Genomic DNA, 113,532 nt, shown 5'->3' on the forward strand with positions numbered 1-113,532 from the left:
TCAACGTGAACTATACCAAAGTCAGCGATCCGAACTATTTCAACGACTTCTCGTCGAAATACGGTTCCAGTACCGACGGTTACGCCACGCAGATCTTCAGCGCCGGCTATGCGGTTAAAAACTTTGACGCTACGGTGTCGACCCGTCAGTTCCAGGTCTTCAGCAGCCAGAACGCCAGCACCTACGGCGCGGAACCGCAGCTGGACGTTAACTGGTACCAGAACGATGTCGGCCCGTTTGATACCCGTATCTACGGCCAGGCCGTGCATTTCGTGAACACCAATTCCGATATGCCGGAAGCCACCCGTGTTCACCTTGAGCCGACCATCAACCTGCCGGTGTCGAACGACTGGGGCAGCCTGGATACCGAAATGAAGCTGATGGCAACCCACTATCAGCAGAAAAATCTGGACACGTACAACGCCAATAACGGTACGAATCTTGAAGAGTCCGTTAACCGTACGCTGCCGCAGTTTAAAATGGACGGCAAACTGGTGTTCGAGCGTGACGTTAACTGGAGCGAGGGTTACACCCAGACGCTGGAGCCGCGCGCGCAGTATCTGTATGTGCCGTATCGCGATCAGAGCAAAATTAATAACTACGACTCTTCCCTGCTGCAATCCGACTATAGCGGCCTGTTCCGTGACCGTACCTACGGCGGTCTGGACCGTATTGCCTCCGCCAACCAGGTGACGACCGGGGTCACAACCCGCGTTTATGATGATGCTGCCGTTGAACGTTTTAATGCTTCTGTGGGTCAAATCTACTACTTCACAGAATCGCGCACCGGCGATGACAACATTAACTGGGAGAAAAACAATAAAACGGGTTCCCTGGTCTGGGCTGGCGACACTTACTGGCGCATGACCGATCGCTGGGGGCTGCGTGGCGGTCTGCAGTACGATACGCGTCTGGATAACATTGCTACCAGCAATGCCACCATTGAGTATCGTCGTGATGAAGACCGAATGGTTCAGCTGAGCTACCGTTACGCCAGCCCGGAATATATCCAGGCGACATTACCGAACTTTGCTACGTCAGAGCAGACTAAAGAGGGTATTTCGCAGGTGGGCGGTACCGCAAGCTGGCCGATCGCCGATCGCTGGTCGATCGTCGGAGCGTACTACTTTGATACTAATCAGAGTAAATCGGCCGATCAGATGCTGGGCCTGCAGTACAACTCCTGCTGCTACGCGATCCGCGTCGGTTACGAGCGGAAACTTAATGGCTGGGATCCTCAGAAGAATCAGAGCGAGTACGATAACGTCATCGGCTTTAACATCGAACTGCGCGGTCTGAGTTCCAACTACGGTCTGGGTACTCAGCAGATGCTGCGCTCACCGATTCTGCCGTACCGTAGTTCCTTATGATGTGCTTGATTTACAACGTAATCCGCATTGCGGTTAATTGATATGGAAAAAGTATGAAGAACTGGAAAACGCTGCTGCTCGGTATCGCTATGGTCGCGAATACCAGCTTCGCGGCCCCACAGGTTGTCGACAAAGTCGCTGCCGTTGTGAACAACGGTGTGGTACTTGAGAGCGACGTTGATGGTTTAATGCAGTCTGTGAAGCTCAACGCGGGTCAGGCAGGTCAGCAACTTCCGGATGATTCCACACTGCGTCATCAGATCCTTGAACGCCTGATCATGGATCAGATCGTTCTGCAGATGGGTCAGAAGATGGGTGTGAAAATCTCTGATGAGCAGCTCGATCAGGCTATCGCCAACATTGCGAAGCAGAACAACATGTCAGCCGACCAGATGCGCAGCCGTCTGGCCTATGACGGCATCAGCTATTCGACCTACCGTAATCAGATCCGTAAAGAGATGCTGATTTCAGAAGTACGTAACAACGAAGTGCGTCGTCGCGTGACGATCCTGCCGCAGGAAGTCGACGCGCTGGCAAAACAGGTGGGTAACCAGAATGACGCCAGCACCGAGCTGAACCTGAGCCACATCCTGATCCCGCTGTCAGAAAACCCGTCTTCCGACCAGGTTGCTGAAGCGGAAAGCCAGGCTCGTTCCATCGTCGATCAGGCGCGTAACGGCGGTGATTTCGGCAAACTGGCCATCACCTATTCTGCTGACCAGCAGGCGCTGAAAGGCGGCCAGATGGGCTGGGGTCGTATTCAGGAGCTGCCGTCTATCTTTGCCCAGGCGCTGAGCACGGCGAAGAAAGGCGATATCGTGGGTCCAATTCGTTCCGGCGTTGGCTTCCACGTCCTGAAAGTGAACGATCTGCGTGGACAAAGCCAGAGCATTTCCGTCACCGAAGTGCATGCCCGCCACATTCTGCTGAAACCTTCCCCGCTGATGAATGACGATCAGGCGCGAGCGAAACTGCAGCAGATTGCCGCCGATATTCGTAGCGGTAAAACCTCCTTCGCTAACGCCGCGAAAGAGTTCTCTCAGGATCCAGGTTCTGCGAATCAGGGCGGCGATTTGGGCTGGGCGGCAGCCGATATTTACGATCCGGCCTTCCGCGATGCGCTGATGCGAATGACCAAAGGTCAGCTGAGCGAACCGGTTCACTCCACCTTCGGCTGGCACCTGATTGAGCTGCTGGATACCCGTAACGTGGATAAAACCGATGCGGCCCAGAAAGACCGCGCGTACCGTATGCTGTTCAACCGTAAGTTCTCTGAAGAAGCGGCAACCTGGATGCAGGAACAACGCGCCAGCGCTTACGTTAAAGTTCTGAGCAAATAATGAAGCACCATCGTGTTGTCATCACTCCCGGCGAACCCGCCGGGATTGGTCCTGATTTGGTCGTCCAGCTTGCCCAGCGCAGCTGGCCGGTCGAACTGGTGATCTGCGCCGATGCCAGCGTGCTTGAGGCGCGGGCGAAGCTGCTCAATCTGCCCCTCACGCTGCTGCCGTATCAGGCAGAAAATGCTCCCCTCCCCCAGCAAGCGGGCACCCTGACGCTATTACCAGTCCTGCTGCGTACGCCTGTTGTTCCCGGTCAACTGAGTACCGAAAATGGCCACTATGTGGTGGAGACGCTGGCGCGCGCCTGCGATGGCTGCCTGAACGGCGAATTTGCCGCGCTGATCACCGGGCCAGTACATAAAGGGGTGATCAACGATGCCGGCGTGGCCTTTACCGGTCACACCGAGTTTTTTGAAGAGCGTTCGCACAGCGCAAAAGTGGTGATGATGCTGGCAACCGAGGAGCTGCGCGTTGCGCTGGCGACCACGCATCTGCCGATCAAAGCGGTTTCCGACGCTATTACACCGGATCTGCTGCGCGATGTGATTGCCATCCTGCACCATGACTTACGCACCAAATTCGGCATTGCCGATCCGCACGTGCTGGTGTGCGGCCTCAACCCGCACGCGGGCGAAGGCGGTCACATGGGTACGGAAGAGATCGACACCATCATTCCCGTGCTGGACGAGATGCGGGCCCAGGGGATGAATCTTAGCGGGCCGCTACCTGCAGATACTCTGTTCCAACCCAAATATCTCGATCATGCAGACGCCGTGCTGGCGATGTACCACGATCAGGGCCTTCCCGTGCTAAAATACCAGGGATTTGGCCGCGGCGTGAACATCACCCTCGGTTTACCCTTTATTCGCACCTCTGTTGACCATGGCACTGCGCTTGATTTAGCGGGCCAGGGGAAAGCAGATGTCGGCAGTTTTATTACGGCGCTTAATCTCGCCATCAAAATGATTGTTAATACTCAATGAATAATCGCGTCCACCAGGGCCATTTAGCCCGTAAACGTTTCGGGCAAAACTTCCTCAACGATCAATTCGTGATCGAAAGTATTGTTTCGGCTATCAATCCACAAAAAGGCCAGGCGATGGTCGAAATCGGGCCGGGCCTTGCTGCCCTGACCGAGCCGGTTGGCGAGCGTCTGGATGAGCTGACCGTCATCGAACTGGACCGCGATCTGGCAGCACGTCTGCAGACGCACCCGTTCCTCGGGCCGAAACTGACCATTTATCAGCAAGATGCCATGACCATGAACTTTGGCGAACTGTCAGAGAAAATGGGGCAACCGCTGCGCGTGTTCGGCAACCTGCCGTATAACATCTCCACGCCGCTGATGTTCCACCTGTTTAGCTATACTGATGCCATTGCCGACATGCACTTTATGTTGCAAAAAGAGGTCGTCAACCGACTGGTTGCAGGGCCAAACAGTAAAGCGTATGGTCGTTTAAGCGTGATGGCGCAATATTTCTGCAACGTGATTCCGGTACTCGAAGTGCCGCCATCTGCGTTCACGCCGCCACCAAAAGTCGATTCTGCGGTTGTGCGTCTCGTGCCGCATAAAACGAAGCCGTACCCGGTTAAAGAGCTGCGCGTTCTGAGCCGTATCACCACGGAAGCCTTTAACCAGCGCCGTAAAACGATTCGTAACAGCCTTGGCAATCTGTTTACCGTTGAGGTGTTAGCTCAGTTGGGTATCGACCCGACAATGCGTGCGGAGAACATCTCCGTAGAACAGTACTGCAAGCTGGCTAATTACATCAGCGAAAATGCGCCGCCGAAGGAGAGCTAAGCCATGATTGATTCGCCCCGCGTATGTGTTCATGTACAAAGCATCTATATTGAGTCCCAGTCCACGCCGGATGAAGAACGCTATGTTTTTGCTTACACGGTAACCATTCGCAATCTGGGGCGGATGCCTGTGCAGCTGCTCGGGCGCTACTGGCTTATCACCAATGGTAACGGTCGTGAAATTGAAGTTCAGGGCGAAGGTGTGGTGGGTGAACAACCGCACATTGATCCCGGCGAAGAGTATCAGTACACCAGCGGCGCGGTAATCGAAACGCCGCTGGGCACCATGCAGGGCCATTATGAAATGGTCGATGCCGACGGCAATGCATTCCGCATTGCCATTCCTGTTTTCCGTCTGGCTGTTCCAACACTCATTCACTAAACATGTCTACATATCTCATTGGCGACGTTCATGGTTGCTACGATGAACTGATCGCGTTGTTAAAGCAGGTGGATTTTACCCCAGGCACGGACACGCTATGGCTCACCGGCGATCTCGTTGCGCGCGGGCCTGGCTCGCTGGAAGTACTGCGTTTTGTGAAGTCGCTGGGTGACAGCGTGCGGCTCGTCCTTGGCAATCACGATCTGCATCTGCTGGCGGTTTACGCCGGGATCAGCCGTAATAAACCAAAAGACAGGATCACACCGCTGCTGGATGCGCCTGACGCCGATGAGCTCATTAACTGGCTGCGCCGCCAGCCGCTGCTGCAGGTTGATGAAGAGAAGCAGCTGGTGATGGCGCACGCGGGCATTACGCCGCAGTGGGATCTGCAAACCGCGAAAGAGTGCGCACGCGACGTCGAAGCCGTACTCTCCAGCGACTCTTATCCCTTCTTCCTCGATGCCATGTACGGCGACATGCCCAACAACTGGAGCATGGAGCTCAGCGGTGTGGCGCGCCTGCGTTTTATTACCAACGCCTTCACCCGCATGCGCTACTGCTTCCCGAACGGTCAGTTGGATATGTACTGCAAGGATGTGCCGGAAAACGCGCCGACCCCGCTTAAACCCTGGTTTGCGATCCCCGGACCGGTAACGGATCATTACAGCGTGATCTTTGGTCACTGGGCGTCACTGGAGGGCAAAGGTACGCCTGAAGGCATTTACGGGCTGGATACCGGCTGCTGCTGGGGTGGAGAACTCACCTGTCTGCGCTGGGAAGATAAAGCGTACTTTGTTCAGCCGTCGAACCGGCATCAGGATTTAGACGAGAGTGAAGCGGTAGCGTCGTAACAGAGAGCTGCACCTCTCCCGTCGGGAAAGGTGCAGTAAAACATTAGCGGCGTTCAAGGATCTCAAAGCAGTAGCTGTGCGAATTTTGCGCGTCTGCGTCGTGGAATTCGCTAAATACCGATTCCCACTCGTCAGGATCGTAGTCCGGGAAATGGGTATCCCCTTCCACTTCAGCATCAATGTGTGTCAGATATAATTTCTGCGCTTTCGGCAGGAATTGCTCGTACACACGGCCTCCACCAATCACCATGATCTCTTCGGCATCGCCGCAGGCAGCAATGGCTTCGTCAATGGATTTCACCCACTCAACACGCTCATCCGTGCCGGGCTGGCTGCTTATTACGATATTTTTACGGCCCGGTAAAGGACGCCCGATTGACTCCCAGGTCAGGCGCCCCATTACTACCGGCTTGTTCAACGTAGTACGTTTAAACCACGCGAGATCGGCAGGCAGATTCCACGGCATGGCGTTTTCCATGCCAATCACGCGATCTACCGCAAGCGCCGCAATCAGACTGATCATTGATTATTTCCCGGATGCAAAAAATTGCCGCCACTATACGGAAAGCTTAATCTTTCGTCGACTGGCGGCAGAGTAAAGAACAGGAAATTTTTTATATTTGCTGGCAACCCCTCTTCACGCCAGTGGTTTACTCTCCGGCTCGTCTCCCGGATCGCCCGTATGCTTACCCTCTTCGGTTCCCTGCCAGCCGTGGCGCTGCGTCAGCGAGAGGTGATTACGATCTTCATTGATGATGTCCATCAGCATGGCACTGGTGCGTTTAACGACCGCCGCGCGCGACGTGGCATCGTTCTCTGCCATTTCAGCCATCTCTTCGACCATCTCAATATTAAACCGGCGGAACAGATCGGCCCGTTCCCGGGCTTCATACGCCCCGAGCCCGAGACTCTCCAGCGCCAGCCGACCTGATTTTAATGCCCCTTCAAAGGTCTCACGCTCCGGCGCATCAACACCGATCTGACGCAGCTTGATGTAATGATCGATATCGCGCGCCCGGGAAATGATTTTCAGATGCGGGAAATGGGTCTTCGCCAGCTCGACCAGTTGCAGGCTGTTCTTCGGATCGTCGATCGCGTTAATCAGCACTTCGGCCTTCTGCGCCCCGGCGGACTCCAGCAGATCCACCCGCGTGGCGTCGCCGTAAAAGACCTTCATATCAAATTTGCGCAAGGTCTCAATATGATCCGGATCGTGATCGAGGATGACCATCTTGACGCCACTGGAGAGCAGCAAACGGCCTGCGATCTGACCGAAACGGCCAAATCCGGCGATGATCACCCGCGGCTGTTCTTCGTCAATTTCATCCGCCTCACGCTCCTGACCACTGCTGGCCGCGTCCAGACGGGTCAACACCACCAGCAGCAGCGGCGTCACCGCCATCGAAAGCGCCACCGCCAGCGTCAGCGCCTTCGCCCACTCCGGATCGAGCACGTTCGCCATGCTGGCCGCGCCAAACACCACGAACGCAAATTCACTCCCCTGCCCCAGCAGCACCGCAAACCAGCGGCGCTGTTTTCCGGGCACCTTCAGCGGGCGGGCGACCAGCCAGAGCATCGCCATTTTAATCACCAGGAAGCCCACCAGCAGGATCGCGATGCGCAGCGGATGGGTCACTAAGGTGCCGAAGTCGACGGACATGCCGACGCCAATGAAAAACAGCCCCAGCAGCAGCCCCTTAAAGGGCTCGATATCGCTTTCCAGCGCGTGACGATACTCCGAACTTGCCAGCAGCACCCCTGCCAGGAACGCGCCCATCGCCATAGAAAGCCCCGCCTCTTCCAGCATCAGGCCGAAGCCGAAGACCAGGAACAAGGCCACGGCGCTGAACACTTCCCGCAGGCCGGAACGGGCGACAAAGCGCAGCAGCGGTCGGCTGACGTAGCGTCCGAGCAGGACCACCAGGGTTAACGCCCCGGCGACCTTTAATGCCGAAAGGGCAAAAGCACCGAGGGTGGTGGAGGCCCCGGAAACGGCCAGCAGCGGGATCATTGCCACCAAAGGAATGGCCGCAATATCCTGGAACAGCAGCACCGAGAAGGCGCTGCGCCCCATTTGGGAAACCGTCAGGTTACGCTCGTTCATGGCCTGCATGGCGATAGCCGTGGAGGAGAGGGCCAGCGTCATACCGATCAGCTCCGCCACCTTCCAGTCCATGCCCAGCAGGATGCAGAATCCGCCCAGCAGCAGACCGCAGGCCACCATCTGCAATGCCCCGCCGCCAAATACCGAGGCGCGCAGCTTCCACAGTCGACGCGGATCCAGCTCCAGGCCAATAACAAACAGCATCAGCACCACACCGATTTCGGCAAAGTGCAGAATCGACTCGGCGTCGGTGACCAGCCGGAATCCCCAGGGCCCAATTACGCAGCCCGCGATCAGATACCCCAGCACTGAGCCGAGCCCGAGGCGTACCGCAACCGGCACAATCAGCGCCGCGGCGCCTAAATAGATCAGCGCCTGAATCAGCGTATGGCTATCCATGGTGCGCCTCCTGCCAGTCGAGTAAACGTTGTTTATAGTGTCGGGCCTGGGCCTGTAGCGTTTCGTCGTCACAAACAAAGGTACAGTGCATGGCAAACGGCGGGAGCCAGTTCAGTCCACAATAGAGCGCGGTCGCCTGCAGCGGTTGCGCCAGCACCTCAAAACCGGGGAAGGATCCGATATCAAAATGGCTTTCGCCGCCGCCAGTGGTCACCGCCCACAGCAGGCTTTTGCCCCTGAGCGCCTTGCCGTTATGGCCGTATGCCCAGCCGTGCGAGAACACTTTATCGATCCACAGCTTTAGCAGCGGTGGCGTGCTGTACCACTGCATCGGGTGTTGCCAGACGATCAAATCTGCCCTGGCGATCGCCTCCTGTTCGGCAGCGATATCAATATTAAAGTCAGGATAGAGCTGATAGAGCGAGCGGATCTCTACGCCCTCCAGCGTCTTAACCTGATCAAGCATCCGTTTGTTCGCATGGGAGTGATGCGGGTAAGGATGGGCGTAAATAATGAGGATCATGATTACCCTGATTGAACTGCTATCTGGTTGTGACAGTCAGTGTAGACAGGAAAGCCCGGCGTTTGAAGGGCTCTGTGCTCGCGCTGGCGTTAACCGCAACGATTGATAAACCCCTTTAGGTTAAAATCTATTATTTTCATCAGCTCCATAAAGAATAAACATAATATTTACCATTAAGATTAATCCCCATAAAATAATATGAAAAACGTAATATCAGAAATGAATTTAATCTATAATTTAAAATTAAGTTTCAAATAATAATTACTGATAACTCAATAGTTTATACCTGTATTAATAAATAAAATCCTAAAAGTCGCATTTTACAAAAAATTACCTTGTTACTAAAATACGCATCCTTTAATCACAAAACGGATGTGGCAATGAAAAGCAAAACCCTGGAATTAAATAAGACAACAAAATCATTAATAAGCCTTTTTCCATCCTTATCAGCATTACTCGTATTTACTCCATTGATGGTATTCGCAGAAACCACAATTAGTGGTTCGACAGATAAAGCACTAGATTTTGAAAAAGATGATACGTATATCATCACGGAAGGTGTCAATATTACTCCTTCCACGACCGATCCCGCTGTCATGGTTTCTGGCGGCAGTGTCCGCAGCATAATGAATAGCGGGAACATTACTGGCGTGAGCGACGGAATGTTTATCATTACAGAAGGGCAAACGCTTGAGTTATCCAACCAACAAAATGCGTTAGTAGAGTCTACCGGGGCCAACGGAATTACCGTCAACAATATGGGCGGGGAAATAAATAACGCTGGGGCAATTCGTGGCGCCGAGTACGGCATTAAAATTCTGGAAGATTCGAGCAGTTTTAACATCGCTAATACCTTAACAGGGACTATCGAAGGTAAAACCGCGATTTCAGCCGATGCGGGTATTACATTAAATAATGCTGGCACTTTCACAGGCAGCAACGGAAATGGTATAGAGCTTAATACTGCAGGTAAAAGTAATCTTGAAAATAGCGGGAGGATCGAAGGAGCCCTAAACGGCGTTATCGTGAACGATAATCACCGCCTGCTACTCATTAACTCCGGCGTGATAAAAGGTTCAGAAAGTGCAGTCACTTTTAATAGTAATCAAACCAACACGCTTACTCTGGAAACCGGATCTCAGCTTGATGGCGATGTCATCTCAACCATTTCCAAAACGAACACCATTACATTACGTGGCGGGGGTTCTGAAGACAGCAATTTCCGCGGCCTGAACGCAGATGATGGCTTTGCTTCATTGACCATGAACGGTGATGTGTGGGCCCTGACCGGCAATGTCGATATCATCGGCACCGGCGACTCAATTAAGGTCAACACAGGTACACTGACCCTGGCTGGCGACGTAAAAAATGACGCTGGCAATACCCTGATTTCCAGTGTCGGCAGGCTGCAGCTGGGCGACGGCACCCATACCGGCTCACTGACCGGTACGGTAACCAATAACGGCACTTTCATCTTTAACCAGGGTTCGGACTCCATCTTCACATCTGATATGACCGGTACCGGCAATGTCGAAAAACACGATGCTAATTTGTTAACCCTCACCGGCATCAACAGCTACACCGGCAACACGCTTCTGAGCAGCGGCACCACCCTGGTCGCTGAAGGTGCAACCCTGGGTGGCGCAGGCAACACCGCCACCATCACAATTGGGAAGGATGCAACTTTCGCCAGCGCAGGCACGGTAAACAACAACGTTGATATCCTCAGCGGCGGCGTGCTGGCGTCGTGGAATGCCGTGCAGGGGAACATCGCCTCCAGCTCTCCTGACATTAACACCATTAACGGCAACGTCACCAACAGCGGCACGCTGCAGATCGGCGGGCTGAACAACAGCGTCGGCAACGATTTCACTATCAATGGTGACTACACCGGCGTAAGCGGCAGCCTGATTGCCATGAACAGCGTGCTCGGGGATGACAGCGCGTTGACCGATCATCTGACCATCACCGGCAACAGCGCGGGTGAATCCGGTGTTAGCATCACCAATATTGGCGGGGCTGGCGCGCAAACCGTCAACGGGATGCAGGTGGTGAGCGTGGGCGGTAACTCCGATGCTGCGTTTTCTCTCTCCAGACCAGTAGTCGTCGGAGCCTGGGAATATAGCCTGAACCAGCACACTGATGGTAACTGGTATCTGGAGTCAGCATCGACGACTCCTGACGATGGCAACGGTAACAGCGTCGTTCCTGATAGCGATCCTGATGACAACAGCGATGGCGGCTATACCCCGCCTGCGAGAAGCAATCTTGCGCCTGAAGTGGGTGCGTATATCGGTAACTATCTCGCCGCCCAAGATATGTTCCTGCACAAACGTGACGATCGCGATCAGCTGACGCTACGCAATGAAGACGATCTTAATACCTGGATGTACGTGAAAGGCCGCTATCATGAAAATGACGTGGCGGGCGGCAAAGTCAACTACGACACCACCCAGTACGTGATGCAGGTGGGTAGTGATTTTATCAGCAAGAATATGGACACCGGCGTTCTGCATAGCGGGATGATGTTCGGTGCGGGTCAGGCCAAAACCGACGCCACCTCGACGGGCAGCAAACGTTCTGCACAGGGTAAAGTGGATGGCGTGAACGTCGGCGTATACGCCACCTGGCAGGAAGATCAGCAGCTGCGCAAAGGTAGCTATATCGACAGCTGGGCCTCTTTCGGCTGGTATCATAACACGCTGAGAAGCGACGATCGCAGCAACGAGTCCTATAACAGCCACGGCTTTGCAGCCTCGCTGGAAGCGGGACACGCCTGGATTGTTGACTCAGAAAGCGAAAGAACCTGGAAAATCGAACCGCAGATCCAGGCTGTCTACAGCTATCTCGATCAGGAAAACCATACTGACGCCGACGGTGTGCGTATTTCCACCCTCGATAACGACAGCGTGCTGGGGCGTGTGGGTGTGAAATCCAGCTACTTTAACCAGAAAGATGTGCAGGCGTGGCAGCCTTACGTGGCGGTTAACTGGCTGAAAGGTGCCGGACAGAACGATGTCGCTTTCAACGGCGAAGCGTTCAGCAACGATACCCCGGACGATCGCGGTCAGCTGGAGCTGGGCATTACCGGCAAGCTGAACGAGACCACGTTGATCTCGCTGCGTGCCAGCGGCGAATGGGGTGAAAATAGCTATGATGCCTATGGCGGCCATATCCTGCTGAACCACCGCTGGTAATGCCGTTACTCACGTCAAACGTGCAGTGGCTCAGGCCACTGCATTTCTTTATCAATTATCCAGCTCACCCATGGATTTAACCTGATCGCGGTTGATCTGCTCGGTTTTCCCGGTTTCCGCATTCTCATACGAAACCAGACCGGTATCATCATCCACCTGTGGCTTACCGTCGGTCACAATGGTTTTGCCGTCGGTGGTTTTCACCGCCTGATTAGATGAACAACCGGCAACGGTAAACAGTGCTGCGGCAGTAAAAATTGAAGTCAGCAAAAGATTATTTCGCATGGTGTTCTCCCTGCTTTTCAGTTGGATTTAATTATCGACCTGATAATTTTAGGCTAACTGACTGATGGGAGATGGAAAAGCAGAAGGTTCTGAAGAGGAAGGTAAGCATCGTAGGGCGGATAAGCGAAGCGCCACCCGCCGTTTGCCCGGCGGCGCTTTCGCTTGCCGGGCCTACGATAACAGACGTATTACTTGTTAATCTGCGCGTGCATCTCCTGCACCGAAATCACCTTCTCGGTGGCGTCCGCGTTCAGCGCCATGGCTGTCGCGAAACCGCCGTTCAGGGTGGTGTCGTAGTGTACTTTATACTGCAGCGCGCTGCGGCGAATCAGCTTGGAGTCTTCAATCGCCTGACGCCCTTCGGTGGTGTTGATGATGTAGGTGTATTCGCCATTCTTGATACGGTCCTGAATGTGCGGACGACCTTCATGCACCTTGTTCACCAGACGCGGGTTGATACCGGCTTCACCCAGCACAATCGCGGTACCGTGGGTCGCATCCAGTTCGAAGCCCTGCTTCAACAGTTTCGCGGCCAGGTCCACCACGCGCTCTTTATCCCCTTCACGCACGGACAGCAGCGCACGGCCCTGTTTCTTCATGGTGGAGTTGCTGCCGAGCTGCGCTTTCGCGAAGGCTTCTGCGAAGGTGCGGCCCACGCCCATCACTTCCCCGGTAGAGCGCATTTCTGGCCCTAACAGCGGGTCAACGCCCGGGAATTTGTTGAACGGCAGCACCACCTCTTTCACCGAGTAGTACGGTGGGATGATCTCTTTGGTCACGCCCTGCTGCACCAGGGTCTGGCCCGCCATCACACGCGCCGCCACTTTCGCCAGCGGAACGCCGGTGGCTTTGGAGACGAACGGGACGGTACGCGCCGCACGCGGGTTGACTTCAATCAGGTAGACTTCGTTGTCTTTCACCGCAAACTGCACGTTCATCAGACCGCGCACCTGCAGTTCGAAGGCCAGCTTCTGCACCTGCTCGCGCATCACGTCCTGAATCTCTTTGCTCAGCGTATAGGCTGGCAGAGAACAGGCGGAATCGCCGGAGTGTACGCCTGCCTGCTCGATGTGCTCCATGATGCCGCCAATCAGCACCATTTCGCCGTCGCAGATGGCATCCACGTCCACTTCCACCGCATCATCGAGGAAGCGATCCAGCAGCACCGGGGCATCGTTAGAGACGCTGACCGCAGTCTGGAAGTAACGGCGCAGGTCGGCTTCGTCGTAGACGATTTCCATCGCCCGACCGCCCAGCACGTAGGACGGACGCACCACCAGCGGGTAGGTAATCTCTTTAGCTTTCTCAACCGCCTGCTCAATCGCCGTCACGGTGGCGTTGGCCGGCTGTTTCAGCTTCAGACGGTCAACGGCGTGCTGGAAACGCTCGCGGTCTTCAGCGCGGTCAATCGCATCCGGGCTGGTGCCGATGACCGGTACGCCTGCCGCTTCAAGGGCACGCGCCAGCTTCAGTGGAGTCTGGCCACCGTACTGCACGATAACGCCTTTTGGCTTCTCAATACGGACGATTTCCAGCACGTCTTCCAGGGTTACCGGCTCGAAGTAGAGACGGTCAGACGTGTCGTAGTCGGTCGAGACGGTTTCCGGGTTACAGTTGACCATGATAGTCTCGTAGCCGTCTTCGCGCAGCGCCAGCGAGGCGTGTACGCAGCAGTAGTCGAACTCGATGCCCTGGCCGATACGGTTTGGACCGCCGCCCAGTACCATGATTTTGTCGCGATCAACGGACGGGTTCGCTTCGCACTCGTCTTCATAGGTGGAGTACATATACGCGGTGTCGGTGGCAAACTCTGCCGCGCAGGTGTCCACGCGCTTGTAGACCGGGTGCAGGTTGTACTGGTCACGCAGCTTGCGGATTTCCGCTTCGCGTACGCCCGCCAGTTTTGCCAGACGCGCATCGGCAAAGCCTTTACGCTTCAGCATGCGCAGGAAGTCAGCGTCGAGGCCGTTGATACCCAGCTCCGCTACTTTCTCTTCCAGACGCACCAGCTCTTCAATCTGCACCAGGAACCAGCGGTCGATGTTGGTCAGGTTGAAGACGCCATCGACGGACAGACCGGCGCGGAAGGCGTCGGCGATGTACCAGATACGCTCGGCACCGGCATCTTTCAGCTCGCGACGGATTTTGGTCAGCGCTTCCGGGTCGTCCAGGCTCACTTTCGGGTCGAAGCCAGTGGCGCCCACTTCCAGGCCGCGCAGGGCTTTCTGCAGGGACTCCTGCTGGGTGCGGCCAATCGCCATCACTTCACCAACGGACTTCATCTGGGTGGTCAGACGGTCATTAGCACCGGCAAATTTCTCGAAGTTGAAGCGAGGAATTTTAGTCACAACGTAGTCGATAGACGGCTCGAAGGAGGCCGGGGTACGCCCGCCGGTGATGTCGTTCATCAGCTCGTCGAGGGTATAACCCACCGCCAGTTTCGCCGCCACTTTGGCAATCGGGAAGCCGGTGGCTTTCGATGCCAGCGCAGAGGAGCGGGATACGCGCGGGTTCATCTCGATAACAATCAGACGACCGTTCTTCGGGTTAACCGAGAACTGGACGTTGGAGCCGCCGGTTTCCACACCAATCTCACGCAATACCGCCATCGAGGCGTTACGCATGATTTGGTACTCTTTGTCGGTCAGCGTCTGGGCAGGTGCCACGGTGATGGAGTCACCGGTATGGATGCCCATGGCATCGAAGTTTTCGATGGAGCAGACGATGATGCAGTTGTCGTTTTTATCACGCACCACTTCCATCTCGTACTCTTTCCAGCCAATCAGCGACTCATCAATCAGCAGCTCTTTGGTTGGGGAAAGATCCAGACCGCGCTCGCAAATCTCTTCGAACTCTTCGCGGTTATAGGCGATACCGCCGCCGGTGCCGCCCATGGTGAAGGACGGACGGATGATGCACGGATAACCCACGTCAGCGGCAACCGCCAGCGCTTCTTCCATATTGTGTGCTATGCCGGAACGCGCGGTGTCGAGGCCGATTTTTTTCATCGCCACGTCGAAACGGCGGCGGTCTTCGGCTTTATCAATCGCGTCGGCGGTGGCGCCAATCATGGTCACGCCGAACTCGGCCAGCACGCCCTGACGCTCCAGCTCCAGCGCGCAGTTCAGCGCCGTCTGGCCGCCCATGGTCGGCAGTACCGCATCAGGACGCTCTTTTTCAATGATTTTACGTACCACTTCCCAGTGAATCGGCTCGATGTAGGTCGCATCAGCCATTTCCGGGTCGGTCATGATGGTTGCCGGGTTGGAGTTCACCAGGATAACGCGGTAACCCTCTTCGCGCAGGGCTTTACAGGCCTGGGCACCGGAGTAGTCGAATTCGCAGGCCTGGCCGATAACAATCGGGCCAGCGCCAAGGATCAGGATGCTTTTTATGTCTGTACGTTTTGGCATGGTCTTCTCGGCTCCTGATTATTTAGCGGTCTTACGGTATTGCTCGATAAGTTCGATAAAGTGATCGAACAGCGGCGCGGCATCGTGCGGGCCTGGGCTGGCTTCCGGGTGCCCCTGGAAGCTGAACGCCGGTTTGTCGGTGCGATGAATCCCCTGCAGGGTGCCATCGAACAGCGACTTGTGCGTTACGCGCAGGGTGGCAGGCATGGAGGCTTCATCGACAGCAAAACCGTGGTTCTGCGCGGTGATCATCACCGTATTGTTGTCGATATCTTTCACCGGGTGGTTGCCACCGTGGTGACCGAACTTCATCTTCACGGTTTTCGCACCGCTCGCCAGCGCCAGCAGCTGATGGCCGAGACAGATGCCGAATACCGGAATATCGGTTTCGAGGAAGCTCTTAATCGCGTCGATAGCGTAGTCGCACGGTGCCGGGTCACCCGGGCCGTTAGAGAGGAAGATCCCATCCGGGTTCATCTTCAGCACGTCGTCTGCCGGGGTCTTTGCCGGCACAACGGTCAGACGGCAGCCGCGATCCACCAGCATGCGCAGAATGTTGCGCTTGGCGCCGTAGTCGTAAGCCACCACGTGGAACGGCAGTTCGTCTTCTTTTTTGGCTTCCGGCAGTTCACCTGCCAGCGTCCAGCTTCCCTGAGTCCAGCTGTAGGCCTCAGCGGTGGTCACTTCTTTTGCCAGATCCATGCCGTTCAACCCCGGGAAGGCTTTGGCTTTTTCCTGCGCCAGGGCCGCATCGAGGTTGTCGCCCGCGATGATGCAGCCGTTCTGGGCACCTTTTTCACGCAGCAGACGCGTCAACTTACGGGTATCGATATCGGCAATCGCCACGATGTTATGGCGTTTCAGGTAGGAAGAGAGGTCTTCGGTATTGCGGTAGTTGCTGGCAATCAGCGGCAGGTCGCGAATAATCAGACCTTGTGCATGTACCTGGGAGGACTCTTCATCAGCGGCGTTGGTGCCGACATTACCGATATGGGGATAAGTTAGAGTAACGATTTGGCGGGAATAGGAAGGATCAGTGAGGATTTCTTGATAACCGGTCATTGAAGTATTGAAAACGACTTCCCCAACCGCCGAACCTGTTGCCCCAATGGCCCGACCGATAAACTGGGTTCCGTCTTCCAGAACCAATAGCGCTGACTTAATCAAAACACCCTCCAGAGAATATTCACTCACTTTATTTGCATATTAATTCATAACCGTAGTACGAAGCAATGCAAATCTGCTGCCAGTGGATTTTCGGCAAACGGCGGCATTCTGGGGATTTGGCAGGGGAAAGTCAACTTAAAAAGCAGGTTTTATTTGTAGTTTTTGTGCCACTGATGGACAGGAAAGCTTTTAACGGGCAAAAAGATCAACTAAATCACTTAAGAAAACGCTTGCGAGACACGTTTAGTTTAAAGAGTGCTTTCGCAGCCTCAAAAAGTGGACCACTTGGTCAAAATTCACAATGTTGAAACAAAAATAATGGCAATAACTCCACTTTATGGACGCTTAATAATAGAAACAGAACGAAACAGATAAAATTAAAGGGCAATAAAATATTGCCCTCTGCAATCAACTAATTATGACTGCAATAACCACATCACGAAGGGTAACTATGATTATAAATTGTTAAGATCGAGCACATCTCGCATGTCAAAGAGACCATTTTTTTTGCCTTTCAACCAAATTGCAGAACGAACAGCCCCATTTGCAAAAGTCATACGACTTGACGCTTTATGGGTGATCTCAACGCGCTCGCCAATATCGGCAAACATCGCAGTATGTTCGCCCACAATGTCGCCCGCACGCACGGTGGCAAAACCAATGGTGCCGGGAACGCGTTCACCGGTATGGCCTTCCCGGGTGTAGACGGCGCACTCTTTCAAATCCTTATCCATCGCCTGAGCAATCGCCTCGCCCATCGCCAGCGCGGTACCTGACGGGGCATCGACTTTATAGCGGTGGTGCGCTTCGATGATTTCGATGTCGGTGTAATCCCCCATCACCTTCGCCGCTTTCTCCAGCAGTTTGAGCATGACGTTCACGCCCACGCTGAAGTTCGCTGCAAAGACGATAGCGATCTCTTTGGCCGCATCCTGAATAGACTCTTTACCTGCATCATCGAAACCGGTGGTGCCAATAACCATTCCTTTGCCATGCTGACGACAAAACGCCAGGTGACTGAGCGTACCTTCCGGACGGGTGAAGTCGATGAAGACATCGAAGTCATCTTTTACCGCCTCGAGGCTGCTTTGTACGGTCACGCCGGACCTGCCTGCGCCCGCCAGTTCCCCGGCATCGGCGCCCAGCAGGGATGATCCTTCTCGCTCCAGAGCCGCGCCCAGGGTGACGCCATCCATCTGTAATGTCGCCTGAATTAACTGACGGCCCATACGGCCACCCGCGCCAGCAATCGCGACGCGGACCTGTGCATCATGCATAGTTATTCTCTTACGTTAAAATGATGTAAACCTTTTCAGATTAACCAGCCTCTGTCGATGCCGCTATCTGAAAACGCCAATAATTAGAATTTAATGATAAACAGGGAGAGATATCAGTGAAAGACATGATCGTCAGTGAATACCGCATGATTCACGTATCTCCAGCGCAGGCGGCAGGATGATCCGTTTCGCGGGTTCATCATTGCCCTGAATCCGGCTTTAGAGTCACTCCCCCGCTTTACGGCCAATCTCCCTGTTAATCCAGGGCATAGGTGACTACCAGTTGCCCCTTTTTCATCTTCAGCCCGAGGATCTGCACTAACCCAATATCCGCCAGCTGTTTAACGTGCGTTCCTCCGCACAGGTAGGCCGGGAGATCGCCAAAGCGAACCTTGCGTCTGCCGGATTCAGTTTCGGTATGGCGAAGCAGGTTGTCGGCTTTCCAGCCGTCAATCATGGCCATCAGAGCCCTGGCATCAGGCAGAAGGCCCTGAGGCTCGCCGGGCATAAAGGTAATCCGCCCTTCACCGGGCCAGTGATGGGCTTTTACCGGCTTCCAGCCAAACTGCTCGCCGGCATAGCCAATCAAATGGCCTGCGCTGTGCCAGCGGGCGTGACGTTCTCTCACATCTTCATCGACCTGTATCTCCACCTCGCCTGGCGCAAGCGCGCCGGACAGAATGTGAACGACCTGCTCTCCGCGCAGGGAGACCGCTTCTACCACCATCCCGGCGATCGATCCTCGATCCGCGGGCTGTCCGCCCCCCTGCGGATGGAAAAGGGTTTGATTGAGCTCAATGGCGTAACGGCCGTCAGGCTCTTCGGTGCAGCGGATTACCTGCGCCCGGCCTGCTGTCGCGTCACTGGTGTAATAAAGTCGTTCTGTCATGGTTGTTCTCCTCTGTACCCTGACAGTATATTCATCACTTGAGTGTCGATAATCGGCCACTCACACATTGCACTCTTGCCTGGTATGCACAAATGAAACCTACCCTGCTTCCCGATCTCGCCACTTTCGTCACCATCGTAGAACATGGCAATTTTTCAACCGCAGCCCGGCTCACTGGCGCAACGCCCTCGGCGATTAGCCGCTGTGTTTCTCGACTTGAAAAGGAAATGGGATGTAAATTACTGCACCGCACCACGCGCAAACTGGCCCTTACCGTGACCGGAAAATCGGTTTATGAACATGCGCTGGATATGGTGGACGCGGCGCAGCAGGCGATGGATTCAGGCAGCAGCCTGCAGACCGTTGCGCAGGGAAAGCTGACAATGAGCGTGCCAAAAGCCGTAGGACGTTTTGTGATCCATCCTTTAATCCCGGCATTCCTCGAGCGCTATCCGCACATTGATGTCTGTCTGCGTCTGGAAGATCGCTATATGGATTTGATCGACGACGGTGTCGATCTGGCGTTACGGATCACCAATACCCCCTCTCCAGGCTTGTACGGTAAACCGCTGATGCCGGTCACCCATGTGATCTGCGCCACGCCAGAGTATCTTCGCCGTATGGGTACGCCACAGCATCCGCACGATCTTCAGCACCATAGCTGTATTTCGCTCGGTGAAACCCCGGCCGATTCACGCTGGAAGTTTGCGTTAAACGGGAAAATGGAAACGATACAGACGCATGGACGTTATGCCGCTAACCACACGGGCGTGAGGCTGGATGCGGTAAAGCGCAGTCTGGGCATCGGGAGTTTACCGCTGTTCACAGCGTGTGAGGCGCTGGAAAGCGGAGAGATTGTGCAGGTACTGCCGGAGTGGGAGTTTCTCAGTAGCTATACGGGCGATCTCTGGCTGCTATGGGCAGGTAACAAACATATGCCTGCCAGAATGCGGGCGATGATCGACTACCTGAATGAAAAAATGCCAGTCATTCAGTGACTGGCATTTTTTAAATCTTACTCAACTTCGCGGGCGTCGATACGCAGCTCTTTCGGGACTTCGAAGACGATATTCTCTTCGCGCCCCGCCAGCGGAATGGCATCTCCGCCGCCCAGCTCCTGCAGACGGGCAATCACGTTCTGCACCAGAATATCCGGAGCAGAGGCACCGGCGGTCACACCGACGCACTGAGCCTCTTTCACCCAGCCTTCCTGAATATCGGTAGCATCGTCAATCAGGAACGCCGCTTTCCCCATCCGCTGCGCCAGCTCGGCCAGACGGTTGGAGTTCGAGGAGTTTTTCGAGCCGACGACCAGCACCACATCCGCCTGCTCCGCCAGGGCGCGCACCGCTTCCTGACGGTTGGTGGTGGCGTAGCAGATATCGTCCTTACGCGGGCCGACGATTTTCGGGAAGCGCTTACGCAGCGCATCGATGACGTCAGAGGTATCATCCACGGAGAGCGTGGTCTGGGTCATAAACGACAGCTTGGCTTCGTTTTTGACGTTCAGGGTCAGCACGTCGTCCGGAGACTCGACCAGATACATCCCCCCTTGCGGGTTGCTGTACTGGCCCATGGTGCCTTCCACTTCCGGGTGACCTGCGTGACCGATCAGGATCGACTCTTCGCCGCGGCGGCTGGCACGTGCGACTTCCATATGCACTTTAGTGACCAGCGGACAGGTGGCGTCAAACACGGTCAGATCGCGACTTTTTGCTTCGTTACGCACCGCCTGGGAGACGCCGTGTGCGGAGAAAATCAGGATCGCGCCATCCGGCACTTCGTCGATCTGTTCGATAAAGATCGCCCCGCGGTTACGCAGGCTATCCACCACGTAGCGGTTATGCACCACTTCGTGACGGACATAAATCGGCGCGCCGTAAAGCTCCAGCGCGTTTTCTACAATGCTGATAGCGCGGTCTACTCCGGCACAGAAACCGCGCGGGTTAGCCAACAGGATCTGCATTCACATCCTCCAGTACCGGGTCAATTTCCAGCACTTCAACATCAAAATGGACGGTACGCCCGGCGAGCGGGTGGTTGAAATCGACGGTGATTGAGTCGCCGTTAATTTCACGGATCACGCCAGGCATTTCACTGCCATCCATAGCGGTAAAGAGCATAATCGCCCCGATTTCCGGTTCGCCCGCATCCATAAATTCACGACGCGAGAAGTACTGAATCAGGTCCGGGGATGGCACACCAAACGCGGCATCCGGCTCCAGAGAGAAGGCTTTTTTCTCCCCTTCTTTCAGCCCCAGCAACTGTTGCTCAAGACCTTCAGACAGGGAGGTATCGCCAAGGCGGAACAGCGCCGGTTTGCCGTTATTGCGGGTGGACTCCGCGGTGGAGCCATCATCAAGTTTCAGCGTGAAATGAACCAGCATCGCGCTGTTGCTCTGTACGGATTTAGACATGCAAATTGCTCGCTTGTTTTGGGTCACCTGTTGCCCGGTGGTGTTGCGCTTACCGGGCCTACGGGAGGCCGCAAATTCTGTAGGCCGGGTAAGCGCAACGCCACCCGGCATTTACAATTACGCCTGCTCTTTCGCCGCCGGTTTAGGCAGGAAGCCTTCCAGCACAATCAGCGCCGCACCGATACAAATCGCCGTATCGGCCAGGTTGAAGGTGGCGAAGTGCCAGTTGCCGACGTAGAAGTCGATCATATCGACCACAAAGCCGTGCCACAGACGGTCGAACAGGTTACCCAGCGCGCCGCCAATGATCAGCGCGTAGGCGATGTTATTCAGCTTTTGCGTGGCTTTCCCGCGGTACATCAGTACGGCCAATACCACGCAGATACCGAGAGCGATACCCGCAAAGAACCAGCGCTGCCAGCCACCGCTGTCAGCCAGGAAGCTAAACGCCGCGCCGTAGTTGCGCGCATAGTGCAGATTAAGCGACGGGAACAGCGAGACCGTATCCCCCAGAGCAAAGTTCTGGAGGATCAGGTACTTGCTGCCCAGATCGATAATCAGCACGACCACTACCAGCCACAGCCAGCGCAGCCCTGTTGAAGAGAGTGATTTACTCATCAGGCAAACTTACGTTTTTCGCCATCACCGGCGACGTTGCTGACACAGCGTCCGCAGATCTCTGCGTGTTCCGCCACCTTGCCGACATCGGTAGTGTAATGCCAGCAGCGCGGGCATTTCTCACCATCGGCTTTCACCAGCGCCACTTTCAGCCCTTTGAGCAGTTCGCTCTGCTGGGCATCCGCGCTCGCGTCGGCATAATCCGCAACATTCGCCCCGGAGGTCAACAGGACAAATCGTAATTCATCGCCCAGCGCGGTCAGCTTCGCCGCCAGCTCAGGTTCAGCGTACAGGGTTACTGACGCTTCCAGAGAGCCGCCCACTTTCTTGTCGGCACGCGCCTGCTCAATCACCTTGTTCACTTCGCCGCGCACTTTCAGCAGCTCATCCCAGAAGCTGTCGTTCATGGCTTCGGTCCCGGACAGGCCAAACAGCCCTTCGTACCACTCGCCGGTGAAGACATACTTCTCGCGATCGCCCGGCAGGTAGCCCCAGATCTCATCCGCGGTGAAGGACATGATCGGCGCCATCCAGCGCACCAGCGCTTCCGCGATATGGAACAGCGCGGTCTGGCAGCTGCGACGCGCCACGCTGTCGGCTTTGGCGGTGTACTGACGGTCTTTGATGATGTCGAGGTAGAACGAGCCCATCTCGATGGAGCAGAAGCGCATCAGGCGCTGCACCACTTCGTGAAAGTCGTAAGACTCGTAGGCTTTCAGGATATCGTCCTGCGCCGCTTTCGCGCAGCCCACTGCCCAGCGATCCAGCACCACCATCTCTTCCGGTTTCACCATGTCTTTTGCCGGATCAAACCCGTTCAGGTTCGCCAGCAGGAAGCGCGCGGTGTTACGGATACGACGATAGCTGTCGGCAGCACGTTTCAGAATCTCATCGGACACCGCCATTTCGCCGGTGTAGTCGGTTGATGCCACCCACAGACGCAGAATATCAGCGCCGAGTTTGTTCATCACATCCTGCGGAGAAACGGTGTTACCGATAGATTTGGACATCTTGCGGCCCTGACCATCCACGGTGAAGCCGTGGGTCAGTACCTGACGGTAAGGTGCTTTACCTTTCATGGCGGTGGAAATCATCAGGGATGACATGAACCAGCCGCGGTGTTGGTCAGACCCTTCCAGATACATGTCGGCCGCGTGACCGGCAAACTCCGGACGCACGTCAACAACCGAAGAGTGGGTAGAACCGGAGTCGAACCACACGTCCAGGGTATCTGGCACTTTCTCGTAGTTATCTGCGTCAGCGCCCAGGATGTCGCGGGAGTCGAGATCCCACCACGCCTGAATGCCGTCAACTTCGACGCGCTTCGCCACTTCTTCCATCAGTTCCAGGGTGTTCGGGTGCAGTTCCTGCGTCTCTTTATGCACGAACAGAGACATCGGCACGCCCCACGTACGCTGACGGGAGATACACCAGTCAGGACGGTTAGCGACCATGGATTCGATACGCGCCTGGCCCCAGTCCGGGATCCACTGCACGCCTTTGATCTCTTTCAGAGACTGCGCGCGCAGGCCTTTCTGATCCATGCTGACAAACCACTGCGGGGTCGCACGGAAGATGATCGGGGTCTTGTGGCGCCAGCAGCATGGATAGCTGTGCTGCATTTTCTCAACGTGCAGCAGCGAGCCGTTGTCGCGCAGCATGTTGACGATGATGTCGTTGGCTTTGAAGACGTTGATGCCGTCCAGCGCCGGCCAGGTGCCTGGCAGGTAAGAGCCGTCCGGACCAACCGGGTTAGCGATCTCCAGACCGTATTTCAGGCTGATGGTGTAGTCGTCCGGGCCGTGGCCACCGGCGGTATGCACCGCACCGGTACCCGCTTCCAGGGTGACGTGTTCGCCCAGGATCGCCGGCACATCGAAATCGAGGAACGGATGCTTAAAGCGTAAATGCTCCAGCTCGGCACCTTTAACGGTACCCAGAATGCTGTATTCGGTGATGTTCGCGCGTTTCAGCACGCTCTCCACCAGGTCTTTCGCCAGGATCAATGCACGGCCTTCAACCTGCACCAGCGCATAGTCGAACTCCGCAGAGAGGGAAATCGCGCGGTTGGCAGGCAGGGTCCACGGGGTAGTGGTCCAGATCACCAGGGAGATGGGGCCATTTACGGCCGGCAGACCAAATTTGCCCTGCAGCGCTTCCTGATCGACGCCTTCGAAGGCCACGTCGATGGATGGAGAGGTTTTGTCGTAATACTCGACTTCCGCCTCAGCCAGCGCAGAGCGGCAGTCCACGCACCAGTGCACAGGCTTAGCGCCTTTATGCAGGTGGCCGTTGCCGATGATTTTGCCCAGCGCACGGATGATGTTGGCTTCGGTTTTGAAGTCCATGGTCAGGTACGGGTGCGACCAGTCGCCCAGCACGCCCAGACGAATAAAGTCTTCACGCTGACCGTCAACCTGGGTCGCGGCGTATTCGCGGCATTTGGCGCGGAATTCCGCGGCGGTGAACTTCTCGCCCGGCTTACCGAACTCTTGCTCGACTTTCAGCTCGATCGGCAGACCGTGGCAGTCCCAGCCTGGAACGTAAGGTGAGTCAAAGCCCGTGAGGCCTTTGGACTTCACGATAATGTCTTTCAGAATCTTGTTTACAGAGTGACCAATATGAATGCTGCCATTCGCATAAGGAGGGCCATCATGCAGAATGAAGGTTTTTTTGCCTTTTTTGGCTGCACGGATGATGCCGTACAGGTCATCATCGGTCCAACGCGCCAGCATTCCCGGTTCACGCTTGGCGAGGTCGCCGCGCATCGGGAACCCTGTTTCCGGCAAATTCAGGGTTGATTTATAGTCACTCATCAGATTCTCGGTTCCGTATTTATATCTCAGGCATTAAGCCGGGTTTGATAGCCCAAAAATTTCGCGGGCTGTTAATTCATCTCTCGCGATTTGCGCTTTCAGCTCATCAAGCGAGGCGAATCGCTGCTCATTGCGTATTTTTTTACGCAGGATTACATCTATATGGCGACCATAAAGGTCCATTACAACGTCCAGCAAATGCACTTCGAGCTGCTGGCGTACGCCAGCCACTGTCGGACGGGTACCAATATTGGCAACGCCGGGCAGAGGCTTATCGCCCAGCCCCGTCACTTCTACCGCATAGACCCCTTTTACCGGGGAAACCTGACGGCGCAGCGGTAAGTTCGCCGTAGGGAAACCAATGGTGCGACCCAGTTCATCGCCATGCACGACACGCCCGGAAATAGAGAACGGGCGTCCGAGCAGCGTTGCGGCGGCATCCAGGTCGTCGTCGGCCAGCGCCTGGCGAACTGCCGTGCTGCTGATGCGTACCCCGCCTTCGCAGAAGGTCTGGGTGCTGGTGACATCAAAGCCATACTCCAGGCCAGCCTTCTGTAATAGCAAGAAATCCCCCTGACGACCAGCGCCAAAGCGGAAATCATCTCCCACCGCCAGAAAGCGCACGCCGAGGCGATCAACCAACAGGTCGCTGACAAAATTTTGTGCCGTCAGGGCGGCGAAGCGCCGATCAAAACGGACGCACAGGACATAGTCCACGCCGCACTGCGCCAGGTAACGTAACTTTTCACGCAGGCGGGTCAGGCGCGCAGGCGCCTTCTCGCTGGCAAAAAGCTCCAGCGGCTGCGGCTCAAAAATCATGACTACTACCGGCAGACCTCGTGCCCGCCCCTCTTCACGTAACCCCTGCAACAGCACCTGATGTCCACGATGCACGCCGTCGAAATTACCAATAGTCAGCACACACCCATGCGGGGCCTGACTGAGATTATGTATGCCGCGTATCAGCTTCATGACTGGCTCAAAACAGTGAAAATCGCCAAAGTATACCTTGTACAGCGGTTAAGGTTAACCGGCGATTGTTCACGCAAAACAGAAAGCCGTAATGATTTCATCAGGGTTGCCTTTCACAGCGAAAAAATCTGCCCGCAGATGACGATTTTTGTGTCGAAAGGCTGTATTCAGGAGAGACAAGCTGGTAGAATCCTGCGCCATCACTACGTAACATAGCGTCGCTCATTAACGGCGCTTATTTGCACAAATCCATTGACAAAAGAAGGCAAAGAGGGCATATTCCTCGGCCTTTGAATTGTCCACATAGATCATATTTGGGAGTTGGACTTGGCTAATATCAAATCAGCTAAGAAACGTGCCGTTCAGTCTGAAAAGGCTCGTAAGCACAACGCAAGCCGTCGCTCTATGATGCGTACTTTCATCAAGAAAGTATACGCAGCAATCGAAGCAGGCGACAAAGCTGCAGCGCAGAACGCATTTAACGAAATGCAACCAATCGTGGATCGTCAGGCTGCTAAAGGTCTGATCCACAAAAACAAAGCAGCGCGTCATAAAGCAAACCTGACCGCGCAGATCAGCAAACTGGCTTAATCGCCACTTGTTGTTGCTTGTTTAAAGAACCCGCTTAACGCGGGTTTTTTTATGCCTTCAGATTGCCGGTGGCGTAAACAGCGCTGAGTAGTCACGGTTACAGATACGCTGAACCGCCGGATGCTGAATCATCCTTTCGGCAAATATCGCGTGATACTCCTCCATCACGTTATCCACCCTGCCAATCTCCGTAATCCTGATGTCCGAATAGAGGTCCTGCGCGTAAAGCGTCGGGGCAACGAAGATCGCATTGTGCGCTTCGCCAAAGGCTTTCATCAGCGCGGCATCATCAAACTCCCCAAGGATCTCCACCTTTAGCCCCTGCGAGTTAAACCAGTTCAGCAGCTTGCGTCCCAGCATAGAGCGTCTGCCGGGCACCAGCAAACGGCGCTCCTCCAGGCACGCCGGGAAGGGTTTTTCCGGCGGCGGGTTGATGCACCAGAAGCTCACACCACACTCGCCAATCTTCACCGAGAACAGCCCTTCCTGCTGGGTGGAGTCGATCGGGCAGTCGGAGATAATCATATCCAGCTTGTGCTGGCTCAGCTGCTCCAGCAGCATCTCGTGGGTGGATTCAAAGCAGCGCAGGTGGATCTGTTCATCCTCAACCACCGCCGCATCCAGCACGCCGCTGACCAGCCGTTTTGACAGCGCATCAGCCACACCGACGTCAAAGAGCAGGTTCGACTCCTTGCGGTAATTGACGATATCAAGCATCTCCTGGCTCAGGGTGAACATTTTGTCGGCGTAGCGAAACACCAGCTCACCGAGTTCGCTGGGCTCGATACCCCGCCCCTTGCGCTTGAATAACTTCCCCTGCAGGCGCTCTTCCAGGGCTTTGATCTGCCCGGTAATGGTCTGCGGCGTCAGGTAGAGCGCCTCTGCGGCGCCGACAACCGAGCCCTCTTTGTAGACATGCCAGAAGTAATACAGATGGTTGTAGTTAAGATGAGACATACGATCCTCGCTCCCTGATAGTGTTTACAGGAGGGCGGCCTGCCCTCCCGACGTTCCGTTACGCCGGATGCACCTGCCCCGACAATTTCATTTTCAGTAAGGCATAGCCGATAAACGCCGCCAGCAGCGACCCGGTCAGAATACCCAGTTTAGCCCAGACGATAAGCTCCGGGGCATGCGGGCCAAACGCCAGCGTCGAGATAAAGATCGACATCGTAAAGCCGATCCCGCACAGCACGCCAACGGCCATGATTTGCCGACAGGTGGTTCCGTGCGGCAACGAGGCCAGCTTCAGCTTCAGCGCCAGCCAGCAGAAGAGGCTGATCCCCAACGGCTTGCCGATAAACAGCCCGGCGATGATCCCCAGCGGCAGCATCGACGTCAGCCCACCGAAGGTCACGCCCTCAAGGGAGACGCCCGCATTTGCGAAGGCAAACAGCGGCAGGATCATAAAGGCGACCCACGGGTGCAGGACATGCTCTAACTGTTTCGCCGGGGATTTACCCTCCTGCGACTTCAGCGGGATAAAGAAGCCGATAATCACCCCGGCCAGGGTGGCATGCACGCCTGATTTCAGTACCGCCGTCCACAGCACCATGCCCACCAGCACATAGATACCGATCCGACGGACATTGCAGATATTCAGCAGCGCCAGCGCCGCAATAGCCGCCGCCGCGACGCCCAGCGACAACACCGACAGCTCGCTGGTGTAGAACAGGGCAATAATGATAATCGCGCCCAGGTCATCGATGATCGCCAGCGCCATCAGGAAGATTTTAAGCGCCATCGGCACGCGGTTGCCCAGCAGCGCCAGAACGCCCAGCGCAAAGGCGATGTCCGTTGCGGCCGGGATCGCCCAGCCGTGGCGGGCAACAGGATCCTGATAGTTAAACGCCAGGTAGATCAGCGCCGGAACGACCATCCCGCCGATGGCGGCAATCACCGGCAACGCCGCGCGCTGACGGCTGGCCAGTGAGCCCTGTACCAGCTCACGCTTAACCTCCAGCCCCACCAGCAGGAAAAAGACCGCCATCAGCGCATCGTTGATCCACAGGAGCATGTTCTTGTTGATTTCCAGCACGCCGACGCGAAGCTCAACGGGTGTTTCCAGAAAAGCATGATACAGGTCACGGGTAACGCCCAGGTTAGCCAGCAGCATGGCAAGCGCTGCGGCCAGAATAAGAATGATGCCCCCGGAGGCCTCATTCTGGAAAAAACGGTGTAGATATTTCACTTTTACTCTCTCTCTTTACGACAATCCCTCGTTAAAACCATCATACTCGCGGATATTCATCGGTAAAAGCAGGTTAATATTGGCTATGCACTCGCTTTTCCCGAGCTATTTTTTTCTGCCATAAAAAAAGCCCGGAATCGCTTCCGGGCTTTGAGAATAACGTCAGCTCACCGATTAGCGAGTCAAATCGTCAAAGAATTTTTTCACACCATCAAAGAAGCTTTTGGAGCGCGGGCTATTGTTTTCACCCGTTGGGCCGCCAAAGCTCTCCTGCAACTCTCGCAGCAGCTGCTTCTGTTTTTCATTCAGGCCAACCGGGGTTTCAACCACCACGCGACACAGCAGATCGCCCTGCGCGCCACCGCGCACCGATTTCACGCCTTTACCGCGCATGCGGAACAGCTTGCCGGTCTGGGTTTCGCCAGGCACTTTCAGGTTTACGCGACCATCGAGAGTTGGTACTTCGATTTCGCCGCCCATCGCCGCCATCGCAAAGTTGATCGGCACTTCGCAGTACAGGTTATTGCCTTCACGTTCGAAAATGGCATGCTGCTTCACCTGTACCTGAACGTACAGATCGCCTGCCGGTGCGCCATGCTCACCCGCTTCGCCTTCGCCAGACAGACGAATACGATCGCCGGTATCTACGCCTGCCGGAATTTTAACGGACAGGGTTTTGGTCTTCTCAATGCGACCATGACCGTGGCACTTGTTGCACGGATCCTTGATCAGCGTACCGCGGCCCTGACAGTGCGGACAGCTCTGCTGCACCGCAAAGAAGCCCTGACGCATCTGCACCTGGCCGGAACCGTGACAGGTTGGACAGGTCTGCGGCTTGGTGCCTACTTTCGCGCCGCTGCCGTGGCAGATATCGCACTCTTCCAGGGTCGGAATGCGGATCTCTTTCGTTACGCCGCGTACGGCCTCTTCCAGCGACAGCTCCATGTTGTAACGCAGGTCTGCGCCACGAGCCGCGCGCTGACGGCCGCGACCGCCGCCAAAGATGTCGCCAAAGACGTCACCAAAAATATCGCTGAAATCTGCGCCGCCGCCACCAAATCCACCGCCGCCGCCCATGCCGCCCTGTTCAAACGCAGCATGACCATACTGATCGTATGCCGCGCGTTTCTGGGCATCGGTCAGGATTTCGTAGGCTTCTTTGATCTCTTTAAACTTGGCTTCGGCCTCTTTGTCACCCTGATTGCGGTCCGGGTGAAATTTCATGGCCAGGCGCTTATACGCCTTTTTGATTTCACGCTCTTCCGCTGTTTTGGAAACGCCTAAAATCTCGTAATAGTCTTGCTTAGCCATCTTATTTTATCTGCCCCTAACATGCGTGCACGGGCGGAGAGGAAACCTCTTCGCCCGTGCCAGTGTATTACCCGTTCAAAGGGCGATTATTTTTTGTCTTTCACTTCTTCAAACTCTGCGTCGACAACATCGTCATCTTTCGCGTTGTTTGCTGAAGCATCAGCACCCGCGCCAGCCTGCTGCTGTGCGTGCTGCTGCTGTGCGATCTCCATCAGCTTCTCGGAAACCTGCGCCAGCGCCTGCATTTTCGCTTCGATATCCGCTTTGTCTTCGCCTTTCAGGGACGCTTCCAGCGCGCTCAGTGCAGACTCGATAGCGGTTTTGTCGTCAGCTGGCAGTTTGTCACCGGCTTCTTCAACCTGCTTACGGGTGCTGTGCAGCAGATGGTCACCCTGGTTACGAGTCTGAACCAGCTCTTCGAACTTACGGTCAGACTCGGCGTTAGCTTCCGCTTCGCGAACCATTTTCTGGATCTCTTCTTCGTTCAGACCGGAAGAGGCCTTGATGGTGATCTTCTGCTCTTTACCGCTGTTTTTGTCCTTCGCGGAAACGTGCAGAATACCGTCAGCATCGATGTCGAAGGTGACTTCGATCTGTGGCATACCGCGCGGTGCCGGGCTGATACCATCGAGGTTAAACTGACCCAGATCTTTGTTATCTGCGGCACGTTTACGCTCACCCTGCAGCACATGGATGGTTACCGCAGACTGGTTGTCTTCAGCGGTAGAGAACACCTGGCTGTGCTTGGTTGGGATGGTGGTGTTTTTGGCGATCAGCGCCGTCATCACACCGCCCATGGTTTCGATACCCAGAGACAGCGGGGTAACGTCCAGCAGCAGTACGTCTTTCACTTCACCGGTCAGCACGCCACCCTGAACGGCAGCACCGATAGCAACGGCTTCGTCCGGGTTAACGTCTTTACGTGGCTCTTTACCAAAGAATTCAGCCACTTTCTTCTGAACCATTGGCATACGTGTCTGACCACCGACCAGGATAACGTCCTGGATTTCGGAGACGGACAGACCCGCATCCTGCAGAGCAACTTTCAGCGGCTCGATGGAACGGTTAACCAGGTCTTCAACCAGGCTTTCCAGTTTCGCACGGGTCACTTTGATGTTCATGTGTTTTGGACCGGTCGCGTCTGCAGTGATGTACGGCAGGTTCACGTCGGTCTGCTGCGCAGAAGAAAGTTCAATTTTCGCTTTCTCTGCGGCTTCTTTCAGGCGCTGCATGGCCAGCGGGTCGTTACGCAGGTCAATGCCCTGATCTTTCTTAAATTCGTCAACGAGGTAGTTGATCATACGGCTGTCGAAGTCTTCACCACCCAGGTGGGTATCACCGTTGGTCGCCAGAACTTCGAAGGTTTTTTCGCCGTCAACTTCGTCGATTTCGATAATAGAGATATCGAAAGTACCGCCACCGAGGTCGTAAACCGCGATAGTACGGTTACCGACTTCTTTATCCAGACCGTAAGCCAGTGCCGCTGCGGTTGGTTCGTTGATGATACGTTTGACTTCCAGACCCGCGATACGGCCGGCGTCTTTGGTTGCCTGACGCTGAGCATCGTTGAAGTATGCAGGAACGGTGATAACCGCTTCAGTTACCGGCTCACCCAGGTAATCTTCAGCCGTTTTCTTCATTTTCTTCAGCACTTCAGCAGAGATCTGCGGCGGTGCCATTTTCTGACCTTTAACGTCAATCCATGCGTCGCCGTTGTCAGCGCCGATGATTTTGTACGGCATGATGGCTTCATCACGCTGAACTTCTTCGTCCTGGAAGCGACGGCCAATCAGGCGTTTGATCGCAAACAGGGTGTTTTGCGGGTTTGTCACTGCCTGACGTTTAGCCGGCTGACCAACCAGAGTTTCACCATCCTGGGTATAAGCAATGATAGAAGGCGTGGTGCGATCGCCCTCGGCGTTCTCCAGCACACGTGCAGTAGTGCCATCCATAATCGCTACACAAGAGTTGGTAGTACCCAGGTCGATACCAATAATTTTACCCATCTAAACGTCTCCACTAAAAATTCAGTCAACATGTGGTTGTGTACCTGTAATAAGGGCAGAAGGTGCTTTTTCAACTGTCCAGATTTGAATTTTTTCAGGTCCACACACTGCGGTTGACTACTAGATGGGGTCGCAACGGCATCCATCAAGGGGGAAGGATAAAAAAATTTTTAATTTCACCCTGATTAGATCATAGACGGCGTTGATGGCGCCCATTATGATGCCGCGCCCCGCCAGGGAGAATTGGCGTGGGATTAACCATTTCACCATATTAATGATGATTTTTTGAGGACTTATGGGCAACACTAAGTTGGCTAATCCGGCTCCGCTGGGCCTGATGGGTTTTGGCATGACCACCATTCTGCTGAACCTGCACAATATCGGGATGTTCCCGATGGATGGCGTTATCCTGGCGATGGGCATTTTTTACGGCGGTATCGCACAGATCTTCGCGGGCCTGCTGGAATATAAGAAAGGCAATACCTTCGGTTTAACCGCATTTACCTCTTACGGCTCTTTCTGGCTGACCCTGGTCGCCATTCTGCTGATGCCGAAAATGGGTCTGGCCGATGCGGCGAACACACCGTTCCTGGGCGTCTATCTGGGCCTGTGGGGCGTCTTCACGCTGTTCATGTTCTTCGGCACCCTGGTGGGTAACCGTGCGTTGCAGTTCGTGTTTCTGAGCCTGACCGTACTGTTCGCCCTGCTGTGCGTAGGCCACCTGGTGGATAACGGTGAGTCCATTATTCACGTGGCGGGCTGGATTGGCCTGGTCTGCGGCGCCAGCGCCATCTACCTGGCGATGGGTGAAGTGCTGAACGAGCAGTTTGGTCGTACCGTTCTGCCGATTGGTGAAAAACACTAATCCCCTTCGTGCCCGCCCTGCGGGCACGAAATCACCTCCCCTGTGAATGCCCCTTCTCGTTTAAACCCGGTCAATTTTCCGCCACAACAGAAACGATTAATAAACGGGATGGCAATAATCATCTGATTCAATTGATAAGCATTATCATTGAGATTAGTGTGACCCGGCGCATCCCGGATAATGGATATCAGGTAGCACCCGACATGGAACGCAAGGGGATGAAACGATTCTGTTGTGTTGCATAAGGTTAACTGATGAATTCCAGCCTTGCCGCCAGCGATCAAACTGGCGAATCCACTATCGCGTCCCATTACCGTAAGGTTCTCGTCCGGCGCTTTGCCCTGGCAGGGGTGCTGTTCTTCTTTATTATTTGCTCCCTGATCCTCGACTTCACGCTCGGCCCGTCAGGCATCTCAGTTTCTACCCTCTGGCACACCTTAGTCAACGCCGCCGCGGCCGATGCCGGGACACGGGTGATCGTCTGGGAGCTGCGGCTACCGTTCGCCCTGATGGCCGTTGCCGTCGGCATGGCGCTGGGGCTGGCCGGGGCCGAGATGCAGACCATCCTCAATAACCCGCTCGCCAGTCCGTTTACGCTGGGCGTGTCGTCTGCCGCCTCCTTCGGTGCCGCACTGGCGATTGTGCTTGGTTTAGGTATCCCCGGCATTGCCGATAAGTGGTTCATTCCGGCAAATGCCTTTGTCTTTGCGCTGCTGGCCTGCTTTATTCTGGATGGCATCAGCCGCTGGACCCGCGTCGCGACCTCCGGCGTGGTGCTGTTTGGTATCGCCCTGGTCTTTACCTTTAACGCGCTGATTTCCATCCTGCAGTTTGTTGCCAGCGAAGATACCCTGCAGGGGCTGGTCTTCTGGACGATGGGCAGCCTGGCGAGAGCCTCGTGGGATAAGCTGGCGATCCTGGCCGTGGCGCTGCTGATTATCGTGCCGCTGTCGTTGAAGAACGCCTGGAAATTGACGGCGCTGCGTCTGGGTGAAGATCGTGCCGTCAGCTTTGGCATCAACGTGAAAAAGCTGCGCCTGGCGACGTTGTTACGCATCAGCATTATCTCGGCTCTGACGGTCGCCTTTGTTGGCCCGGTCGGCTTTATCGGCCTGGTGGCACCGCATATTTCGCGCATGATGTTTGGCGAGGATCACCGGTTTTATCTGCCCGGCAGCATGCTGATTGGCGCGCTGGTGCTCTCGCTGGCCTCGGTATTTTCCAAGAACATCGTTCCCGGCGTCATTATTCCCGTGGGCATCGTCACTTCGCTGGTGGGTGTGCCCTTCTTCCTCAGCATCATTATTCGCAACCGGGGGAACGTATGACCGACGGCCTGCGCGTCTGCGATCTGCACACCGGCTATCGCAAGAAAAAGATTATTAGTGGGCTGAATACCCCCCTGCTGCCTCGCGGGCAGATCACCGCCCTGCTGGGCCCCAACGGCTCGGGCAAATCTACCCTGCTACGCGCCCTGGCTGACCTCAATCCCGCTCAGGGAGAGTTGCAGCTCAACGGCGACGATCTGATGACCCTGTCCCCGGCAAAACGGGCGCAAAAAGTGGTTTATCTGCCGCAATCCCTGCCGCAGGGGGTGCATCTGCATGCGCTGGAATCGGTCATCGTCGCCCGCCGGGCCAGCGGCAGCCCTGCTGGTCTTAACGTGGAGCAGGAAGCGTATTCCATCCTCGAAAAACTGGGCGTCGCCCACCTGGCAATGAGCTTTCTCGACCAGCTCTCCGGCGGGCAAAAACAGCTGATTGGCCTGGCCCAGTCCCTCATCCGCGAACCGGATCTGCTGTTGCTGGATGAACCCTTAAGCGCCCTCGACCTCAACTACCAGTTTCATGTGATGGATATCGTGGCCCGCGAAACGCGGCTGCGCAATATCGTCACCGTTGTGGTGATCCACGACATCAACATTGCCCTGCGCCATGCCAATTTTGCCCTGATGCTGAAAGGCGGCGAGCTGATTGCCTGCGGCCTGCCGGGTAAGGTTGTCACCCCTGCCAATCTGGCGACGGTGTACGGCGTGGATGGCCGGGTTGAATACTGTTCCCGTGGGCTGCCGCATGTGGTGGTCGACGGGTTAACACCATAAGAAGAAGACGGGGAAAACATGACGCTGAAAAAACTCATTGCCGCCGCTGGCGGCCTGGCACTGTTACTTTCACCTTTACTCGCCCAGGCGCAGAGCTGGCCGGTGACGGTAAAAGATCTCGATAACCGCACGGTCACCGTTGAACACGAACCGCAGCGCATTATCTTGCAGGACGGACGCGACATCTTTGCCCTGGCCCTGCTCGAGCGCGATAACCCGTTCTCCAGAGTGGTAGCCTGGAATAACCTGCCGAAAAAACAGGATACTGAAACCTGGAACGTGCTGAAGCGTAAATGGCCGGAAGCGGAGAAAATCCTCGACATGAAGTTTTCCGACCAGGGAAATGTCGATCTCGAAACGGTGATCTCCCGCCAGCCCGACCTGATGATTGCCCAGCTGCGCGCTAAGCCGTCGCTGGTACAGACCGGCGTGCTGGCGAAGCTTGAAGCCCTGCACATTCCGGTGGTGTTCGTTGACTATGAGCTGCGCCCGGTAGAAAACACCCTGCCGAGTATTGCCCTGCTGGGTAAGGTGATGGGACAAACCGACCGTGCGCAGGCCTATATCGATTTCTATCAGCAGCGTCTGGATAAGATCCACCAGCGTCTGGCTACGGCCAGCAAAAAACCGCTGGTCTTTATCGAACCTATTGCCGGCGTCGGCGGGCTGGATAACGGCTGCTGCTTCACCCATGCGCGTAACGGCTGGGGCGGGCTGGTAGAAGCCGCAGGCGGGACCAACATCGGTTCGCAGCTGCTGCCAGGGGCAACCGGGAATATCGCAGTGGAGAAGATTATCTCCCTGAACCCGGATTACTACCTGATGACCGGCTCAAAACGTCCGGGCAAAGGTACGGCGATTATCCCGTTTGGCTATAACGTCCCGGCAGGCGATGTCAGCGCAGCCTTTAACGCTCTGCTGGCGCGTCAGGGCGTCGCCAGCATTCCGGCGGTCGCGCAAGGCCACACCGGCGCGCTCTATCACCACTTCTATAACAACCCTTACAACATCGTAGCCATTGAGACGCTGAGCAAAATCTTCTACCCGACGCTGTTTAAGGATGTGGATCCGCTGGCTGACTATCACGCCATTATCAAAGACTTCACCCGGATCCCGGATGACAACATCATCCTCAGCTATACCCCTTCGCACTAACAAAAGGCCGGGCACAATGCCCGGCCTTGTCATTATCCGGCGAGGACCGGTGCTTCTACGGGCTTCTGGCGCAGCCAGATGCCTAACGCCAGGCCCATCAGTGAGAGCGCCAGCACGTACCAGGCGGGAGCCATTGGCGACACGCCCATCAGCAGGGTGACGGCAATCGGCGTCAGCCCGCCGAAGATGGCGTACGAGACGTTATACGAGAAGGAGATCCCGGTGAAGCGTACTTCCGGCGGGAAGGCCCGCACCATCACGTAAGGTACAGCTCCCACGACGCCGACGCAGAGCCCAACCATACCGTACAGCAGGAACAGCTGCTCAGGATGGCTGCCTGCCAGGTGATAGAATGCCCAGCTCGCGCCGGCCAGCAGCAGGCTGCCGATAATAAAGGTCAGGCTGGAACCGATACGATCCACCGCCAGCCCGGCAATCAGACAGCCAAAGCACAGCATAATGGTCGCGATGCTGTTGGCCTGCAGCGTCACCGCTGGAGCAAAGCCGTACTGCTTTTGCAGCCAGACCGGCGACATGAGAATCACCACCACGATGCCCGCCGACAGCAGCCAGGTCAGCAGCATCGACACGACCACCGCTTTCCGATGCCGCACCACCACCGCTTTGACCGGCAGCTCCTGCACCAGCGCCTTGCGCTGCTGCATCTCGAGGAAGACCGGCGTCTCCTGCAGCCAGCGGCGCAGATACATCGCCACCAGACCAAAGGCGCCGCCCAGCAGGAACGGAATACGCCAGCCCCAGTCGTGTACCGCCTGTTGGGTCATGCTGGTGTTCACCAGCGTCGCTACCACGGAGCCCAGCAGAATGCCGACCGTCAGTCCTGCGGTCAGCGTCCCGCAGGCAATGCCGATCCGCCGGGCCGGAACATGTTCTGCCACAAACACCCAGGCGCCAGGCACTTCACCGCCAATCGCCGCCCCCTGCAGGATCCGCATCAACAGCAGTAAAACCGGAGCAATAATACCCATTGAGGCATAGGTCGGCAGCAGGCCAATCGCAAGGGTCGGCACGGCCATCAGCAGGATGCTGAGGGTGAACATCTTTTTGCGCCCGACCAGATCGCCAAAGTGGGCCATCACGATGCCGCCCAGCGGGCGCGCCAGATACCCGGCAGCAAAAATGCCAAAGGTCTGCACCTGACGCAGCCATTCAGGGATGTCAGCCGGGAAGAACAGCGCCCCAACCACCGCCGCGAAAAAGACGAAAATAATGAAGTCATAAAACTCCAGCGCGCCGCCGAGCGCGGCCAGCGTGAGAGTCTTATAGTCCTGACGATTGAGATGCCGGTTGTAATGTGACATAGCGAACCATTATGGGCTGAATTGTTGAGTTATATTTACAGCGATCGTAAAGAAAAAATTACTATACCGTAAATCAATTAGCCCGCTACTATAGTTACAGCTTATGTCACAATATTGTTAATTTCAGGAGATTGTTTCACGCCGCGCGCTTTTCGGGCGAAAAGCTGCTACCACCTGCGGATTTGTTTCGACGTAAGGCCCTTCAAGCAGCTGTACACAATAAGGTACACTGGCAAAAATACCCGCGACCACGACCTTACCGTCAGCCTCTTTTACCCCTTCCAGCGTCTCCTTAATCGACTTCGGCTGGCCAGGTAAATTGAGAATCAGGGCCTGCTTGCGGATCACCCCCACCTGACGGGAGAGGATCGCGGTCGGCACAAAGTGCAGGCTGATCTGGCGCATCTGCTCGCCAAAGCCCGGCATTTCACGATCGGCAACGGCGAGGGTCGCATCCGGCGTCACGTCGCGACGTGCCGGCCCCGTGCCGCCCGTAGTCAGCACCAGGTGGCAGCTCATTTCATCAACCAGTTCACACAAGGTTTGCTCGATGATCGCCTGTTCATCCGGGATCAAGCGGGTTTGCACTTCAAAAGGGGTGGTCAGGGCAGAAGCCAGCCAGGCTTCCAGCGCGGGAATGCCTTTATCTTCATAAACACCGCTGGAGGCGCGATCTGAGACGGAAACTAAGCCAATGCGTAAGGTATTCATATCCATTCCATTCAAACAATACAGATTGAGGGAATGATACACGCAGCGGGGAGATTCAGACAGGGAACAAGAGAAGTAGCGTGACCGGGAGCCCGGTCACGCGGGAATGATTACAGCAGATCGCCGATCATTTTTTCCAGTTTTTCCTGGTCGATCGCAAACTTACGGATACCGTCCGCCAGTTTGTCTACCGCCATTGGATCCTGGTTGTGCTGCCACAGGAATTCAGATTCCGTGATGCGCTCAGGACGGGCTTTTACTTCGCCGCTGAAGCTCAGCTTACGCTCGATCGCGCCTTCGCTTTCTGCCAGCTCTTTAAGCAGCGCAGGGGCGATGGTCAGGCGGTCACAGCCAGCCAGTTCCAGGATTTCGCCTACGTTACGGAAGCTTGCGCCCATCACCACGGTTTCGTAACCGTGCTGTTTGTAGTACTCGTAAATCTCGGTAACGGAAACCACGCCCGGATCTTCAGACGCCGCGTACTCTTTCTTGTCGGTATTGGATTTGTACCAGTCCAGAATACGGCCCACGAATGGAGAGATCAGGAACACGCCCGCTTCTGCACAGGCACGCGCCTGCGCGAAGGAGAACAGCAGGGTCAGGTTACAGTTGATGCCTTCTTTTTCCAGCTGTTCTGCAGCGCGGATGCCCTGCCAGGTGGAAGCCAGTTTGATCAGGATACGGTCGTTGCTGATGCCAGCATCGTTGTACAGTTTGATCAGGCGTTTGGCTTTGGCGATGGACGCTTCGGTGTCGTAGGACAGACGCGCATCCACTTCGGTAGAGATACGGCCCGGAACCAGCTTCAGGATTTCCAGACCGATGTTCACAGCCAGTTTGTCGGTAGCATCCACTACCTGCTGCGCGCGATCGCTGCTCTGGCTTTTCGCCCAGGTAACGGCGTCATCGATCAGTTTGCGGTATTCAGGGATCTGTGCGGCGTTAAGGATCAGAGAAGGGTTCGTTGTGGCATCCTGCGGCTGGTACAACTTCATTGCCGCGATATCTCCGGTGTCAGCGACAACAGTCGTGAACTGACGAAGGGAGGTTAATTTATCCGTCATGATAGTGTTTCTCTTTAACTTGCCCTGGATAATTCGCGTTACCAGCAGAATGCCAGAAACGGAAAAATGACAGGTTTACTTGTTAGGGGGATGTAACCGGTCTGCCCTGATGATAACACGACGGAAGGTCAGCGCAACCGCAGACAATGCGCTGAAGGATCCTGTGATAGACTTGGCAAAATTCCGGACTGCTAATTACCTGTTTGCTCACTCATTAGTAGCGATTACCTATGCACTTTGGCATCAACAAGAGGGACGTTAATGCCTGATTATCTGTCGTTTATTAATGAAATTTTGTGGGGTTCGGTAATGATTTACCTGCTGTTTGCGGCAGGTATCTGGTTCACTTTTCGCTGCGGTTTTATTCAGTTTCGCTCCATTCCCCAACTGCGCACTAATCTGAAAAACAGCCTCAGCCCCCAGCCGGGCGGTTTAACCTCGTTTCAGGCGCTCTGCACCAGCCTGGCGGCCCGGGTCGGCAGCGGTAATTTGGCCGGAGTGGCGCTGGCGATCTCGGCGGGCGGCCCGGGGGCCATCTTCTGGATGTGGATGACCGCCATTATCGGCATGGCGACCTCCTTTGCCGAGTGCTCGCTGGCCCAGCTGTATAAAGAAGCGGATAAGCAGGGGCAGTTTCGCGGCGGCCCGGCCTGGTATATGGCCCGCGGCCTCGGTATGCGCTGGATGGGCGTGCTGTTTTCTCTCTTCTTACTGGTTGCCTACGGTCTGATCTTCAATACCGTTCAGGCCCACTCCGTTGCCCACGCGCTGCGTTTCGCCTTCAACTGCCCGGAAATGGTTACTGGCGGCGTGATGGCCCTCTTCACGCTGGTGGCGATCGTGACCGGCATAAAAGGCGTCGCCCGGCTGATGCAGTGGATGGTTCCCGTGATGGCGCTGCTGTGGGTGATCGCCGGCCTGGTGGTCTGCGCCTGGTATGCCGACCAGCTCCCGGCGGTCTTTAGCCTGATCGTAAAAAGCGCGTTTGGCTGGCGCGAAGCCGCCGCCGGTGCGCTGGGCTATACCCTGAGCCAGGCCCTGACGGCCGGTTTTCAGCGCGGTATGTTTTCCAACGAAGCGGGCATGGGGTCAACCCCTAATGCCGCCGCGGCGGCTGCCTCCTGGCCCCCCCACCCGGCCTCTCAGGGGATCGTGCAGATGATCGGCGTTTTCGTGGATACCATTATCATCTGCACCGCCAGTGCGATGATCGTGCTGCTGGCAGGCCCGGTAGATCTCCCGGCAGACACCGCAGGCGTGCAGCTTGTCCAGCAGGCGCTGGTCAATCTGACCGGGAGCTGGGGAGCCGATTTCGTGGCCTTTATCATCATTTTGTTCGCCTTCAGCTCCATCGTGGTGAACTACATCTATGCCGAAAACAACCTGATCTTTTTGCACCCCGACGCCCGGAAATCCCGCTGGCTGCTACGGGGCGGCGTGGTGCTGATGGTGCTGCTCGGATCCCTGTTAAGCCTGCCGGTGGTGTGGCAGCTGGCGGATATCATTATGGCGCTGATGGCGATCACTAACCTGACGGCGATCCTGCTGCTCTCCCCTGTGGTGACCCTGATTGCCCGGGACTACCTGCGCCAGCGTAAACTGGGCGTCCAGCCTGTTTTCGATGTCTCGCGTTATCCTGAGATTGAAGCGCAACTTGCGCCAGGCGCCTGGGATGATTTGCCGCGTCAATAACAGCCATCGATCAATCGAGGCGGTTTTTTTGGTAAAATCGCACTAAATCTCCTGCAAGGACTGGATATGCTGATTCTGATTTCACCTGCTAAAACGCTCGACTACCAGAGCCCACTCGCCACCGAGCGTTATACCCAGCCCGAACTGCTGGATCATTCGCAACAGCTGATCCACGAGGCGCGCAAGCTTTCGGCGCCGCAAATTGCCAGCCTGATGAGCATCAGCGACAAGCTGGCGGATCTCAATGCCACCCGCTTCCACGACTGGCAGCCGGACTTCACGCCAGCCAACGCCCGCCAGGCGATTCTGGCTTTCAAAGGCGACGTTTATACCGGCCTGCAGGCTGAAACCCTCAGCGAAGCGGACTTTGATTTTGCCCAACAACATTTACGCATGCTCTCTGGCCTGTACGGCGTGTTGCGCCCGCTGGACCTGATGCAACCTTACCGTCTGGAGATGGGGATCCGTCTGGAGAACGCGAGAGGCAAAGATCTGTATCAGTTCTGGGGCGAGACCATCACCGACAAGCTGAACGATGCCCTAAAGGCGCAGGGCGATAACGTCCTGATCAACCTGGCGTCGGATGAATACTACAAATCGGTGAAACCGAAAAAACTGAACGCGGAGATCGTTAAGCCGGTGTTCCTTGATGAGAAGAACGGCAAGTTCAAAGTGATCAGCTTCTACGCCAAAAAAGCGCGCGGGCTGATGAGCCGCTACATCATTGAAAACCGTCTGACGCAGCCAGAGCAGCTGAAGGCATTCAACAGCGAAGGCTATTTCTTTGACGAGGAAGCGTCAGGGAAAGGTGAGCTGGTGTTTAAGCGCCACGAGCAGTAACGCAAAACCCCGCCGATTGGCGGGGTGATTTTAATGGTGCTTCCGGTCCGGTCCAGGACGGTGATCGTCATGACGATCGTCGTGGCGATTATCATGATGCTCGCCATGCGGATGCCAGCGGTTGTCACGCCACTCGTAATGAGACTTCCACCAGTCATGGTCGCGCCAGCGGCCGCCATCCCAGTAGTGTCCTTGCTTATCCTGATCGCCAATTTGCAGTTTGACCGCCGGTACCAGGGTGATTTCAGAGGCCTGCGCCGCCATCGGAGCCACCAGCATCAGCGAAAGTGCGATAAGTACAGGTTTCAGTTTAGACATAGGGTACTCCTTCTTGCTCTTGCCCGTTGTGGGCCGATGTGAGGAGATTATCTGAGGGACGGGGAGGATGTTATTCTCTGCAATCCTATTCTGTAAGTGACCGCATTTATTGGGAATTTCTACTTTTTCCCTGCTATTTTTCTCCTTAATTTCTCCATAAAAAAAGCCGGGTGGCGGCTTCGCCTTACCCGGCCTACGGTACTACCACAAATCATTAACCGCGGGTCATCATCAACTTACGCAGCGCCGCAAAATCGGCCGGCAGGCTGTGCGACAGCAGCGGCAAATCGGCACGCTCGGCCAGCTCTTTCGGCAGCGGCAGCGACTCACCGAGGATCTCGTCCACGCTCTCCTTAAACTTCGCCGGATGGGCAGTGCCGAGGAACAGGCCGTACTCGCCCGGATTCAGCTGATCGCGCAGGGCACGATACGCCACCGCCGCGTGCGGCTCGGAGGTGTAACCCACCTGCTTCAGCTCACGCATAGTCTCTTTGGTAGTGTCGTCAGTCACCGCAGCATAGCCCAGCTCGTTCAGACGCCAGATTTTACGGCGGAACAGCTCTTCCACACGCGGCCAGTTGTTAGGCTGTGACACATCCATCGCATTGGACAGGGTGGCCTGAGTGGTGTTTGGCGTCCATTTGCCTTCTTTGAGGAAGCGCGGCACCGTGTCGTTGGCGTTGGTGGCGGCGATAAAGCGTTTCACCGGGAGACCCAGAGACTTCGCCAGCAGGCCGGCAGTCAGGTCGCCAAAGTTACCGCTCGGGACCGAGATCACCAGCTGGTTACGCGCTTCCTGCGGCAGCTGGGCGACCGCTTCGAAGTAGTAGCAAATCTGCGCCAGCAGGCGGCTGATGTTGATGGAGTTCGCGGAGTTCAGACCCAGCGCCACCTTCAGCTCTTCATCGTCGAAGGCCTGCTTAACCAGCGCCTGGCAGGCATCGAAGTCGCCGTCGATGGCGACGGTTTCAATGTTGCCCCCGAGGGTACAGAACAGTTTTTCCTGCAGCGGGCTGATTTTGCCCTGCGGATAGAGGATCACCACGCGCACGTTTTTCAGGCCGTAGAAGGCATGCGCAACGGCCGCACCGGTATCGCCGGAGGTGGCGGTCAGGATGGTCACCGGCTTGTCACCGCTGATGTGAGTCAGCATCTGCGCCATAAAGCGCCCGCCGAAATCTTTAAACGCCAGCGTCGGGCCGTGGAACAGCTCCAGACAGCCGACGTCAGGCTCGACCTGGCTTACCGGTGCCGGGAAAGCAAAGGCCGCGCGGACGCGCTCTTCCAGCAGCTCCTGCGGGATTTCATCCCCGATAAAAGCGGAGAGGATTTTGGTGCTGCGGGTGACGAAGTCCTGTTTCAGCATCTCGTCGATTTCGGTCAGACCAAATTCCGGCAGATCGTGCGGGAAGAACAGCCCCTGGTTTTTGCCCAGCCCCTGCGTGACGGCCTGTGCAAAGCTCACCTGCTCGTTATGATCTTTAAGATTGTAGAGTTTCATTGTTTATCCCAGTACGCGTGCGCCGGCCGTATCCAGACGGCAAATATGAACAAAGCCTTCCTGATTTTGCAGGTAATTTTTCCCCAGCCACTCCGCGACCCGCTGCGCCGTATCCGGTTTGTCGCACAGGGCAAACAGGGTCGGACCGGAACCGGAAATGCCGCAGGCCAGAGCGCCGATATCCAGCGCCGCGCTGCGCGCTTCGTTGAAGCCAGGCAGCAGTTTGGTGCGGTAGGGCTCGGCGATAACATCTTTCATCAGTTTTGCCGCCAGCAGCGGCTGACGGGTATAACAGGCATGAATAAAACCCGCCAGATGACGGCCGTGCGCAATGCAGTCCTGACGGCGGTACTGTGCCGGCAGAATAGCGCGCGCTTCGGCGGTCGATACTTTGATGCCCGGGTAGGCCAGTACCCATAGCCACTCATCAAAGCCTGGCACCTGCTGGCTGATGATGCCGTTCTCTTCGATCATCAGCTGCATGCCGCCCAGGAAACAGGGGGCGACGTTATCATAATGAATACTGCCGGAGATGCGCCCCTCCAGCTCGCCCATCAGGGCCAGCAGGCGGGTGTTATTCAGCGGCTTGCCGCAGTGCTCGTTCATCGCCACCAGCGCGGCCACCACCGAACAGGCGCTGGAGCCCAGCCCGGAGCCAATCGGCATGCTTTTTTCCAGGGTCATGGCGACCGGCACGTTTTTACCGATCTCCTGACAAAAACGCTCCCAGCACTGATAAACGATATTCTCACGCGGATCGGCCGGCAGCTTGCTGGCGAAACGCCCGACGTTGCTCAGACTAAAACTGTCTGCGGCCTCTACCGTGACCGTATCCCCCAGCGATGAACCATCCACCGGCGTCACCGCCGCGCCCAGCACATCAAACCCGACGCTCATATTGGCGCTGGAAGCCGGGGCATAAACTTTGACCATGTTAAACTCCTAACTTCCATGACAGGGTACGCAGCAGATCGGCAAACACACCCGCCGCCGTCACATCGTTCCCTGCGCCATAGCCGCGAAGGACCAACGGCAGTGGCTGATAATAGTGGCTGTAAAACGCGAGGGCGTTTTCGCCATTTTTCACTTTGAACAGCGGATCGTTACCGTCTACCGCCGCCATCTTCACCCGGCAGACGCCGTCTTCTTCGATGTTGCCAACATAGCGCAATACCTTCCCTTCATCACGGGCTTTTGCCACGCGGGCTGCGAAGGCGTCGTCCAGCTGCGGCAGATTCGCCATAAAGGTCGCCACGTCACCGGAGTCGTCAAAGCTTTCTGGCAGTACCGGTTCGATCACGATATCCGACAGCTCCAGCTCACGCCCCGTTTCACGGGCGAGGATCAGCAGCTTGCGCGCCACGTCCGTGCCGGAGAGATCGTCACGCGGATCCGGCTCGGTGTAACCCAGCTCGCGCGCCACTTTGGTCGCTTCCGACAGGCTCATGCCTTCTTCCAGCTTGCCGAAGATAAAGGAGAGCGAGCCCGACAGGATGCCGGAGAAACGCTGCAGTTCATCACCAGCATTCAGCAGGTTTTGCAGGTTTTCGATCACCGGCAGGCCTGCGCCAACGTTGGTGTCGTAGAGGAACTTACGGCGGGATTTCGCCGCCGCGTGGCGCATCTGATGGTAGTAATCCATCGACGAGGTGTTGGCCTTTTTATTCGGCGTAACCACGTGAAAGCCTTCACGCAGGAAGTCGGCATACTGATCGGCCACCGCCTGGTGCGACGTACAGTCGACAATCACCGGGTTCAGCAGATGATACTCTTTCACCAGGCGGATCAGGCGGCCCAGATTAAACGGATCTTTCGCCTCCGCCAGCTCTGCCTGCCAGTTCTCCAGGTTCAGGCCGTGGACGTTGGTTAACAGCGCCCTGGAGTTGGCGATGCCGCAGACGCGCAGATCGATATGCTTCTTCTTGAGCCACTCCTGCTGACGCTTGAGCTGCTCGAGTAACGCGCCGCCCACGCCGCCGACGCCGATCAGGAACACTTCGATTACCTGATCGGTATTGAACAGCATCTGATGGGTGACGCGCACGCCGGTGGTGGCATCGTCGTTATTCACCACCACGGAGATGGAGCGCTCTGAGGAGCCCTGAGCAATGGCGACAATGTTGATGTTCGCCCGCGCCAGCGCGGCAAAGAATTTCGCCGAGATGCCGCGCAGGGTGCGCATGCCGTCACCGACTACAGAGATAATCGCCAGATGTTCCTGAATGGCGATTGGCTCCAGCAACTCTTCTTTAAGCTCAAGGTAGAACTCCTCCTCCAGCGCCCGACGGGCACGCAGGCAGTCCACCTGCGGGACGCAGAAGCTGATGCTGTATTCAGAAGAGGACTGGGTAATCAGCACCACCGAGATGCCGTTGCGCGACATCGCGGCGAAGACACGTGCCGCCATACCCACCATGCCTTTCATGCCCGGGCCGGAGACGTTGAACATCGCCATGTTATTGAGGTTAGAGATACCCTTAACCGGCAGGCCGTCTTCATCATCGCTGGCACCAATCAGAGTGCCTGGCGCCTGCGGATTGCCGGTATTTTTAATCAGGCAGGGGATCTGGAACTGAGCGATAGGGGCGATGGTGCGAGGGTGAAGCACTTTGGCGCCGAAGTAGGAGAGCTCCATCGCCTCCTGATAAGACATCGACTTCAGCAGGCGGGCATCCGGCACCTGGCGCGGATCGCAGGTATACACGCCGTCGACGTCGGTCCAGATTTCGCAACAGTCGGCACGCAGACAGGCGGCCAGCACGGCGGCAGAGTAGTCGGAGCCGTTACGGCCCAGCACCACCAGCTCCCCTTTTTCATTCCCGGCGGTGAAGCCCGCCATCAGGATCATATGGTCGGCAGGAATTTTGCCTGCCGCAATGCGACGGGTAGATTCGGCAATATCTACGGTAGATTCGAGGTAATGGCCAACAGCGAGCAGTTTTTCAACGGGGTCGATGACGGTGACGTTATGGCCACGCGCTTCCAGCAGGCCCGCCATAATGGCGATTGAGAGTTTTTCACCGCGGCAGATCAGCGCCGCGTTAATGCTGTCCGGGCACTGCCCCAACAGGCTGATACCATGCAGAACGTGTTTAATCTGGGCAAACTCTTGCTCAACAAAGGCTTTCAGCTGGGCATGCGGAAAGCCGGGTTGGGCATCCGCCAGGCCCTGCAACAGGTTGGCAAAGATCTGCTCTGCGTCGCTGATGTTCACCAGTGCATCCTGCCCACCGATGGTTTTTTCAATCATCGCCACCAGGTGGTTGGTAATTTTAGCCGGGGCAGAGAGTACCGTCGCCACCTGCCCCTGCCTGGCATTGCTCTCCAGGATGTCGGCAACACGCAGAAATCGCTCTGCATTTGCCACTGATGTACCGCCGAACTTCAACACTCGCATGGTTGTTACCTCGTAATCTTTAGCCGAAAAAAAAGCCCGCACTGTTCAGGTGCGGGCTTTTTTCTTTCTTTCCTGTACGCGTCAGCCCGCACCGTTACCTGTGGTAATGATGATGGTTGTGGTAATGGTGGTGATGCTGATGCGTTTCATGGATGTTGTGTACTCTGTCATTATTATCTGTCTGTGCTGTCTACCTCTATTGGTTAAAGCATACGTGCCGCTAAGTCAACGAATTTCTGATTTAAGCGCCTTTCCCGACCCTGTCACGTCTCGCTGTCTGAGATTTTATTTCTGCCCGGATCGGGCCGTATGCAACCTATAATCTGGAATATTTAACCATAACTAAAAGCTATGACGGACGTTTACTCTGTCAGCTTTTTTTCGATATCGTGCAGCAAACGGTGCAACATTGCCGTGTCTCGCTGCGCCAGCAGACCCAACCGCTGCTGTAGCCACTCCACCATTTTTTGATCGTCAGCGACATCCAGCGACTCCAGCAGACGATCGGTGCGCGCGCGTAAAGCAGCAAGCTGGTTTTCATCGACTTGCGCTACGGGGGCAACCGGCATTTGCATCAGAGAGGCTAATTGATAGCAATACACCATGACCGCCTGGCCCAAATTCAGCGACGGATAATCTGCCACCATTGGCACGCCGGTCAACACGTCCGCCAGGGCCAGTTCGTCATTGGTCAGGCCGGAATCTTCGCGGCCAAATACCAGTGCCATCTTCGGCATCCACTGGCTTTTCTCTGCCATCAGCGGCACCAGTTCAGCCGGCGTGGCGTAGTAATGGAACTTCGAACGGCCGCGGGCAGTGGTGGCGACGGTAAACGAAATGTCGTGCAGCGCGTCCGCGAGCGTTTCGTAAGTGGTTAAATTATCAAGAATATCTCCCGAGCCGTGCGCCACACGCCGTGCCGCCGGCTCGTTATGTGCGTCACTGGCAACGATACGTAAATCGGTAAACCCCATGGTCTTCATGGCCCGTGCGGCGGCACCGATGTTTTCTGCTCTTGCGGGGGATACCAGTACAATTGACAAATGCATTTATGCTCTCTTTTTAGGCAGTTAGCCGACAAAAATGTGATGGACATCATCATATTACGCAGCGCAAATTTACAAAATTGCAACACAAATCACCGAAATAGCGTTTCACTACCATTTAAAATCGCTAAACTATTTCATGAATGAACTTTACGCGATAATGTTAAAGAATAGCACTTATCCTTATGTTTAATAATGATAATGCTTTCCGGTGATGGGTGTTGACATTGGATTCGCCTTGTTTATTAATTAATGAACGCAACTGGTTGGTTTATTGAAAAAATGTGACAAAGGCTACCAATCCGCTACGATGATTTCATCAGACTGTTAACGTGCTACAATTGAATTTGATATATGTCAACGAAGCGTAGTTTTATTGGGTGTCCGGTGTCTCTTAACCTGTTATGTTGCTGTTAAAATGGTTAGGATGACAGCCGTTTTTGACACTGTCGGGTCCAGAGGGAAAGTACCCACGACCAAGCTAATGATGTTGTTGACGTTGATGGAAAGTGCATCAAGAACGCAATTACGTACTTTAGTCACGTTACGCCGGTCATGTTAATTTGTGGCATGTATCAGGCAGGTCAGGGACTTTTGTACTTCCTGTTTCGATTTAGTTGGCAATTTAGGTAGCAAACATGCAGACCCCGCACATTCTTATCGTTGAAGACGAGTTGGTAACACGCAACACGTTAAAGAGCATTTTCGAAGCAGAAGGCTACGATGTCTTTGAAGCGACCGATGGCGCAGAGATGCATCAGATCCTTTCTGAAAATGATATCAACCTGGTTATCATGGACATTAACCTGCCGGGTAAAAACGGCCTTCTGCTGGCGCGCGAGCTGCGTGAGCAGGCGAACGTTGCGTTAATGTTCCTGACCGGCCGCGACAACGAAGTTGATAAAATTCTTGGCCTGGAAATCGGTGCGGATGACTACATCACCAAGCCGTTTAACCCTCGCGAGTTAACCATTCGTGCACGCAATCTGCTGTCCCGTACCATGAATCTGGGCACGGTCAGCGAAGAGCGTCGTAGCGTAGACAGCTACAAATTCAACGGCTGGGAACTTGATATTAATAGCCGTTCTCTGGTGAGCCCACAGGGCGACCAGTACAAACTGCCGCGCAGTGAATTCCGCGCCATGCTGCACTTCTGCGAAAATCCGGGCAAGATCCAGTCCCGTGCAGAACTGCTGAAAAAAATGACCGGCCGTGAGCTGAAGCCGCACGACCGTACCGTTGACGTGACGATCCGCCGTATTCGTAAACACTTCGAATCCACGCCGGATACCCCGGAAATCATCGCCACCATCCACGGTGAAGGCTATCGTTTCTGCGGTGATTTGCAGGAGTAATCCCGCACATCAGCTATAAAAAAACGGCGCCTTCGCGCCGTTTTTTATTTCCATAACCGCATCGCCTCTTTATCCGGCTCCGCCGGTGGCTGGGGGCGCTTCGGTTGGGAAAGCGAGTACCAGTCAAAGTGTCGGGTGAGATACATCACCGCGAACAGCGCCAGCGCCAGTACGGCCGAGCCCAGCAGCAGTGCGCTGTCCTCGGAGCGCAGCAGGAACCACATCACCACGTCCAGCCCCAGCAGCGCCAGTACAAATACGCCGCTGCGTTTCCAGCTTTTCAGCACCGCCTGCAGGTAAACCCCGTTCATGATTGCCCCCACCAGGCTGGCAATAATCCAGGCAGGTGTAAAGCCAATATGTTCTGACAGCGCCAGCAGCACCAGATAGAACAGCACCAGCGACAGCCCCACCAGCAGATACTGCATCGGGTGCAGGCGCAGCCCGGTTAAGGTTTCGAAGACAAAGAAGGCCATAAAGGTCAGGGCAATCAGCAGTATGGCGTACTTAATGGCGCGATCCGTCAGCTGATACTGATCCGCAGGGGTCGCGACCGTCACGCTAAAAGCCGGGATTGCACTCCATTCAGGTACCTCGTTGTCGTTGAACCAGCCACCGAGGTTATTGGCGAACCAGCTGCTCTGCCAGTTAGCCTGGAAACCGGAATCGCTAATCTGATGTTTAACCGGCAGGTAGTTGCCCATAAAACCCGGATGCGGCCAGTTGCTGTTGAGGGTCATGGCGCTATTACGCCCCACCGGCACTACCGCAAAGCTGCCGGTACCTGTCAGGTTCAGAGACATCTCCAGCGGGAAGCTTTTCGACGCCAGCGCTTTATCACTTAGCGGTATGTGAATGCCGGATAACGCCCCGTAAACACCCGCCCCGGGCTCGATACTTAACGTCTCACCGTTGATTTTTGAAACGCTGACCGCGCCAATGCCTCGTGAATCGCCGACGCCGACCACGATAAAAGGCTGCCCCAGGGTCATGGTTTCACCCTTCAGCCGATCCAGCTCCTCGAGCGTAAATCGGGCAGTGATTTTAAGCTCGGTGTTCCAGATCTGCCCGTCATAGATCCCAATGCTTCGCGACTCAACGTGCTGATTGCCGTTGACCTGTAGCGACTCCGGCAGGATGAAGTGCATGTAGCGCTTCTTATATTCAACCTGCTTTCCATCCTCAGACTTGAAACCGGTTTCCGTCACCGGAATGGCGACAAGCGGGCCCACCAGCTGCTGTGGGCCACTGGTGCTTTGACGCAGCGTGTTTTCGACCTCATTGCGATAGCTCTCGCGCTCCGAAATCAGATTACCCACCATAAACAGCGGGACGAGTAACAGCAGAATGCACCCCAACAGGGTGCTGACTTTCCAGAACAGGGGGGATTTCATGATAGCTCTCCTTTGTGATGAGGAGAGCCTAACTGCGCTATGTGGGGCCAGTTTGAAGTGATGTGAAGGGACGGTGAAGTGTCAGCGTGGCCGTCACGCCACCTTCAGGGCGATTGTGCAGATCGATACTGCCCTGATGCAGACGCGCCACCTCCTGGACAAAGGCCAGCCCGAGTCCGCTGCTTTTCAGCCCGTTCGCGCGCGGGAGCGAGTAAAAGCGTTCAAAAATCCGCGCCAGGGCGTAGTCCGGGATCCCACTGCCGCTGTCGATCACGGTGAGATTTACCTGCCTGTGGGCTTCCACCGCGGCAAGCTGGATCGCCCCACCGGGCGGGGTGAAGTCGATGGCGTTGTCCAGCAAATTGCCCAGCGCCTGCTCAAGCAGCTCGGGATCGCCCTCCACGCAGCACGACGTGTCCTGACGGGTCAGGGTGATGTTTTTCGCTGCCAGCGTAGCCGCACGGGCATCGGCAAGCCGCGTAAAGAGCGCATCGACGCTGACGCTTACCGGAACAATCTCTACCCGATTTTCCAGCCGCGCCTGAGCCAGGAGCTTTTCCACCAGCGACTGCATGCGCGCGTTTTGCACCAGGATATTGTCGATAAACCGGGCGGCCACCTGGGGCGGCGGCTGTTCGGCCAGAATCTCCGCCGCGCCGCGAATCGCGGCCAGCGGGCTTTTCAGCTCGTGGGTAAGCGCATGAACATAGTGTTCAATGTAATTTTTTCCCTCAAGGCGAATACGCATATTTTCCAGGGCCTGCGCCAGCTTGCGCAGTTCGCTGCTGCCCGGATCGGGCAGCGGCAACGGGGTATCGCTGGTGACCGAGTCGGCATAACGCGACAGGGTGTGAATCGAACGGTTGATCCACCAGACCACCGCCAGGCCAATCAGCAACGCAATGCCCAGTAGCGCCCCGCCGGCCCACAGGATCCGCCGCTCGCTGCGCTTGATGACCGGCGCCATCGCGCTGTTGGGTTTTCCGACCGACAGCACGCCGATAATCTTGCCCTGTTCGACCACCGGCGCGGCCACGTACATCACCGTACTCTCAGGATCGTCCGGGTTGCCAGGCGTGCTGCGAGCGCCATATTCACCGCGCAGGGTCAGCCAGACGTCGTTCCAGCGCGAGTAATCCTGCCCCACGGCACGCCCGGAGGAATCAAACACCACCCGGCCACGGGCATCGGTCATGTAGACGTGATACTCGTTACGTACTTTGTGAATGCCGCTGATATTGGCGCGAAAGGGTCGCTGATGAAGTTGGGAAAAGGCCTGCGCCAGCCTGCCCTGCTGCGCATCGCCCGAGAGCAAATCGTCCCGCCCGATTTCAGCCAGCAGCGTGGCGGTGTCGATCAGCGTTCCTTCCGTGGCCCTGCGCACGCCGGGCTTTATCTCCTGGACAAAGATCGACAGCACAAACCACGCCGCGATAGCCACAATCAGGAAATACCCCAGCAACAGCCGCATGCCAATGCGCATTAATACAATCCCAGGCTGTAGCCCATTCCGCGGTGGGTGCTGATGGGGGAAAGCTGATCGTTCACCGCCCGCAGCTTGGCGCGCAGGGTCTTGATATGGGTGTCCACGGTGCGATCGAAGCTGTCGCCCTCCTCCCCCCAGACCTTATCCATCAGTTGCTGACGGGAATAGACGCGGCCCGGGGCGTGCAGCAGCGTTTTGAGCAGCAGGAACTCGTAGCGCGTCAGCGGCAACGGCTCACCACACCAGCTGATGCGGGCGGCGGGCTCGTTCAGTTCAAACTGGCCGATACGGATAATCTCAGCGGTTGCAGCGGATTTTTGCATCCGTCGTAAAATGGTCCGCACCCGGGCGCAGACTTCCCGGGGCGAGAAGGGTTTGGCGACGTAATCATCCGCGCCGATCTCCAGCCCAAGCAGCTTATCCACCTCATCGCTACGAGCGGTCAGAAACAGCACCGGCAGCGCGGGATGCTGCGCCAGCAGCTGGCGGCACAGCTCAAAGCCGCTGATGTCCGGCAGGCCGACATCCAGAATGGCGAGCGCGGGGAGCTGTCGGCGCGCCTCCTCCAGCACGGGCAGGCCGCGTTCAAAGGCTTTCACCGCAAAGCCCTCCTGCTGGAGCATGTAGATCAGCGTCTCAGCGATACTGATTTCGTCTTCAACCAGCCAAACCACAGGTTGCTGCATGGGCTATCCCTGTATTAATGCCACGGCATAATCGGCACCGCGCTGAGGGCGTTTTTTGGCGATCCCTCCACGACCTTATCCGAGTAGGCCAGATAGGCCAGCGCGTTACGCTTCGCATCATAGAAACGCACGACCTGCAGTTTTTTGAACACCAGCGAGGTGCGTTTCTGGAACACCACTTCGCCCTGCGACTTGCCGTTTTTAATCTTATCGCTCAGCTCAACCGGCCCCACCTGCTGACAGGAGATCGCCGCATCGGAGGTGTCTTCCGCCAGCCCCAGCCCGCCTTTAATCCCGCCGGTTTTCGCGCGGCTGATATAGCAGGTCACGTTTTTCACATCGGGATCGTCAAAGGCTTCCACGACAATCTTATGGTCAGGCCCGAAAACCTTAAATACGGTATCAACGGAACCAATTTCTTCTGCCTGTGCGGCATGACCGGCCAATAACAGCAGCGTGGTGAGGATCAATGTCTTGTATTTCATATTGTTACCATATTTAAAAATTACATTGAGTCATTATTCAACAATCATGTGAAAAAAGTAGCAAGATCACAGGATTAGAATATATCCGCCCGGAATGCAGGGCAAAGCGCATTAAAGCGCAAAAAAAACACTGAATGCTAAAACATCAAAAAATGCTATTATCCGCTAACCTGTTAGCAGGGTATCTGCTGTATTAAGGATGAGGATAGTATATGGATCAGGCTGGAATTATTCGCGATCTTCTTACCTGGCTGGAAGGCCATCTGGACCAGCCTTTGTCACTCGATAATGTGGCGGCAAAAGCGGGATATTCGAAGTGGCACTTACAACGGATGTTCAAGGATGTCACCGGTCATGCCATCGGCGCCTATATCCGCGCACGTCGACTTTCCAAATCCGCCGTGGCGCTTCGCCTGACTGCGCGTCCGATTCTGGATATCGCCTTACAGTACCGCTTTGATTCGCAGCAGACCTTTACCCGCGCGTTCAAAAAACAGTTCTCGTTGACCCCTGCACTCTATCGCCGCTCGCCGGACTGGAGCTCGTTCGGGATGCGTCCGCCGCTGCGTCTGGGCGAGTTCGACATGCCGAAACACGAGATGGTCACCCTGCCGGAAACCCATCTGATCGGCACCACCCAAAGCTACTCCTGCTCGCTGGAGCAGATCTCTGAATTCCGTCACCAGATGCGGGTGCAGTTCTGGCGTGATTTCCTTAGCCACGCTCCGGCCATTCCGCCGTTGCTGTATGGCCTGAACGAGACGCGCCCAAGCCTGGAAAAAGATGACGAACAGGAGGTCTTCTACACCACGGCGTTAACGCCTGAGATGGCCAACGGCTATATTCAGGGCTCGAAACCGGTGGTGGTGGAAGGCGGTGAATACGTGATGTTCACCTATGAAGGGCTGGGTACCGGCGTGCAGGACTTTATCCTGACCGTCTACGGCACCTGCATGCCGATGCTGAACCTGAACCGCAGAAAGGGGCAGGATATTGAGCGTTACTACCCGGCAACGGATGTGAAGCCGGACGAACGCCCAATCGATTTACGCTGCGAATACCTGATTCCAGTTCGCCGTTAACGCTGTAGCTCATCTAGCGCAGGGGCATCGAGATGCGAGATATCCCCTGCCATCTCCACAATCCAGCCTGACGCCAGCCACGGGCTCTGCTGATAGTCGATACGGGAAAGCGAGCAGTTGCGCAGGCGCAGACGACGTTCAGCCCATGCCGGCAGCCCGAGGATGGTACTGACCAGGCAACCCAATGCCATACCGTGACTGACCAGCAGCGGTCGACTCCCCTCAGGCAGCTCCAGACAGGCCGCCAGCGCCGCGTGCATACGCTCGCTCATCTCCAGCATGGATTCGCCCTGCGGTATACGGCCATCTTCGGAGCCGTTAACCAGCGTACGACGCCACGCCTCTTCTTCTTCGGTCAGGGTATCGATAAGACGCTTTTCCAGCACCCCCATGTCCAGCTCGCGCAGGCGGGCATCCACAGTGACATCGCAGCCGCAGGCCTGCGCGATAATCTCTGCTGTACGTCGCGTGCGGCCTAAATCGCTGGCGATGATATGGGTGATGCCCAGCGTTCTGGCGCGTTCGCCAACCTGGCGGGCCTGTTCTTCGCCTTTGGCAGTAAGGGGACTGTCTGACTGGCCTTGAATACGTCGCTCGGCGTTCCACTGCGTTTCACCGTGGCGAACAAGGTATACCTGTAACATGCGTTTTTTCCGTTATACTGCGATGATATTTTTAGAGTTAGGCTTAATTATGCACCAGGTTGTCTCTGCTACCACTAATCCTGCCAAAATTCAGGCAATTCTAAGAGCATTCGACGAGATCTTCGGCGAAGGATCCTGCCACATTGCGTCCGTCAGCGTCGAGAGCGGCGTCCCGGAACAGCCTTTCGGCAGTGAGGAAACGCGCGCTGGCGCACGAAACCGCGTGGCTAACGCCCGGGCTGCCTGTCCTGATGCGGACTTTTGGGTGGCGATTGAGGCGGGCATTGACGAAGGGGCCACCTTTAGCTGGGTGGTTATCGAGAGCCGGGAACAGCGCGGTGAAGCACGCTCGGCCACCCTGCCGCTACCGGAGGTCATTCTGGATAAAGTGCGCGACGGTGAAGCACTCGGCCCGGTGATGTCGCAGTACACGGGCATCGATGAGATTGGGCGCAAAGAGGGGGCGATTGGGGTCTTTACCGCCGGGGCGCTGACGCGCTCAAGCGTATATCACCAGGCGGTGATTCTGGCGTTGAGCCCGTTTCATAATGCGATTTACCGTTAACAGCCGGATGGCGGCTGCGCCTTATCCGGCCCAGAGTACACATCGTCTTTTGTAGGCCTGATAAGCGCAGCGCCATCAGGCGTTTTTCAGCAAGATCTGCTCCAGCCAGTGGCGCAGCTCAACCGGCGCCGATTTCAGGCTGTTCGATCCGCGGGTGATGGTGGCGATCCCCGCCCCCAGCTCGCTTTTCAGCTCGCGCTGGCTCATCTCACCGCGCAGCAACTCCTCGATGATCCGCACCCGCGTGCCCAGCGCCTCGCGCTCGTCGGGGGTGAGCATCAGCTGCAGCAGCGGCAGATGCAGATCCTGTTCATAAGACTGGCGAAGCAGCTCCACAAAACGAAGCCACTCCTGATGACGTTGTTCGGCCATTGCCGATGAATAAGGGGAATGCTGGGTCATGTTATGCCGCCTGTTGTACTCTTAAACGAGTACAAGCATAACATAACCCACACCGATCAGTAACGTCGCTGCCACTCACTGTCGCTCATCAGGGCATCTTTCTGTCCCATGAAGTAGCGATAGTAAGCATCATACGCCAGCACGTTCTTCACATAGCCGCGGGTTTCCGAGAACGGAATGCTCTCGACAAAGGCCACCGCGTCGATGCGTCCGGCGCTGTTGCCAAGCCAGGTGCGCACCCGTCCCGGACCGGCATTGTAGGCCGCCGAGGCGAAAATGCGGTTATCGCCGAACTGGTCGTAGACGCTCTGCAGATAGGTGGTGCCGATGTTAATGTTGGTCTCCGGATCGAGCAGCTGCGACGGGCTGCTGTAGCCCGGAAGATTAAACTTCTTCACCGTATGAGCTGCAGTGGCAGGCATCACCTGCATCAGACCGCTGGCCCCAACTGGCGAACGCACTTTCGGGTTCCAGGCGCTCTCCTGACGGGCAATCGCCATCGCATAGCTCTGGGGAATATCTTTCCCACTGGTATAACGATCGAAGAGATCTTTATAGGCCAGCGGGAAACGCTCTTCGAGATGATCCCACAGCTTGCCGGCGATCGTCGCCTGCACGCTCAGATCCCACCAGCGGTTATCGAAGGCATAGCGTGCCAGCTGGGCTTTCTCGTCCACGGTGCGGCTGGTGACCAGATTTGCCCATTCACTGCGGGCGGTGTTATCCATGTTCCAGTACATCAGCTCACGCACCCGCGCCATCTCCGGCCCATTCACCAGCGCCGCATTGACGCCGGACGGCGCTTTATCAATTTTAAAGGTGTACTCTTCACCCAGCCGCTGGGCCGCCGCCATCGGATAGAAACCGCGCTGCTGCATCAGGGTACGAAGAATGGATTTCGCCTCGTCGTCGCGTCCCCGCTCCAGCAGGAGATCGGCCTGCCAGTAGCGCCATTCGTCTTTCTCTTTGGCTTCCATTGGCAGGCGCGCCAGCCAGGTGTTCAGGCCGCGACGATCGCCGTTGCCCAGCGCCATACGCACACGTCGCTCCACCAGCGAGGTGGACTGGGAGCGCATAATAGCGTCATCGCGCCAGCGTGCCTGTTCATCGGTGACATCGGTACCCATCAGTCGCCAGGCTACGATATCGCGCAGCTCCTGAATCTGATCCTCATTCAGCTGCTGCGCCTGGGCCAGGGTTGGGATCATCAGCCGGGCATTTTCCACGTCGTCCCGCGCCACGCTGGTAAAGGCCACCGCGGCCATCTGACGGGTAAAATCAGTGGAGCCGGTGTTACGGACAAAGTCCATCACCGTCTTCGGATCGTTTGCCAGCTGGATCAGGGCGCTGGAGATGGTCTGGTACTCCGGCGGCATCTGCCCGGCGAGAGTGGTGACCAGACGGGTGTTGCCCGCCTTCATTGCCAGACGGATCCGCTCGAGGTAAGCCAGCGGATCCTGCTTGCCGGAAGCGCGCCAGGCACCAAACAGCGAGTCGCAGGCGTTCGGCTGGCTTTTACCGGTGAGCCAAAGCTCTTTGGCGCCGCTCCTGGCCTCTTCTTGCTGACCCGTCGCCCACTTCGCGTAGTAGTAGTTACACTGCGCTTCGGTGGTGCCGGGCTTCTCCGGGCTGAACGCCAGCAGGCCACGCCAGTCTTCACGACGCGCCAGCTCGTTCACAAAGCGCGACTGTAAGGTACGCGCGGGCGGCAGCGTCGGGTTGGCCTGAATAAAGTTTTTGACGGTGATCGTCGGCTGGTTCATCAGATCGTCGGTCAGTTGACGGTATTCCAGGTACGGATACAGCGGATAGTCTTTTAACGTCGGCATCAATGCCTCCACCGTCTCCATCTGTCGCTGATCCCACGCCTGTTTTATCTGGGCATAGCGGTTACGTTGTTCATCCAGTGAATCGGCTCGCGCCGCGCTGCTGATGGTCAGTACGCATACGCTGGCAGCCAGCACTCGCCAGGCCACCTGTTTGGCTTTTACCACACGCTCGTCCTCTGTTAATCGTCATTAAATGCAGCATCGTGCCGCGCAAAAGCGTAATTAACTTATGCTAACCAGGCATCCCCTAACGCGCCACGTTACGGACACATTTTTACCTTTCTTGCGCGTTTTAACACTCCAGGCGTCGACGGCTGGGATTAGGCAGGGAAAAAGGCTACACTTCGCCACTATTCTCATCACGATAAAAGAGGCGAAGTCCAACGTGGCTCAATTCGTTTATACCATGCATCGTGTCGGCAAAGTGGTACCGCCGAAACGTCATATTCTCAAAAATATCTCGCTGAGCTTCTTCCCGGGCGCAAAAATCGGTGTTCTGGGTCTCAACGGTGCCGGTAAGTCCACCTTGCTGCGCATCATGGCGGGCATCGATACAGACATCGAAGGTGAAGCCCGTCCACAGCCTGGCCTCAAAATCGGTTACCTGCCGCAGGAACCGAAGCTGAACCCGGAGCACACCGTGCGCGAGTCCGTCGAAGAAGCCGTTGCCGAAGTGGTTAACGCGCTGAAAGGTCTGGATGAAGTGTACGCGAAGTATGCTGAACCTGATGCCGACTTCGATAAGCTCGCCGCTCAGCAGGGCAAATACGAAGAGATCATCCAGGCACACGACGGTCACAACCTGAACGTGCAGCTGGAGCGCGCGGCCGATGCCCTGCGCCTGCCAGACTGGGATGCCAAAATTGAAAAACTGTCCGGGGGTGAACGCCGCCGCGTCGCGCTGTGCCGTCTGCTGCTGGAAAAGCCAGACATGCTGCTGCTCGACGAACCGACGAACCACCTGGATGCGGAATCCGTCGCCTGGCTGGAACGCTTCCTGCACGACTTCGAAGGGACCGTGGTGGCGATCACCCACGACCGTTACTTCCTTGATAACGTCGCGGGCTGGATCCTCGAGCTGGACCGCGGGGAAGGTATTCCGTGGGAAGGTAACTACTCCTCCTGGCTGGAACAAAAAGATCAGCGTCTGGCGCAAGAAGCTTCTCAGGAAGCGGCCCGTCGCAAGTCGATTGAGAAAGAGCTGGAGTGGGTTCGTCAGGGCGCGAAAGGCCGTCAGTCTAAGGGCAAAGCCCGTCTGGCACGCTTTGAAGAGCTGAACAACGCCGAATACCAGAAACGTAACGAAACCAACGAACTGTTCATTCCACCTGGAGCCCGTCTGGGTGACAAAGTGGTTGAAGTCAGCAATCTGCGTAAATCCTACGGCGACCGCGTGCTGATCGACGATCTGAGCTTCTCGGTACCGAAAGGCGCAATCGTGGGCATCATCGGTCCGAACGGCGCGGGTAAATCGACCCTGTTCCGCATGATGTCCGGTCAGGAAGCCCCTGACAGCGGCACCATCACCCTGGGTGATACCGTCAAGCTGGCCTCCGTTGACCAGTTCCGTGACGCGATGGATAACAGCAAAACCGTGTGGGAAGAAGTGTCCGGCGGGCAGGACATCATGCGTATCGGCAACACCGAGATGCCAAGCCGTGCCTACGTGGGCCGCTTCAACTTCAAAGGTGTTGATCAAGGTAAACGCGTGGGCGAGCTGTCCGGCGGTGAGCGCGGTCGTCTGCATCTGGCCAAACTGCTGCAGGTTGGCGGTAACGTCCTGCTGCTCGATGAACCGACCAACGACCTGGACATCGAAACCCTGCGCGCGCTGGAAAACGCCATGCTGGAATTCCCGGGCTGCGCGATGGTTATCTCGCACGACCGTTGGTTCCTCGACCGTATCGCGACCCACATTCTGGATTACCAGGATGAAGGTAAAGTGGAGTTCTTCGAAGGTAACTTCACCGAATACGAAGAGTACAAGAAACGCACGCTGGGCGCGGACGCGCTGGAGCCGAAGCGTATCAAGTACAAGCGTATCTCCAAATAAAACGCAAAACGGCAACCAACAGGTTGCCGTTTTTTTAGGTCAGGGTGAAAGCATCAGGCCGCATGGCACTGATTGCCGGGTGGCGGCTTCGCCTTACCCGGCCTACAAAAACGTAGGCCCGGCAAGCATAGCGCCGCCGGGCAATTAGCGGCAGAAGAGTTAGCCCTTCTCCCCCATCATCTCTTTCACCAGCTCCACGCAGCGCAGGAATCGGGCGTCATAATCCGCCTCTTCCACATGCACAAAGTCGATATTGTTCGCTTCAAGCATCTCCACCAGCATGGTCTGGAACTCTTTTCTGTCTACCGAGCTGCCCAGGCTGCGCATCCCATCGGCTACCCACGGGGTGTTGTTCTCCAGCAGGATCACCAGGTCAAAGCGGTACTCGTCGATCAGCGCCTGCACAAACGGGTGCTCGCGCCCCTCGTACTTTTTACAGAACGCCTGGGTGGTGACAAAATCGGTGTCGACAAAGGCCACTTTGTTGGCATATTTCACCGCAAAATCAATGTACTGGGCATGCCCCAGCGCAATTTTGTCATAGTCGGAATACTGGAGCGCCATCTCATCACCGCCAAGGTGCGAGAAGACATAGTCCCGGCCATACTCCCAGGCGCTGGTGGTGTTGAAGATGTTCGCCAGCTTGTTGACTAGCGTGGATTTGCCGCTGGACTCCCCGCCGAGGATCGCCACGGTGCGCACAAAGAACGGCTTCACTTCCGTCGGGATGTACTCCCAGTAGCGGAACGGGTTCTCACGGATTTGCGCCCCGCTGATGTTCATAAAGGTGCGTTTCGGGTCAATCAGCACCGTTTCCGTTCCCAGATGCTGGGGATACTGCGAGGCGTCGGACTCTTCAGAGGTGTAGATCCAGTTAGGCTGGATCCCTTTCTCTTCCATAAAGGCTTTTATGCCGTTGCTCCACACGTCCCAGCCGTGCGGATACGGCTCCATGCCCTCTTCGTTAAAGGCATGAATGCGGATGTTCTTCTGGTATTTAAAGGTCTGAAGCAGCCAGCGCAGGCGATCGGAAACGGTAGGCTGCTGGGACATGGCGCTGGCTTCGAACAGCTCGCGGTCGCGCGTGTCATCGTAGCCCATGATGATATGCAGTTCGTCTACCTGGCTACAGGCGCGCTGGATCAGGTAGACATGCCCGGTGTGCAGCGGATAAAACTTGCCGAACACCACGCCGATGTTCTTCTGCATCCGCGGAAATTCGAGCCCCAGAAAGCGATGCAGCGCTTCCAGCTTCTGCGCGCTGGGGCTTTTGATTTTGGCATTCAGCAGCTGGCTTAAATAGCCCTTGGTCATACCGCTGGCTTCCGCCACCTGCTGCAAGGTGCAGCCCTTCTGGCGGATTGCGGTCTTGATATAGTCAAATGACGACATAAATTACGGTGCCTCCTGCAACAACGAATAGGTAATTATAAGTCGTCAAAGACGTTTAACGCATCTGCGAGTTTCTTAACGCCAAAAACCTGCATCCCTTCCGGTAATTTTTTCGGCACGTTAGCGGCCGGCACAATCGCCCGGCGGAAGCCGTGTTTTGCCGCCTCGGAGATACGCTCCTGGCCGCTCGGCACCGGACGGATCTCCCCGGCCAGCCCGACCTCGCCAAACACCACCAGATCCTGCGGCAGCGGACGGTCGCGCAGGCTGGAGACCATCGCCAGCAGCAGCGCGAGATCGGCGCTGGTTTCGGTCACTTTGACCCCTCCAACCACGTTGACGAATACGTCCTGATCCGCCATCTGCAGGCCGCCGTGACGGTGCAGCACCGCCAGCAAAATCGCCAGACGGTTTTGCTCGAGGCCCACCGCGACGCGACGCGGGTTGCCCATCATCGAATGATCGACCAGGGCCTGGATCTCTACCAGCAGCGGGCGCGTCCCTTCCCAGACCACCATCACTGAACTGCCGGAGGTCACTTCATCGCCGCGGCTCAGGAAGATGGCCGACGGGTTGCTGACTTCACGCAGTCCCTGTTCGGTCATGGCAAACACGCCCAGCTCATTCACCGCACCGAAGCGGTTTTTATGGCTGCGCAGGGTACGGAAACGGGTGTCGGCATCGCCATCCAGCATCACGGAGCAGTCGATACAGTGCTCGAGCACCTTCGGCCCGGCCAGGGCCCCGTCTTTGGTGACGTGACCAACCATGATGATCGCCACGCCGCGGGTTTTGGCAAAGCGCGTCAGGTAGGCCGCGGTCTCACGCACCTGGGCGACGCTGCCCGGTGAGGACTGCACGTCGGCCATGTGCATCACCTGGATGGAGTCGATCACCATCAGCTTCGGCTGCTCTTCTTCAGCAATCATGCAGATCTGCTCGATGCTGGTTTCGGAGAGCATATTCAGGTCCTGGGTCGGCAGCGCCAGGCGGTGCGCGCGCATTGCCACCTGCTGCAGCGACTCCTCCCCGGTGACGTACAGGGTTTTCATCTGCGAGGCGAGTTTGCACAGGGTCTGCAGCAGCAGGGTTGATTTCCCGGCGCCCGGACTACCGCCAATCAGAATGGCGCTACCCGGTACCACGCCGCCGCCCAGAACCCGGTCAAACTCCTTAAACCCGGTGGAGAAGCGCGGCAGGGCTTCAAGGCTGATGTCGGACAGCTTCTGGACTTTCGATACCCCCGCGTTACCCGCATAACCGCTCAGACGCTCGTTACGGGCGACGGTGGGTGAAGCGGCAACTCCGCGCACTTCGGTGATGGTGTTCCAGGCATGACAGGCGCTGCACTGCCCCTGCCAGCGCGGATAATCCGCACCACATTCATTACAAACAAATGCGCGTTTTGGAGCTTTCGCCACGTTTTACCTCTTTATTTCTGATTCACGCTGCCGGAGAGAATGCAGAACACCCCCATCAGGTCAGCATGACGGATAATGACTTCCGTCTTTTCATTCACGGTCGGTTTGGCATGGTAAGCAATGCCAAGCCCGGCCACTTTAATCATCGGCAGATCGTTCGCGCCGTCGCCAATCGCCACCGTCTGGGCAACCGGGATATCATATTTTTCCGCCAGACGGGTCAGGGTGCTGGCCTTGAACTGGGCATCGACGATCTGGCCAATCACGTTTCCGGTCAGCTTGCCGTCTCTGATCTCCAGTTCGTTGGCGACCACCGCATCCAGGCGCAGCTTGTCGCGCAGATACTCCGCAAAGAAGGTAAACCCGCCGGAGGCGATAGCCACTTTCCAGCCCAGGGTCTCCAGCTTCAGCACCAGCTGCACCAGCCCCGGCATCAGCGGCAGCTTTTCACGTACCTGCATAAGAATATTGGCGTCGGCATCTTTCAGGGTTGCCACGCGCTGTTTCAGGCTGGCGGTGAAGTCCAGCTCGCCGCGCATCGCGCGTTCGGTCACTTCGGCCACCATCTCGCCGGTACCGGCCAGTTTGGCGATCTCGTCGATGCATTCGATCTGAATGGCGGTGGAGTCCATGTCCATTACCAGCAGTCCCGGGGTTTTCAGGTGCGGGATTTTACCGAGCGGGGCGACATCCAGCCCGGCGTCGTGCGCCAGACGGGTGGCACGCTGGGTCAGGGAACCGGCCAGACGGATGACCTGATAATCTTCCACGCACCAGGAGGCGACGATCACCATCGCTGCACCCAGCTTGCTCTGATACTGGGTTAACTGCTGTTTATCCAGGCCGCGTCCATACAGCAGCCAGCCGCTACGACCAGCATGGTAGTCCAGAGGCATTACCTCATCGCCACTTAATGAGAGCGGCAATCCTGGCCAGAGAGAGACATCATTGGGCAGGTCGCACCAGGTAATGTTTGGCATTAAAGCTCCTGTAAAATCGTTCGCGCCGGGAATCATCCAGGGGGTGAAAATAACGCATGAGGCTACCTTGTAACCATCACTTCTGGCAACATTAACCCCGAAAATTTTCAGCAGGTGGAATATGGCTCGTGCAAAACTGAAATTCCGGCTTCATCGTGCCGTGATTGTCCTCTCCTGTCTGGCCCTGTTAGTGGCGCTGATGCAGGGCGCATCCTGGTTCAGCCAGAATCATCAACGACAGCGTAACCCGCAGCTTGAAGAGCTGGCGCATACCCTGGCGCGTCAGGTGTCGCTCAACGTCGCGCCCCTGATGCGTACCGAAACGCCGGATGAAAAACGCATCGGCCAGGTCCTGCATATCCTGACGGAAGAGAGCCGTATCCTTGATGCCAGCGTCTATGACGAAGAGGGCGAGCTGATAGCGCGTTCAGGCGAACATGTTGAGGTACGCGACAGGCTGGCGCTGGATGGTAAAAAAGCCGGGGGCTACTTTAACCAGCAGATCGTGGAGCCCATTCAGGGCAAAAACGGCCCGCTCGGCTATCTGCGTCTGACCCTCGACACCCATACCCTGGCCACAGAGGCAAAGCAGGTGGATAACACGACGAATATCCTGCGCCTGATGCTGCTGCTGTCGCTGGCGATTGGCGTGGTGCTGACCCGCACGCTGCTGCAGGGCAAACGCACCCGCTGGCAGCAGTCGCCGTTCCTGCTCACCGCCAGCAAGTCGGTGCCTGAAGAGGAAGAGAGCGAGAAGAAGGAATAGTGTTAAAGTAGCCAAACGATTCAGAAAAGGAACTTTGCGATGACGACGTTACGCCTGCTTATCTCTGACTCTTACGATCCCTGGTTTAACCTTGCAGTGGAAGAGTGCATCTTCCGCCAGATGCCCGCCACGCAGCGGGTGCTGTTCCTGTGGCGCAACGCCGATACGGTGGTCATTGGCCGGGCGCAAAACCCGTGGAAAGAGTGCAATACGCGCCGCATGGAAGAGGACAACGTGCGCCTGGCGCGTCGCAGCAGCGGCGGCGGCGCGGTGTTCCACGACCTCGGCAATACCTGCTTTACCTTTATGGCAGGGAAACCGGAGTACGACAAAACCATCTCCACCAACATCGTGCTGAGCGCATTGCAGGCGCTGGGGGCGACGGCGGAAGCGTCCGGGCGCAACGATCTGGTGGTGAAAACGCCCGACGGAGACCGTAAAGTGTCCGGCTCTGCCTACCGCGAAACGATGGATCGCGGTTTTCACCACGGCACTCTGCTGCTGAATGCCGATCTCAGCCGCCTGGCAAACTACCTCAATCCCGACCAGAAAAAGCTGCAGGCCAAAGGTATCACCTCCGTGCGCGGCCGGGTGGCGAATCTGGTGGATCTCCTCCCGGGCGTAACCCACGACCAGATCTGCGACGCGATCCGTGAGGCGTTTTTCGCCCACTATGGCGAACGCGTGGAAGCCGAAGTGATCTCCCCGGACAAGACACCGGATCTGCCGAACTTTGCCGAGACCTTTGCCCGCCAGAGCAGCTGGGAGTGGAATTTCGGCCAGGCCCCCGCCTTCTCGCATCTGCTGGATGAGCGTTTCACCTGGGGCGGCGTGGAGTTGCACTTCGACGTCGAGAAGGGCCACATCACGCGCACGCAGGTCTTTACCGACAGTCTTAATCCGGCCCCGTTAGAGGCGCTGGCAGCACGTTTGCAGGGCTGTTTATACCGGGCGGATATGCTGCAACAGGCGTGTGACGCGTTGATCGGGGATTTCCCGGAGCAGGAGATGGAGTTGCGGGAGCTGTCGGCGTGGATTGCTCGGGCGGTGCGCTAGGTGCAGCCTGATCCCCTCACCCCCGGCCCTCTCCCACAGGGAGAGGGAGGGAAGAGACAGAATTACTCTTTATCGCCCAGCAGAACGGATTCCAGCACGATTTTGATCATGTCGTTGAAGGTGGTCTGACGCTCAGCGGCAGTGGTCTGCTCGTGAGTACGGATATGGTCAGATACGGTGCAGATGGTCAGGGCTTTGGCACCGAACTCAGCGGCTACGCCGTAGATGCCTGCCGCTTCCATTTCCACGCCCAGGATGCCGTATTTTTCCATCACGTCGAACATCTCGCCGCCGTCTGGCGCGTAGAACAGGTCCGCAGAGAAGATGTTACCCACGCGCGCTTCAACGCCCAGCGCTTTGGCTGCATCAACCGCATCACGCACCATGCCGAAGTCAGCAATCGCCGCGAAGTCGTGATCTTTGAAACGCATACGGTTAACTTTGGAATCGGTGCAGGCACCCATGCCGATAACGATGTCGCGCAGCTTAACGTCCATACGCACGGCGCCACAGGAGCCCACGCGGATGATTTTCTTCACGCCGAAATCGGTGATCAGCTCTTTGGTGTAGATGGAGCAGGATGGGATCCCCATGCCGTGACCCATTACGGAAATTTTGCGGCCTTTATAGGTACCGGTGAAGCCCAGCATGCCACGCACGTTGTTCACTTCACGCACGTCTTCAAGGAAAGTTTCCGCGATGTGCTTCGCGCGCAGTGGGTCGCCAGGCATCAATACGACGTCAGCGAAATCACCCATTTCTGCATTAATGTGAGGAGTTGCCATCTTCAGTTCCTTTTCATTTGAATTTTTTTTGCCCGGTGGCGCTTCGCTTACCGGGCCTACGGTTTTGTAGGCCGGGTAAGGCGCAGCCGCCACCCGGCAATGACCTCAGAACATAGCTTTGCCATATTCCATGTCAGACGTACCAAAGTATTTCGCGATGGTCTGGCCGATATCCGCGAAGGTTTCACGGTGGCCCAGCGAACCTGGTTTGACTTTCGGGCCATACACCAGCACCGGAATGTGCTCACGGGTGTGGTCGGTACCGGTCCAGGTCGGGTCGCAGCCGTGGTCAGCGGTCAGGATCAGAATGTCATCTTCCCCTACCAGCTCCATCAGCTCAGGCAGACGGCGGTCGAACAGCTCCAGACCCGCAGCATAGCCTGCGACATCGCGACGGTGGCCCCAGGAGGAGTCGAAGTCCACGAAGTTGGTGAAGACAATGGTCTTGTCGCCTGCTTCTTTCATCTCTTTGATGGTGGCATCAAACAGCGCATCCAGACCGGTGGCTTTCACTTTTTTGGTGATACCGCAGTTGGCGTAGATGTCCGCGATTTTACCCACGGAAACCACGTGACCGTCTTTCTCATCGACCAGTTTCTGCAGCACGGTAGGTGCTGGCGGCTCAACGGCCAGGTCGTGACGGTTGCCGGTACGCTGGAAGTTACCCGCTTTGTCGCCAACAAACGGACGCGCGATAACGCGACCGATGTTGTAGCCGCCTTCGGTCAGCTCTTCACGGGCGATTTCACACAGCTCGTACAGGCGATCCAGGCCAAAGGTCTCTTCGTGGCAGGCAATCTGGAACACGGAGTCCGCCGAGGTGTAGAAGATCGGTTTGCCGGTTTTCATGTGCTCTTCGCCGAGCTGATCCAAAATCACGGTACCGGAAGAGTGGCAGTTGCCGAGGTAGCCCGGCAGGTTGCCGCGTTCTACCAGCTTATCCAACAGCTCCTGCGGGAAGCTGTTTTCATGGTCAGAGAAGTAGCCCCAGTCGAACAGAACCGGTACACCAGCGATTTCCCAGTGACCTGACGGGGTGTCTTTACCGGAAGAGAGCTCATGCGCCCAGGCGTAAGCACCTACCACTTCCGCGTTGCCATCCATACCGGCAGCAACCTTGCCGGTGGAGCCTTCATGGGCTTTCACCAGACCCAGACGGGTCAGGTTAGGCAGATTCAGCGGGCCCTGACGGCCATTGTTCGCTTCACCTTTTGCACAGGCTTCTGCGATGTGACCCATGGTGTCTGCACCGGTGTCACCAAAACGATCTGCGTCTTCTGTAGCGCCGATGCCGAATGAGTCCAGCACCATAATAAATGCACGTTTCATATGTTCTCCGTACTCAGTGCTTCATAAAAAAGCGATCAGATCAGTATACCGCTATTCGGTTATGCGACGATAGACGGTCGGTGTGCTTTCTGGCGCTTTATCTGCCAGAGTGATGGCGGCCTTCACGGCTTTTGCCGCATCCTGCCAGCTGTTTTCATCTTTCGCGTGGATCACCGCCAGCGGACGTTGGCCGTCAACGCTGTCGCCCAGACGGGCCATATCGGTGAAGCCGACGCTGTAATCGATGCTGTCCGATGCCTGACGACGACCGCCGCCCATCGAAACGACGGCCATGCCCAGCGCGCGGGTGTCCATCGCCGAGACAAAGCCTTCGGTATCCGCGTACACCGCTTTGCTGAGCATCGCGGTAGGCAGGTATTTGGCGTAGTTTTCTACGAAGTCGGTCGGGCCTTTCTGAGCGGCAACCATCCGGCCAAAGATCTCTGCCGCTTTGCCGTTATCCAGCACCGCCTGCAGTTTCGCACGCGCTTCGGCGTCGTCTTTGGCGAGGTTTCCGGAGATCAGCATCTCAACGCACAGCGCCATGGTCACGTCGAACAGACGCGGGTTACGGTATTCACCGGTCAGGAACTGCACCGCTTCGCGCACTTCGACCGCGTTACCGGCGCTGGAGGCCAGCACCTGGTTCATGTCGGTGAGCAGCGCGGTGGTGCGCACGCCTGCGCCGTTGGAAACGCCAACGATCGCTTCAGCAAGCGCGGCTGAGAGTTCATAGGTCGGCATAAAGGCGCCGCTGCCCACTTTCACGTCCATCACCAGCGCATCCAGCCCTTCAGCCAGTTTCTTGGCGAGGATCGAGGCGGTGATCAGCGGGATGGAGTCGACGGTCGCGGTAATGTCACGCGTGGCGTAAAAACGCTTATCCGCCGGGGCAAGAGAGCTGGTCTGGCCGATAATCGCCACACCAACGTCTTTAATAATGTCGCGGAAGCGATTGTCATCCGGGAAGATATCGAAGCCCGGAATGGCTTCCAGTTTGTCGAGCGTGCCGCCGGTATGGCCGAGGCCGCGCCCGGAGATCATCGGAATATAGCCGCCGCAGGCAGCGACCATTGGCCCCAGCATCAGTGAGGTGACATCCCCCACGCCGCCGGTGGAGTGTTTATCCACAATCGGGCCGTTAAGGTTAAGGCTCTTCCAGTCCAGAACGGTCCCAGAATCCCGCATCGCCATGGTCAGCGACACGCGCTCCGGCATCGCCATATCGTGGAAGAAAATGGTCATCGCCAGGGCCGCAATCTGCCCTTCAGAGATGGTGTTATCACGAATGCCGTTGATAAAGAAACGGATCTCTTCGTCGCTTAAAGCATGACCATCACGTTTTTTACGAATAATTTCTTGTGCGAGAAACACGGTAACCTCCCGAAAGTAGGCCGGGTGGGCGTGGCGCCAACCGGCAATTCAAAACTTAGTAGCTGCTTGCGCTCTTACCGTCGCCGTGACCCAGCGCTTTCAGCAGGCTGGCCAGCAGGCTGGAGGCACCAAAGCGGTAGTGACGGGAATCAGCCCAGTCGGCACCGAACAGCTCGTCGGCAATCGCCAGGAACTGCTGCGCGTCTTCAGCAGTACGCACGCCGCCCGCCGGTTTGAAGCCCACGGTTTTTTCCACGCCCATATCACGGATCACTTCCATCATGATGCGCGCGCTTTCCGGGGTTGCGTTCACCGGCACTTTACCGGTAGAAGTTTTAATGAAATCGGCACCCGCTTTGATGGAGATTTCAGACGCCTTACGAATCAGCGCCTCTTCTTTCAGTTCACCGGTTTCGATGATCACTTTCAGCAGCACGTTTGCCGCCGCGCAGGCCTCTTTACAGGCTTTCACCAGCTCAAAGCCGACCTGCTCGTTGCCGGCGATCAGCGCGCGGTACGGGAAGACTACGTCCACTTCGTCAGCACCGTAGGCGATAGCGGCGCGGGTCTCTGCCAGCGCGATTTCGATATCGTCATTACCGTGCGGGAAGTTGGTGACGGTGGCGATGCGCACGTCCGGCGTACCCTGCTCTTTCAGGGTTTTACGCGCAATCGGAATGAAACGTGGGTAGATACAAACCGCCGCGGTGTTGCCCACAGCGGTTTTCGCCTGATGACACAGGGCGATCACTTTCTCGTTGGTGTCGTCGTCATTCAGGGTGGTCAGATCCATCAGTTTCAGAGCGCGCAGGCTGCTGGCGGTTAAATCGGTCATAACATTCTCCCGGCGTATAGCCGTAAAATTTTACCTTGCGGGTCTGTGAGTATTCTAACATCCACCCGCATTCTCACTTCGACATTCATCACAGTTAATGAAATACGCGTACAAATTTGCATAACCGTAATGAGATCCACTTCAAATAATTTAGCTGCAACTGCTGATGAAAGCGCCAGGCACACGCGCGGGATCAAAGGCGGCCGACGGGACTCTTTCTACAATCCTTCCCCATCACTGCAGAACAATAAGGAAGCGACCATGTCCCCCTCCAGCCCCGATGCCCTGCAACAACGTTGCCAGCAAATTGTGACAAGCCCGGTGTTAAGCCCCGAACAAAAACGCCATTTTCTGGCGCTGGAGGCAGAAAACAACCTGCCCTACCCGACGCTTGCCCCCGAAGCGCGCCAGGCGCTGGAGGCGGGATTCATCTGCGATATGTTTGAGGGCCATGCGCCGTACAAGCCGCGCTATGTGCTACCCGACTATGCCGTGTTCCTGAAACAGGGCTCGGAATGGCTGGAGCTGGAAGGGGCGCAGGATCTGGACGATGCTCTGTCGCTGTTAACTATCCTGTACCACCACGTTCCGTCCGTGACCGGCATGCCGGTGTTCCTCGGCCATCTCGATACGCTGTTGCAGCCGTATGTTAGAATTCTAACACAAGAAGAAATCGATATTCGAATAAAACGTTTCTGGCGCTATCTCGACCGCACCCTGCCGGATGCCTTCGTACATGCGAATATTGGTCCGGCCGATGGCCCGGTAACGCGCGCTATTTTACGCGCCGATGCAGAGCTTAAGCAGGTTTCACCCAATCTGACCTTTATTTATGATCCTGAGATCACCCCGGACGATCTGCTGCTGGAGGTGGCCAGCAACATCTGCGAATGCAGTAAACCGCATATCGCCAACGGGCCGGTAAATGATAAAATTTTCACAAAAAACGGCTTTGGGGTGGTCAGCTGTTACAACTCCCTGCCGCTGGCGGGCGGAGGCAGCACCCTGGTGCGCCTTAACCTGAAAGCCATCGCCGAACAGAGCGATACGCTTGAAGACTTCTTCACCCGCACGCTGCCGCACTACTGTCAGCAGCAGATCGCCATCATCGATGCGCGCTGCGACTTCCTGTACCAACAGTCCGGCTTCTTTGAGAATAGCTTCCTGGTTAAGGAAGGGCTGATCGATCCCGATCGTTTCGTGCCGATGTTCGGCATGTATGGCCTGGCCGAAGCGGTGAATGTGCTGAGCGAAAAAGCCGGGCTTAAAGGGCGCTACGGTAAGGACGATGAGGCCAATGCGCTGGGGTATCGCATCAGCGAGCAACTGGCGGCCTTTGTGGAAAATACCCCGGTCAGACATGGCTGGAAGCAGCGCGCCCTGCTGCATGCCCAGTCGGGGATCAGCTCTGACGTCGGCACCACGCCGGGAGCACGCCTGCCCTATGGCGATGAGCCCGACCCCATCAGCCATCTGCTGGCGGTCGCGCCGCATCACCGACACTATCACGCCGGGATCAGCGACATCCTGACCCTGGACGAAACCATAAAACGCAATCCGCAGGCGGTGGTGGAGCTCTGTCTGGGTGCCTTCCGCGCCGGAATGCGCGAGTTCAGCGCCAATATCTCGGGTAACGATCTGGTTCGCGTCACCGGCTATATGGTGCGACTCTCCGATCTGGAAAAATACCGCGCCGCAGGTTCACGCACCAACACCACCTGGCTGGGTGAAGAGGCCGCCCGCAATACCCGCATTCTGGAACGCCAGCCGCGCGTGATAAGCCATGAACAACAGATGCGCTTTAGTCAGTAAGGTTATCCCTTTCTCCTGCGTCGACGGGCCCGGCAGCCGCCTGGCCCTGTTTCTGCAGGGCTGTAACCTGCGCTGCAAAACCTGCCACAACCCGTGGACGATAGGCCGGTGCAACGACTGCGCCGCCTGCGTGCCGCACTGTCCGCATGACGCGCTGAACGTCCAGGCCGGACGGGTCTGGTGGGATGACGCGCATTGCCAGCAGTGCGATACCTGCCTGCAGATGTGTCCGCAGCAGGCGACGCCCATGGCGCTGCGTTTAAGCGTGGAGGAAGTAATGGATCAGATCCGCAAGGTGTCGCCCTTTATCTCAGGTATCACCGTCAGCGGCGGGGAGGCCACTACCCAGCTGCCGTTTCTGATGGCGCTGTTTTCGGCTCTGAAAGCCGATCCGCAGCTGCAGCATTTGTCCTGTCTGGTGGACAGCAACGGCCTGTTAAGCGAAACCGGCTGGCAGAAACTGCTCCCGGTGTTTGACGGGGCGATGCTGGATCTTAAGGCTTGGGACAATGCACATCACCGCTATCTGACCGGACGCGACAACACCGTTATCAAGCGCAGCATCCGCTGGCTGGCCGCCCACAAGCGGCTGAGCGAGCTGCGTCTGCTGGTGATCCCGGATCGCTGTGATTACCTGACGCACCGTCGGGAGCTGGTGGCATTTATTCGCCGCTTAGGGGACGTGCCGGTGAGGATCAACGCCTTTCACGCTCACGGCGTCTATGGCGAAGCCCGGCACTGGCGGAGCGCCACGGCAGAGGATGTCGAACCGCTTGCGGAGGTGCTGGAGCGGGCGCAGATCAGGGTGATCCGCCCCGCGCTCTACCTATAGCGGCAGGTCGAACAGCCTGCGGGTGTTGTGCAGCAGCGCGTCGGCGATCTCATCCGCGGGCTCGTCACGCAGTTCACATAAGGTGGCAAATACCCGCGCCGCCTGCTCCGGGCGGTTAGGCTGGCCCTGAAAACCGTTGAGCGGCATGTCAGGCGCATCGGTTTCCAGCAGCAGAGCGGAGAGCGGTAGCTGAGCCATGACATCGCGAGTTTTGCTGGCCCGGGGATAGGTAATAGTGCCTCCGACGCCGATTTTATACCCCATCTCTACGAAGCGCTGCGCCTGTTGCAGGCTGCCGGCAAAACCGTGTACCACCCCGGTCCGGGGCAGATCCTGGCGCTTAAGGTGCATCGCCAGTTTGTCATGGGTGCGCCGGGAATGAAGGATCACCGGCAGATCGTAGCGTTTCGCCAGCTTCAGCTGTGCGTCGAGGATCGCCTCCTGACGATCGAAATGAGGATCCTCCCGATAGAGATCGAGGCCGATCTCCCCCACCGCCACCAGCCTTTCCGGACGTGCGGCCAGCGCCGCTTCCAGCTGCTCCAGGTGCGCATCCTGATGGGATTCGATCACAATCGGGTGCAGGCCCAGCGCCATATACAGCGTTGGATAGCGCGCCCCGAGACGCAGAACGCGGTCGATGCTCGCCACATCAATGGCCGGCACCACAATCCCTATCACCCCGGCGTCGGCGGCGCGCTGGATGCTGGCGGGCTCATCGTCGGTAAAAGGCGAAAAATCAAAGTGGCAATGGGTATCGATAAAGCGGTAAGTCACGCCAGATCCTCGTTATCAAACAGGGTGTCATTGGCCTCAGGCGCAATCACCAGCGGCGTGGTGACCACATCGTTGGCCACGCTTGCCGGGGGAACCACCACCGGCGCAGGGGTGATGAGCTGCTGATGGCGGCGCAGCGGCGGGCGCTCGGCCAACAGCTTGCCCACCGTGGCCAGGAAATAGCGCCCGCACAGGCGCCCGGTTTTGTAGTCGTCCCGCAGGGCGGGCACGCGGCTGCCCAGCGCCATACTGTTGAGCGGACGCGGGGGATAGATTTCAAAGATCCGCAGTTTGCCCGGCGGCTTCTCGATAAAGCGCTGGATACTGTGGTAGCTGGCCTCGTGATGGGAAACCAGGTTCAGCATCGGCTGCAGGCTGCTGTCTCCCAGCCAGCGCTCCATCCGCTTAAACCACTGCGGCGTATAGTACATCTGCGACGGCACGGTGCGGATCACCACGATGGTCTGGGCTCCGCGTCGGGCCGCCTCCTGCACCGGGATCGCGTCGCTGACCCCACCGTCGAGATAGGCGATGCCGTCCAGCGCCGCACCGGTGCGGTAGAAACCGGGGATCGCGCTGGTGGCGCGCAGGATATCCAGCCAGTTCTCTTTTTGCGGAGAAAAATAGCTGGCCGAGTAGTCGTCGCCGCGACAGGCGCACATCCAGAAGGCTTTTCCGCTATCGAACAGACGCGAGGCGTTGTCCATTGCCAGCGGCATTTTGCTGGCGGTGGCCTCCAGCAGCCAGTCGAGATCGATAAGATTGCCCCCGCGCACAAAGCGCAGCGGATCGAAGAAGTCGCGGGAGGTGGTGTAACGCATGATCACTTTGCGGGCGTAACCCGGCTGATTACAGACGTAGGCCGACAGATTCTGCGCCCCGGCGGAGGTGCCGAAATAGAGATCGAACGGATTAAACTGCGCGCGCATAAATTCGTCCAGCACGCCAGCCGTGAAGATCCCTCGCTGTCCGCCGCCCTCACACACCAGGGCAATCTGGCCTGGTTGAAAAGGTTTAAGCGCCAGCGGCGCAATGTTGCCGAGCGTGACCGGAATTCGCTGCCCCACCTCTGCTTTCCTGTTTTTATCTTTGTTCTGTTACTACACAGTAGCGTATACCCGGCGTATGACTCAAATCCGATGCTGATCAACGTCAGCCATAAAAAAAGGCTCATGCATAGCATGAGCCCTTTTCGTTAACGTACCCATAACCTGAGCTATGGACGACGGCGTCCGGTGAACAGGCTAACCAGGAACAGGATAATACCGACGACGAAGACAATTTTCGCCGCGCCCGCCGCAGTACCCGCCAGACCACCAAAACCAAGAGCGGCGGCAATTAACGCGATAACCAGAAAAATGATGCCCCAACGAAACATAAGACTCTCCTTAACCATAGTTAATGTCGACCGCATGGTGAGCGCTCAGGTTGCTCACGGCGATATCTAAGGTGTAATTCTTATCTCGCCTTCTGGCCTCAGCCAGAAGGACGATTGTCGTGTTTTATTTAACTTTCAGATCGTTTTTAACGCTTTTCACGCCATCAATGGCTTTTGCGATGCTCTCAGCACGGTCACTTTGTGCCTTAGAATCCACCGTACCGCTCAGCTGAACAACACCATCGGTGGTTTCAACTTTCACTTTACGTGATGGCACGATGTCATCCGCTAACAGTTTAGCTTTGATTTCGCTGGTCGTTGCAGTATCGCCGGCATAGCCTTTGGCTGACTGCTCTTTGCCGTCACGCACGTGCAGTTTGTCGCTGACAGAGGTCACACCCTCTACCTTTTTCGCCACGGCTACGGCTTTTTCAGCCTGCGCCTGGCTTTCAACAAAGCCACTCAGCGTGACCACGTTTTTCTCGGTTTCTACGGAAATATCGGTGCTCTTGATATCATCAGCGTCCACCAGTGCAGCTTTTACTTTAGCTGTGATAGAGCTGTCATCCATGAAGTTACCGACTTTATTCATAGAGTTATCGATTTTTTCTCCAGCGGTATTTGCTGTGGAGTGCGCTTTTTCGGTGGTCGTGGTTTCTGCCATTGCAGAACCGCATACCAGAGCGCTACCCATCATTACCGCCAGCAGAGTTTTCGAAATCTTCAATTTTTTAGTATTCATCGATGTATTCCTGTGTTTTGCTCCGAATTCGAGCGTCAATCATCACGTGTTAGTAGTCTTTCATACTTTCAATCAACACTCGGGCGAGATGAGAACCTTATCAACACGCATTGAGTGGAGCTTTCATCTGCGCCCGGTGTTAAACACTGAGTTAAATATAGATCACTCTCGCGACGCTGCTTTCAGAATTGGCTAAAAAACGAGCAACAAGTAACAAAAGATGATGAATTAAGAACATTCCGTAAGGGTTTAATAAGGCAGGGATTTAAGCAGAGCACGGCGGCTGCCGTGCTCTGAGAAGGGATTAGTGCTCGCGGGTTTTGCGGAACTGAACATCCGGGTAACGATCGTGCGCCAGGTTCAGGTTGACCATGGTTGGGGCGATATAAGTGAGGTTATCGCCGCCGTCCAGCGCCAGCTGGATTTCGTTCTTACGCTTAAACTCTTCGAATTTCTTCACGTCAGCACACTCAACCCAGCGCGCCGTCGCCACGTTGACCGATTCGTAAATCGCCTCAACGTTGTATTCACTCTTCAGGCGGGCAACCACCACGTCGAACTGCAGCACACCGACGGCGCCGACAATCAGATCGTTATTGGAAATTGGGCGGAACACCTGCACCGCACCCTCTTCCGACAGCTGAACCAGCCCTTTCAGCAGCTGTTTTTGCTTCAGCGGATCGCGCAGGCGGATACGGCGGAACAGCTCCGGCGCGAAGTTCGGAATACCGGTGAACTTCATCATCTCGCCCTGGGTGAAGGTATCACCAATCTGAATGGTGCCGTGGTTATGCAGACCAATGATGTCGCCCGGGTAGGCCTCTTCCACGTGGGAACGGTCGCCGGCCATAAAGGTCAGCGCATCGGAGATCACCACGTCTTTACCGGTACGTACCTGGCGCAGCTTCATGCCCTTTTCATACTTACCGGACACCACGCGCATAAAGGCGACGCGGTCACGGTGTTTCGGGTCCATGTTGGCCTGAATCTTAAACACGAAGCCGGTGAACTTCTCTTCGCTGGCGACCACTTCACGGGTGTCGGTTTTGCGCGGCATCGGCTGCGGCGCCCACTCCACCAGACCGTCCAGCATATGGTCGACGCCGAAGTTACCCAGCGCGGTACCGAAGAAGACCGGGGTGATTTCGCCTGCGAGGAACAGATCCTGGTCGAACTCATGGGACGCACCCTTGACCAGCTCCAGCTCGTCACGCAGCTGCTCTGCCAGCTCATCGCCGACCGCCGCGTTCAGCTCCGGGTTATCCAGTCCTTTAACGACGCGCACTTCCTGGATGGTGTGACCTTTACCGGTCTGATACAGGTAGGTTTCGTCTTTATAGAGGTGGTAAACGCCTTTGAACAGTTTGCCGCAGCCAATAGGCCAGGTGATTGGCGCACAGGCGATCTTCAGCTCGCGCTCCACTTCGTCCATCACTTCCATCGGATCGCGGATGTCACGGTCGAGTTTGTTCATAAAGGTGAGGATTGGCGTGTCGCGCAGACGGGTGACTTCCATCAGCTTGCGGGTACGATCTTCAACGCCTTTAGCGGCATCGATAACCATCAGACAGCAGTCCACCGCCGTCAGGGTACGGTAGGTATCTTCAGAGAAGTCTTCGTGCCCCGGGGTATCGAGCAGGTTCACCAGGCAGTCGTGATACGGGAACTGCATCACGGAGGTGGTAATCGAGATACCACGCTGCTTTTCCATCTCCATCCAGTCAGACTTAGCATGCTGGCTGGAGCCACGGCCTTTTACCGTACCGGCGGTCTGGATCGCCTGTCCGAACAGCAGCACCTTTTCGGTGATGGTGGTTTTACCGGCATCCGGGTGAGAGATAATGGCAAAAGTACGGCGCTTCGCCACCTCTTGCAGATAAGGAGACAACGTCATAATAGAGTCTTCTATAAAAAGCGCGGCAGCAGGCCACGCATCATGAATACGAAAATGCGGCTATTTTACCCATCAATGGGGGGCAGGCAATCAATGTTTACACAGGAGTTGCTCCAGTTCGCTCAGGGAGGCCACGGTCCAGGTCGGGTGGATCCCCTCCGGCAGGGGGCGGTTGTGCGCATTCAGCCAGCAGGTGGACAGCCCGGCGTTCATTCCGCCGAGGATATCGGACTCGGCCGTATCCCCCACCATCAGCACTTTCGCCCGATCGGGGTTGCCAGCCTGGTCCAGCGCATAATCAAAGATTTTCGCTGCCGGTTTGGCCACGCCAACCTGTTCAGAGATCACTAATAAATCAAAGTAGTCACGAAAACCAGTACGCTCCAGGCGGATCTGTTGCAGCGCGGTAAAGCCGTTGGTGATGATCCCGAGCTTCGTCTTTCCTTTCAGGGAGGCGAGCAGCGATGCGGCGCCCGGCAGCGGGGCGCAGATTTCTGCCATCGCGTTAAGGAAGGCGTGGTTCAGATCGCCTGGCGGAACGTTGAGGCGCTCGGACCAGCCCTGAAAACGTTGATGCTGCAGCTGTAACGCGGTGATCGCCCCGTTCTGGTAATCCACCCACAGCGGCTTGTTCACCGTCTGGTAATCCTGGAAATCTTCAGCGGTAAAGGTCACGCTGTAGTCGAGAAACATCCGCTGTAAGCCGCCAAACGAGTCAAACGTAAACAGCGTTTCGTCAGCATCAAAGAAAATCCAGTCCCAGTTCATCGTTACAACCTTTTTAGTTATCCAAGCGGCAGAGCCATGATGATGGCGTCTTCACGTCCTTCTGCGGTGGGGTAATAGTTACGGCGGATCGTCGCCTCATTAAAGCCCAGGCTTTCATAGAGTGCGATGGCGGCGACGTTCGAGGCGCGTACTTCCAGCCACAGCGTGAAAACGTCTCGTGCTTCCAGCTCGCGAATTAAATGTTCCAGCAGTTCTCTGCCCAGCCCACGGCGCTGAAAGGCAGGATCCACGGCGATGTTAAACAGCGTCGCCTCATCCAGAACGACCTGCGTAATGGCGAAAGCCGCCAGGGTATTATCGACGTCCAGCCGATAGTTGAGGTATCGCTCGCCCTGGTTGCTGGCAAACGTTTTTTCACTCCACGGAAAGGCGTGGGCGCGTTTTTCGATGTCAAAAGCCTGGGCTAAATCAGTCGTCGTGAGGGAAGAAATTGTGTTCATGTTCGCAGATTTGTTGCCACAGCGCGCGACGTGCCGCCGGGTTAGCCTTAAGTTCGTCCAGTACCGGGGTGGCCAGGTTGCCGCCCTCCAGCGTCATCTCTTCCATCACGCCAAGCTGCCAGCTGTTGCAGTGCCCCTCGGGGGGCAGCATGGCCACGCGCTCGGGCGTCAGCTGCAGCACCTGATCGGCACTCAGCTTAAGCGCGCGCAGCACGTCAGCAATCAGCGGCTCGCTCAGCGCGGGCAGGCTCTGTGCCACCATCACCAGACGAACGTGCGCTGGAAGCGAGATGGCGATTTCGCCCTGCAAGGCCGCCGGGCGACGCAACGCCCACTGGGTGATGCCCAGCTGCTGTAATTGCCTGTCTCGTCGGGATGCCATTGCGAAAACTCCTGTCTGTCAGGCGCGCAAATATAGCAAATGTGTCGAATCTGCGCCATCTACCTACTATAATCCCCGCCTGAGTTTATTGAGGAACAATTCATGTCTGCATTTACCCCGGCAAGTGAAGTCTTGCTGCGCCACAGTGATGATTTCGAACAAAGCCGTATTCTGTTTGCCGGAGATATGCAGGATGACCTGCCTGCCCGTTTCGAGTGCGCCGACAGCCGCGCGCACACCCAGCAGTATCACCACTGGCAGGTACTGAGCCGCCAGATGGGCGAGCGCGTCCGTTACAGCCTGGTGGCTGAACAGAGCGACGTGGCCGACTGCGATACGCTGATCTACTACTGGCCGAAGAATAAACCTGAAGCCCAGTTCCAGCTGATGAACCTGCTCTCCCTGCTGCCGGTGGGTTGCGATATTTTCGTGATCGGCGAGAACCGCAGCGGCGTGCGCAGCGCCGAGCAGATGCTGGCCGATTACGCCACCCTGAACAAGGTCGACAGCGCCCGCCGCTGTGGCCTGTATCATGGCCGTCTGGACAAAAAACCGACCTTCGACGCAGAAAAATACTGGGGCGAATATCAGTTAGATGGCCTGACCATCAAAACGCTGCCGGGCGTCTTCAGCCGTGACGGTCTGGACGTCGGCAGCCAGCTGCTGCTCTCCACCTTCACGCCGCACACCAAAGGCAAAGTGCTGGATGTCGGCTGTGGCGCGGGCGTGCTCTCTGCGGTACTCGCCAGCCACTCACCGAAGGTGCGTTTAACCCTGACCGATGTCGGCGCATCCGCCATCGAAGCCAGCCGCGCGACCCTTGCCGCAAACGGCATTGAGGGCGAAGTGTTCGCCTCCAACGTGCTCTCCGACGTGACCGGCCGTTTCGATATGATTATCTCCAACCCGCCGTTCCATGACGGGATGGAAACCAGCCTCGAAGCGGCACAAACGCTGATCCGCACCGCGGTACGCCACCTGAACAGCGGCGGCGAGCTGCGCATCGTGGCCAACGCCTTCCTGCCGTATCCGAAGGTGCTGGATGAAGTCTTCGGCTTCCACGAAGTGCTGGCACAAACGGGTCGCTTTAAGATCTACCGCGCGATCATGACCCGTCAGGCGAAGAAATAACGCCTCTCTCCGGCCTGATTTGCCCGATCAGGCCATTTTTGCAACAAAAAAAACATCCGGCACAATTATCTGTTGACGAACAGCTGAAAACATCTAGAATGCGCCTCCGTGGTTGCGATACTTTTTTGTATCGTTGGTATGCGAAGGTGGCGGAATTGGTAGACGCGCTAGCTTCAGGTGTTAGTGTCCTTAGGATGTGGGGGTTCGAGTCCCCCCCCTCGCACCAACAACCATGATTGATATTGCTCGCACTGGGCGAAGGTGGCGGAATTGGTAGACGCGCTAGCTTCAGGTGTTAGTGTCCTTACGGATGTGGGGGTTCGAGTCCCCCCCCTCGCACCAACGAGGCGATATCAACAAAAATAAGATGACTGTGCGAAGGTGGCGGAATTGGTAGACGCGCTAGCTTCAGGTGTTAGTGTCCTTAGGATGTGGGGGTTCGAGTCCCCCCCCTCGCACCAATTATCTTATCTCCCCCGACGTTCCCTCTTGTTATCCTTTCAGTTCAGATTCATCGCCAGAACCCATATTCCCGCAATGAGCGCGACGCAGGATGGCAGCAGCACAAAGTGCCGCAGTTGTTTATGCCAGATCATGGCCGATGACATCAGCAATCCCGAGACGATAATCAGTTTCCAGACCGCCAGCGACAGATCGGTAAAGGCCAGCCCGACAATCATCGCTCCCGGCAGTATCACCCCCCATCCACTCCCTAACGCTCTGCTCAACATGATCTGTCTCTCACCTCGATAATGATAACCAATATCATATGATATAATTTCTCATTTGTCAGCGTGTCGCGTATTTGTGTAAAAAATCTTGCGCACGGTTTTATCTATAGTTAGGATTGGCAATCATTATCATTTAGATTTTTATCCAGCCCAATTATGGCCATACGCTCCGCACACGTCATTGAGAATGTTATCTGGCAAACCCGCCTTCCGGCCGGGCCTTCAGGGCTTGCGGACGCGGTGCGTGACGCCATTGCCGAGACGCGTGCGCATATGCTGGATGTTATCAAGCTGGATGAGACCGCTCCGCATCACGCCCTGACGCTGGCGCAGTGGCAACGCCCCGCCGAGCTGCAGTCGTTACTGGCAACCTACTCCGATCATATCTACCGCAATCAGCCCACCCTGGCGCGCGAGAACAAGCCGCTGCTGTCGCTGTGGGCGCAATGGTATATCGGGCTGATGGCCCCGCCGATGATGCTGGCCCTGCTTACCCAGGACGCGGCACTGGATCTCTCCCCTGAGCATTTCCACGTTGAGTTTCACGAAACCGGCCGCGCCGCCTGCTTCTGGATCGACGTCCAGGAAGACAGCCAGACGACGTCGCTTTCTGCGCAGCAAAGAATGGAAGTGCTGATTACCCGGGCGCTGATCCCGGTTGTTGAGGCGCTGGAAGAGACGGGTGAGATCAACGGCAAGCTTATCTGGAGCAATACCGGGTATTTGATTCACTGGTATCTGAACGAAATGAAAACCCTGCTGGGTGATGAGAAGGTCGACGCGCTGCGCCAGTCCCTTTTCTTTGCCCGCCAGCTGTCGGATGGACGTGATAATCCGCTGTACCGCACTGTGGTTCCGCGCGACGGGCTGCTGGTACGACGCACCTGCTGCCAGCGCTATCGCCTGCCGGACGTTCAGCAGTGCGGGGATTGCACGCTTAAATAGTTTCGTGGAGGGTGAGTGCGGTCTGATATTGGGTGCGGCCTGATGCCCTCATCCTGGCCCTCTCCCACGAGGAGAGGGTACAAACACTAAAAACGGCGACCTCTGGTCGCCGTTTTGCTTTTGTTACGCCACCTGCTGACTTTCCTCTTCGGCACGCTGGGCCTCTTCGGCCTCCTGCGCCAGCAGCTGTTTCTCGTACACCTTAAAGAACGGGTAGTAGATGATGGCAGAGACGAGGGCTAACAGCACCACCAGCACCGCCGCGCGGAAATCCCAGCCCAGCGCCCAGGCGGCACCCACCGGCGCTGGCGCCGTCCACGGCACCACGGAGATCACACGACCAATCAGATCCAGCTTCATCGCCGCCCACGCCAGCACCGCATTCACCATCGGCGCCAGCAGGAACGGAATAAAGAACACCGGGTTCATCACGATCGGCGTACCAAAGATCACCGGTTCGTTAATGTTGAAAATACTCGGTACCACGCTCAGACGGCCAATCGAACGCAGGTGCGCCGAGCGGCTGCGCAGATAGCAGAATACCAGCCCCATCGTCGCCCCGGAGCCGCCGATGACAATGAAGAAGGTCCAGAACGCCTCCATAAAGATGTGCGGCAGCGGCGCGCTCTGCGCCAGCGCGGTCTGGTTCATCCCGAGGTTGGTCAGCCAGAACATCTGCAGCATCCCGGAGACAATCGCCGCCCCGTGGATCCCGGCAAACCACAGCAGATGACCAATCAACACCGCCAGCAGGATCGCCGGCAGGGAGTCCGCCGCGGAGACCAGCGGCTTAAAGATCGCCATAATCGCCTGCGGGATCAGCATGCCAAACTCAGACTGGATGAACAGGCTCAGCGGATAGAGGGTTAACACCACCACCAGCACCGGGATCAGCAGATCGAAGGAGTTCTTGATCATCGGCGGCACCTGGTCGGGCAGGCGGATACCGATATTGTGCGCTTTCAGGAAACGCATCATCTCCACGCAGTAGATCGCCACCAGAATGGCGGTGAAGATCCCGGTCCCACCGAGGCTGTCTACCGGCAGCGCGCCTTTGGTTTTTGGCGCAGCAATCAGCAGGAAAGCCATCAGCGACAGCATGGCGCACATGAAGGGGTCGAGCTGGTGCGACTTAACGTAGTGCTTGCCGAGGTTATAGGCGATAGCGGCACAAATATAGAGGGACATCACCCCCATGGTCATATCAAACGGGGTCAGGATCTGGCCTTCAAACTGTTTCGCCATATCCAGCCAGGCGCGGGCAAAGCCCCAGGTGGTGTCCGGAGAAAACGGCGGGTAGGCAAAGACTAATAAGAACGAGCCGACAATCATAAACGGCATGGCGGAGATGAAGCCGTCGCGGATGGCCATCACGTGACGCTGGGAAGAGATGCGTCCGGCAATGGGGCTGACATAGTTTTCAACAAAGCGGAATATCAGGTTAAACGCAGCATGGTTGGCAGACATAACGGCTCTCCTGTCAGACGATCGTTTCGGGCGCAATCACGCCGCACGGTTTTCCATATACCACTTTCACCACCTTGCTGGTTCGCTTACCAGCGGTACTGCTCAAACGGATAGGTTTCATAATCGACTCTTATTATTTATGGGATACAGGGGAAGTGACGTAATCAGTATTAATCTCTGCCTCACGCTCTGCAACCGGTTACTGTAACCGGTTTCCGTGAATGTGAAGAGGATCCAGAAATCGCTGATATCAGCGTTTTGTTACTTAGGGAATATTTACAGAGCATAATTTCTTATGACAGATTACGCAGAGTATTTTTCTGGAGGAAACAATGAGTTTGCAGTCTGTGCGCCAGTTTTTTGCTGAGCATGCTCCTGACGTTGAAGTCATCGAGCTGGGTCAAAGTACCGCTACCGTTGCGCTGGCTGCCGAGGCGCACAATGTCGCGCCGGGTCAGATAGCGAAAACGCTGTCGCTAAAAATTAAAGATGAGGTGATCCTGGTTGTCGCCAAAGGTGACGCCCGCCTGGATAATAAAAAGCTGAAGCAGACCTTTGGCTCGAAAGCCCGAATGCTGAGCAGCGATGAGGTGGTGACAATCACCGGGCACCCCGTCGGCGGCGTATGCCCTTTCGGGCTGGAAACCCCGCTGGCGGTCTACTGCGATATTTCGCTCAGGCAATATGCCGAAGTCCTGCCTGCCGCAGGTGCCATTCACAGCGCGGTGCGCATATCACCGGAACGAATGGCCGAACTGACCAAAGCCACCTGGGTGGACGTTTGCCTGTAAGCCCTGCGCCAGACCCGCGTCTGGCGCAATATCGCCGATCAGGAGTGGAGCGCAGTAAGGAAGCGTGGCGCGCGGGGGTCGGGTACCGGGAAGTGCGTCAGAATATCTGCCGCATCCAGCAGCCCCACGTCGGAATGCACGCCGAGCTTCATCATGGCATTAAATTTATGCGCACGAATGGTTTTGATGTTGCGTTCCAGGCGGGTGGCAATCTCCTGAATGGAATAGCCGCAGGACATAAACTGTAAAATGGCGCGTTCGGTCGGGCTCAGCAACCGTCCACGATGAATATTCCAGTGATTGCTTATGCTGTCATTCACCCGGCGATTCTCATTCAGCAGTTTGCTCAGCTGCTCCTGCAGAACGGCCAGCGGCTCGGACTTGAGAATGATCCCATGCAAACGTGAAGGCGAAAGCTGATTCATCAGGCTCGCTTCTTTCTCGTCTGATGCCAGCACAATCCGCTGAATCATACCGTGGGTGCTGGCCAGCTCTTTGATACACACCAGACAATTGCGTCGTTCTTCACGCTCATCCGAGAGTGAGTAAATTAACGTTGAATACGGATCAAAATTAAGTGTGGATTGAAAACTGGCGATGTTATTAAACAGGTGTACTTCATAACCATTCAGTGCGGGGCTGGTAAACAGATGCTTCAGCCCCATCGCACTCATCATGCACTTTTCGACGATAGCGATATGTCTTTTTGCGGCGCTCTTTTCCATTCGTCTTGCTCTCCGTAGGCAGAGAATAAACTCAGCTCTTTCATTCCCTTGGTGCTGTTAATCCACGCATACATTTCGGCATTACTGGTTAAGGAGAGTCTTCTCATGGCGCTATTCTTTTGCGCGCTTACCGTTTTATTACTTTTCTTCAGTAATGCAGCGATCTGATTAATTCCCCATCCTTTGCCTAGCAGGCGTAGCACTTTTCGTTCCGAAAACGTCAACATGACATCATCCTGATTGTCATAAAGCTCATCCGGATCGGGTTTTAACAATGTCTGACTAATACGTTCCGCATGCGCGCTCCCGGCTCGAATGGCGTTCACCACGCCTTCAATGGGCTCTATATCGGAAAGCAGTGTGCTTTCTGGCCGCATTAAAAGCTCGACAGCGAGGGGATAAATGGCGCGCGGAACCAGATAAATCCAGTGAATGTCCCGATACTGATTTTGTAGCCTGTAATACTGTTCACAGAGGCTACGCGCAGTACGCTGATCGCCAGAAATATCCGTTATAACCACGATGGCGCGGCGTAGCTGAAGAAGCGTCAGTTCTTCGTGCGACCGGCTAAATGCGCGCTCATATTCCGGGAAATAACGAGACATAATGCTACCGAGACCGGTTTGCATTATGGGTGATTTACTAATTATTAATGCGCTTTTACAACTTATAGACGGCATTGGCGCTTCGAATCCATTCATACAATTATTCCACGTCTTTCATCCAGTTGAAATACCTGCGTCTTTTACAGGGCGACGTAAAAATGTAATGTTTTTCCTTTTTCATTAGCTGAGCGAAATGAGAGTGCGATAAGAACCAGCATCACAAATTTATACGCCGCCAAAACCTCCCTTAATATCGCAAAAATAGCATTAAATGTTAACCCCTTAGCCATGATATTATCCACAACAGTGCGTTAGATATTCTAAATATAAAAAATATAACTATATAAATATAAAACCCATAATAATTAATAATTAATTGTTCCCCTCTTAATAGAATCATGCTGCGCTAATCTGCCTAAACCTTGATCTAACCCAGAGCAAGCGTCACCGGGTTGTGTGCTAAAAGTAACCATTGTAACCATCCAACCGTCACTCTCTCCTCAGGGCAACAGATGCAGGCAGATCAGTCATCACAACGGGCCGCCACGCGACTGTGTATTCAGTGCGGCCTTTTTTTATTGCAACACGGCGCAGAGAGCGCCCTGGTCGAGGAGCTTTCCACACGACTGGGGCTGGCGCTGGGAATGGACAGCGTGGAGAGTTCGATCTCCTCGAATGCTATTGTGCTGACCACCATTAAAGCGGGCCAGTGCCTGACATCCACGCGCAAAAACCAGGATCGCGGGATCAACATGCACGTCGTTACCGAGGTGCAGCACATCGTGATCATGGCGGAACATAAGCTGCTGGATGCGCCGGGGGTCGAAAAACGCTTCAGCCAAATCAAGCCGCTGCGCTATCCGCGCTGGCTGGTCGTGCTGATGGTCGGCCTCTCCTGCGCCTGCTTCTGCAAACTCAATAACGGCGGCTGGGACGGCGCTTTTGTCACGTTAATTGCCAGCACCCTCGCCATGTACGTGCGCCAGATGCTGACGCACCGGCATCTGCACCCGCAAATTAACTTCTGCATCACCGCCTTTGTCGCCACCACAGTGTCCGGCCTGCTGCTGCGGGTCCCGGCCTTTGCCACTACCCCCACCATCGCCATGGCCGCCAGCGTGCTGCTGCTGGTGCCGGGGTTTCCGCTGATCAATGCGGTGGCCGATATGTTTAAAGGGCACATCAATACCGGCCTTGCGCGCTGGGCGATTGCCAGTTTACTGACCCTGGCCACCTGTATCGGGGTGGTGATGGCCATGACGTTGTGGGGACTTCGCGGATGGGCGTAATCGATTTTGTGTGGGCGCTGGCCCAGGACATGCTGCTGGCAGCGATTCCGGCGGTGGGTTTTGCCATGGTGTTTAACGTTCCCCGTCGCGCCCTCCCCTGGTGTGCGCTGCTGGGGGCGATAGGGCATGGCTCGCGGATGACAATGATGAGCGCCGGGCTGAACATCGAATGGTCGACCTTTATGGCCTCGATGCTGGTCGGCAGCATCGGGATCCAGTGGTCGCGCTGGTATCTGGCGCACCCAAAGGTCTTTACCGTCGCGGCGGTGATCCCGATGTTTCCGGGGATCTCTGCCTATACCGCGATGATTTCGGCGGTGAAGATCAGCCATTTTGGCTACAGCGAGGCGCAGATGATCATGCTGCTGACTAACTTCCTTAAAGCCTCGTCGATTGTCGGCGCGCTCTCCATCGGGCTGTCGATCCCCGGGCTCTGGCTCTACCGTAAGCGCCCCCGGGTCTGAGAGTTGTGTTATCCCGCTGTCGTGGCGATAATCCTCTGTTCTCATGTGGCTAAGTAAGGAACGGATGTGTCTACCCCTGACAGCGAACACGCAGAAAACAGCGACGGATCCCGCCTGAAAGACAAAATTTTTCTCAGCGCCCTCTCGCTGTTTGCCGAGTACGGACTGAACGGCGCGCGCATGGAGCAGATTGCCGAGAAAGCAGGCACCACCAAACGCATGGTGGTGTATCACTTTAAGACCAAAGAAAACCTCTATCTGCTGGTGCTGGAGTATGTCTACACCCAGATCCGCGCCAGCGAAAAGCAGCTCAGTCTTGATGCGCTGCCGCCGGTTGAAGCCCTGGTGCATCTGGTCGAAACCACCTTCGATTATCACGCTGACCACCCGGACTACATCCGCATTATCTGCATGGAGAACATGCAGCGCGGACGCTTTATGCAGCAGTCGGCGCTGCTGCGCCAGGTGAACCGTAGCGCCCTTGAACTGCTGGAAACCATCCTTGAGCGCGGTAAGGCGAAGCAGCTGTTTAACCAGACGGTCAACGCCCGCGATCTGCATCGCCTGATCAGCAGCTTCAGCTTTCACTATGTGGCCAACAGCTACACCTTCACCCTGCTGTTTGAAGACGGGGCCGATGAGCAAGCCCAGCGCCAGCACTACCGAAAGATGGCGGTTCAGGTTGCCTTGCGTTATACCTGTCCATAGCTTGCACACAACCCTTAAATAAGGAACCTGCCATGTCTTTAGAGAAAGTTGTCTATACCGCTAAGGCCAAAGCCACCGGGGGCCGTGATGGCCGCGCGACCTCGTCCGACGGCGTTCTGGATGTCAAACTGGGTGTCCCCAAAGAGATGGGCGGCGCGGGCGGTGAAGTAACCAACCCGGAACAGCTGTTTGCCGCTGGCTATTCGGCCTGTTTCCTCGGCGCGATGAAGTTTGTGGCTAACCGCGACAAAATCACTATGCCGCAGGACGCCTTTATTGAAGGGGAAGTGGGGATCGGCCCGCTGCCGACCGGGTTTGGTATTGAAGCGAAGCTGAATATTCATTTGCCGGGAATGGACGCCGCCGAGGCGAAAAAGCTGGTCGATGCGGCACATATTGTCTGCCCGTACTCCAATGCGACCCGCAACAATATTGATGTAACGCTGAACATTATCTCCTGATTTTCAGGGGAGCAGGGAGCGGGTATCAGACCCCTGCCTGCCCCCTCCTCTCTGTGCTACCATAAGCCCATATCACGTCCGCAGTAATTCAGTAGAGAAGTATTATGTCCTCCAGAATCCTGACCACCAGCGTCACTGGCATTGATGCCTTTATGCACGATCCCCGCGGCGTGCTGGCCAATGCTGAAGGCGGTACTGTCGCCGTTTTTGCCGATAACGCACCGGCTTTTTATGCGATCACGCCGCAGCGTCTGGCTCAGCTGCTGGAGCTTGAAGCGCGCCTGTCGCGCCCGACCAGCGATGTCACTCTGGATACGCAATTCTTCGACGAACCCACCAGCGCGCCGGTTGCCGTGCCGATGGGCAAATTCGCCATGTATAACGGCTGGCAGCCCGACCCCGATTTTCAACGCCAGGCGGCGCTGTGGGGCATTGCCCTCACCCAGCCTGTCGCCCCGGAAGAGCTGGCCGCCTTTACCGCTTACTGGCAGGCGGAAGGCAAAGTCTTCCATCATATTCAGTGGCAGCAAAAGCTGGCGCGCAGCGTACAGATCAACCGGGCCAGCAATAGCGCACAGCCAAAACGCGACGTGAATGCCTTTTCAGAACCGGATAAACAGATCCCCCACGGATTCCGAGGTGCCAAATGAAAGAGTTCGGCGAACTGATGAAACGTCTGCAAAAGATGATGCCTGCCAACGTCAAACCGGCCTTTACCACTGGCGAAGAGCTGCTGGCATGGCAGAAGGAGCAGGGCGAGATCCGCGCTGCGGCGCTGGCCCGGGAGAACCGCGCCATGAAGATGCAGCGCACCTTTAACCGCTCCGGTATTCGTCCCCTGCATCAGAACTGCTCCTTCGACAATTACAAAGTCGAGAGCCAGGGGCAGCTAAAAGCCCTGCAGCAGGCCCGCCAGTATGTCGAAGAGTTCGACGGCAACATCGCCAGCTTTATCTTCAGCGGCAAGCCGGGCACCGGTAAAAACCACCTCGCGGCGGCCATCTGCAACGAGCTGCTGCTGCGCGGCAAATCGGTGCTGATCATCACCGTGGCCGACATCATGTCGGCGATGAAAGATACCTTCAGCAACCGGGAAACCAGCGAAGAGCAGCTCCTGAACGATCTCAGCAACGTGGATCTGCTGGTGATCGATGAGATCGGCGTCCAGACCGAATCACGCTATGAAAAAGTGATCATCAACCAGATCGTCGACCGTCGCTCCTCCTCCAAGCGCCCTACCGGCATGCTCACCAACCACAACGTGGATGAGATGACCCGCCTGCTGGGCGAGCGCGTCATGGATCGCATGAAGCTCGGCAACAGCCTGTATGTCATTTTTGACTGGGAAAGCTATCGCAGCCGCGTTACCGGTAAAGAGTATTAGGATATTTACCCGGGATGTCCGGTGCCGCGCGGGTTTATACTGCCAGCCAATCCGCCCCGGCGGGCAATCGACAGAGTAGCTCCTATGAAAACACATTTTCTTCTCAGCGCCGCAGTAAGCGCCCTGCTGGTCACCGGTGCGGCACAGGCCGCCTCCTCCTGGCAGGATACGCTTAACAGCGCCGCCAGCCAGCTTAGCGCGGGCAGCAGCAATAGCAGCACCACCACCACCCCATCCCAGAATGGCGGTCTCTCCCTCTCCTCGCTGACCGGTCTGCTCAACAACGGCAGCCAGTCGCTCAGCGCCAGCAACATGAATAACGCGGCCGGGATCCTCGAATACTGCGCCAAAGAGAAGCTGGCCTCGATGACCGATGCCACCAATATTAAAAATCAGGTGTTGGGGAAACTGGGGCTGGATACCCCGCAAGAGCAGCAGCAGGACACCAACTATCTGGAAGGGATCCAGGGTCTGCTGAATGCCAGTAACGGCGAGCAGCTAAATCTGGAAACCATCGGCAACACGCCGCTGGCAAAGAAGGTCAAAGCCCAGGCCTGTGACTTTGTCCTGAAACAGGGACTCAGCTTTATCTCCTGATCCTCCTGCGCCGCGACGAGAGCCGCGGCGTTTATCCCTTCCGCGTAAAGCGACGCCCATCAAACATTGCGTTTTCTAAACCAAATCCTAACAACAGCACAATTCCGTGACACTACAATTGCAGCTAAATGGCATCGCCATTACATTGTATAACCCAAAAATTATACAGTTAGTCCGCTAACCAGCGACTGCCCTTATTGAGGATAAGTTGTTGTCAGAGTTTATTTCTGTTGCCCTGTTTATCGCCTCGGTGGTGATTTATGCCCGCAAGGCGGGTCGTAATACCTGGTGGTTTGCCGTCACCCTTCTGGTGCTGGGGCTGTTTGTCGTTTTAAACATTACGCTCTATGCCAGCGATTATTTTACCGGGGATGGGATCAACGATGCCGTCCTTTATACTCTGACCAACAGCCTGACCGGCGCAGGGGTTAGTAAGTACGTACTTCCTGGCGTTGGCGTGGTGGTTGCGCTGGTGAGCGTCTTTGCCCTGCTGGGCTGGATCCTGCGCCGCCGCCGTCACCATCCGCATCATCTCGGTTACAGCCTGCTGGCGCTGGTGCTGGCGCTCGCCTCGGTAGACGCCAGCCCGGCGTTCCATCAGATCACCGAGCTGGTGAAATCGCAGTCGCGCGATGGCGATCCCGACTTCGCGGCGTACTATAAAGAGCCGGGCAAAACCATTCCCAATCCGAAGCTGAACCTCGTCTATATCTATGGCGAGAGCCTTGAGCGTACCTATTTCGATAACGACGCCTTCCCGGACCTCGCCCCGGAGCTGGGCGCCATCAAGAACGAAGGGATCGATTTCAGCCACACCGCGCAGCTGCCCGGTACCGACTACACCATCGCCGGGATGGTCGCCTCCCAGTGCGGTATCCCGCTATTCGCCCCCTTTGAAGGTAACGCCTCGGCCTCGGTCTCCAGCTTCTTCCCGCAGAATATCTGCCTTGGCGATATCCTGAAAAACTCCGGATACGAGAACTACTTTATGCAGGGTGCCAACCTGCGCTTCGCCGGGAAAGACGTGTTCCTGCAATCCCACGGTTTTGACCATCTGTACGGCGCAGAAGAGTTAAAAACAACCGTCGCTGACCCCGCTTACCGCAACGACTGGGGCTTCTACGACGACACGGTGCTGGATGAAACCTGGAAAAAATTCGAGGAGCTGTCACAGTCCGGCAAACGTTTCTCGCTGTTTGCCCTGACGGTGGACACTCACCACCCGGATGGCTTTATCTCCCGCACTTGCCAGCGCAAGAGCTACGCCATTGACGGCAAACCGAATCAGTCGTTCAGTGCGGTGGGCTGTAGCCAGGAGCATATCGCGGCGCTGATCGAAAAAATCAAAGCCTCGCCGTACTTCAAAAACACGGTGATCGTGGTCTCTTCCGACCATCTGGCGATGAAAAACACCGCCTGGGATGCACTGAACAAGCAGGATCGTAACAACCTGTTCTTTGTGCTGCGTGGCGATAAACCTCAGCAGGAGGTGATGGCCGTGAAGCGCAACACCATGGATAACGGCGCAACGGTGCTGGATATTCTTGGCGGGGATAACTTTATCGGCCTCGGCCGCAGCAGTCTCTCCGGGCAGTCGCTGTCAGAGGTGTTCCTCAACATGAAGGACAAAGTGCTGGCGTGGAAACCGGACGTGATCCGCCTGTGGAATTTCCCGAAAGAGCTGAAAGACTTCACCATCGACAGCCAGAAAAACATGATGGCCTTCTCCGGGAGCCATTTCCGTCTGCCGCTGCTGCTGCGCGTCTCCGATAAACGGGTCGAACCGCTGCCGGAAAGCGAATACTCCGCCCCGCTGCGCTACCAGCTGGCCGACTTCGCCCCGCGGGATAACTTCGTCTGGGTCGATCGCTGCTACAAGATGGGTCAGCTGTGGTCGCAGCCGCTGTCGCTCTCCACTGACTGGTGTGTTTCTCAGGGGCAGCTGGGCGGCGAGCAGACGGTACAGCACGTCGATAAAGCGCAGTGGAAGGGCAAAACGGCCTTTAAAGATACCGTCATCAGCACCGACCGCTATCAACGCAACGTCGATATGCTGAAAGTCTCCGACAACGACATCCGCTACAAGGCCGACAGCTTCGTCTTTAACGTGGCGGGTGCGCCGGAAGAGGTGAAGCAGTTCAGCGGCATTTCCCGCCCGGAATCCTGGGGACGCTGGTCCAATGCCCAGTTGGGGGATGAGGTGAAGATCGAATATAACCAGCCGCTGCCGGCGAAATTCGATCTGGTGATCACCGCCAAAGCCTGGGGACCGAACGCCAATAAACCCATTCCGGTGCGCATTGGCGATAAAGAGCAGACCCTGACTCTCGGTAACGACGTCACCACCACCACGCTGCATTTCGACAACCCGTCGCGCAGCAGCACGCTGGTGATTGTGCCGCCTGCGCCGGAATCCACCAACGAGGGGAATATCCTCGGCCACTCCCCGCGTCAGCTGGGGATCGGCATGGTGGAGATCAAAGTGGTGAACGCCGAAGGTTAATTGCTTAAAAAAAACAGCGCCCAAACGGACCCCGGGCGCTGCATGGCAAGCTTAAAACGCAATCACGCCCTTAATCAGACCGCGATTATTAATCACCTCCGCCTCGTACACCTCTGCCAGCTCGCGAAACGCGTAGCGGTGGGTCAGCATCATCTCTGCCGTCAGTTTGCCTTCGGCCATCAGCCGCCCTACTTTGGCGAAATCCTCCCCGGTGGCGTTACGGCTGCCCATGATAGTGGTCTCTTTCTTGTGGAACTCCGGATCGGAAAACTGCAGATCGCCCTTATGCAGCCCGACAAAGACGATGGTGCCGCCGTGGCGGATCAGGTTGACGGTATTGTTCATCGCCTGCGGATTGCCGGTGGCATCGATCACTTTCTGCGCCAGCGCGCCGCCGCACTGCGCCCGTAGCTGGTCAGTGAAATCAGCCGCGGAGGGATCCAGCGTCGGCACACCGAGACAGGCCTGAACATGCTCCCGCCGGGCGGGGCTGGTGTCGGCCACCACCACGTTCGCGCCATCCGCATGGGCAATGGCCGCCGCCCCCAGACCAATCGGTCCGGCCCCGACCACCAGCAGCCGCTCCCCCGGCTGAATCGCCGCCCGGCGCACCGCATGGGCGCTGATGGCAAAGGGCTCGATCAGCGCCGCCGCCTCCGGGTCGATGCCGTCGGCGGGCAGCAGATTGCTCACCGGTACCGACAGATACTCGCTAAAACCGCCGTCCTGATGCACGCCGATCACCGAGATGGCTTCGCAGCAGTTGGTTTTGCCGCTCTGACAGGCCGGACACTGCTGGCAGGCCACGTAAGGAATAACCGCTACCTGCTGGCCTTTTTGCAGCGTGCGGATATTTTTGCCTAAGCCCACCACCTCGCCACATATTTCATGCCCAAGCACACGGGGATAATTAAAAAAGGGCTGATTGCCGCCCCAGGCATGTATATCGGTTCCGCAAATACCCACGGTTTTTATTTTTATCAGCGCTTCGTTATCCCTGGGAATCGGCACTTCCCTTTGTGCCCACAATAATTTTTTCGGCTCCTGGCACACCAGCGTATTCATCGTCGTCATTTTTTCTCTCTCCCATTCTGTCGTGGTTTCAGATATTGATGAAAACGCGAAATAACGGGCAGGCAAAAACAGGAAGTGTGAATTCCCGCGCATAAAGCCGTTTTAAATAGGGTTTTAATTGCCCTCCCGCTATCAGAAGGAATACCCATGAGCCGTTCACAAAATTTGCGCCATAACGTGATTAACCAGGTGATCGACGATATGGCCCGGGGGCATATTCCGTCGCCGCTGCCGTCGCAGAGCGCGCTGGCGGAGATGTACAACATCAGCCGTACCACCGTGCGCCATATCCAGGCCCACCTGTGCGAGTGCGGCGTTCTGACGCGGGTCAACGCTGACTACGTGATCGCCCGTAAGCCCGACGCCGGGGACGGATTCACCTGTGAAATCGCCCCGCTGGTTGAGCAGACCCGGCTGTTTGAGCAGAGTTTTTTAACCATGATTAACCAGCGCATCCTGCGTGCCGGTGAGGCCTTTTCCGAGCTGGAGCTGGCGCGCAGCGCAGGCGTCAGCCCGGTGGTGGTAAGGGAGTACTTACTTAAATTCAGTCGCTATAACCTGATTGAGAGTGAGAAACGCGGCCAGTGGCGGATGAAGCAGTTCGACCAGTCGTGGGCCGAGCAGCTGTTCGAGCTGCGCGAAATGCTGGAGACCCACGCGCTGCAGCATTTCCTCAACCTGCCCGACAGCGACCCGCGCTGGCTGCAGGCCCGTACCCTGCTGGAAGAGCACCGCGCCCTGCGCGACAGCATTGGCGACAGCTTTCGCCAGTTCTCCCGGCTGGATCGCGACTTCCACTCCCTGCTGCTCTCCGCCGCCAACAATATCTTTTTCAACCAGTCGCTGGAGATCATCTCGTTTATCTTCCATTTCCACTACCAGTGGGACGAGAGCGACCTCAAGCAGCGCAATATCATCGCCATCGACGAGCACATGACCATCCTCAGCGCGCTGATCTGCCGCAGCGATCTCGATGCCAACCTGGCGATGCGTAACCATCTGAACACCGCCAAACAGTCGATGATTCGCTCCATCAAACAGAGCGCGACGGTCTTTTATTAAGTACCGATTAAAAACAGCAAATCTTTACGGACTGCACGCTTCCGCGATCGGGCACACGCGGGAAAATAACGGCTGCCTATGCTCACCGGGAGTCGACTTATTTTTCGTGAGTGGTGATGAATGAGGTTATTCCATCACCTGTCGTTATTGATATTTCTCTAATAACTAAACCAGAGAAATAACCATACAATAATTCAGGAGTCCGGCGTGGAAAAAAGCAATATAACTCTCGACCCGCAGACCACCTTTGACAAAGAAAATGTACCCGATATTTCTCTGCCGCCAACAGGTGCTATTCAGCGAAGCGCGCGAATTAAGCGCATTCAAACCACAGCGATGCTGTTATTATTTTTCGCCGCGGTGATTAATTACCTCGATCGCAGTTCATTGTCGGTGGCGAATTTAACCATCCGCGAAGAGCTGGGGCTCAGCGCCACTCAGATTGGCGCCCTGCTGTCGGTGTTCTCGCTGGCGTATGGCATCGCGCAGCTGCCCTGCGGTCCGCTGCTGGATCGCAAAGGCCCGCGCCTGATGCTGGGGCTGGGGATGTTCTTCTGGTCGCTGTTCCAGGCGATGTCCGGGATGGTCCACAGCTTCACCCAGTTCGTGCTGGTGCGCATCGGGATGGGGATTGGCGAAGCGCCGATGAACCCGTGCGGGGTGAAGGTGATCAACGACTGGTTCAACATCAAAGAGCGTGGCCGTCCGATGGGCTTTTTCAACGCCGCTTCAACCATCGGCGTGGCGATCAGCCCGCCGCTGCTGGCGGCGATGATGCTGGTGATGGGCTGGCGTGGAATGTTTGTCACCATCGGCGTGCTGGGCATTTTCCTCGCCATTGGCTGGTACATGCTCTATCGCAACCGCGAGGAGCTGGCGCTGAGCGGCGTCGAGCAGGCGTACCTCAACGCTGGCAGCGTCAATGCCCGACGCGATCCCTTAAGCTTTGCCGAATGGCGCAGCCTGTTCCGCAACCGCACCATGTGGGGGATGATGCTGGGCTTCAGCGGCATCAACTACACCGCCTGGCTCTATCTGGCCTGGCTGCCCGGCTATCTGCAAACCGCCTATAACCTGGATCTCAAAAGCACCGGCCTGATGGCGGCCATTCCGTTCCTGTTTGGCGCGGCGGGCATGTTAGTCAACGGCTTCACCACCGATGCGCTGGTGAAACGCGGCATGGCACCGGTCCGCAGCCGTAAGCTGTGTATTATCAGTGGGATGTTATGTTCGGCCGCCTTTACCTTCGTGGTACCGGAGGCAACCACGGCGATGAGCGCGGTACTGCTGATTGGGATGGCGCTGTTCTGCATCCACTTTGCGGGAACGTCGTGCTGGGGCCTGATCCACGTTGCCGTGGCATCACGCATGACCGCCTCGGTAGGCAGCATTCAAAACTTCGCCAGTTTCATCTGCGCCTCGTTTGCGCCGATTGTCACCGGGTTTATCGTTGACACCACCCACTCGTTCCGCCTGGCGCTGATTATCTGCGGCTGCGTCACGGCGCTGGGGGCGTTAGCCTATATCTTCCTGGTGCGTCAGCCGATCAGCGATCCGCGCCAGCAGTAATATTGCCGGGTGGCGGCTTCGCCTTACCCGGCCTACAAAATCGTCGGTCCGTGCAAGCGAAGCGCCGCCGGGCACAACAACAGCGCCCTGCCTGAACAGGGCGCTGTGCTACATCAGAAGGTTTCCCAGTTATCACCGCTGTCGGAAACGGCCGCTTTACGGGTCGTTACCGGCGTGGCAACGGTTTTCACCGCCGCGTGCGCGCGGGCTTTCTGCTGCTCCTGCTGAATACGGAACACCGCCACCGCCTGAGTCAGGCGGCTCGCCTGCTCTTCCAGTGCCGCCGCCGCTGCCGCAGACTCCTGCACCAGGGAGGCGTTCTGCTGCGTGACGCGATCCATCTCGGCAACCGCCAGGCCCACCTGGTCGATACCGCGGCTCTGCTCGTCGGACGCAGAGGCGATTTCGCCCATGATGTCGGTCACGCGGGTCACCGCGCTGACGATCTCGCCCATGGTTTCACCGGCGCTCTCGACCAGGGTAGACCCCAGCTCAACGCGACCCACGGAGTCTTCAATCAGGCTCTTGATCTCGCGAGCGGCCTGGGCGCTGCGCTGGGCCAGGTTACGCACTTCACCGGCCACCACCGCAAAACCACGACCCTGCTCACCGGCACGCGCCGCTTCAACCGCCGCGTTCAGTGCCAGGATGTTGGTCTGGAAGGCGATACCGTCGATCACGCTGATGATATCGGCAATCTTTTGCGAACTGCCGGCGATGTCGCGCATGGTCTGCACCACGTTATCCACCACTTTACCGCCTTTCTGCGCGGTCTCGGACGCGCTCAGCGCCAGATGGCTTGCCTGACGGGCGTTCTCGGCGTTCTGCTTCACGGTCGCGGTCAGCTCTTCCATGCTGGCTGCGGTCTCTTCCAGCGAGGCCGCCTGCTGCTCGGTACGGGAGGAGAGATCGTTGTTGCCCATGGAGATTTCGCTCGCGCCGCTGTAAATGGCATTAGCGCCATTACGCACGTCGCCCACGGTACGCATCAGCTCAGCCTGCATATGACGCAGGTTATCAGCCAGCTGACCCATCTCGTTAGACCCCTCGACCTCGATGCGCTTCACCAGGTCGCCGCTGGCGATATGGCGAATGCTGTCGGTCAGACGGTTCAGCGGCACGATCAGGGCGTGACGGATGCCACCCCAGACGGCGACGATCACCACCAGCACCAGGATCAGCACGCTACCCAGGATCCAGATCGCCTGGCTGTAGGAGCTGTTGCTGTCATCGACAGCGGTCTGGTACAGATGATCGTTCTGCTGCAGGTAGTTAACGTACTGCTTCTCAAAGCCGTCCTGATAACCCTGGGTCGGCTGATCGAAGAACTCATTGATCTTGCCCGCACCCAGCAGCTGGATCAGCTCGGCCAGCGCACCGTGATAGATGTCGTAGTTACGTTTGATCTCCAGCGCGGCGCCTTCACTCTGACGCGGGTCGCGCGGCAGAGCTTCGTAATCCGCCCAGTTTTTTTCCGCCTGCTTCAGGGAAGCAGAAGCAATCTGCATCAGATCGTTCACGGTCGCGCCGCTCCCGATGTTGTTCTGATCCATCATGTAGCGGATGCCCGCGCGGTTCAGGGTGTTACGGGTTTGCAGCAACGCCACCCAGCTGCCGTTAAGCGTGGATTGTTGCTGACGAATGGTTTGCAGAACGGTGAAGTTTTCTTTGTCATGCTTCAGGGCATTAAAGAAAAGACCACCGGATGTGAGTTGTAAAAGGCCAAAAATAACCAATACCAGCAATAAGCTGGTAACAATCTTGATACGATTTAACATGATTTCTCATTCCACCAGACAGGTACAGAATTTTCGGCCTGGAAATGGAAAACTTTACGAAAAACGTACTGAGAAGAGGGACATAATCCCTCAGGTTATTTTGATGATGCCGATATTTATTTTGCCAGCATGGATATATCGCTGAAAAGCGAGTGGGTTATCTCCACGCCATCCCGGATGCTGCGGGCCCGGGAAAGGTAGCGGCGCTCGCCAGGCAGCCGCGCACCCTGCTGTTGCATCCCGGAAAAAAGCGTCTCGGCGCGCGCCAGATGTACCGGTGCCTCATCCCCCAGGAAGCGGGCAGGATCCAGAGCCAGAATCAGCTCGCCGCCATAGGGTAAGCCCCCTGCGCCATCATCCCACGCCAGCGATTCCGCACTGGTCATATCGCCAATCAGCGGCCCGGCGATCAGCTCAACCATTGCCGCCAGCGCCGAGCCTTTATGTCCGCCAAAGGTCAGCATGGCGCCATCGAGGATCGCCTGCGCGTCGGTGGTCGCATGGCCTTCACTGTCGATCCCCCATCCTTCCGGCACCGCTTTTCCCGCCCGCTGATGCAGCTGGATTTCACCCCGCGCCGCCGCGCTGGTAGCCATATCGAAAATAAACGGCGGCCTGTCTCCGCGTGGCCAGCCAAAGGCGATGGGGTTAGTGCCAAACAGCGGCTGCGTACCGCCTGCCGGCGCAACCCATGCATGGCTGGGGGTGGTCGCCAGCGCCACCAGCCCCGCGTCCGTCAGTGGCTCCACATCGGCGAACAGGGCTGAAAAGTGGACACAGCGATTAATTGCCAGTGCGGCAATACCGCTGTGCCGCGCCTTTTCAATCAGCAACGGCAGCGCTTTCTCAAATGCCAGTAGGGAAAATGCCCCACCGGCATCCACCTTCACAATGGCAGGCGCGATATCAGAGATAACAGGCTCCGCATCGGGCGACACCTTCCCCTTGCGCAAAGTCGCGACAATACCCAACAGCCGCCATAGCCCGTGGGAGGGGCAGCCATCACGCTCGCCGTTGGTCACGTTTTGCGCCACCACGGCCGCGTGCTCCTCACTGAATCCATTCCCACGCAGCACCTTATAGGCCAGCGCATAGGCCTCTGTTAACGAGAGTATTATCCCCTCCATTCCGGTCTCCTTTACTCTTCCTCGTCTCCGGTGAAGTTAGCCTGCGGCAGGCAGGTCCGCTCGCCCCAGTAGTAAATTCCCAGCGACATCACGGCCACCACCACCGTATCCCAGGGATGCCCAATCACATTCATACCGCCAAAACTGCCCAGCCAGGAGAAGAGCATGATCAGCGCGTAGAACGCGATCAGCCACAGGGAGGATTTCACCTGCTGCGCCAGGCTCACGGTATGCACCGGCACTTTTGATTTACACAGTATATAGACCACAAACATGACTATTTGCAGCCCCAACAGCCACGACAGGGTGCCCCATCCCGACCAAAACACAATCAGCGCGGAGATAACAAAGGATACCGGTCCGATAATGCCAAAGGCCCGCACGCGGAACGGACGCGGCAGGTCCGGCGCATTACGGCGCAGCCCGGCCGCCGTCACCGGGGCGATGGCATAGCTCAGCACCAGCGCCGCTGACACCACGCTGATCAGCTGTTCCCATGAGGGGAACGGCAACGTCCAGAAGATCGACAGCCCAAAGGTCAGCCACAGCGCCGGGCGCGGAATGCCGGACTCTTTATCGATATGGGTAAACGCCTTAAAGAAGGTGCCCGCTTTTGCCCAGCCGTAGATGACGCGCGGCGTGGCATTCATATAGATATTGCCGGTTCCACTGGGAGAAATAATGGCATCGCTTACCACCATAAAGGCCAGCCAGCCCATGCCGAGCGTAATGGCGATATCGCGATACGGCAGCGAGAACTGCTTGCCGATCTCCGCCCAGCCGCCGTTCAACATGCTGGTCGGAATACTGCCCAGAAAGGCCAACTGCAACAGCACGTAAATGACCGTCGACAACACTACCGATAAAATCAGCGCCACCGGGATGGTGCGTTGTGGATTTTTCACCTCGCTTGCCACCGAAATAATCGGCGTCAGCCCCAGATACGCAAAGATAATTCCGCCGGCGCTGATCGCCGCTTCAACCCCCGACATACCGAATGGCGCAAATCCCTGAACATGCAGATTCTCGGGTTTGAAGAAGGTAAACAGCGTGATCACCACCGCCAGCGGCACTAAGAACTTCAAAACACTGATGATGTTGTTTGAACGTGCGAAGGTTTTGACGCTGTAATAGTTCAGACCAAAGAAAAAGCAGAGCAGCAGAAACTGGACGACCCACCCCAGTAAGGTTGGCGCTCTGGATCCCGGCTGGGTCAGGCTCGGGAACCAGGCTGCCGCATACTGGCGAGCGGCGACGATCTCAATGGAAATCAGGCTCGAAAAGGCGATCAACGTGATAAAGCCCAACAAATAGCCCATCAGCTCGCCGTGAGAAAAGACCGGGTAACGAATAATACCGCCGGCACGGGGCAGCGCTGCCCCCAGCTCACAATAGACAATCCCCAGCAGCAGCACGGCGATCCCCCCTATCACCCACGAGGCGATGCCTGCTGGCCCGGCAATGGATGCCACATGGCTGGCGGCAAACAACCAGCCGGAACCAAATATCGCCCCCAGACCAATAAACGTCAGGTCGGTTAACGTAAGCTGCTTTTTAAATCTTCCTGACTCAACAACGCGGGTCTGAGTGTGGTGTGTAGAGTGGATCGTCATGGTCAAGCCCTTCAGTCAACAGAGGGGGAAATCGCTTCCCGGGTCCACTGCCCGTTAATCAGGCGCAGCAGGTTCAGTGGGTTGGCATCCTGTACGGCAGGTGGCAGCAGCGGGGCAGGCACGTTTTGCAGGCACACCGGACGTAAAAATCGCTCGATAGCTTTGGTCCCCACCGACGTACCGCGTGAATCGGTGGTCGCCGGCCACGGGCCGCCGTGTACCATGGCATCGCATACTTCTACCCCGGTGGGATAACCGTTAAACAGCACGCGTCCGGCTTTCTCCGCCAGCGCGGGCAGCAGACGTTGCGCCAGCGGCTGGTCGTCAGATTCCGCATGGACGGTGACGGTAAGCTGCCCCGCTATTGCACGCATAATGGCGTTCAGCTCGGTCTCATCCGCCACCTCCACCAGCACTGCCAGCGGGCCAAACACCTCCTGCTGTAACAGCGGATCTTGCGCCAGCAGCAGCGAAGCCGGTGCCTGATAGAGCCGGGCCGGCGCGCGCCCGGCAGCTGACGCCTCGCTTTCCGCCAGCCGCTGAAGTGCGGGGTGCGCCTCAAAGGCCGTAACGCCTTCCGCGTAGTGTTCCAGCGTCGGGCCGTTGAGCATGGTCTGGGCCGGAGCCTGCTGCACCGCCTTCCTGAGCGCGTCGGTGAAGGGGGTGAAGCCCTCTCCCCGCAACGCCAGGATCAGCCCCGGCTTGGTGCAAAATTGCCCACAGCCGAGCGTGAACGAGGCCACCAGTTCGCGGGCCAGCGTCTGCCCCCGGCTGGCCAGAGCCTGGGGCAGGATAATCAGCGGGTTAATGGCCGACATCTCTGCGAAAACCGGGATAGGCTGCGCACGCTGCTGCGCCAGCTGCCAGAGCGCCTTGCCGCCGCGTAAAGAACCGGTAAAGCCCACCGCCTGAATCGCCGGATGACGCACCAGCTCAGCGCCAATATCGGTGCCAAAAATCATGTTGAAGACACCGGCGGGAAGGGCCGATTTCTCAACGGCGCGCACGATGGCCTGCGCGGTCATCTCCGCCGTGGCCATATGTCCGGGATGGGCTTTCACCACTACCGGACAGCCTGCCGCCAGCGCAGAGGCGGTATCGCCCCCTGCCGTGGAGAAGGCCAGCGGGAAATTACTGGCACCGAACACCGCCACCGGGCCGATGGCGGTGAGATACTGGCGCAGGTCCGGGCGAGGCAGAGGCTGACGTTCCGGCAACGCGGTATCGATCCGCACGCCACAGGTATCGCCCCGGCGCAGCACGTCGGCAAACAGGCGCAGCTGAGTGCTGGTGCGGGCCCGCTCGCCCTGCAGGCGGAGGAGCGGCAGGGCCGTCTCCTGATGGGCGATGGCGAAAAAGTCCTCGCCGAGCAAATCCAGCTCGCTGGCGAGGGTATCGAGAAAGCGGGCGCGTTCTTCCGGCGACGTCTGTGAGTAGACCGGGAAAGCCAGTGCGGCGGCCTGCGCCGCGTCAGCGGCCTCCTCGCGGGAGGCCGGGCTAAAACGGTATCCGGTCGGTTCGCCGTCTACGGCGCGCAGGCTCGGGAGCGTTGCCGCCCCACTTGCCACCCGACGTCCGGCGATAAACTGCTGCCCCGACAAAGAGAGAGGAAAAGTCATCGTCGCTCCTTATTTTACAGGCCAACGTCCGGCAGCTGCGGCCGGGTTGCCAGCGCCTGCTCAACAATCGCCACCACCTGCGCACGGGTATCGCCTTCCAGCGCCAGACGCGGCGGACGCGTCACCGCACTGCCGCGTCCCAGCAGCTCTTCGCACAGCTTGATGCACTGCACCAGATCCGGACGCGCATCCAGATGCAGCAGCGGCATAAACCAGCGGTAAAGCGCCATCGCCTCTTCGTAACGCTGCTGTTTCGCCAGCCGGAACAGCGTCTCCCCTTCACGCGGGAAGGCGTTCGACATCCCGGAGATCCAGCCTTCCGCCCCAACGGCGATGCTCTCTACCACCACGTCATCCAAACCGGCAAACAGCACAAAGCGGTCGCCAACGGTATTACGCAGGTCGATAAAGCGGCGGGTATCGCCGGAAGAGTCCTTGAAGCAGACAATATTGTCGCAATCAGTGAGCGTCGCCAGGATCTCCGGCGTGACGTCGTTTTTGTAGATAGGCGGATTGTTGTAGACCATGATCGGCAGGTCGGTGGCCGTCGCAACGCTGCGGAAGTGCGCTGCGGTTTCATGCGGCTTAGAGGAGTAAACCAGCGCAGGCATGACCATAATGCCGTCAACGCCGACACGCTCCGCCTCTTTCGCCATCTTCTGCGCAAAGGCGGTGGTGAATTCTGCCACCCCTGCAATCACCGGAACCTGACCGCCCGCAGCGTCTTTCGCCACTTCAATAATCTGCAGCTTTTCCTGGGTAGTGAGGGAGGTGTTCTCGCCAACGCTGCCGCAGACGACCAGGCCAGACACGCCATCCTTGACCAGATTTTTCATCACCGCGTGGGTGGCGTCCAAATCGAGAGAATAATCGCTACGAAACTGGGTGCTGACTGCCGGGAATACACCGCTCCAGTGAATGGCTTTCTTGCTCATGCTCGGTTCCTTGTCGTCAATTTGTTAATTCGATGTGAATGAATGGTGAATATTCACTGACAGATTGACGTTTCAGGCGACCGACGGCTTGGTGGTTTTCCTCCCCTTTGATGACGAAATTAGCATAGTGGCTTCAGGCTAGCCCATCAGCGTGACGCGAAAATCGCGTGGCGTAGAGCCGGTCATCGCCTTGAACTGGCGGCTGAATGCGCTGTGATCGGTATAGCCGCACTGCAGGGCAATATCGGTAATCGGCGTATCTCCCGCCAGCAGTTCGGTGGCTTTTTCCAGCCGCACTTTGTGAATCATCTGGCGCGGAGTGAGGTGGAAAATACGCTTACAGTAACGTTCAATTTGCGCCACCGACATGCCGCTCAGCGTCGTCAGCTCCTCCATCGCAATCGGCCGGTAATAGTGGTTGCGGATATGGTCGTCGACAATCGCCAGCCGCTGCCAGGCCGGGTGACGCGCCTGCGCCTCTTGTAGATCGTGCGAAATCCCCGCCATGCCAATGACCTGCCCCTGCGTATCTTTCAGCGCCAGCTTCTGGGTCAGGCACCAGCCGCGCTCCCGGCCGTTATAGAGATGCATTTCCAGCTGATCGCGCAGCGTCACGCCTTCCCGGAGCACCCGCATATCTTGTTCGGTATACCCCTGGCCAAGGGCGGAGGGAAAAACGTCGGCAGAGGTTTTGCCTAACAGCGACACCACGGTCTTAAAGCCGCAGCGGCGGGCGAGAGTCATATTGACCATCAGATATCTGGCCTGCACGTCTTTAACGAAAAAGACGACGTCAGGAATGGCATTGAGCAGGGGCGCAATCAACCCCATGGCATTCAGCAAGGTCTGGATGCTATCCAGACGCTGACCGGCCAGCCCTTCACAGATCTGGCTGAGTTCAGCGACTTCCAGCTGCGGTGATTGCGCCGGAACATCATCAATTAAACAGGACATCTGGCTTCCTCCCTATGAATGACGGGGATATTTATTAACTTTTCATTAACCTACAAGCCCCAACCTCCCGTTTTGCGATCCTGCCTTCGATTTGCGATTAACCCTGTTTTCACCACTGGCGAAATCGCTTCTTTTGGTTTACCACAGCAGCAATAGAATGATTAATAAGAAATAAATATGAATTTCACTTCACCAGCACGCATATCGCTGTGCTGATTTCGTCATTGTTGATGGCGAAAGCATTCAAGCCGGATCGCCGCTATTACGCCAGCATGAAGTAACAAAAAATTAACCTTCCGGAGCACCTATGACAGCGCAGAATCATGAACTGAGAGTGATTGACTCCCATACCGGCGGCGAACCCACCCGGCTGGTGATTGAAGGTTTTCCGGATCTGGGAAGCGGGAGCATGGCTGAGCGTAAGACACGCTTTGCCCGTGCGTTCGATGACTGGCGCAAGGCCATTATTCTTGAGCCACGCGGCAACGATGTGCTGGTGGGCGCCCTGCTCTGCAAACCGGTCTCTGCGGCGGCGACCGCGGGGGTGATCTTTTTCAATAACAGTGGCTTTCTGAACATGTGCGGTCACGGCACCATCGGGCTTATCGCCTCCCTGGCCTGGCTGGGACGCATTCAGCCCGGCAAGCATCTGATCGAAACACCGGTGGGCGACGTGACCGCCACGCTGCACGCGGACGGTAGCGTCTCGGTCGAAAACGTTCCGGCTTATCGCTGGCGCAAGCAGGTCCAGGTAGAGACCCGCCACGGAACGATCGTCGGCGATATCGCCTGGGGCGGGAACTGGTTTTTCCTCGTTAACGATCACCCCTTTGACGTCACCCCGGCACAGATCCCGGCCTTGACAGAGTATGCCAGGGCTATCCGCGAAGGGCTGGAAAATGCCGGTATCCGCGGTGAACACGACGGCATTATCGATCATATCGAACTCTTCGCGCAGGACGATCGCGCCGACAGCCGCAGCTTCGTGCTCTGTCCCGGCAACGCCTGGGATCGCTCACCCTGCGGGACCGGCACCAGCGCGAAGCTGGCGTGCCTGGCAGCAGATGGCAAACTCGCCCCGGGCGACACCTGGCGGCAGGCGAGCATCATCGGCAGCGAATTTAGCGCCCATTTCGCGGTACAGGGGGACAACATCATCCCCACGATCCGCGGTGAAGCCTGGGTGTGTGGCGATAACCGGCTGATCCTCAACCCTGACGATCCGTTCCGCTGGGGGATCGCGCTGTGACAGAAAGTGACGTCATCGTCATTGGGGCCGGGATCGTCGGCGCCGCCTGCGCATGGCAGCTGGCGAAACGCGGACAGCGGGTGACGCTGATCGACGATGGTCATGCGGGGGCAACGGCGGCGGGGATGGGGCATCTGGTGTGTATGGATGATGACCCCGCCGAACTGACGCTCTCGGCGTGGTCGCTGACACGCTGGCGCGCCCTCACCCCCTTAATGCCGGAAAGCTGCGCCTGGCGCGGATGCGGTACCTTGTGGTTAGCCGAAACGCCGCAAGAGCTGGAACTGGCCGAAGAAAAACAGCAGCGCATGGCCCAACACCAGGTCAGCAGTGAACTGCACACCCGCACCCAGCTTGCGGCACGGGAGCCGCTTCTCACCCCCAGGCTGGCGGGCGGCCTGTGGGTACCAGGCGACGGAATTGTGTATGCCCCCAACGTGGCGCGCTGGTTTATTCACGATGCGGGCGAGGCCATCACGCATCTGCAGGATGCCGCAACCGCTGTCGATGCTCCCTGCGTGACGCTGCAAAGCGGCAAGCGCCTGCGCGCAGGCGCGATTGTGATCGCCTGCGGCCTGGGGGCCAACAGCCTGTTAAACGAAACGTGGCTACGGCCGAAAAAAGGGCAGCTGGCCATTACCGATCGTTACGGTCCGATGCTCAGCCACCAGCTCGTTGAGCTGGGCTACGGTGCCAGCGCCCACGCCGGGGGAACCTCAGTGGCGTTTAATATCCAGCCTCGTCCAACCGGACAGCTGCTGATTGGCTCCTCACGGCAGTTTGACACCACCGATCGCGAACTTGACCTGCCCCTGCTGGCGCGAATGCTGGCGCGGGCCAGCCATTTTTTACCCACTCTGCCCGATCTCAATATCATTCGTTGCTGGAGCGGTTTTCGCGCCGCCTCTGCCGACGGCAACCCGCTGATCGGCCCCCATCCGACGCGTCCGGGCATCTGGCTGGCGTTGGGACATGAAGGGCTGGGCGTGACCACCGCCCCGGCGACTGCCGAGCTGCTCTGCGCGCAGATCGTGGGTGAGCGACCGGCGTACTCCCCGGATGCCTGGCTCCCCGCCAGACTGCTCCCTGACGAGGCCATCGCATGAAAACCCTGACCGTCATTATCGACCGTGAACCCTGTGAAGTCCCGGTGGGGATCAGTGTCGCCGCAGCCCTCGCGCTGACGGGCAACGGCGTTACGCGCCGCTCGGTCAGCGGTGCCCCCCGCGCCCCGTTCTGTGGAATGGGGATCTGCCAGGAGTGTCGCGTCAGCGTGAACGGGCGACGGGTGCTGGCCTGCCAGACGGAATGCCAGCGCGATATGGTGATTGAGAGGAGCCAGCATGAAAGTGCATGAATGCGATATTTTGATTATCGGTGCCGGGCCTGCCGGACTGTCGGCCGCGCTGGCCGCCGCACGCTGTGGGAAATCGGTCGTGATTCTGGATGATAACCCGCGCCCCGGGGGACAAATCTGGCGCGACGGCCCGCAGGTCGCCTTGCCCGAACGCGCGCGGCGTCTGCGTCAGGCGGTGGCGGAAACGCCACGGATCACCCTGCTCAATGGGGCTCGACTGATTGCCCGCCTGACGCCGCACAGCGTGGTATTTGAAACCGCAGACCGCTGCGGAGAAATTCGCTGGCAACGGCTTATTCTCTGCTGCGGCGCGCGGGAACTGTCGTTACCTTTTCCCGGCTGGACACTGCCGGGCGTAACGGGGGCCGGGGGACTCCAGGCGCAGATAAAGCACGGCCTGACGCTCAATGGCGAACGGGTGGTGATTGCCGGCAGCGGCCCGCTGCTGCTGGCGGTTGCCAGTACGGTGAAGCGCGCGGGCGGGAATATCGTGGCTATTGTCGAACAGACGCCGGCCAGCGCGCTCGCACGTTTTGCGGCAGGGCTCTGGCGCTGGCCCGAAAAGCTGCTCCAGCTCGGCCAGCTGTTTCCCGGCAGTTATCAGCCCGCAAGCCAGGTGACCCAGGCGCAGGGCAACCCGGGTTTACAGTCGGTCACGGTCCGCCATCACGGCAAAACACGCGAGATCGCCTGTGACAGGTTGGCCATCGGCTACGGGCTGGTGCCCAATCTCGAACCGGCGCTGATCTTCCAGTGCCGGACGGTCGATCAGGCGATTTGGGTGGATGCCCAACAGCGAACCAGCCAGCGCAATATCTTTGCGGCAGGAGAGTGTACGGGCTTTGGCGGCAGCGAACTTGCGCTGGCGGAAGGGGAAATTGCCGGGTATATGGCAGCGGATTGCCCGGAAAAAGCGGCGGGGGCCAGCGCCGCTCGCCGCCGCTGGCAGCATTTTGCCCGCGCCCTGAATGCGACCTTCGCCTTGCCTGATACCCTGAAAGCGGTGGCGACACCGGAAACGTTACTCTGCCGCTGCGAGGATGTCCGCTGCGGTGATGTACAGCAGGCAGAAAGCTGGCAGCAGGCGAAGCTGGTTTCCCGCTGCGGAATGGGAGCCTGTCAGGGAAAAACCTGCGCCACCACCGCCCGCTGGCTGTATGGCTGGCCGCTGCCTCAGCCCCGTGAGCCACTCTCCCCGGCCCGCCTCGACACCCTGATCCAGCTGGCAAAGCCCGATAACTGAATCACCCCTCTTCTTCTTCGCGCTCCGCAATGTGCCGGTTGCCGAGCGCAATGAACTCCCCCAACAGCGCCGTCAGCTGCTGCATCTTCTCGGGTGAATACTCCTCCTCAATACGCTGATAGGCCTCTTCCACCTGCGCCTGCGCGCGTTCATACAGCGCGCTGCCCTCTTTAGTGAGCGACACATAGAGTTTGCGCTGATCGTTAAGCGGTTTTAAGCGCAGCACCAGCCCGTCGCGCTCCATGCGCGTAAGGATCCCGGTCAGGCTCGGGCGCAGAATGCAGGTGCGAAACGCCAGATCGTGAAAATCCATCGACGGGTGTTCCGCCAGCACGCGCACGATCCGCCACTGCTGCTCCGTCAGATTGTGCTGCTTGATAATCGGGCGAAAAAAGGTCATCGCGGTTTCCCGCGCCTGGAGTAGTGCGATAGTTAACGAATCGTGCATGGCGCTCCCACCTCAACATCATTAATAACGAAACAATCAATGCCTCACGCGGCGTTCCGGCACCAGCGGCGCGGGCGAAAAGTCTAACAGAAATCACATAAAAACATTAATACACTGATATATAACAATTAATTAAATGATATGTAAATTTATTGTTATTGCTATCACAAATTATTTACTTCTGTTTGCCAAACGCACAGCGAGGGGCTAAAACCTAATCATTAACATATTAATGAACTCTAAACCCGACACCCGGGCCTGAGGAGAAAGGAATGAAAGGTACTGTTTTCGCGGTGGCACTCAATCACCGCAGCCAGCTCGACGCCTGGCGCGACGCATTTCACCAACCCCCTTACAACACGCCGCCGAAAACCGCCGTCTGGTTTATCAAACCGCGCAATACCCTGATCCGCTCCGGCGATGCCATCCCGCATCCCGAAGGCGAACAGGTGCTGAGCGGCGCGACGGTAGCGCTGATTGTCGGCAAGACCGCGAGCAAAATCCGCCCGCAAGAGGCCGCCGACTACATTGCCGGGTATGCGCTGGCCAACGAGGTGAGCCTGCCGGAAGAGAGCTTCTATCGCCCGGCGATCAAAGCCAAATGCCGGGACGGGTTCTGCCCGATTGGCGATCGCGCAACGATCGGCAACATCGATGACCTGACGATCGTCACCGAGATCAACGGCCGGGAAGTGGATCGCTGGAGCACTGCCGATCTGCAACGCAACGCCGCCACCCTGCTGAGCGAGCTGAGCGCCTTCGCCACCCTCAACCCGGGCGACGCCATTCTGCTGGGCACCCCGCAGTCCCGCGTGGCCCTGCACCCTGGCGACCGCGTGCGCGTACTGGCCGACGGCCTGCCAACCCTGGAAAACAGCGTGGTGAATGCCCGCGAACTGCCTGCTCAGCAAACCTTCGCCTGGCCGCTCTCCACCAGCGGCACGCTGTTTGCCCTGGGGCTGAACTACGCCGATCACGCCAGTGAGCTGGACTTTAAGCCGCCCACCGAGCCGCTGGTGTTTATCAAAGCGCCGAACACCTTTAACGAGCATAACCAGACCTCGGTGCGCCCGGACAACGTCGAGTACATGCACTACGAAGCCGAGCTGGTGGTGGTGATCGGCAAAACCGCGCGCAACGTCAGCGAGGCCGACGCCATGGAGTACGTGGCGGGCTACACGGTCTGCAACGACTACGCCATCCGCGACTACCTGGAAAACTACTACCGCCCGAACCTGCGGGTGAAAAGCCGCGACGGCCTGACGCCTATCGGCCCGCAGATCGTCGATAAATCGGCGGTTGCCGATCCGCACAACCTCACCCTGCGCACCTGGATCAACGGCGAGCTGCGCCAGCAGGGCAGCACTGCGGATCTGATCTTCAGCATCCCGTTCCTGATCGCGTATTTGAGTGAATTTATGACCCTGCAGCCGGGGGACATGATCGCCACCGGCACGCCGAAAGGGCTGGCCGACGTGCGCCCGGGCGACGAAGTGGTGGTGGAAGTGGAAGGCGTTGGCCGTCTGGTCAACCGGATTGTCAGCGAGGAGGCAACAGCATGAAAAAGATAAATCACTGGATCAACGGCAAGAACGTGGCGGGTAACGACTATTTCCACACCACCAACCCGGCCACCGGCGAGGTGCTGGCGGAGGTGGCCTCCGGCGGTGAAGCCGAAATCAACCAGGCCGTCGCCGCCGCCAAAGAGGCCTTCCCGAAATGGGCCAACCTGCCGATGAAAGAGCGCGCGCGCCTGATGCGTCGCCTGGGGGATCTGATCGACCAGAACGTCCCGGAGATCGCGGCGATGGAGACCGCCGACACCGGCCTGCCGATCCACCAGACCAAAAACGTGCTGATCCCGCGCGCCTCGCACAACTTCGAATTCTTCGCCGAGGTGTGCCAGCAGATGAACGGCAAAACCTACCCGGTCGACGACAAGATGCTCAACTACACCCTGGTGCAGCCGGTAGGGGTTTGCGCGCTGGTGTCGCCGTGGAACGTGCCGTTTATGACCGCTACCTGGAAGGTCGCGCCGTGCCTGGCCTTAGGCAATACCGCGGTGCTGAAGATGTCTGAACTCTCCCCGCTCACCGCCGACCGCCTGGGCGAGCTGGCGCTGGAGGCGGGCATTCCGGCGGGCGTGCTGAACGTGGTGCAGGGCTACGGCGCCACCGCAGGCGATGCGCTGGTGCGCCATCACGACGTGCGCGCCGTCTCCTTTACCGGCGGCACCGCCACCGGGCGCAACATCATGAAAAACGCCGGGCTGAAGAAATACTCCATGGAGCTGGGCGGCAAATCCCCGGTGCTGATTTTTGAAGATGCCGACATTGAGCGCGCCCTGGACGCCGCCCTGTTCACCATCTTCTCGATCAACGGCGAGCGCTGCACCGCCGGATCGCGCATCTTCATCCAGCAGAGCATCTACCCGGAATTCGTCAAGCGCTTTGCCGAGCGCGCCAATCGCCTGCGGGTGGGCGATCCGACCGATCCGAACACCCAGATCGGGGCGCTCATCAGCCAGCAGCACTGGGAGAAAGTCTCCGGCTATATCCGCCTCGGCATCGAAGAGGGTGCCACCCTGCTGGCGGGCGGCCCGGACAAACCAACCGACCTGCCTGCGCACCTGAAGGGCGGCAACTTCCTGCGCCCGACGGTGCTGGCAGACGTCGATAACCGCATGCGCGTGGCCCAGGAGGAGATCTTCGGCCCGGTGGCCTGCCTGCTGCCGTTTAAGGACGAAGCGGAAGGTCTGCGGCTGGCGAATGACGTGGAGTACGGCCTGGCGTCGTACATCTGGACCCAGGACGTCAGCAAGGTGCTGCGCCTGGCGCGCAATATCGAAGCCGGGATGGTGTTCGTCAACACCCAGAACGTGCGCGACCTGCGCCAGCCGTTTGGCGGAGTGAAAGCCTCCGGCACCGGACGCGAGGGCGGGGAATACAGCTTTGAAGTGTTCGCGGAGATGAAGAACGTCTGTATCTCCATGGGCGACCACCCGATCCCGAAATGGGGGGTATGAGATGGGTAAGTTAGCGTTAGCCGCCAAAATCACCCACGTGCCGTCGATGTATCTCTCTGAGATACCGGGCAAAAACTTTGGCTGCCGTCAGGGGGCCATCGACGGACATAAAGAGATCAGCAGACGCTGCCGCGAGCTGGGGGTCGACACCATCATCGTGTTCGACACCCACTGGCTGGTGAACAGCGCGTATCACATCAACTGTGCGGACCATTTTAAAGGCATCTACACCAGCAACGAGCTGCCGCACTTTATCCGCGACATGACCTACGACTACGACGGCAACCCCGAGCTGGGCCAGCTGATCGCCGACGAAGCGGTGGCAATGGGCGTGCGCGCCAAAGCGCATAACATCCCGAGCCTGAAGCTGGAGTACGGCACCCTGGTGCCGATGCGCTACATGAACGCGGATAAGCACTTCAAAGTGGTCTCCATTTCGGCGTTCTGCACCGTGCATGACTTTGCCGACAGCCGAAAACTGGGTGAGGCCATCGTCAGCGCCATCGAAAAATACGACGGCGCCGTGGCGGTGCTGGCCAGCGGCTCGCTGTCGCACCGCTTTATCGACGACCAGCGTGCCGAAGAGGGGATGAACAGCTACACCCGCGAGTTCGACCGTCAGATGGACGAGCGGGTGGTAAAGCTGTGGCGCGAAGGCCAGTTTAGGGAGTTTTGCAGCATGCTGCCGGAGTATGCCGACTACTGCTACGGCGAGGGCAACATGCACGACACGGTGATGCTGCTGGGGCTGCTCGGCTGGGATAAATACAACGGTAAGGTGGAGTTTCTCACCGAGCTGTTCCCCAGCTCCGGCACCGGCCAGGTGAACGCCGTCTTCCCTCTGCCCGCTTAAGGACGCCCCATGCCGCACTTTATTGTCGAATGTACCGAGAACATCCGTGAGCAGGCCGACCTGCCGGGCTTGTTTGCCCGCGTCAACGAGGCGCTGGCCGCCACCGGGATCTTCCCCCTCGGCGGGATCCGCAGCCGCGCGCACTGGGTAGACACCTGGCAGATGGCCGACGGCAGGCACGATTACGCCTTTGTGCACATGACGCTGAAGATTGGTGCCGGGCGCAGCCTGGAGAGCCGTCAGCAGGTGGGCGAGATGCTGTTCGCGTTGATTAAAGACCATTTCGCCGGGCTGATGGACGCCCGCTACCTGGCGCTGTCGTTTGAAATCGAAGAGCTGCACCCGACGCTGAACTTTAAACAAAACAACGTGCACGCTTTGTTTAAGTAACACGCTCGATCGATCCCCTCTCCCCTTTGGGGAGAGGGTTAGGGTGAGGGGATACCTCTGCGGCCTGATGCCCTCACCCCGGCCCTCTCCCACAGGGAGAGGGAGAAAAAAACATAAAACAGGATATCGCCATGCTCGATAAACACACTCACACCCTGATCGCCCATCGCCTGCATCAGGCGGAACAGACGCGGGAGCAGATCCGCGCGATCTCGCTGGATTACCCGGGGATCACCATTGAAGATGCCTACGCCGTGCAGCGCGAATGGGTGAGCCTGAAAATGGCCGAAGGCCGCACCCTGAAGGGCCACAAGATCGGCCTGACCTCGAAAGCGATGCAGGCCAGCTCGCAGATCAGCGAGCCGGACTACGGCGCCCTGCTGGACGACATGTTTTTCCACGACGGCAGCGACATCCCGACCGACCGCTTTATCGTCCCGCGCATCGAAGTGGAGCTGGCCTTCGTGCTGGCAAAACCGCTCCGCGGCCCGAACTGCACGATGTTCGACGTCTATAACGCCACCGACTACGTGATC

At 57.1% G+C, this 113,532-nt stretch carries 108 protein-coding genes, 3 tRNA genes, 2 pseudogenes and 1 other annotated feature (2 of these 114 running past the window's edge); of the genes and pseudogenes, 48 read left to right on the forward strand and 65 right to left on the reverse strand.

Features of this window, described 5'->3' with window-relative positions; genetic code table 11:
- The 6 genes in view from lptD to apaH are tightly spaced (at most 53 nt apart) and all read left to right on the forward strand, a layout consistent with a single transcriptional unit that may run on beyond the window.
- Positions 1-1,370: the 3' portion of an LPS assembly protein LptD gene (lptD, locus tag V7Q49_RS11970; RefSeq protein ID WP_333851499.1), read on the forward strand. 979 nt of this gene lie to the left of the window's left edge; the window shows 1,370 of its 2,349 coding nt (coding positions 980-2,349); the start codon falls outside the window, past its left edge; the stop codon is at positions 1,368-1,370.
- Between the two features lie 53 nt (positions 1,371-1,423).
- Positions 1,424-2,710 (forward strand): peptidylprolyl isomerase SurA, encoded by a 1,287-nt coding sequence (surA, locus tag V7Q49_RS11975; protein WP_333851500.1) that lies wholly within the window; start codon positions 1,424-1,426, stop codon positions 2,708-2,710.
- A complete protein-coding gene (gene pdxA, locus V7Q49_RS11980; protein WP_333852406.1) occupies positions 2,707-3,696 on the forward strand; it encodes a 4-hydroxythreonine-4-phosphate dehydrogenase PdxA in 990 nt (329 codons plus the stop codon). Before surA ends, pdxA begins: the two co-directional genes overlap by 4 nt.
- Complete coding sequence (rsmA, locus tag V7Q49_RS11985) at positions 3,693-4,514, forward strand: 16S rRNA (adenine(1518)-N(6)/adenine(1519)-N(6))-dimethyltransferase RsmA (protein ID WP_333851501.1); 822 nt, start codon at positions 3,693-3,695, stop codon at positions 4,512-4,514. Before pdxA ends, rsmA begins: the two co-directional genes overlap by 4 nt.
- Before the next feature lie 3 nt (positions 4,515-4,517).
- Positions 4,518-4,895, forward strand: coding sequence for a Co2+/Mg2+ efflux protein ApaG (gene apaG / locus V7Q49_RS11990; RefSeq protein WP_333851502.1), 378 nt, complete (start codon positions 4,518-4,520; stop codon positions 4,893-4,895).
- Between the two features lie 2 nt (positions 4,896-4,897).
- Complete coding sequence (apaH, locus tag V7Q49_RS11995; RefSeq protein WP_333851503.1) at positions 4,898-5,746, forward strand: bis(5'-nucleosyl)-tetraphosphatase (symmetrical) ApaH; 849 nt, start codon at positions 4,898-4,900, stop codon at positions 5,744-5,746.
- Between the two features lie 43 nt (positions 5,747-5,789).
- Here the strand turns inward: apaH and folA are convergent, their stop codons facing one another.
- From folA to V7Q49_RS12015, 4 genes are all read right to left on the reverse strand, one after another.
- The gene (gene folA / locus V7Q49_RS12000) at positions 5,790-6,269 is read right to left on the reverse strand and encodes a type 3 dihydrofolate reductase (RefSeq protein ID WP_039030411.1); all 480 of its coding nucleotides are present in this window, start codon (positions 6,267-6,269) and stop codon (positions 5,790-5,792) included.
- Positions 6,270-6,383: 114 nt separating this feature from the next.
- On the reverse strand, positions 6,384-8,249 hold the full coding sequence (gene kefC / locus V7Q49_RS12005) for a glutathione-regulated potassium-efflux system protein KefC (RefSeq protein WP_333851506.1): 1,866 nt from the start codon (positions 8,247-8,249) through the stop codon (positions 6,384-6,386).
- A complete protein-coding gene (gene kefF, locus V7Q49_RS12010; RefSeq protein ID WP_333851508.1) occupies positions 8,242-8,772 on the reverse strand; it encodes a glutathione-regulated potassium-efflux system oxidoreductase KefF in 531 nt (176 codons plus the stop codon). Before kefF ends, kefC begins: the two co-directional genes overlap by 8 nt.
- Before the next feature lie 361 nt (positions 8,773-9,133).
- Positions 9,134-9,616: a hypothetical protein gene (locus tag V7Q49_RS12015; protein WP_333852419.1), complete on the reverse strand. Its 483-nt coding sequence runs from the start codon at positions 9,614-9,616 to the stop codon at positions 9,134-9,136.
- Here V7Q49_RS12015 and V7Q49_RS12020 point away from each other — a divergent pair.
- Entirely contained in the window at positions 9,531-11,969 is a 2,439-nt protein-coding gene (locus V7Q49_RS12020; RefSeq protein ID WP_333852408.1) for an autotransporter family protein, read from the forward strand. The genes V7Q49_RS12015 and V7Q49_RS12020 overlap by 86 nt on opposite strands.
- Positions 11,970-12,020: 51 nt before the next feature.
- Here V7Q49_RS12020 and V7Q49_RS12025 read toward each other — a convergent pair whose 3' ends face one another.
- The 6 genes and pseudogenes from V7Q49_RS12025 to V7Q49_RS12050 form a co-directional block, all read right to left on the reverse strand.
- Positions 12,021-12,254: a YgdI/YgdR family lipoprotein gene (locus V7Q49_RS12025; protein WP_333851510.1), complete on the reverse strand. Its 234-nt coding sequence runs from the start codon at positions 12,252-12,254 to the stop codon at positions 12,021-12,023.
- A gap of 188 nt (positions 12,255-12,442) precedes the next feature.
- Entirely contained in the window at positions 12,443-15,667 is a 3,225-nt protein-coding gene (gene carB / locus V7Q49_RS12030; RefSeq protein WP_333851512.1) for a carbamoyl-phosphate synthase large subunit, read from the reverse strand.
- A gap of 18 nt (positions 15,668-15,685) precedes the next feature.
- The gene (carA, locus tag V7Q49_RS12035) at positions 15,686-16,834 is read right to left on the reverse strand and encodes a glutamine-hydrolyzing carbamoyl-phosphate synthase small subunit (RefSeq protein ID WP_333851514.1); all 1,149 of its coding nucleotides are present in this window, start codon (positions 16,832-16,834) and stop codon (positions 15,686-15,688) included.
- A gap of 455 nt (positions 16,835-17,289) precedes the next feature.
- The gene (dapB, locus tag V7Q49_RS12040; protein WP_333851516.1) at positions 17,290-18,111 is read right to left on the reverse strand and encodes a 4-hydroxy-tetrahydrodipicolinate reductase; all 822 of its coding nucleotides are present in this window, start codon (positions 18,109-18,111) and stop codon (positions 17,290-17,292) included.
- A gap of 132 nt (positions 18,112-18,243) precedes the next feature.
- A pseudogene (locus V7Q49_RS12045) lies at positions 18,244-18,366 on the reverse strand (LacI family transcriptional regulator); the annotation flags it as partial.
- 1 nt (position 18,367) lies between these two features.
- Positions 18,368-19,000, reverse strand: a complete 633-nt coding sequence (locus V7Q49_RS12050; RefSeq protein ID WP_333851517.1) for an alanyl-tRNA editing protein — start codon at positions 18,998-19,000, stop codon at positions 18,368-18,370.
- Positions 19,001-19,092: 92 nt separating this feature from the next.
- On the opposite strand from V7Q49_RS12050, the gene V7Q49_RS12055 reads away from it, so the two are divergent.
- Entirely contained in the window at positions 19,093-19,998 is a 906-nt protein-coding gene (locus tag V7Q49_RS12055; RefSeq protein ID WP_333851519.1) for a LysR family transcriptional regulator, read from the forward strand.
- A gap of 17 nt (positions 19,999-20,015) precedes the next feature.
- Here V7Q49_RS12055 and ispH read toward each other — a convergent pair whose 3' ends face one another.
- The 6 genes and pseudogenes from ispH to V7Q49_RS12085 form a co-directional block, all read right to left on the reverse strand.
- Positions 20,016-20,966, reverse strand: a complete 951-nt coding sequence (ispH, locus tag V7Q49_RS12060; protein ID WP_333851521.1) for a 4-hydroxy-3-methylbut-2-enyl diphosphate reductase — start codon at positions 20,964-20,966, stop codon at positions 20,016-20,018.
- Positions 20,947-21,417 carry an FKBP-type peptidyl-prolyl cis-trans isomerase gene (gene fkpB / locus V7Q49_RS12065; protein WP_333851523.1) on the reverse strand — a complete coding sequence of 157 codons (471 nt, stop codon included), beginning with the start codon at positions 21,415-21,417 and terminating at the stop codon, positions 20,947-20,949. The genes ispH and fkpB overlap by 20 nt, the downstream gene beginning before the upstream one ends.
- Before the next feature lie 117 nt (positions 21,418-21,534).
- Positions 21,535-22,035, reverse strand: coding sequence for a signal peptidase II (gene lspA / locus V7Q49_RS12070; RefSeq protein ID WP_165465193.1), 501 nt, complete (start codon positions 22,033-22,035; stop codon positions 21,535-21,537).
- Positions 22,035-24,851, reverse strand: coding sequence for an isoleucine--tRNA ligase (gene ileS / locus V7Q49_RS12075; RefSeq protein WP_333851526.1), 2,817 nt, complete (start codon positions 24,849-24,851; stop codon positions 22,035-22,037). The genes lspA and ileS overlap by 1 nt, the downstream gene beginning before the upstream one ends.
- Positions 24,852-24,884: 33 nt before the next feature.
- Positions 24,885-25,823 carry a bifunctional riboflavin kinase/FAD synthetase gene (ribF, locus tag V7Q49_RS12080; protein WP_333851528.1) on the reverse strand — a complete coding sequence of 313 codons (939 nt, stop codon included), beginning with the start codon at positions 25,821-25,823 and terminating at the stop codon, positions 24,885-24,887.
- 7 nt (positions 25,824-25,830) lie between these two features.
- Positions 25,831-26,049 (reverse strand): annotated as a pseudogene (locus tag V7Q49_RS12085) (DUF2575 domain-containing protein).
- Between the two features lie 101 nt (positions 26,050-26,150).
- Here V7Q49_RS12085 and rpsT point away from each other — a divergent pair.
- A complete protein-coding gene (rpsT, locus tag V7Q49_RS12090) occupies positions 26,151-26,414 on the forward strand; it encodes a 30S ribosomal protein S20 (protein ID WP_012015991.1) in 264 nt (87 codons plus the stop codon).
- 57 nt (positions 26,415-26,471) lie between these two features.
- Here the strand turns inward: rpsT and nhaR are convergent, their stop codons facing one another.
- The 4 genes from nhaR to dnaK all read right to left on the reverse strand — a co-directional run bounded on the left by nhaR (position 26,472) and on the right by dnaK (position 31,922).
- Positions 26,472-27,371 carry a transcriptional activator NhaR gene (gene nhaR / locus V7Q49_RS12095; protein ID WP_142488185.1) on the reverse strand — a complete coding sequence of 300 codons (900 nt, stop codon included), beginning with the start codon at positions 27,369-27,371 and terminating at the stop codon, positions 26,472-26,474.
- Positions 27,372-27,429: 58 nt separating this feature from the next.
- Positions 27,430-28,605 carry a Na+/H+ antiporter NhaA gene (gene nhaA / locus V7Q49_RS12100; RefSeq protein ID WP_333851533.1) on the reverse strand — a complete coding sequence of 392 codons (1,176 nt, stop codon included), beginning with the start codon at positions 28,603-28,605 and terminating at the stop codon, positions 27,430-27,432.
- 174 nt (positions 28,606-28,779) lie between these two features.
- The gene (dnaJ, locus tag V7Q49_RS12105) at positions 28,780-29,916 is read right to left on the reverse strand and encodes a molecular chaperone DnaJ (RefSeq protein WP_333851535.1); all 1,137 of its coding nucleotides are present in this window, start codon (positions 29,914-29,916) and stop codon (positions 28,780-28,782) included.
- 86 nt (positions 29,917-30,002) lie between these two features.
- On the reverse strand, positions 30,003-31,922 hold the full coding sequence (gene dnaK, locus V7Q49_RS12110; RefSeq protein WP_333851537.1) for a molecular chaperone DnaK: 1,920 nt from the start codon (positions 31,920-31,922) through the stop codon (positions 30,003-30,005).
- Positions 31,923-32,217: 295 nt separating this feature from the next.
- Here dnaK and satP point away from each other — a divergent pair, with 295 nt between their 5' ends.
- From satP to V7Q49_RS12130, 4 genes are all read left to right on the forward strand, one after another.
- Positions 32,218-32,787: an acetate uptake transporter gene (gene satP / locus V7Q49_RS12115; protein ID WP_333851539.1), complete on the forward strand. Its 570-nt coding sequence runs from the start codon at positions 32,218-32,220 to the stop codon at positions 32,785-32,787.
- A 254-nt stretch (positions 32,788-33,041) separates the two neighbouring features.
- Entirely contained in the window at positions 33,042-34,115 is a 1,074-nt protein-coding gene (locus V7Q49_RS12120) for a FecCD family ABC transporter permease (RefSeq protein WP_333851541.1), read from the forward strand.
- Positions 34,112-34,888 (forward strand): ABC transporter ATP-binding protein, encoded by a 777-nt coding sequence (locus V7Q49_RS12125; RefSeq protein ID WP_333851543.1) that lies wholly within the window; start codon positions 34,112-34,114, stop codon positions 34,886-34,888. The genes V7Q49_RS12120 and V7Q49_RS12125 overlap by 4 nt, the downstream gene beginning before the upstream one ends.
- Before the next feature lie 18 nt (positions 34,889-34,906).
- Positions 34,907-36,043 (forward strand): ABC transporter substrate-binding protein, encoded by a 1,137-nt coding sequence (locus tag V7Q49_RS12130; RefSeq protein ID WP_333851545.1) that lies wholly within the window; start codon positions 34,907-34,909, stop codon positions 36,041-36,043.
- Between the two features lie 32 nt (positions 36,044-36,075).
- On the opposite strand, the gene V7Q49_RS12135 is transcribed toward V7Q49_RS12130, so the two are convergent.
- From V7Q49_RS12135 to tal, 3 genes are all read right to left on the reverse strand, one after another.
- Positions 36,076-37,365, reverse strand: coding sequence for an MFS transporter (locus V7Q49_RS12135; RefSeq protein WP_333851547.1), 1,290 nt, complete (start codon positions 37,363-37,365; stop codon positions 36,076-36,078).
- Positions 37,366-37,488: 123 nt separating this feature from the next.
- A complete protein-coding gene (gene mog, locus V7Q49_RS12140) occupies positions 37,489-38,076 on the reverse strand; it encodes a molybdopterin adenylyltransferase (RefSeq protein ID WP_333851549.1) in 588 nt (195 codons plus the stop codon).
- A 110-nt stretch (positions 38,077-38,186) separates the two neighbouring features.
- Positions 38,187-39,140, reverse strand: coding sequence for a transaldolase (tal, locus tag V7Q49_RS12145; protein ID WP_333851551.1), 954 nt, complete (start codon positions 39,138-39,140; stop codon positions 38,187-38,189).
- Positions 39,141-39,401: 261 nt separating this feature from the next.
- Between tal and V7Q49_RS12150 the strand changes: the two genes are divergently transcribed.
- Both V7Q49_RS12150 and yaaA read left to right on the forward strand, forming a co-directional pair.
- A complete protein-coding gene (locus tag V7Q49_RS12150; RefSeq protein ID WP_333851553.1) occupies positions 39,402-40,832 on the forward strand; it encodes an alanine/glycine:cation symporter family protein in 1,431 nt (476 codons plus the stop codon).
- A gap of 66 nt (positions 40,833-40,898) precedes the next feature.
- Positions 40,899-41,672, forward strand: coding sequence for a peroxide stress protein YaaA (gene yaaA / locus V7Q49_RS12155; protein ID WP_333851555.1), 774 nt, complete (start codon positions 40,899-40,901; stop codon positions 41,670-41,672).
- 30 nt (positions 41,673-41,702) lie between these two features.
- Here the strand turns inward: yaaA and V7Q49_RS12160 are convergent, their stop codons facing one another.
- The 7 genes from V7Q49_RS12160 to yjjY all read right to left on the reverse strand — a co-directional run bounded on the left by V7Q49_RS12160 (position 41,703) and on the right by yjjY (position 48,477).
- Positions 41,703-41,990, reverse strand: coding sequence for a DUF2502 domain-containing protein (locus V7Q49_RS12160; protein ID WP_333851557.1), 288 nt, complete (start codon positions 41,988-41,990; stop codon positions 41,703-41,705).
- A 214-nt stretch (positions 41,991-42,204) separates the two neighbouring features.
- Positions 42,205-43,491 (reverse strand): threonine synthase, encoded by a 1,287-nt coding sequence (thrC, locus tag V7Q49_RS12165; protein WP_333851559.1) that lies wholly within the window; start codon positions 43,489-43,491, stop codon positions 42,205-42,207.
- A 3-nt stretch (positions 43,492-43,494) separates the two neighbouring features.
- Positions 43,495-44,424 carry a homoserine kinase gene (thrB, locus tag V7Q49_RS12170; RefSeq protein WP_333851561.1) on the reverse strand — a complete coding sequence of 310 codons (930 nt, stop codon included), beginning with the start codon at positions 44,422-44,424 and terminating at the stop codon, positions 43,495-43,497.
- A gap of 1 nt (position 44,425) precedes the next feature.
- Positions 44,426-46,888, reverse strand: a complete 2,463-nt coding sequence (gene thrA, locus V7Q49_RS12175) for a bifunctional aspartate kinase/homoserine dehydrogenase I (RefSeq protein WP_333851563.1) — start codon at positions 46,886-46,888, stop codon at positions 44,426-44,428.
- Positions 46,889-46,913: 25 nt separating this feature from the next.
- Positions 46,914-47,031 (reverse strand) — a sequence feature (Thr leader region).
- The gene (gene thrL, locus V7Q49_RS12180; RefSeq protein WP_103181027.1) at positions 46,970-47,038 is read right to left on the reverse strand and encodes a thr operon leader peptide; all 69 of its coding nucleotides are present in this window, start codon (positions 47,036-47,038) and stop codon (positions 46,970-46,972) included. (Overlaps the previous feature by 62 nt.)
- A gap of 212 nt (positions 47,039-47,250) precedes the next feature.
- A complete protein-coding gene (locus tag V7Q49_RS12185; RefSeq protein ID WP_333851565.1) occupies positions 47,251-47,937 on the reverse strand; it encodes a tRNA/rRNA methyltransferase in 687 nt (228 codons plus the stop codon).
- 399 nt (positions 47,938-48,336) lie between these two features.
- The gene (yjjY, locus tag V7Q49_RS12190; RefSeq protein ID WP_001541509.1) at positions 48,337-48,477 is read right to left on the reverse strand and encodes a protein YjjY; all 141 of its coding nucleotides are present in this window, start codon (positions 48,475-48,477) and stop codon (positions 48,337-48,339) included.
- A gap of 95 nt (positions 48,478-48,572) precedes the next feature.
- Here yjjY and arcA point away from each other — a divergent pair, with 95 nt between their 5' ends.
- Positions 48,573-49,289, forward strand: coding sequence for a two-component system response regulator ArcA (gene arcA, locus V7Q49_RS12195; protein WP_032616427.1), 717 nt, complete (start codon positions 48,573-48,575; stop codon positions 49,287-49,289).
- Between the two features lie 44 nt (positions 49,290-49,333).
- Here the strand turns inward: arcA and creD are convergent, their stop codons facing one another.
- The 4 genes from creD to creA are packed head-to-tail and all read right to left on the reverse strand — an operon-like array spanning position 49,334 to position 53,340.
- A complete protein-coding gene (gene creD, locus V7Q49_RS12200; protein ID WP_333852410.1) occupies positions 49,334-50,686 on the reverse strand; it encodes a cell envelope integrity protein CreD in 1,353 nt (450 codons plus the stop codon).
- Between the two features lie 34 nt (positions 50,687-50,720).
- Positions 50,721-52,166 carry a two-component system sensor histidine kinase CreC gene (gene creC, locus V7Q49_RS12205; RefSeq protein ID WP_333851570.1) on the reverse strand — a complete coding sequence of 482 codons (1,446 nt, stop codon included), beginning with the start codon at positions 52,164-52,166 and terminating at the stop codon, positions 50,721-50,723.
- A complete protein-coding gene (gene creB, locus V7Q49_RS12210; protein WP_333851572.1) occupies positions 52,166-52,855 on the reverse strand; it encodes a two-component system response regulator CreB in 690 nt (229 codons plus the stop codon). Before creB ends, creC begins: the two co-directional genes overlap by 1 nt.
- A 14-nt stretch (positions 52,856-52,869) precedes the next feature.
- Entirely contained in the window at positions 52,870-53,340 is a 471-nt protein-coding gene (creA, locus tag V7Q49_RS12215) for a protein CreA (RefSeq protein WP_333851574.1), read from the reverse strand.
- Between the two features lie 212 nt (positions 53,341-53,552).
- On the opposite strand from creA, the gene robA reads away from it, so the two are divergent.
- Positions 53,553-54,422: an MDR efflux pump AcrAB transcriptional activator RobA gene (robA, locus tag V7Q49_RS12220; protein ID WP_333851576.1), complete on the forward strand. Its 870-nt coding sequence runs from the start codon at positions 53,553-53,555 to the stop codon at positions 54,420-54,422.
- On the opposite strand, the gene gpmB is transcribed toward robA, so the two are convergent.
- The gene (gene gpmB, locus V7Q49_RS12225) at positions 54,419-55,066 is read right to left on the reverse strand and encodes a 2,3-diphosphoglycerate-dependent phosphoglycerate mutase GpmB (RefSeq protein ID WP_333851578.1); all 648 of its coding nucleotides are present in this window, start codon (positions 55,064-55,066) and stop codon (positions 54,419-54,421) included. The genes robA and gpmB overlap by 4 nt on opposite strands.
- A gap of 49 nt (positions 55,067-55,115) precedes the next feature.
- Here gpmB and yjjX point away from each other — a divergent pair, with 49 nt between their 5' ends.
- Positions 55,116-55,631 carry an inosine/xanthosine triphosphatase gene (gene yjjX, locus V7Q49_RS12230; RefSeq protein ID WP_333851580.1) on the forward strand — a complete coding sequence of 172 codons (516 nt, stop codon included), beginning with the start codon at positions 55,116-55,118 and terminating at the stop codon, positions 55,629-55,631.
- A 75-nt stretch (positions 55,632-55,706) separates the two neighbouring features.
- On the opposite strand, the gene trpR is transcribed toward yjjX, so the two are convergent.
- Both trpR and sltY read right to left on the reverse strand, forming a co-directional pair.
- Positions 55,707-56,033 (reverse strand): trp operon repressor, encoded by a 327-nt coding sequence (gene trpR / locus V7Q49_RS12235; protein ID WP_333851582.1) that lies wholly within the window; start codon positions 56,031-56,033, stop codon positions 55,707-55,709.
- A 56-nt stretch (positions 56,034-56,089) separates the two neighbouring features.
- On the reverse strand, positions 56,090-58,027 hold the full coding sequence (sltY, locus tag V7Q49_RS12240) for a murein transglycosylase (RefSeq protein ID WP_333851584.1): 1,938 nt from the start codon (positions 58,025-58,027) through the stop codon (positions 56,090-56,092).
- Positions 58,028-58,247: 220 nt separating this feature from the next.
- Between sltY and ettA the strand changes: the two genes are divergently transcribed.
- Positions 58,248-59,915: an energy-dependent translational throttle protein EttA gene (gene ettA, locus V7Q49_RS12245; protein ID WP_333851586.1), complete on the forward strand. Its 1,668-nt coding sequence runs from the start codon at positions 58,248-58,250 to the stop codon at positions 59,913-59,915.
- Between the two features lie 159 nt (positions 59,916-60,074).
- On the opposite strand, the gene nadR is transcribed toward ettA, so the two are convergent.
- The 3 genes from nadR to serB are packed head-to-tail and all read right to left on the reverse strand — an operon-like array spanning position 60,075 to position 63,708.
- A complete protein-coding gene (gene nadR / locus V7Q49_RS12250; protein ID WP_333851588.1) occupies positions 60,075-61,307 on the reverse strand; it encodes a multifunctional transcriptional regulator/nicotinamide-nucleotide adenylyltransferase/ribosylnicotinamide kinase NadR in 1,233 nt (410 codons plus the stop codon).
- 35 nt (positions 61,308-61,342) lie between these two features.
- Positions 61,343-62,728 (reverse strand): DNA repair protein RadA, encoded by a 1,386-nt coding sequence (gene radA, locus V7Q49_RS12255; protein WP_333851590.1) that lies wholly within the window; start codon positions 62,726-62,728, stop codon positions 61,343-61,345.
- An 11-nt stretch (positions 62,729-62,739) separates the two neighbouring features.
- Positions 62,740-63,708, reverse strand: coding sequence for a phosphoserine phosphatase (gene serB / locus V7Q49_RS12260; RefSeq protein WP_333851592.1), 969 nt, complete (start codon positions 63,706-63,708; stop codon positions 62,740-62,742).
- A gap of 121 nt (positions 63,709-63,829) precedes the next feature.
- On the opposite strand from serB, the gene V7Q49_RS12265 reads away from it, so the two are divergent.
- Together V7Q49_RS12265 and lplA are read left to right on the forward strand one after the other, a co-directional pair.
- Complete coding sequence (locus V7Q49_RS12265; protein WP_333851594.1) at positions 63,830-64,474, forward strand: YtjB family periplasmic protein; 645 nt, start codon at positions 63,830-63,832, stop codon at positions 64,472-64,474.
- Positions 64,475-64,513: 39 nt separating this feature from the next.
- Entirely contained in the window at positions 64,514-65,530 is a 1,017-nt protein-coding gene (gene lplA / locus V7Q49_RS12270; RefSeq protein WP_333851596.1) for a lipoate--protein ligase LplA, read from the forward strand.
- Between the two features lie 62 nt (positions 65,531-65,592).
- On the opposite strand, the gene deoD is transcribed toward lplA, so the two are convergent.
- The 4 genes from deoD to deoC form a co-directional block, all read right to left on the reverse strand.
- Positions 65,593-66,315: a purine-nucleoside phosphorylase gene (deoD, locus tag V7Q49_RS12275; RefSeq protein ID WP_333851598.1), complete on the reverse strand. Its 723-nt coding sequence runs from the start codon at positions 66,313-66,315 to the stop codon at positions 65,593-65,595.
- A gap of 105 nt (positions 66,316-66,420) precedes the next feature.
- Complete coding sequence (gene deoB / locus V7Q49_RS12280; RefSeq protein ID WP_333851600.1) at positions 66,421-67,644, reverse strand: phosphopentomutase; 1,224 nt, start codon at positions 67,642-67,644, stop codon at positions 66,421-66,423.
- Between the two features lie 51 nt (positions 67,645-67,695).
- Complete coding sequence (gene deoA, locus V7Q49_RS12285; protein WP_333851602.1) at positions 67,696-69,018, reverse strand: thymidine phosphorylase; 1,323 nt, start codon at positions 69,016-69,018, stop codon at positions 67,696-67,698.
- A gap of 55 nt (positions 69,019-69,073) precedes the next feature.
- Complete coding sequence (gene deoC, locus V7Q49_RS12290) at positions 69,074-69,853, reverse strand: deoxyribose-phosphate aldolase (RefSeq protein WP_333851604.1); 780 nt, start codon at positions 69,851-69,853, stop codon at positions 69,074-69,076.
- 261 nt (positions 69,854-70,114) lie between these two features.
- On the opposite strand from deoC, the gene V7Q49_RS12295 reads away from it, so the two are divergent.
- The gene (locus tag V7Q49_RS12295) at positions 70,115-71,665 is read left to right on the forward strand and encodes a YjjI family glycine radical enzyme (protein WP_333851606.1); all 1,551 of its coding nucleotides are present in this window, start codon (positions 70,115-70,117) and stop codon (positions 71,663-71,665) included.
- On the forward strand, positions 71,637-72,497 hold the full coding sequence (locus tag V7Q49_RS12300) for a YjjW family glycine radical enzyme activase (RefSeq protein WP_333851608.1): 861 nt from the start codon (positions 71,637-71,639) through the stop codon (positions 72,495-72,497). Before V7Q49_RS12295 ends, V7Q49_RS12300 begins: the two co-directional genes overlap by 29 nt.
- Here the strand turns inward: V7Q49_RS12300 and V7Q49_RS12305 are convergent.
- The 8 genes from V7Q49_RS12305 to V7Q49_RS12340 all read right to left on the reverse strand — a co-directional run bounded on the left by V7Q49_RS12305 (position 72,492) and on the right by V7Q49_RS12340 (position 78,899).
- Complete coding sequence (locus tag V7Q49_RS12305; RefSeq protein ID WP_333851610.1) at positions 72,492-73,274, reverse strand: TatD family hydrolase; 783 nt, start codon at positions 73,272-73,274, stop codon at positions 72,492-72,494. The genes V7Q49_RS12300 and V7Q49_RS12305 overlap by 6 nt on opposite strands.
- Entirely contained in the window at positions 73,271-74,341 is a 1,071-nt protein-coding gene (locus V7Q49_RS12310; protein ID WP_333851612.1) for a patatin-like phospholipase family protein, read from the reverse strand. Before V7Q49_RS12310 ends, V7Q49_RS12305 begins: the two co-directional genes overlap by 4 nt.
- Positions 74,342-74,490: 149 nt before the next feature.
- Positions 74,491-74,652, reverse strand: a complete 162-nt coding sequence (locus V7Q49_RS12315) for a DUF1328 domain-containing protein (RefSeq protein ID WP_002887716.1) — start codon at positions 74,650-74,652, stop codon at positions 74,491-74,493.
- A 124-nt stretch (positions 74,653-74,776) separates the two neighbouring features.
- Positions 74,777-75,394, reverse strand: coding sequence for a molecular chaperone OsmY (gene osmY, locus V7Q49_RS12320; protein ID WP_333852229.1), 618 nt, complete (start codon positions 75,392-75,394; stop codon positions 74,777-74,779).
- Positions 75,395-75,698: 304 nt separating this feature from the next.
- Positions 75,699-77,288 carry a peptide chain release factor 3 gene (gene prfC, locus V7Q49_RS12325; protein WP_333852231.1) on the reverse strand — a complete coding sequence of 530 codons (1,590 nt, stop codon included), beginning with the start codon at positions 77,286-77,288 and terminating at the stop codon, positions 75,699-75,701.
- A gap of 90 nt (positions 77,289-77,378) precedes the next feature.
- Complete coding sequence (gene yjjG, locus V7Q49_RS12330; protein ID WP_333852233.1) at positions 77,379-78,056, reverse strand: pyrimidine 5'-nucleotidase; 678 nt, start codon at positions 78,054-78,056, stop codon at positions 77,379-77,381.
- 17 nt (positions 78,057-78,073) lie between these two features.
- A complete protein-coding gene (gene rimI / locus V7Q49_RS12335; protein WP_333852235.1) occupies positions 78,074-78,517 on the reverse strand; it encodes a ribosomal protein S18-alanine N-acetyltransferase in 444 nt (147 codons plus the stop codon).
- Complete coding sequence (locus V7Q49_RS12340) at positions 78,486-78,899, reverse strand: DNA polymerase III subunit psi (RefSeq protein ID WP_333852236.1); 414 nt, start codon at positions 78,897-78,899, stop codon at positions 78,486-78,488. Before V7Q49_RS12340 ends, rimI begins: the two co-directional genes overlap by 32 nt.
- 102 nt (positions 78,900-79,001) lie before the next feature.
- Between V7Q49_RS12340 and rsmC the strand changes: the two genes are divergently transcribed.
- The 4 genes from rsmC (at position 79,002) to V7Q49_RS12360 (ending at position 80,491) form a co-directional block, all read left to right on the forward strand.
- Entirely contained in the window at positions 79,002-80,030 is a 1,029-nt protein-coding gene (rsmC, locus tag V7Q49_RS12345; RefSeq protein ID WP_333852238.1) for a 16S rRNA (guanine(1207)-N(2))-methyltransferase RsmC, read from the forward strand.
- Positions 80,031-80,170: 140 nt separating this feature from the next.
- Positions 80,171-80,256 (forward strand) — tRNA-Leu (locus V7Q49_RS12350).
- A gap of 29 nt (positions 80,257-80,285) precedes the next feature.
- Positions 80,286-80,372: transfer RNA gene (locus V7Q49_RS12355), tRNA-Leu, on the forward strand.
- 33 nt (positions 80,373-80,405) lie between these two features.
- A tRNA-Leu gene (locus tag V7Q49_RS12360) sits at positions 80,406-80,491 on the forward strand.
- 39 nt (positions 80,492-80,530) lie between these two features.
- Here V7Q49_RS12360 and V7Q49_RS12365 read toward each other — a convergent pair.
- Positions 80,531-80,761 carry a DUF1435 domain-containing protein gene (locus V7Q49_RS12365; RefSeq protein ID WP_333852240.1) on the reverse strand — a complete coding sequence of 77 codons (231 nt, stop codon included), beginning with the start codon at positions 80,759-80,761 and terminating at the stop codon, positions 80,531-80,533.
- A gap of 156 nt (positions 80,762-80,917) precedes the next feature.
- Between V7Q49_RS12365 and fhuF the strand changes: the two genes are divergently transcribed.
- The gene (fhuF, locus tag V7Q49_RS12370; protein WP_333852242.1) at positions 80,918-81,706 is read left to right on the forward strand and encodes a siderophore-iron reductase FhuF; all 789 of its coding nucleotides are present in this window, start codon (positions 80,918-80,920) and stop codon (positions 81,704-81,706) included.
- A gap of 123 nt (positions 81,707-81,829) precedes the next feature.
- On the opposite strand, the gene V7Q49_RS12375 is transcribed toward fhuF, so the two are convergent.
- Positions 81,830-83,173, reverse strand: a complete 1,344-nt coding sequence (locus tag V7Q49_RS12375; protein WP_142488140.1) for a PTS sugar transporter subunit IIC — start codon at positions 83,171-83,173, stop codon at positions 81,830-81,832.
- Between the two features lie 332 nt (positions 83,174-83,505).
- Here V7Q49_RS12375 and V7Q49_RS12380 point away from each other — a divergent pair, with 332 nt between their 5' ends.
- Positions 83,506-83,964 carry a YbaK/EbsC family protein gene (locus tag V7Q49_RS12380; protein WP_333852245.1) on the forward strand — a complete coding sequence of 153 codons (459 nt, stop codon included), beginning with the start codon at positions 83,506-83,508 and terminating at the stop codon, positions 83,962-83,964.
- A gap of 38 nt (positions 83,965-84,002) precedes the next feature.
- Here the strand turns inward: V7Q49_RS12380 and bglJ are convergent, their stop codons facing one another.
- The 3 genes from bglJ to V7Q49_RS12395 form a co-directional block, all read right to left on the reverse strand.
- Positions 84,003-84,638 (reverse strand): DNA-binding transcriptional activator BglJ, encoded by a 636-nt coding sequence (gene bglJ, locus V7Q49_RS12385; protein ID WP_333852412.1) that lies wholly within the window; start codon positions 84,636-84,638, stop codon positions 84,003-84,005.
- On the reverse strand, positions 84,638-85,369 hold the full coding sequence (locus tag V7Q49_RS12390) for a helix-turn-helix transcriptional regulator (protein WP_333852414.1): 732 nt from the start codon (positions 85,367-85,369) through the stop codon (positions 84,638-84,640). The genes bglJ and V7Q49_RS12390 overlap by 1 nt, the downstream gene beginning before the upstream one ends.
- 65 nt (positions 85,370-85,434) lie before the next feature.
- The gene (locus V7Q49_RS12395; protein ID WP_333852247.1) at positions 85,435-85,584 is read right to left on the reverse strand and encodes a hypothetical protein; all 150 of its coding nucleotides are present in this window, start codon (positions 85,582-85,584) and stop codon (positions 85,435-85,437) included.
- A gap of 222 nt (positions 85,585-85,806) precedes the next feature.
- Here V7Q49_RS12395 and V7Q49_RS12400 point away from each other — a divergent pair, with 222 nt between their 5' ends.
- The 8 genes from V7Q49_RS12400 (at position 85,807) to opgB (ending at position 92,700) form a co-directional block, all read left to right on the forward strand.
- Positions 85,807-86,583: a threonine/serine ThrE exporter family protein gene (locus tag V7Q49_RS12400; protein ID WP_333852248.1), complete on the forward strand. Its 777-nt coding sequence runs from the start codon at positions 85,807-85,809 to the stop codon at positions 86,581-86,583.
- The gene (locus V7Q49_RS12405; protein WP_333852250.1) at positions 86,574-87,047 is read left to right on the forward strand and encodes a threonine/serine exporter; all 474 of its coding nucleotides are present in this window, start codon (positions 86,574-86,576) and stop codon (positions 87,045-87,047) included. Before V7Q49_RS12400 ends, V7Q49_RS12405 begins: the two co-directional genes overlap by 10 nt.
- 66 nt (positions 87,048-87,113) lie before the next feature.
- Positions 87,114-87,755, forward strand: coding sequence for a TetR family transcriptional regulator (locus V7Q49_RS12410; protein WP_333852252.1), 642 nt, complete (start codon positions 87,114-87,116; stop codon positions 87,753-87,755).
- Between the two features lie 32 nt (positions 87,756-87,787).
- Positions 87,788-88,216: an organic hydroperoxide resistance protein gene (locus V7Q49_RS12415; RefSeq protein ID WP_159340091.1), complete on the forward strand. Its 429-nt coding sequence runs from the start codon at positions 87,788-87,790 to the stop codon at positions 88,214-88,216.
- A gap of 104 nt (positions 88,217-88,320) precedes the next feature.
- Positions 88,321-88,866 carry a primosomal protein DnaT gene (gene dnaT / locus V7Q49_RS12420; protein ID WP_333852254.1) on the forward strand — a complete coding sequence of 182 codons (546 nt, stop codon included), beginning with the start codon at positions 88,321-88,323 and terminating at the stop codon, positions 88,864-88,866.
- Positions 88,863-89,600 (forward strand): DNA replication protein DnaC, encoded by a 738-nt coding sequence (dnaC, locus tag V7Q49_RS12425; RefSeq protein WP_039030489.1) that lies wholly within the window; start codon positions 88,863-88,865, stop codon positions 89,598-89,600. Before dnaT ends, dnaC begins: the two co-directional genes overlap by 4 nt.
- An 84-nt stretch (positions 89,601-89,684) precedes the next feature.
- A complete protein-coding gene (locus V7Q49_RS12430; RefSeq protein ID WP_333852255.1) occupies positions 89,685-90,197 on the forward strand; it encodes a DUF2501 domain-containing protein in 513 nt (170 codons plus the stop codon).
- A gap of 211 nt (positions 90,198-90,408) precedes the next feature.
- The gene (gene opgB / locus V7Q49_RS12435) at positions 90,409-92,700 is read left to right on the forward strand and encodes a phosphatidylglycerol--membrane-oligosaccharide glycerophosphotransferase (protein ID WP_333852257.1); all 2,292 of its coding nucleotides are present in this window, start codon (positions 90,409-90,411) and stop codon (positions 92,698-92,700) included.
- A gap of 51 nt (positions 92,701-92,751) precedes the next feature.
- Here the strand turns inward: opgB and V7Q49_RS12440 are convergent, their stop codons facing one another.
- The gene (locus V7Q49_RS12440; protein WP_333852259.1) at positions 92,752-93,774 is read right to left on the reverse strand and encodes a zinc-binding alcohol dehydrogenase family protein; all 1,023 of its coding nucleotides are present in this window, start codon (positions 93,772-93,774) and stop codon (positions 92,752-92,754) included.
- A gap of 147 nt (positions 93,775-93,921) precedes the next feature.
- Here V7Q49_RS12440 and V7Q49_RS12445 point away from each other — a divergent pair, with 147 nt between their 5' ends.
- Together V7Q49_RS12445 and V7Q49_RS12450 are read left to right on the forward strand one after the other, a co-directional pair.
- On the forward strand, positions 93,922-94,836 hold the full coding sequence (locus V7Q49_RS12445; protein ID WP_333852261.1) for a GntR family transcriptional regulator: 915 nt from the start codon (positions 93,922-93,924) through the stop codon (positions 94,834-94,836).
- A 207-nt stretch (positions 94,837-95,043) separates the two neighbouring features.
- A complete protein-coding gene (locus V7Q49_RS12450; RefSeq protein ID WP_333852263.1) occupies positions 95,044-96,405 on the forward strand; it encodes an MFS transporter in 1,362 nt (453 codons plus the stop codon).
- A gap of 113 nt (positions 96,406-96,518) precedes the next feature.
- On the opposite strand, the gene tsr is transcribed toward V7Q49_RS12450, so the two are convergent.
- From tsr to V7Q49_RS12480, 6 genes are all read right to left on the reverse strand, one after another.
- On the reverse strand, positions 96,519-98,183 hold the full coding sequence (gene tsr, locus V7Q49_RS12455) for a methyl-accepting chemotaxis protein (RefSeq protein WP_333852265.1): 1,665 nt from the start codon (positions 98,181-98,183) through the stop codon (positions 96,519-96,521).
- A gap of 116 nt (positions 98,184-98,299) precedes the next feature.
- Positions 98,300-99,310, reverse strand: a complete 1,011-nt coding sequence (locus V7Q49_RS12460; protein WP_333852267.1) for an Ldh family oxidoreductase — start codon at positions 99,308-99,310, stop codon at positions 98,300-98,302.
- Positions 99,311-99,321: 11 nt separating this feature from the next.
- Positions 99,322-100,923 carry an APC family permease gene (locus V7Q49_RS12465; protein ID WP_333852269.1) on the reverse strand — a complete coding sequence of 534 codons (1,602 nt, stop codon included), beginning with the start codon at positions 100,921-100,923 and terminating at the stop codon, positions 99,322-99,324.
- 11 nt (positions 100,924-100,934) lie between these two features.
- Positions 100,935-102,542: an aldehyde dehydrogenase (NADP(+)) gene (locus V7Q49_RS12470; protein ID WP_333852271.1), complete on the reverse strand. Its 1,608-nt coding sequence runs from the start codon at positions 102,540-102,542 to the stop codon at positions 100,935-100,937.
- Between the two features lie 14 nt (positions 102,543-102,556).
- Positions 102,557-103,477 carry a dihydrodipicolinate synthase family protein gene (locus V7Q49_RS12475; protein WP_333852273.1) on the reverse strand — a complete coding sequence of 307 codons (921 nt, stop codon included), beginning with the start codon at positions 103,475-103,477 and terminating at the stop codon, positions 102,557-102,559.
- Between the two features lie 138 nt (positions 103,478-103,615).
- Positions 103,616-104,431: an AraC family transcriptional regulator gene (locus V7Q49_RS12480; RefSeq protein ID WP_333852275.1), complete on the reverse strand. Its 816-nt coding sequence runs from the start codon at positions 104,429-104,431 to the stop codon at positions 103,616-103,618.
- Positions 104,432-104,738: 307 nt separating this feature from the next.
- Here V7Q49_RS12480 and V7Q49_RS12485 point away from each other — a divergent pair, with 307 nt between their 5' ends.
- From V7Q49_RS12485 to V7Q49_RS12500, 4 genes are read left to right on the forward strand one after another with little or no spacing between them, the layout of a single operon-like run.
- Positions 104,739-105,680 (forward strand): 4-hydroxyproline epimerase, encoded by a 942-nt coding sequence (locus tag V7Q49_RS12485; RefSeq protein WP_333852277.1) that lies wholly within the window; start codon positions 104,739-104,741, stop codon positions 105,678-105,680.
- Positions 105,677-106,786: an NAD(P)/FAD-dependent oxidoreductase gene (locus V7Q49_RS12490; RefSeq protein ID WP_333852279.1), complete on the forward strand. Its 1,110-nt coding sequence runs from the start codon at positions 105,677-105,679 to the stop codon at positions 106,784-106,786. The genes V7Q49_RS12485 and V7Q49_RS12490 overlap by 4 nt, the downstream gene beginning before the upstream one ends.
- Positions 106,783-107,037, forward strand: a complete 255-nt coding sequence (locus V7Q49_RS12495; RefSeq protein WP_333852281.1) for a (2Fe-2S)-binding protein — start codon at positions 106,783-106,785, stop codon at positions 107,035-107,037. The genes V7Q49_RS12490 and V7Q49_RS12495 overlap by 4 nt, the downstream gene beginning before the upstream one ends.
- A complete protein-coding gene (locus tag V7Q49_RS12500; RefSeq protein WP_333852283.1) occupies positions 107,024-108,280 on the forward strand; it encodes an FAD-dependent oxidoreductase in 1,257 nt (418 codons plus the stop codon). The genes V7Q49_RS12495 and V7Q49_RS12500 overlap by 14 nt, the downstream gene beginning before the upstream one ends.
- A gap of 1 nt (position 108,281) precedes the next feature.
- Here V7Q49_RS12500 and hpaR read toward each other — a convergent pair whose 3' ends face one another.
- Entirely contained in the window at positions 108,282-108,728 is a 447-nt protein-coding gene (hpaR, locus tag V7Q49_RS12505) for a homoprotocatechuate degradation operon regulator HpaR (protein ID WP_333852285.1), read from the reverse strand.
- Positions 108,729-109,000: 272 nt separating this feature from the next.
- On the opposite strand from hpaR, the gene hpaG reads away from it, so the two are divergent.
- The 5 genes from hpaG to hpaH all read left to right on the forward strand — a co-directional run.
- Positions 109,001-110,290, forward strand: a complete 1,290-nt coding sequence (hpaG, locus tag V7Q49_RS12510; protein ID WP_333852287.1) for a 4-hydroxyphenylacetate degradation bifunctional isomerase/decarboxylase — start codon at positions 109,001-109,003, stop codon at positions 110,288-110,290.
- A complete protein-coding gene (hpaE, locus tag V7Q49_RS12515; RefSeq protein ID WP_333852289.1) occupies positions 110,287-111,753 on the forward strand; it encodes a 5-carboxymethyl-2-hydroxymuconate semialdehyde dehydrogenase in 1,467 nt (488 codons plus the stop codon). The genes hpaG and hpaE overlap by 4 nt, the downstream gene beginning before the upstream one ends.
- 1 nt (position 111,754) lies before the next feature.
- Entirely contained in the window at positions 111,755-112,606 is an 852-nt protein-coding gene (gene hpaD, locus V7Q49_RS12520; protein WP_333852290.1) for a 3,4-dihydroxyphenylacetate 2,3-dioxygenase, read from the forward strand.
- Between the two features lie 9 nt (positions 112,607-112,615).
- Positions 112,616-112,996 carry a 5-carboxymethyl-2-hydroxymuconate Delta-isomerase gene (locus V7Q49_RS12525; protein ID WP_285111101.1) on the forward strand — a complete coding sequence of 127 codons (381 nt, stop codon included), beginning with the start codon at positions 112,616-112,618 and terminating at the stop codon, positions 112,994-112,996.
- A 131-nt stretch (positions 112,997-113,127) separates the two neighbouring features.
- On the forward strand, positions 113,128-113,532 hold the 5' portion of the coding sequence (gene hpaH / locus V7Q49_RS12530; RefSeq protein WP_333852293.1) for a 2-oxo-hept-4-ene-1,7-dioate hydratase. It continues 399 nt past the right edge of the window; 405 of the gene's 804 nt are visible here — the first part of the coding sequence; the start codon lies at positions 113,128-113,130; its stop codon lies off the right edge, out of view.

Source organism: Leclercia sp. (assembly GCF_036780805.1).
Classification (GTDB): Bacteria; Pseudomonadota; Gammaproteobacteria; order Enterobacterales; family Enterobacteriaceae; genus Enterobacter.

What these genes read in the sequence shown, in the direction of transcription:
- surA (WP_333851500.1), top strand. Translation starts at nt 1,424, where the DNA reads ATGAAGAACTGGAAAACGCTGCTGCTCGGTATCGCTATGGTCGCGAAT.
- rsmA (WP_333851501.1), top strand. Translation starts at nt 3,693, where the DNA reads ATGAATAATCGCGTCCACCAGGGCCATTTAGCCCGTAAACGTTTCGGG.
- apaG (WP_333851502.1), top strand. Translation starts at nt 4,518, where the DNA reads ATGATTGATTCGCCCCGCGTATGTGTTCATGTACAAAGCATCTATATT.
- apaH (WP_333851503.1), top strand. Translation starts at nt 4,898, where the DNA reads ATGTCTACATATCTCATTGGCGACGTTCATGGTTGCTACGATGAACTG.
- folA (WP_039030411.1), bottom strand. Translation starts at nt 6,269, where the DNA reads ATGATCAGTCTGATTGCGGCGCTTGCGGTAGATCGCGTGATTGGCATG.
- kefC (WP_333851506.1), bottom strand. Translation starts at nt 8,249, where the DNA reads ATGGATAGCCATACGCTGATTCAGGCGCTGATCTATTTAGGCGCCGCG.
- kefF (WP_333851508.1), bottom strand. Translation starts at nt 8,772, where the DNA reads ATGATCCTCATTATTTACGCCCATCCTTACCCGCATCACTCCCATGCG.
- V7Q49_RS12020 (WP_333852408.1), top strand. Translation starts at nt 9,531, where the DNA reads ATGGGCGGGGAAATAAATAACGCTGGGGCAATTCGTGGCGCCGAGTAC.
- V7Q49_RS12015 (WP_333852419.1), bottom strand. Translation starts at nt 9,616, where the DNA reads ATGTTAAAACTGCTCGAATCTTCCAGAATTTTAATGCCGTACTCGGCG.
- V7Q49_RS12025 (WP_333851510.1), bottom strand. Translation starts at nt 12,254, where the DNA reads ATGCGAAATAATCTTTTGCTGACTTCAATTTTTACTGCCGCAGCACTG.
- carB (WP_333851512.1), bottom strand. Translation starts at nt 15,667, where the DNA reads ATGCCAAAACGTACAGACATAAAAAGCATCCTGATCCTTGGCGCTGGC.
- dapB (WP_333851516.1), bottom strand. Translation starts at nt 18,111, where the DNA reads ATGCATGATGCACAGGTCCGCGTCGCGATTGCTGGCGCGGGTGGCCGT.
- V7Q49_RS12050 (WP_333851517.1), bottom strand. Translation starts at nt 19,000, where the DNA reads ATGACAGAACGACTTTATTACACCAGTGACGCGACAGCAGGCCGGGCG.
- V7Q49_RS12055 (WP_333851519.1), top strand. Translation starts at nt 19,093, where the DNA reads ATGAAACCTACCCTGCTTCCCGATCTCGCCACTTTCGTCACCATCGTA.
- ispH (WP_333851521.1), bottom strand. Translation starts at nt 20,966, where the DNA reads ATGCAGATCCTGTTGGCTAACCCGCGCGGTTTCTGTGCCGGAGTAGAC.
- fkpB (WP_333851523.1), bottom strand. Translation starts at nt 21,417, where the DNA reads ATGTCTAAATCCGTACAGAGCAACAGCGCGATGCTGGTTCATTTCACG.
- lspA (WP_165465193.1), bottom strand. Translation starts at nt 22,035, where the DNA reads ATGAGTAAATCACTCTCTTCAACAGGGCTGCGCTGGCTGTGGCTGGTA.
- ileS (WP_333851526.1), bottom strand. Translation starts at nt 24,851, where the DNA reads ATGAGTGACTATAAATCAACCCTGAATTTGCCGGAAACAGGGTTCCCG.
- ribF (WP_333851528.1), bottom strand. Translation starts at nt 25,823, where the DNA reads ATGAAGCTGATACGCGGCATACATAATCTCAGTCAGGCCCCGCATGGG.
- nhaR (WP_142488185.1), bottom strand. Translation starts at nt 27,371, where the DNA reads ATGTCTCATCTTAACTACAACCATCTGTATTACTTCTGGCATGTCTAC.
- dnaJ (WP_333851535.1), bottom strand. Translation starts at nt 29,916, where the DNA reads ATGGCTAAGCAAGACTATTACGAGATTTTAGGCGTTTCCAAAACAGCG.
- dnaK (WP_333851537.1), bottom strand. Translation starts at nt 31,922, where the DNA reads ATGGGTAAAATTATTGGTATCGACCTGGGTACTACCAACTCTTGTGTA.
- satP (WP_333851539.1), top strand. Translation starts at nt 32,218, where the DNA reads ATGGGCAACACTAAGTTGGCTAATCCGGCTCCGCTGGGCCTGATGGGT.
- V7Q49_RS12120 (WP_333851541.1), top strand. Translation starts at nt 33,042, where the DNA reads ATGAATTCCAGCCTTGCCGCCAGCGATCAAACTGGCGAATCCACTATC.
- V7Q49_RS12125 (WP_333851543.1), top strand. Translation starts at nt 34,112, where the DNA reads ATGACCGACGGCCTGCGCGTCTGCGATCTGCACACCGGCTATCGCAAG.
- V7Q49_RS12130 (WP_333851545.1), top strand. Translation starts at nt 34,907, where the DNA reads ATGACGCTGAAAAAACTCATTGCCGCCGCTGGCGGCCTGGCACTGTTA.
- V7Q49_RS12135 (WP_333851547.1), bottom strand. Translation starts at nt 37,365, where the DNA reads ATGTCACATTACAACCGGCATCTCAATCGTCAGGACTATAAGACTCTC.
- mog (WP_333851549.1), bottom strand. Translation starts at nt 38,076, where the DNA reads ATGAATACCTTACGCATTGGCTTAGTTTCCGTCTCAGATCGCGCCTCC.
- tal (WP_333851551.1), bottom strand. Translation starts at nt 39,140, where the DNA reads ATGACGGATAAATTAACCTCCCTTCGTCAGTTCACGACTGTTGTCGCT.
- V7Q49_RS12150 (WP_333851553.1), top strand. Translation starts at nt 39,402, where the DNA reads ATGCCTGATTATCTGTCGTTTATTAATGAAATTTTGTGGGGTTCGGTA.
- yaaA (WP_333851555.1), top strand. Translation starts at nt 40,899, where the DNA reads ATGCTGATTCTGATTTCACCTGCTAAAACGCTCGACTACCAGAGCCCA.
- V7Q49_RS12160 (WP_333851557.1), bottom strand. Translation starts at nt 41,990, where the DNA reads ATGTCTAAACTGAAACCTGTACTTATCGCACTTTCGCTGATGCTGGTG.
- thrC (WP_333851559.1), bottom strand. Translation starts at nt 43,491, where the DNA reads ATGAAACTCTACAATCTTAAAGATCATAACGAGCAGGTGAGCTTTGCA.
- thrB (WP_333851561.1), bottom strand. Translation starts at nt 44,424, where the DNA reads ATGGTCAAAGTTTATGCCCCGGCTTCCAGCGCCAATATGAGCGTCGGG.
- thrA (WP_333851563.1), bottom strand. Translation starts at nt 46,888, where the DNA reads ATGCGAGTGTTGAAGTTCGGCGGTACATCAGTGGCAAATGCAGAGCGA.
- V7Q49_RS12185 (WP_333851565.1), bottom strand. Translation starts at nt 47,937, where the DNA reads ATGCATTTGTCAATTGTACTGGTATCCCCCGCAAGAGCAGAAAACATC.
- arcA (WP_032616427.1), top strand. Translation starts at nt 48,573, where the DNA reads ATGCAGACCCCGCACATTCTTATCGTTGAAGACGAGTTGGTAACACGC.
- creC (WP_333851570.1), bottom strand. Translation starts at nt 52,166, where the DNA reads ATGCGCATTGGCATGCGGCTGTTGCTGGGGTATTTCCTGATTGTGGCT.
- creB (WP_333851572.1), bottom strand. Translation starts at nt 52,855, where the DNA reads ATGCAGCAACCTGTGGTTTGGCTGGTTGAAGACGAAATCAGTATCGCT.
- creA (WP_333851574.1), bottom strand. Translation starts at nt 53,340, where the DNA reads ATGAAATACAAGACATTGATCCTCACCACGCTGCTGTTATTGGCCGGT.
- robA (WP_333851576.1), top strand. Translation starts at nt 53,553, where the DNA reads ATGGATCAGGCTGGAATTATTCGCGATCTTCTTACCTGGCTGGAAGGC.
- gpmB (WP_333851578.1), bottom strand. Translation starts at nt 55,066, where the DNA reads ATGTTACAGGTATACCTTGTTCGCCACGGTGAAACGCAGTGGAACGCC.
- yjjX (WP_333851580.1), top strand. Translation starts at nt 55,116, where the DNA reads ATGCACCAGGTTGTCTCTGCTACCACTAATCCTGCCAAAATTCAGGCA.
- trpR (WP_333851582.1), bottom strand. Translation starts at nt 56,033, where the DNA reads ATGACCCAGCATTCCCCTTATTCATCGGCAATGGCCGAACAACGTCAT.
- nadR (WP_333851588.1), bottom strand. Translation starts at nt 61,307, where the DNA reads ATGTCGTCATTTGACTATATCAAGACCGCAATCCGCCAGAAGGGCTGC.
- serB (WP_333851592.1), bottom strand. Translation starts at nt 63,708, where the DNA reads ATGCCAAACATTACCTGGTGCGACCTGCCCAATGATGTCTCTCTCTGG.
- V7Q49_RS12265 (WP_333851594.1), top strand. Translation starts at nt 63,830, where the DNA reads ATGGCTCGTGCAAAACTGAAATTCCGGCTTCATCGTGCCGTGATTGTC.
- lplA (WP_333851596.1), top strand. Translation starts at nt 64,514, where the DNA reads ATGACGACGTTACGCCTGCTTATCTCTGACTCTTACGATCCCTGGTTT.
- deoD (WP_333851598.1), bottom strand. Translation starts at nt 66,315, where the DNA reads ATGGCAACTCCTCACATTAATGCAGAAATGGGTGATTTCGCTGACGTC.
- deoB (WP_333851600.1), bottom strand. Translation starts at nt 67,644, where the DNA reads ATGAAACGTGCATTTATTATGGTGCTGGACTCATTCGGCATCGGCGCT.
- deoC (WP_333851604.1), bottom strand. Translation starts at nt 69,853, where the DNA reads ATGACCGATTTAACCGCCAGCAGCCTGCGCGCTCTGAAACTGATGGAT.
- V7Q49_RS12295 (WP_333851606.1), top strand. Translation starts at nt 70,115, where the DNA reads ATGTCCCCCTCCAGCCCCGATGCCCTGCAACAACGTTGCCAGCAAATT.
- V7Q49_RS12300 (WP_333851608.1), top strand. Translation starts at nt 71,637, where the DNA reads ATGAACAACAGATGCGCTTTAGTCAGTAAGGTTATCCCTTTCTCCTGC.
- V7Q49_RS12315 (WP_002887716.1), bottom strand. Translation starts at nt 74,652, where the DNA reads ATGTTTCGTTGGGGCATCATTTTTCTGGTTATCGCGTTAATTGCCGCC.
- osmY (WP_333852229.1), bottom strand. Translation starts at nt 75,394, where the DNA reads ATGAATACTAAAAAATTGAAGATTTCGAAAACTCTGCTGGCGGTAATG.
- prfC (WP_333852231.1), bottom strand. Translation starts at nt 77,288, where the DNA reads ATGACGTTGTCTCCTTATCTGCAAGAGGTGGCGAAGCGCCGTACTTTT.
- yjjG (WP_333852233.1), bottom strand. Translation starts at nt 78,056, where the DNA reads ATGAACTGGGACTGGATTTTCTTTGATGCTGACGAAACGCTGTTTACG.
- rimI (WP_333852235.1), bottom strand. Translation starts at nt 78,517, where the DNA reads ATGAACACAATTTCTTCCCTCACGACGACTGATTTAGCCCAGGCTTTT.
- V7Q49_RS12340 (WP_333852236.1), bottom strand. Translation starts at nt 78,899, where the DNA reads ATGGCATCCCGACGAGACAGGCAATTACAGCAGCTGGGCATCACCCAG.
- rsmC (WP_333852238.1), top strand. Translation starts at nt 79,002, where the DNA reads ATGTCTGCATTTACCCCGGCAAGTGAAGTCTTGCTGCGCCACAGTGAT.
- V7Q49_RS12365 (WP_333852240.1), bottom strand. Translation starts at nt 80,761, where the DNA reads ATGTTGAGCAGAGCGTTAGGGAGTGGATGGGGGGTGATACTGCCGGGA.
- fhuF (WP_333852242.1), top strand. Translation starts at nt 80,918, where the DNA reads ATGGCCATACGCTCCGCACACGTCATTGAGAATGTTATCTGGCAAACC.
- V7Q49_RS12375 (WP_142488140.1), bottom strand. Translation starts at nt 83,173, where the DNA reads ATGTCTGCCAACCATGCTGCGTTTAACCTGATATTCCGCTTTGTTGAA.
- V7Q49_RS12380 (WP_333852245.1), top strand. Translation starts at nt 83,506, where the DNA reads ATGAGTTTGCAGTCTGTGCGCCAGTTTTTTGCTGAGCATGCTCCTGAC.
- bglJ (WP_333852412.1), bottom strand. Translation starts at nt 84,638, where the DNA reads ATGAGTGCGATGGGGCTGAAGCATCTGTTTACCAGCCCCGCACTGAAT.
- V7Q49_RS12390 (WP_333852414.1), bottom strand. Translation starts at nt 85,369, where the DNA reads ATGCCGTCTATAAGTTGTAAAAGCGCATTAATAATTAGTAAATCACCC.
- V7Q49_RS12395 (WP_333852247.1), bottom strand. Translation starts at nt 85,584, where the DNA reads ATGGCTAAGGGGTTAACATTTAATGCTATTTTTGCGATATTAAGGGAG.
- V7Q49_RS12400 (WP_333852248.1), top strand. Translation starts at nt 85,807, where the DNA reads ATGCAGGCAGATCAGTCATCACAACGGGCCGCCACGCGACTGTGTATT.
- V7Q49_RS12405 (WP_333852250.1), top strand. Translation starts at nt 86,574, where the DNA reads ATGGGCGTAATCGATTTTGTGTGGGCGCTGGCCCAGGACATGCTGCTG.
- V7Q49_RS12415 (WP_159340091.1), top strand. Translation starts at nt 87,788, where the DNA reads ATGTCTTTAGAGAAAGTTGTCTATACCGCTAAGGCCAAAGCCACCGGG.
- dnaT (WP_333852254.1), top strand. Translation starts at nt 88,321, where the DNA reads ATGTCCTCCAGAATCCTGACCACCAGCGTCACTGGCATTGATGCCTTT.
- dnaC (WP_039030489.1), top strand. Translation starts at nt 88,863, where the DNA reads ATGAAAGAGTTCGGCGAACTGATGAAACGTCTGCAAAAGATGATGCCT.
- V7Q49_RS12430 (WP_333852255.1), top strand. Translation starts at nt 89,685, where the DNA reads ATGAAAACACATTTTCTTCTCAGCGCCGCAGTAAGCGCCCTGCTGGTC.
- V7Q49_RS12440 (WP_333852259.1), bottom strand. Translation starts at nt 93,774, where the DNA reads ATGACGACGATGAATACGCTGGTGTGCCAGGAGCCGAAAAAATTATTG.
- V7Q49_RS12445 (WP_333852261.1), top strand. Translation starts at nt 93,922, where the DNA reads ATGAGCCGTTCACAAAATTTGCGCCATAACGTGATTAACCAGGTGATC.
- tsr (WP_333852265.1), bottom strand. Translation starts at nt 98,183, where the DNA reads ATGTTAAATCGTATCAAGATTGTTACCAGCTTATTGCTGGTATTGGTT.
- V7Q49_RS12460 (WP_333852267.1), bottom strand. Translation starts at nt 99,310, where the DNA reads ATGGAGGGGATAATACTCTCGTTAACAGAGGCCTATGCGCTGGCCTAT.
- V7Q49_RS12465 (WP_333852269.1), bottom strand. Translation starts at nt 100,923, where the DNA reads ATGACGATCCACTCTACACACCACACTCAGACCCGCGTTGTTGAGTCA.
- V7Q49_RS12470 (WP_333852271.1), bottom strand. Translation starts at nt 102,542, where the DNA reads ATGACTTTTCCTCTCTCTTTGTCGGGGCAGCAGTTTATCGCCGGACGT.
- V7Q49_RS12475 (WP_333852273.1), bottom strand. Translation starts at nt 103,477, where the DNA reads ATGAGCAAGAAAGCCATTCACTGGAGCGGTGTATTCCCGGCAGTCAGC.
- V7Q49_RS12480 (WP_333852275.1), bottom strand. Translation starts at nt 104,431, where the DNA reads ATGTCCTGTTTAATTGATGATGTTCCGGCGCAATCACCGCAGCTGGAA.
- V7Q49_RS12485 (WP_333852277.1), top strand. Translation starts at nt 104,739, where the DNA reads ATGACAGCGCAGAATCATGAACTGAGAGTGATTGACTCCCATACCGGC.
- V7Q49_RS12495 (WP_333852281.1), top strand. Translation starts at nt 106,783, where the DNA reads ATGAAAACCCTGACCGTCATTATCGACCGTGAACCCTGTGAAGTCCCG.
- V7Q49_RS12500 (WP_333852283.1), top strand. Translation starts at nt 107,024, where the DNA reads ATGAAAGTGCATGAATGCGATATTTTGATTATCGGTGCCGGGCCTGCC.
- hpaR (WP_333852285.1), bottom strand. Translation starts at nt 108,728, where the DNA reads ATGCACGATTCGTTAACTATCGCACTACTCCAGGCGCGGGAAACCGCG.
- hpaG (WP_333852287.1), top strand. Translation starts at nt 109,001, where the DNA reads ATGAAAGGTACTGTTTTCGCGGTGGCACTCAATCACCGCAGCCAGCTC.
- hpaE (WP_333852289.1), top strand. Translation starts at nt 110,287, where the DNA reads ATGAAAAAGATAAATCACTGGATCAACGGCAAGAACGTGGCGGGTAAC.
- hpaD (WP_333852290.1), top strand. Translation starts at nt 111,755, where the DNA reads ATGGGTAAGTTAGCGTTAGCCGCCAAAATCACCCACGTGCCGTCGATG.
- V7Q49_RS12525 (WP_285111101.1), top strand. Translation starts at nt 112,616, where the DNA reads ATGCCGCACTTTATTGTCGAATGTACCGAGAACATCCGTGAGCAGGCC.